This is a genomic window from uncultured Streptomyces sp., assembly GCF_947488945.1.
GTDB lineage: Bacteria > Actinomycetota > Actinomycetes > Streptomycetales > Streptomycetaceae > Streptomyces.
Genome location: NZ_CANLBS010000005.1, coordinates 345298 through 460640 on the forward strand (window position 1 = coordinate 345298; position 115343 = coordinate 460640).

Sequence of the window (115343 nt, forward strand, 5' to 3'; positions counted from 1 at the left end):
CGCCCACGCCTCCCCGGACGGGGGGCCGGGCACGTTCACCCCGACCGTCACCCCGTCGGTCGCCGCCCCCGGCGGTCAGGTCACCCTCGGCAGCGGCGGGTGCGGTGGCGCGACGACCATCACCTCGGGCATCTTCGACACCGCCGTCATCCCCGCCGGCACCACGACGGCCACCGCGAAGGTGGACTGGGACGCCAAGCGGGGCGCGATCTACGCCGTGACGTTCAAGTGCGGCTCCAGCGGCGAGGCGAAGAACGTCGGTCTCACCATCTCCGGCGGCACCTCGGCCGCTCCGGTGGTGACCCCCACCACGGCGGCGACCGGCACCGCCACCGCCAGTTCCACGGTGAACTCCACCGCCGCCGCCGGTACCGGAACGGGCGCCACCCCGGGTCCCGGAACCACAAGCACCGGCACGACGGCCACGGCGACGGCCACCGCCTCGTCCGGCGCGACCCCCGGCGGGGTGCAGGGCGGACTCGGCGGCAGCGCGGGCTCGACGGACCCCGGCGAGATCGCGACCGGCGCCGCCCTCGTGGCGGCCGCGGCGGCAGGCACCGCTCTGTACGTACGACGACGGCGCGGCCGTCACCAGCACTGACCGGCACAGGTGCCGGCGAACGGCAGTCGCCCCGGGTCCTGATCCAGGACTCGGGGCGACGGGCGTATCGGACCGGACGGGACTGCGGACCGCTCAGACGGTCGCATCGCTCGCCCGCCGGCGCCGGACGACGAACGCGGCGCCGCCGATGGCAGCCGCCGCGACGAGGCCGCCGCCGATCTGCATCTCCAGCGAGCTGGGGCCCATCGAGCCGCCGAGGCCGCCCTCGGCGCCCTGGCCGGCCAGCACGGTGAAGCGGTGGGTGGCGACGGGCCCGTTGCCCCCGCCGTTCCCGTTGTTGTTCCCGTTCCCGTTGCCATTCCCGTTCCCGTTGCCGTTCCCGTTGTTGTTGCCGTTGTTGTTGCCGTTCCCGTTGGCGTTGCCGTTGTTGTTGCCGTTGCCGTTGTTGCCGCCGTTGGTGTTGCAGCTCACCGAGAGGTTGTAGTGCCCCGGCGTGGTGTTGTGGCGGATGCGCACGGTGGCGTAACCCGTGCTGCCCGCGGAGAGCTCGGCCGTCGGGAACGCGTTCGACCACACCGTCCCGCCGCGGCCGCAGCCCTCGGCGCTGACCTGCATCGTGGCGCCCTGGTGGACCGCGTAGGGGTTGACGGTGACGTTCACCGGACCGTTGTTGTTGCTGCCGCCTGCGGCAGCCAGCGGGGCGGCGAGCCCGACGGCCGCGAATGCGGTCGCGGTGACCGCGAGAGCGCGTGAAGCACGCATGTCGTGTGAACCTCCAGCGGGACGCGCCCCGGAAGCCGGTCCTCCGGGAACGGACGAACGCGTCCCACCAGGAACACTCACCAGAAGGCCGGAAGGCCGCACGTCGGCACTGCTCCACCCGGCGGCGCGACACGCCCGGCGGGAATCCGCCGTGTCTGACGGATCCGCAGGTCACGGGCCGTCAGATGTTTTTATCCGCTCATTACTCCTCCGGGATCCGTCTCCGCCCGGCCCTTTCCCGCGCCACCCGTTCGCCCGTCCCTGATCGCCCGCCGCCCGCCCCGCCCTTAGCGTTCCCCTCGTCGCGACGAAGGGAGCACCATGGGCCGGGACAGCTGGACCGTCCGGCGGACGAGGCACAAGCCGTGGGGAGCCATCGCGCTGGTGCTGCTCACCGGGGCGGCGCTGATGCGCAACGGCGCCGACATCTCGCCCGGTCCGCCGCAGCCTGCGGCGGCTGCGGCACTCGACACCGGCCGGGACGTGACGGTCGGTCCGGTCGAGGGCGAGCCGGTGCAGACGCTTGCCTACGCGCCCGCCGCGCGCATCGGCATCCCCGCCATCGAGGTCGACGCCCCGATCGTCGACGTCAACCTCGACGAGCAGGGCTGGATCGCCGCTCCCTCCGCCGAGGACCCGAACCTGGCCGGCTGGTACCAGAACGGCATCTCGCCCGGCCAGCGCGGCACCGCCGTCGTGGTCGGACACGTCGACAACCTGTCCGGACCCGCCGTCTTCTACGGCCTGGGCTCGTTGGACAAGGGACAGCACGTGGAGGTGACCCGCTACGACGGTCGGGTCGCCGTGTTCCAGGTCTACGGCGTCGAGGTGTTCGCCAAGAACGACTTCCCCGGCCCCCGCGTCTACGGCGACACCGGCTACGCCGAACTGCGTGTCATCACCTGCGGCGGCTCGTACACCAAGGCCGGCGGTTACGAGGCGAACGTCGTGGTCTTCGCCCGGCTGGTCGAGACCCGCTGAGGGTGCCGCGAGCCGGGACCGCGCCGGGCCGTCAACCCGACGCGGTCCCGGCGGGTTCACGGCAGGCCATCCCCCGCCGGGCGCCGGGCGCCGGCGTGGGACGGCCTGCCCGGATGCCTCTCAGACGCGGTACGGCACGGTGATCCGGTACCCCTCCCCGAGCAGCCACGGCAGATAGCGGCGCAGCGCCGCCACCGTCTGGGTCCGGACCCCGCCCGCGTCGTGCGAGAGGACGACGACTCCGGGGGCCGCGCCCGCCTTGACCCGGCGGACGATGGTGGAGGTGCCGGGGGTCTCCCAGTCCAGGGAGTCGACGGTCCAGGCCATCGGCTCCATGCCCATCTCGGCGCCGAGTTCGAATGCGTTGCGGTTCCAGGCGCCGTACGGGGCCCGGTACCAGCGGGGCGCGTCGCCGACGATCTCCTCGATGACGTCGCTGGTGCGGCCCATCTCGTCGCGGACGCCCGCCCGGCTGAGGCCGGTCATCAGCGGGTGGGTCCAGGAGTGGTTGCCGATGACGTGACCGTCGTCGGCGATGGCGTGCACCAGGTCGCGGTGGGCGTCCGCCATCTCGCCGCAGAGGAAGAACATGGCGTGCACGCCGTAGGTGCGCAGCGTGGCGAGGATGTCCGGGGTGTAGGCCGGGTCGGGGCCGTCGTCGAAGGTGAGGACCATCGACCGGCCGAGTTGCGGCAGCGCCTCGAACGGGCGGGTGCGGACGGGCGGCCGGGCGGGCCGGACGCGGGCCGGGGTGTGCGCGGTCATCGGCTCCAGCCGGTAGGCGGAGGACCGGTTGGCCCGTCCGGACGGGGGCCGGCCGCCGCGGCCGGCACGGGCGCCGCGCGACCGGGCCCGGGGGCGGGGGCGGGAGTCGCGGCGGGGTCCGCGGCGATCAGATGCACGGTGGCCACCGCTCCGAGCCCGGCTGCGAGCCGCAGCAGGGCGCGGCGGCCGGGCGGGGTCTGGTCCCACTGGTCACGTCTCATGGCCAACTGCTCGCACACCGGTGCGGATACGCGCGTCCGCGACACTTCACGCGGGGGGAGGTGCACCCGTTGGAAGCACCGCGTACGCCCTGATCGGAGGAGCCCCGGGCCCCTCGGACGCCCCGGCGGACCGCCGGCGCGCGGACCGGTACCCTTCGAGCCGTGACAGAGCAGCAGCGCCATCAGTTCGAACGGGGCACGGACGGTCCCAAGGTGATCGTCGCGGGCATGGACGGGTCGGACACGTCCATGCGCGCCGCGGCGTACGCGGCCGGGCTCGCCCGTCGGCAGAACGCCCTGCTGGCGCTGGTGTACGTGCAGCCGGTGATGGCGGCCGGGGCGGCGCTCGGAGCACCCGTGGGCGACGCCACCGCGGGGGTCGCGGAGAGCCTGATCGAGGAGATCAGGACCTCGACCGAGCGGATGAAGGACACCTGGGACGTGCGCTGGGAGTTCCACACCTTCCGCGGCGACCCGTACAACGGGCTGGTCGCCGCCGCCGAGGAACTGAAGGCCGACGCGGTGGTGGTGGGTTCGTCCGAGTCGGCCGGGCACCGGTTCGTGGGATCGGTCGCGGTGCGGCTGGTGAAGGCGGGGCGCTGGCCGGTGACGGTGGTGCCGTAACCGCTCCCGGTCCCGGCCTCACTCCCCCATGACCAGTCCGTTGGCCGCGGCGCCCCGGCCGAGGACGAGGCGGGCCACGCGGTCGCGCACCGCGCTCAGGGGCGGTGGGGGGCCCGTACGACTGCAGCCATCGGCCCGGCACGGAGTCCAGGAAGGCAGCCGTCCGGGTCCCCGGTCCGGCCCCGCGGTCCGCGTTCCCGCGGCGGGCCCGACCGTTCGCCGCACCGCTCGTCGCCCGGTGCGACCGCTCGTCGCACGCCGAGGTCCGCGGCCTGTCGCCGCCCCCGCCGATGCGCTCGGATACGCAGGCGGCAACGGGGCCGCCGAGTCCTGCGGGAGGGGACGTTCACGATGACCACGAGGACCACCGACGAACGGGCCGTCGCGGAGCTGCTGCGGGAGCACGGACCCGCGCTCTTCACCTTCCTGCTCTGCCTCACCTTCGGCGACCGCCAGCGCGCCGAGGACCTGGTGCAGGAGACGCTGGTACGGGCGTGGCAGCACCCGGAGGCGTTCGAGGCGCCGTACGCCTCGATGCGCCCGTGGCTGTTCACCGTGGCGCGCAGGCTGGCCATCGACGCGCACCGTGCGCGCCTGGCCCGGCCCGCAGAGGTGAGCGAGCTCGTGCTGGACGGCGCCCCCGCCCCGCACGACACGGCGGACTCGGCCGTCCGCAGCCTCGACGTGCGCGCCGCGCTGCGGACCCTGAGCCCGGAGCACCGGGCGGTCCTGGGGCACATCTACTTCCGGGGGCTGAGCGTGGGCGAGACGGCCGAGGTGCTCGGCATACCGGCGGGCACCGTGAAGTCCCGTTCGTACTACGCGCTGCGGCAGCTCGGCCTGATGCTGCCCGCCTACGGCAGCGGCTCCTCCTCGCGCACCGGTTCCGGCAGCGCGGCGGCCTGAGCGACCTTCCGCGCGGGTGGCGGCGCGTCCCACGCGGCCGGCCGGGTGCCCGGTGACCTCGCGGGGATCGTCGGGCGGCAGCGCGCCGAGCACGTGGGCGGCGAGCAGCCGGTGCGCGTGGGGCTGACGGGACGGTCCTGCCGGCATCGCTCCCCCGTCTCCCGGTGGATCCCGCCCTTCTGCCCACGCGGGCCGCCGCGCCCCGGTTCAATGCAACCTGAAGCCGCGGGACGGTCCCCGGCGGGATGCGGGACGGGAGACGGATGGGCCCGGAACACGACGAGGGCGCGGGCGAGGGCCGGCTGCGGGTGCCGATGGCCTGGCTGTGCGCCGAGTACGCCGCCGACCGGCTGCTGCGGACCGGTGACCTGATGGAGCCGACCACGCTCGAATTCCGGGCCGGGCGGGACGCGTTGGCGCTGACCCTGTTCCTCTGCGGGGGGACGGGCGCGCCGGCCGCGCTGCCGCCGGCCCGGGTGGACGAGTTGCGCCTGCTCACCGCCAGCGGGACGCCGTGGCGCCGGTGGGTGGCCGGCCGTCTGGCCGAGCGGGAGCTGCGCGAGCCCGGCGATCCGGGGCTGGTGCTGGCGCGGACGGCGTGGCGCTGGCTGGAGGAGACCGAACTGCTGGCGACGGACCTGGAGGCGCTCGGCTCCGGCCTGCGGGAGAACGCGCCGGGCGGGGACGGCGGGCCGCAGGTGTGGACCCCGGCGTGGCAGCTCGGGCTGCCGCTCGGGCACCTCGCCATGCAGCTGTACTGACACCGGCCGCGCCCCCGGATCCGGCGCGTTTCAGGAACCGTGCACGCCCGCCCGGTACTTGGGGAGCCGGAGGGTGATCCGCATCCCCGCTCCGACGGCGGTCTCGATGACGAGCCCGTATTCGTCGCCGTAGACCTGGCGCAACCGTTCGTCGACGTTGAGCAGTCCGACGCCGGTCGAGGCGTCACCCTCGCCGCGCAGGATGCGGCGCAGGCGTTCGGGGTCCATGCCGGTGCCGTCGTCCTCGATCACCACCTCGGCCTCGGAGCCGGCGTCCAGGGCGCTGATGGTGATGCGGCTGCGTTCCACCGCGCCTTCCAGGCCGTGCTTGACGGCGTTCTCCACCAGCGGCTGGAGGCAGAGGAACGGCAGTGCCACGGGGAGCACTTCGGGCGCGACCTGGAGGGTGACCGCGAGGCGGTCGCCGAACCGGGCCCGGACCAGGGCGAGATACTGGTCGATGGAGTGCAGTTCGTCGGCGAGGGTGGTGAAGTCGCCGTGTTTCCGGAACGAGTAGCGGGCGAAGTCAGCGAATTCCAGGAGGAGTTCGCGTGCCTGCTCCGGGTCGGTGCGGACGAAGGAGGCGATGGCGGCGAGCGAGTTGAACAGGAAGTGCGGGGAGATCTGCGCGCGCAGTGCCCTGATCTCGGCCTCGATGAGCTGGGTCCGGGAGCGGTCGAGTTCGGCGAGTTCGAGCTGGACGCAGACCCAGCGCGCCACCTCGCCGGCGGCCCTGGCGAGCACCGCGGACTCGCGGGGCGCGTAGGCGATCAGCGCGCCCAGCACCCGGTGGTCGACGGTCAGCGGGACGGCGACCGCCCAGCGCAGCGGGCAGTCCAGGTCGTCGCAGCCGGTGGGGAACGCGGTGTCCCGGCCGCTGTCGAGCAGTCCGCGGACCCGGTCCATCACCTCGGTGCCGTGGTGCTGTCCGGCCCCGTCCCAGACCAGGACGGACTCCCGGTCGGTGAGGCAGAGCGCGTCGGTGCCCAGGAGGTGGCGCAGCCGACGGGCCGCGCGCCGGGCGCTCTCCTCGGTGAGTCCGGATCGCAACGGCGGTGCGGCGAGCGAGGCGGTGTGCAGCGTCTCGAACGTGGCGTGCTCGACGGGCGTGCCGACGTCGCTCGGGCGGACCGCTCCTGCGGTGCGGCGCCCGGCCCAGAACGCGGCGGCGCAGGCGAGCGCGACGAGGACGGCGCCGATGCCGGCGGCGGCCCCGGTCACCGTTCCCGCCCCGGTGTGAGTGCCTCCGGCAGGTGGAAGCGGGTCATGGTGGCGCTGGTGCCCTGCGGGACGCGGCCCGGCGTGGCGAGCGAGACCAGCACCATGGCGAGGAAGCCGACGGGCACGGACCAGACGGCCGGCCAGGCGAGCAGCGCGTGCGGCCAGCCCGGCGGGCGGACGGCGCCGCTGACCGTGATCGCGACGGCGAGGAACGCGGATCCGCCGCCGAGGAGGAGGCCCGCGACGACGCCGGGCGGGGTGAGCCGCCGCCACCAGATGCCGAGCACCAGCAGCGGACAGAAGGAGGACGCGGAGACCGCGAACGCCATCCCGACGGCGTCGGCCACCGGCACCCGGCTGACCAGCAGCGATCCGGCGAGCGGCACGGCGATGGCGAGCACGGTGGCCGGACGGAAGTAGCGGACGCCCCGCTGCGGCAGGACGTCCTGGGTGATGACCCCGGCGACGGCGACGGTCAGCCCCGAGGCGGTGGAGAGGAAAGCGGCGAAGGCTCCGCCGGCGATCAGCGCCCCGAGCAGGTCGCCGCCGAGCCCGCCGATCATCCGGGCGGGCAGCAGCAGGACGGCGGCGTCCGCGTCCCCGCCGTGCCGCAGCTCGGGGGCGTAGATCCGGGCCAGCGCCCCGTACACGGGCGGCAGCAGGTAGAAGACGCCGACGAGGGCGAGCACGGCGACGGTGGTGCGGCGGGCGTCGCGGCCGTTGGGGCTGGTGTAGAAGCGGACGACGACGTGGGGCAGCCCCATGGTGCCGAGGAAGGTGGCCACGATCAGCCCGTACGTGGCGTAGAGCGGGTGATCGGCGCGGAAGACGGCCGGCGGGCTGTCGAAGGTGACGCGGGGGCTGCCGTCGCCCTGCCAGGCCAGCACCAGGAAAATGGCCGGGACGAGCAGCGCGGTCAGCTTCAGCCAGTACTGGAAGACCTGGACGAAGGTGATGGAGCGCATCCCGCCGGCCGCCACCGCGAGCACCACGACGACGGCCACCAGCACGTCCCCGAGCCAGCCCGGCGCCCCGGTGAGGATCGTCAGCGTGAGGCCCGCGCCCTGGAGCTGGGGCACCAGGTAGAGCCAGCCCGCCCCGACGACGAACGCACTGACGAGTCTGCGGACCTGCCGCGACTCCAGCCGCCCCTCGGCGAAGTCCGGCAGCGTGTACGCGCCCGACCGTCGCAGCGGCGCGGCGACGAAGACCAGCAGCACCAGGTATCCGGCGGTGTAGCCGACCGGGTACCAGAGCATGTCCGGGCCGTGCACCAGGACCAGGCCGGCGATGCCGAGGAAGGAGGCCGCGGAGAGGTATTCGCCGCTGATCGCGGCGGCGTTGAGCCGGGGCCGGACGCTGCGGGAGGCGACGTAGAAGTCGGAGGTCGTACGGGACATCCGCAGGCCGAAGCCTCCGACGAGGACGGTGGCGGCGACGACCAGGGCCACCGCGACGACGGAGGCCGGGTGGTCCGGTGCGGTCACGGCGCCGGCCGCCCCTCGACGAGGCGGGCGAAGTCGCGCTCGTTGCGCTCGGCGCGGCGCACGTACCACCAGGCGACCAGGGTGAGCGGAGGGTAAGCGGCGAACCCGAGCACCGCCCAGACCAGGGCCGCGCTGCGCAGCGCGGCGAACACCAGCGGCAGGGTGCCGGCGACGAGCGCGAGAACGGCGAACGCCGTGATCCCCGCACGGAGCTGGCTGCGCATGAGGGAGCGTACGTACACGTCGCCGAGCGGGGTCTGCTCGTCGATCTCCGACTGGGTGCGGTAGCGGGGCAGCGGACGCACCCGGCGGGGCACACCGGTGACGACCTCGCGCCGGGGCGTGGGATCTGCGGACATGGGCCGCGAGTCTACGGCCTCCCGGACGGCGCTCACGGGGCGCGGCCGGGCCGTGGGTCAGCGGCCCGCCCCGCGCATCAGCAGATCGCGCAGGGCGCGGGAGTGCCGGCGGCTGACGGCCAGCTCGGCGGAGCCGACACGGACGCTCATCGCCCCTGCGTCGAGGCGGAGTTCGTCGATGCGTCCGAGCTGGACGAGGTGACGGCGGTGGATGCGGACGAACCCACGGGGGCGCCACCGCTCCTCCAGCGAGGTGAGCGGGACGCGGACCAGGTGGCTGCCTCCGGCGGCGGTGTGCAGCCGGGCGTAGTCACCCTGCGCCTCGGCGTACGCGATGTCGTCCACGGCCACGAACCGGACCACGCCGCCGAGTTCGACGGCGATCTGGTCGCCGGAGGTGTCGTGCACGGGGGCGGCCCGGTCGCCCACCTGCTCGGCGGCCCGGCGGACCGCCTCGGCCAGCCGTTCGCGGCGCACCGGTTTCAGGACGTAGTCCACGGCCTTGAGGTCGAAGGCGTGGACGGCGAAGCCCTCGTGCGCGGTGACGAAGACGATGAGCGGCGGGGCGGCGAACCCGGCGAGCAGTTGGGCGACGTCGAGCCCGGTGAGCCCCGCCATGTGGATGTCGAGGAAGACGACGTCGACGGCGGACGGGTCGTCGGGGCCGGCGTCGACCGCCGCGCCGATGCGGCGCAGCGCCTCGGTGGCCCCGGTGGCCCCCTCCGCGCTGCGGACGCGCGGGTCGGCGCGCAGGAGGTAGAGGAGTTCCTCCAGGGCGGGTTCTTCGTCGTCGACGGCGAGTACGCGCAGCATGAGGCCGGAGTCTAGGGTCTTGCCTCCCGATCGGACCCGCCGCGGGCCGGACGGGTAGCCGCAGGGCGCTCCGGCGTACGGCGACCGGCCCGGGGGACTCATTTCAGCAGCCGGGAGAGCCTTCGGTCGGCCAGCGGCTTGCCGCCGGTCTGGCAGGTGGGGCAGTACTGGAGCGAGGAGTCGCTGAAGGAGACTTCGAGGATGGTGTCGCCGCAGACCGGGCACGGCTCGCCGGCGCGGCCGTGCACCCGCATGCCGAGTTTCTTCTCCGCCTTGAGATCGCCCGCCGCCATGCCGGCGGACCGGCGGACCGCGTCCTCCAGTGTGGTGCGCAGGGCGGTGTGGAGGTGGGTGATGTCGTCGTCGGTGAGGCTGCTGGTCCGTTTGAACGGGGACATCCTGGCCACGTGCAGGATCTCGTCGCTGTAGGCGTTGCCGATGCCGGCGATCAGCGACTGGTCGCGCAGGGCGCCCTTGATCTGGCGGCGCTCCCCGGCGAGCAGGGCGGCGAACGCGTCACGGTCGAAGGAGTCGGCGAGCGGGTCGGGGCCGAGCCGGGCGATGCCGGGGACCGAGGCCGGGTCTCGGACGACGTACACGGCGAGGCGCTTGGTGGAGCCCATCTCGGTGAGGTCGAAGCCGTCGCCGCCGGTCAGCACGGTGCGCAGGGCGAGCGGGCCCTTGCCGGGGCGTGGGGGCGTGGCGGGGAAGGAGTCCTTCCAGCGGAGCCAGCCGGCCCTGGCGAGGTGGGTGATCAGGTGCAGGCCGTCCGCGTCGACGTCGAGGAACTTGCCGTGCCGGGCCACGGCGGTGACGGTGGCGCCCTCCAGCGCGGCCGGCTGCGGATCGTAGGTCTTCATGACGTTGATCGTCAGCGGCAGGACGCGGGCGATCTCCTTGCCGACCAGGTGGTCGTCGAGGAAGACCCGCAGGGCTTCGACTTCCGGCAGCTCGGGCATGCGTCCAGCGTGCCGCAGGCTCCGGGCGGTCGGCCACCCGGAGCCCGGTACGGTTCAGCGCAGTCCGTAGACCCGCGTGGCGGTCCCGGCGAACACCGCCCGCCGCCCGTCCTCGCCGAGGGTTCCGGTGAGGGTCCGCGCGGCGTCGATCACCTGCGGGTACGTGGCGGCGAGCCGGCAGACCGGCCAGTCCGAGCCGAACATCAGCCGGTCGGGGCCGAAGGCGTCCAGCAGGGTGTCGGTGTACGGCCGCAGGTCCCGCACGGTCCACGTGCCGTGGTCGGCCTCGGTCACGAGACCGGAGAGCTTGCACACCGTGTTGGGCAGCGCCGCCAGCGCCCGCAGGTGGTCGGCCCACGGCAGCAGGGCTCCGGAGGCGATCGGGGGCTTGCCCGCGTGGTCGAGGACGAAGGTGAGGCCCGGCAGCGCGGCGGCCGCGTCGGTCGCGGCGGGCAGCTGGTGGGGCAGGACGACCAGGTCGTGCACGAGCCCGGCGTCGGCGACCGCGGCGAGGCCCCGCAGCACGTCGGGGCGGAGCAGCCAGCGGGGGTCGGGTTCGCCCTGGACCTGGTGGCGGATGCCGACGAGGCGGTCGCCGCCGGGCAGGGCGCGGAGCGCGGCCAGGGTGTCGGCGACGCCGGGCGCGGTGAGGTCGGTCCAGCCGACGACCCCGGCGACGAGGTTGTCGCCCGCCGCGAGCGCCAGGAACTCCGGGGTCTCCTCGGCCACGGTGACGGTCTGCACGAGGACGGTGGCGGTGACGCCCGCGGCGCGGGCCTCCGGCTCCAGGTCCGCCAGGGTGAACGACCGGCGCAGCGGCGCGAGCGTGTCGCCGGTGATCCACTCCTGGTCGCGCACGGCGAGGTCCCAGACATGGTGGTGGGCGTCCACCAAGGGCGTGGGTGCGGTCATCTCACAGCTCCCACGCGACCGGCAGCCCGGCCTCGGCGCCTTCGGCGGAGTAGTCGTGGGCGACGTCGAGGAGCTGGTCCATCCTGGCCTGCCAGGCGATGTTGACCGGCAGCTTCTCCAGCTCCGCGAGCATGCGGGCGTAGTCGTCGCACTCGATGACGTGGAAGAGGTCGGTGCCGCTGCGCCAGATGGTCCAGGAGGTGGCTCCGGCGGTCCGGATGGCGGCCGTCAGCTCGGCGGGCACCTCGCGGTGGGCGGCCTCGTACTCCTCGATCCGGTCGGCCCGGACCTTGGTGTGCAGGGCGATCTTCACGGTCGCTCTCCGTTCGTGGTGGCGGGTTCGCGCAGCACGCCCTCGGCGCGCAGTTCGTCCCAGAGGGCGTCGGGGACGGGGGCGCGCATCATCGCCGCGGCGTCGCGCACCTCGTGGGCCGACCGGGTGCCGACCAGCACGCCGGCCACCGCCGGGTGGGCGAGCGGGTACTGCAGGGCGGCGGCGCGCAGCGGGACGCCGTGGCGCTCGGCGACCGTCTGCATGTGCAGGGCGCGGTCGAGCAGGGACATCGGCGCGGCGGCGTAGTCGTAGGTGGCGCCGGGGCGGGGGTCGGCGAGCAGACCGGAGTTGAAGACCCCGCCGACCACGACGCTGCGGCCGCGGGCCTGCGCCTCGGGCAGCAGCTCGTCCAGCGCGCCGCCGTCCAGCAGGGTGTAGCGGCCGGCGCACAGGACGGCGTCGACGTCGGTGTCGCGCAGGAAGCGGGTGAGCATCGCGGTCTGGTTCATGCCGGCGCCGATGGCTCCGACGACGCCTTCGGCGCGCAGCTTCTCCAGCGCGGGGTAGCCCTCGCGGAAGACCTGCTCGGCGTGGTCGTCGGGGTCGTGCAGATAGGCGACGTCGATGCGGTCCAGGCCCAGGCGTCCGAGGCTGTCCTCGACGGAGCGGCGGATGCCGTCGGCGCTGAAGTCCCAACGCCTGCGGTGGGTGACGGGGACGGCGAAGCCCTCGTCGAGTCCTTCGACGGTGGCGTTCCCGGCTCCGGGCAGCGGCTCCAGCACCCGTCCGACCTTCGTGGAGACGGTGTACGCGTCACGGGGCCGTCCGCGCAGCGCCTCGCCGAGCCGGCGCTCGGAGAGGCCGAGTCCGTAGTGCGGGGCGGTGTCGAAGTACCGGACCCCCTCGTCCCAGGCGGCCTCCACGGCCTCGGCGGCCCGCTCGGGGGCGACTTCGGAGAACAGGTTGCCGATGGCCGCCGCTCCGAAGGAGAGTTCGGTGATCCCGACCGCACTGCGTCCGAGCGTGTTGCGCCGCATGTCTGCCGCCCTTGCTGATTCGCTTCCCGTACCGAGTGAATATTCATCGGATCACTGGAGCGCGTCAACAGAACATGGGCGACCAATCCGCCAAAATACCGTCATACTTCGGGAGATCTGTCCGATCTCTTGACCGCGTGTCGGTGCGCGGCCCGTCGTGGGGCGAGACGCCGGGTGATCCCGTTCCCGCAGCCCGCGCCCCGGCGACGCCCGTCCCGCTACCGTCCGCCTCCGACACCCGCCCGCAGGTCCGCCAGTTCCTCCGCCAGGGCCGCTGCCAGCACGTCGAGGTCGGCGAGCGCCTCGCCGTCCGCGACGAGGCCGACCCGCACCCGCCCCCCGTACGGGGACAGGGCGACGGCGAGGGAGTGGCCGCGGGCCAGCGGAGCCATCGGGTAGAGCGCGCGCAGCGGGCAGCCGCCCAGGGAGAGCGCCGAACGGGGCAGCGGGACGGAGGTGACCAGTACGTCAAAGAGCATCCGGGCCGCGCCGCCGGCCAGCTGCGCGCCGAACCGGTGGGCCAGCGGCGGCAGCCGGTCGGCCAGTACGGCGACCGCCCCCGCCCCCTTCGCCGGGCCCGCCGCCTTGTTGCGGTCCATGGCGCCGCGGACGGACGCGAGCCGCCGTGCGCCGTCCGGTTCCCGTACCGGCAGGTCGAGCAGGTAGCCGGAGAGCAGGTTGCCGCCGCCGACCGGTCCGCCGGGCCTGCGGCGGGAGACCGGCACCAGCGCGCGCGGGTCGGCGACGGGCAGCGCGTCGCCGCGGCCGGACATCCAGCGGCGCAGGGCCCCGGCCACCACGGCGAGCAGGACGTCGTTGGCGGTGCCGCCGGCCGCCCGGCGCACGACGTCGACCGCAGCCGCGTCGAGGTCGGCGACCGCGAGCCGCCGGGTGCCGCTCGATCCGGCGGTCAGCGCGGTGGTGGCCCGGAGGTCCAGCCGGCCGGCCCGCATCACCGACGCGCCCACCCCCAGCGCCTGGCCGGCCTCTTCGATCCGGCCGAGGGCGAGTTCGGCGACCGCGCGCGGCCCGGCGGTCCAGGAGAGCGGCGGCACCGGCTTGCGGAGCCCCGCAACCCGGCGCCTTCCCGACGCCGCGACGATCTCGTCGAAGACGCCCGCCCCGATGGCGACGGCCCGCATCCCGTCGGCCAGCGCGTGGTGCAGCTTGACGAGCACCGCGAACGCGCCGTCACCCCCGGTGAGCAGGTACATCTCCCAGGGCGGCAGCCCGCGGTCCAGCGGACGCTCCATCAGCTCGCCCGCCAACCGGACCGCACCGGCGCGGAAGTCGTCACCTTCCACCTCCACCCGGCGCACATGACGGTGGACGTCGAAGTGCCGGTCGGTGGACCACGCCTTGCCGCCCACCGGCAGCATCACGTCCCGCACCCGCATCCGCAGGCGGGGGACGGCGGCGGCGCGCTCACCGAGCAGCCCGAGGAGGCCCTGCGGCGTCACACCGGCCACCGGTGAGAACTCGGCGAGCGCGCCGAGGTGCATGGGGTGGGCGTCGGACTCCAGGTGCCAGAACGCCAGGTCGAGGGGGGCCAGCAGCTCGGTGGACAAGGCGACCTCATGTCGTCGGGTGCGACGGGTGCGGCAGGCAGGACGGGACGGCGACGGCGGGGGCCGGCGCGCGGCGGACGTCCGCCCCAGTCAATCCCCCGCACCCGGCCGCGGCAAGGAGGCACGGGTGAGGGTGCGTCACCGGCCCCGGCCGGGCGACCGCACGCCGCGACGGGGCGCGACGGGCCGCGCCGCGGCGCCTGCGGTCACGGCCCGTCCGGGATCTGGAACGCGCACCAGACGCTCTTGCCGCTGCCGCGGGATTCCACGCCCCACGCGTCCGCGAGCCGGTCGACGAGCATCAGGCCGCGGCCCGACACCCCGTCCTCGCCCGCCTCGCGCGGCCGGGGCAGGGCGCTCGACCGGTCCTCGACGTCGACCCGCAGCCGCCGCTCGGGGCCGGCCAGCACCCGGACCGTCACGATCGCTCCGCCGTCGGTGTGCATGAGGGCGTTGGTCATCAACTCGTCTGCGGCCAGCTCGATCTCGTCGGCCCGCTCGCCGGCTCCCCAGGCCCGTACCGCGGCACGGATCATGTGCCGGGCGGCGCTGAGCGCCTCCGGGTCGTTCTGCGCCACGTGCTGCTGGAGCCGCCCGCCAGGCTGGGGCGCGTGCGTCGCCTCCCGGCGCAGCAGCAGGACGGCGACGTCGTCCTCACCGTTCCGCTCGTCGACGGAGTCGCAGAGCAGGTCGGCCATGAGCCGGACGTCCCGCGGGCCGTTGCGGACCATCGCCGTCAGCATCCGCATGCCCTCGTCGAAGTCGACGCCGGGGAGTTCCACCAGCCCGTCGGTGTACAGCACCAGCGTCTGCCCGGGGTCGAGTTCCACGGTGCTCACCGGGTAGGCCAGCCGCCCGAACTCGGCGGACAGCCCCAGGGGCAGGCCGCCGTCCACCGGCAGCTTGCGGCAGGATCCGTCGGCTTCCCGGACCAGCGGGTCGACGTGCCCGGCGCGGACCATCTGGGCGACGCCGGTCACCAAGTCCACCTCGGCGTACGTGCAGGTGGCGAAGCGGTCGGTGTCCAGCTCGGCGAGGAACACCGAGGCCCGTGCCATGACCGTCGCGGGCGGATGGCCCTCGGCCGCGTAGGCGCGCAGCACGATGCGCAACTGCCCCATGACGGCGGCCGCGTGGGTGTCGTGGCCCTGGACGTCGCCGATGACCGCCCCGACCCGGCCGCTGGGGAGCTGGATGAGGTCGTACCAGTCGCCTCCGATGTCGCGTCCCTGTTTGGCGGAGCGGTAGCGGACGGCGACCTGGGCGTTCGGCACGTCCGGGATGCGGCGCGGCAGCATCGCCTGCTGGAGCCCTTCGGCCAGGTCGTGTTCCTGCTCGTAGAGCATGGCGCGCTGGAGGCTCTGGGCGATCGAGGTGCCGAGTGCCACCAGCAGGTTCCGTTCGTCGGCGGAGAACCCCTCCCGGTCGTCGTAGAGCAGGCCGATGGCGCCGATCGGGCGGGCCTGCGCGATCAGCGGCAGGTAGGCGGCCGAGGTGATGCCGAGGTGACCGATGCCGTCCCAGAGGACGGGGTACGAGCCGGCGAAGTCGTCCGCCGACTCGATGAACCGGGGCACGAGGGTGCGGATCACCTCGCTCATCGGATACGGCTCGTCCGTCCGGGTGAACCGGGTGCCCGGTACGAACGACCCCTCGGGCCCGTCCGCGACCAGGTGGATGCGTCCGGCCTCCAGCAGCCCCACGACCAGGCTGGCCGCGCCGAGGTGGGCGAGGCCCTGGGAGTCGCGGAGCACGTCGATGACGTCGTTGACCGTACGGGCGTGCGCCAGGGCGGCGGTGGTGGCGTCCACCAGACCGGTGCGCCGGCGCCGCTGGGCGTCGAGTTCGTAACGGGCCGTGGACTCGGCGAGTTCCTCGCTGGCGTCCCGCACGATGCCGATGATCCGACGGGGCCTGCCGGTCCCGTCGCGCCGGATCACGCCCTGGGTGTGCGTCCAGCGCAGCGAGCCGTCGGGCAGCCGCATGCGGAAGTAGGCGCCGTAGTTGTCCAGACCGTCCTTCAGCGCCCTGGTCACCAGGGCGTCCAGGCGCCGGCCCTCCTCGGCCGGTACCCGCGGGGACAGGGAGGCGGGGTCACCGTCGTACTCGTCCGGGCCGAGGCCGAAGACCTCCAGCGCGGCCCGGTCCATGTGCATGCGACCGCTGTCCAGGTCCCAGTCGAAGCTGCCCATGCGGTTCAGGGCGAGGCTGAGGTCCGGGTGGGCGGGCCAGTTCTCCGGGAGGGACAGGGCACCCGCTGCCCGATCGTCCATGGGGGCAACTCTGCCACCATTTGTCCGATTGTTCGAGTGATCTTCCGCTCCAGCCGCGGCCGCCCCCGCCGCGCCCGTGTTCGCCGCTCCCCCGCGCGCGGGCTCAGCCCGCACAGGGGTGAGGGCCGCAGGGAGCGACCGCGGTGCCGTCGCCCGGCGGCGGTCCGTCCGCCTCGGACGGGCCGGGGCCCGCCTCCATGCCGTACCAGGCGTCCGCGTCCGGCAGGGGCGCCTGCTCGACGAGCCCCACCGGCTCGTCCGGCACGAGGTCGTCCGCCGGCCCGTCCGGCATCCCCGGCGGCAGCGGCGCCGGGGGCTCGTCGGAGGGCTCGGGGGCGGGCGTCGACGGCTCGGGGGCCGGGGTGGCGGGCGGCTCGGGGGTGGCGGGCGCCCCGGGCACGAACGCGTCCCCCGGCGCGTACGGGGGCGGGTCGGCGGGCGTCCGGTCGGCGGCGCCCCCGTCGCCCGTCCGCCGTTCGATCCAGCCGTCGGAGCCGAGGTCCGCGAGGAGGAGGCTTCGGGCCGGGCGGGACGCGGCCTCGATGACGACGATCTTCGCCGGGTCGTAGCCCTTCCAGCGCTCGCCGCGGTGCAGGACCCGCCCCTTCATCGCGACCGGCGGATCGAGGGGGTTGCCGCAGGCGCAACGCACCCGGGGCACGCCGCGGGCGTCGACCAGGACGGCGGTGCCCGCCTGGAGCACCGCCTGGAAGTCGGTGGCGGCCCCGTCCCGGTACCCGTGGCCGGTGACGCGGGCGTCGGCGCGCAGCACCACGGGGGTCAGCCCGCGCAGGTGCCGTGCGATCTCGTCGGCGTCGGCGCCCGCCGCGCGGGCGAAGGCCCTGCCGCGGGCCGGGTCGTCGGAGAGCAGCCGCGCCTGGCGGGCCACGTCGCAGGCGGCGACGGACCGGGTGGCGGCGTAGAGACCGGGGGCGGTGCCGGAGACGGGGAGAAGGGTGGGGGCGGTGGTGGGCGTGGCGGAGCGGGACGGCTCCGGCGGCCTCGGGACGGTCTCCTTCCCGGCGGTCGACGCGGTGAAGGGCGCGGGCCCCGGCGACCGTGCGGGCTGGAGCAGCACGGAGGCTGCCACCGGGGTCCCCGTGGTGCCGTTGGCGCTGCCGGTCGCCCCGGCGCCGCAGCCCGCGACGAGGAGCACGCCGCCGCAGACCGGGGCGCACACGGCGAGCGGGAGTCGTCGGAGTGGGCGCACGGAACTCTCCTGCCGGTCGGGGTGGGCGGTCGGGTATCCCCATCTCTGCCGCACGGACCGTGGGCGCGCAATCCGGCGGCATCCGCACCACGGGCACCCCCCGCCCTGTTGAACACGTTCAATTCCTGCTCTAGGCTCGGAGCCGGACGATCGCACCGATCGCATGGGGGAAATGGACGATGACCGCACTGGTGAATCTCGTCGTGATGCTCGGCATGTTCGTGATCGTGCCGACCGGACTGCGCCTGACGGGCTCACGGGAGTTCGACCGCGTCCGCCGCGCCTGGCCGCTCTTCGCGGCGGCCGGAGCGCTGTCGCTGTGGCTGCCGCGCGGGGCGCCCGCCACCGTGCTCGCCGCCTGGTACGCCGCCGGCACCCTCCTGCTGGCCCTGCACGCGCCGCGCCGGCTGGCCAGGACCAGGGACGTGCGTCCGGCCGAACTCGCGGTGCTCACGGCACTGGTCTCCCCCGCCGTCGCCGGGACGGCCCTGGTCGCGGAGCGGGCGGACCGGAGCCTGTTCTCCTTCGATCCCGGCCTGCTGGCACTGACCGTGCCGCACTTCCACTTCGCCGGGTTCGCCGCCGCCCTGGTCGCCGGACTGCTCTGCGCGGACACCGGGGACGGCCCCGCCGCCCGGTTCGCCGCGCTGAGCGTCCCGGCCGGCACTCTGCTCGTCCTCGTCGGCTACTTCCTGGGCGACACCGCCGAACTGGCCGGGGCGGTCGTCCTGACGGCCGGCATGTGGACCGTGGCGGCGCTGAGCCTGCGCCTGGCCCGCGCCCGGGGCACCGACCGGACGGCCAGGACGCTGCTCGGGGTTGCCGCCGGCACGCTGGCGGCCTCCATGGTGCTCGCGCTGAGCTGGGCGCTGGGCGAGGCCACCGGACTGCCGCACCCCTCCCTGACCTGGATGGCCGCCACCCACGGCGCCGGGAACGCGCTGGGCTTCGCCCTCTGCGCGCTGCTCGCCCTGCGCCGCGTCCGGCGCCCCGCCCCCACCGATCCCGCCGTCCGCACCGAGTCTCCCGTCCGCACCGCACCGGAAGGCACCCACCCATGAGCGCGCTCACCTACCCCGAGGTCGGGGCCACCCGGCTCGGCCCGCTTCCCGCCGGCTACTCCCACCTGCACCACCGCACCCGCGTCGGGCGCGGCCCCGAGGACTTCGCGGCGGCCGGCGCCGCCGTCACCGAATGGCGGATGCACCGTGCGTCGGGCGTCCGGCTGGAAGCCTCCACACGCCGCGCCGAGCCGGGCTCCACGGTCCGACTCGCCCTGGGCGTCGGCCCGTTCGCGATCGGCGCGGTCTGCTCCATCGTCTGGACGGAGTACGGCGCCGACCGCATCGGCTTCGGCTACGGCACCCTCGACGAGCACCCGGAGCAGGGAGAGGAGTGCTTCGTGGTCGACCTCGCCGACGACGGGACCGTGTGGTTCACCGTGATGGCGTTCTCCCGGCCGGTCCGCTGGTACACCCGGCTCGCCGGCCCCCTCGTGCCCGTCATCCAGCGCTGGTACGCCCGGCGGCTCGGCCGCACGGTGCGGCGCATCGTCACCGCGCGCCGCCCGTGACCGATACTGCCTCGGGTGAACTGGTTCACCGCTGACGGCTACTGGCTCGGCAGGCTCGTCTTCCAGCGCGCCCTGGCGGCGGTCTACCTCGTCGCCTTCCTCTGCACCGCACTGCAGTTCCGGGCGCTGATCGGCGAACGCGGCATGCTCCCCGTCCCCGCACTGCTGCGCCGCACCCCGTGGCGCGCCGCGCCGGGACTGTTCCGGCTGCACTACTCCGACCGGTTCTTCGCCGCGGTCGCGTGGACCGGCTGCGCGGTGTCGGCGGCCCTGCTCGCCGGAGTGGACGGCCTGGTGCCGCTGTGGGGCGCGATGCTGCTGTGGGCCGTGCCCTGGGCGCTGTACCTGTCGATCGTGCAGGTCGGCCAGGTCTGGTACGCCTTCGGGTGGGAGTCACTGCTGCTGGAGACGGGGTTCCTCGCCGTCTTCCTCGGGAACGCGGACACCGGGCCGCCGGTGCTGGTGCTGTGGCTGCTGCGCTGGCTGCTGTTCCGGGTGGAGTTCGGCGCGGGGCTCATCAAGCTGCGCGGCGACGCGTGCTGGCGGCGACTGACGTGCCTGGACTTCCACCACGAGACGCAGCCGATGCCCGGACCGCTGAGCCGGCTCTTCCACCTGCTGCCGAAGCCGGTGCACCGGGCCGAGGTGGCCGCCAACCACGTCACCCAACTCCTGCTCCCGTTCCTGCTGTTCACCCCGCAGCCGGTCGCGGGCGCCGCCGCGGCGGCCATGGTGGTGACCCAGCTCTGGCTGGTCCTGTCGGGCAACTTCGCCTGGCTGAACTGGCTGACGATCGCGCTCGCCCTGCCGGCGGTCGACTGGCGGGCGTTCACCGGCCCGCCGCCCGCGCACCCGGCGGCCCCGCTCTGGTACGAGATCACGGTCTGCGCCGCCACCGCGCTGATCCTGGTCCTCAGCCACCGCCCCGCCCGCAACCTGCTCTCCCGGCGGCAGGCGATGAACCGGTCCTACGATCCGCTCCATCTCGTCAACTCCTACGGCGCCTTCGGCTCCATCAGCCGGGTCCGGCTGGAAATCGTCGTCGAGGGGACCGAGGATCCGGTGGACGGCCCGGCGACCGTGTGGCGGGAGTACGGCTTCCGGGGCAAGCCGGGGGATCCGCGACGACTGCCCCGCCAGGTCGCCCCGTACCATCTGCGGCTCGACTGGATGATGTGGTTCGCGGCGCTCTCCCCCGCCTACGCCCGTGCCTGGTTCGGGCCGTTCATCGAGCGGCTGCTGCGGGCCGACCGGGACACGCTGCGGCTGCTGGCGGTCGATCCGTTCCCGGACGGGCCGCCCGCCCGGGTCCGGGCGAGCGTCCACCGCTACCGCTTCACCGACCGCGCGGAGCGCCGCGCGACCGGGAACCGCTGGCACCGGGAGTACGTACGGCCCTTCCCGCGCGGGTGACGCGCGAAAGCCCCGCCCCTCCGGGGTGGGAGGGGCGGGGCCGGGAAACGCGCGGTCAGTCGATGCCGGGGAGGATGTGCGGCTCGGCCAGGTCGTCCTCGTAGCCGGCCAGCCGGATCGGGGCGGAGCGCGCCCAGACGTCGATGTTCAGGAGCTTCTCGCCCTTGAGGGCCCGCTCCCCCGTGCGTTCGACGGGCTTCTCGCGTGTCGTCAGTTCAGTGGTCACCGCGTACTCCTCTGGGTCGCGTCGTCCCGGGGCGGTCGTCGGACCGCGGGCTCTTCTCGTCCGTGGGCCGCCCGCCTCGGGAACAGGGCAGGAACAGTTCGGTCGCGGTGGCGCCGGTACGGGGCGGGACGGCGGCCCGGTTGCGGGCCTTGTCCCAGGACGATCGAGGGGAGATTCGTGGGTCCCTCGGTGCCGTCCGTTCGCCTCAGCGTAACCAAATGAGCGCCGCCGCGCTCGGTAGAACGTGTGTCGTGGGTCACTTTCAGCCAGAACGAGGCCACCGAGCGTGGCCGGGAAAGGGGCGTGAGGATGCAAAACACCCGGAAGGGGACGGCGAAACGGCGGACCGGATTTCCGGTCCGCCGTTTTTCCCACGGGCTGTCCGTGGTCCGCGCATCCGTCACACTGCTCCCGTGATGCCCGGTCCGCCTCCGCCGGGGCGCACCGGCGGCCTCACCGGCACGCGCGGGCTCACCAGTTCGCGGGGGCGTAGTCCTTCAGGAAGCAGCCGTACAGGTCCTCGCCCGCTTCGCCGCGCACGATCGGGTCGTAGACGCGGGCGGCGCCGTCCACGAGGTCGAGGGGGGCGTGGAAGCCCTCCTCGGCGAGGCGGGTCTTGTCCGGGTGCGGGCGCTCGTCCGTGATCCAGCCGGTGTCGACCGCGGTCATCAGGATGCCGTCCTTCTCGAACATCTCCTGGGCGCTGGTGCGGGTGAGCATGTTGAGCGCGGCCTTGGCCATGTTGGTGTGCGGGTGACCGGCACCCTTGTAACCGCGGCTGAAGACGCCCTCCATGGCCGACACGTTGACCACGTACGCGCGGCCCCGGGCCGCGGCCATCGCCGGACGGAGCGAGCTGATCAGGATGAACGGGGCGGTGGAGTTGCAGAGCTGGACCTCCAGCAGTTCGATCGGCCCGACTTCCTCGACCGTCTGCACCCAGCTGTTGGTGTCGTGCAGGTCCGGCACCAGGCCGCCCGCGTCGATGGCGGTGCCGGCGGCGATGCGCTCCAGGGAGGCCGATCCCGTGACCAGGGCCAGCTCGGTGACCGCCTGGGCGGTCAGCCCCTCCTTGCGCGCGGCGGGCAGGGCCGCCACCCGGTCGACGCTGCCACTGCCGAAGGTCCCGATCACCTCGGCCGGGGGCAGCACGCCCGCGGGCAGCGGGGCCGACTCCGCGGCGACCAGTTCGCTGTACGCCTGCGGGGAGCGGCGGACCGTCTGCGCGGCGTTGTTGATCAGTATGTCGAGCGGGCCCTCGGCGGCGACCGACTCGGCCAGCGCCACGACCTGGCCGGGATCGCGCAGGTCGATGCCGATGATCTTCAGCCGGTGGATCCACTCGTCGCTGTCCGGCATCGACTTGAAGCGCCGGATCGCGTCGTTGGGGAAGCGGGTGGTGATGGTGGTGTGCGCACCGTCCCGCAGCAGCCGCAGCGCGATGTACATGCCGATCTTCGCCCGGCCGCCGGTGAGCAGGGCGCGCTTGCCGGTGAGGTCGGTCCGCGCGTCGCGCCTGGCCCGGTTCTCGGCGGCGCACTCCTGGCAGAGCTGGTGGTAGAACGCGTCCACCTCGACGTACCGGGTCTTGCAGATGTAGCAGGACCGGGGGCGGCGGAGGATGCCGGCGATCTCGGCGGACGCGGTGGACGACGGCAGGACGCCCTGGGTCTCGTCGTCGATGCGGTCGGCCGAGCCGGTCGCGGTGGCCTCGGTGACCGCCTTGTCGTGCGCGGTCTTCGCGGCCCGGCGCTCCTGGCGGCGGCGCTGCTTCACCGTGCGGTACACCCCGGCGGTGGCGCGGCGGACGGCGATGGCGTCGGGGTGGTCGACCTCGATCGTGTCGAGTTCGTCCAGCACGCCGAGGCAGACGGCGAGGCGCTCGGGGTCGATGCCGGGCCCGAAGTCCTCGGCCCCCTCGGCGGCCGGCTCCTCGGCGCCGGGGATGGGCTCCATGGTTTCCTCTGTGACCGTCATCGCCGTTCCTCTGCTTCTTGTCCTCGCGGGGCCTGTCACCGCGGGGGCAACACCGCGTCAAGTTTGCCACGCGCGGCGCCTTGCTCCGTTCGGAGCGGAGAGGGCGGGCGGAGGGGACCCGGGGGGCCGCGCGGGGCCCGGTCGCGAGGACGTGGAAAATCGATGGAAGAAAAGTGCGCATGCTTTCCCGGATGCGGGGCAAGCGACGGTCCGACACCACTGCACGAGAGGGAGGGCGACACCATGACGGCTATGTCAGTGCGAACCACCGGAGCCCATGACACGACGACCGGGTCGGACGTCATGACCGGAGCGCGGACGGACGCCGGAACGGATGCCGGGGTGCGGGACCTGCCGTGGATCGAGGACGCCGGCAAGGTCGCGCCGCAGGACGCGCGGGCCATGTCGAAGCTGTTCTTCGACCGCCTCCAGACCCTGGAGGAAGGCACCCACGAGTACCAGTACGCGCGCAACACGCTCATCGAGATGAATCTCTCGCTGGTCCGCTTCGCCGCCCAGCGGTTCCGCAACCGGGGCGGGGACGACACCGAGGACATCATCCAGGTCGGCACGATCGGCCTGATCAAGGCGATCGACCGCTTCGACCTCTCCCGCGAAGTGGAGTTCGCCACGTTCGCGGTCCCCTACATCGTGGGCGAGATCAAGCGGTTCTTCCGGGACACCACCTGGTCCGTGCACGTCCCGCGCCGGCTCCAGGAGCTGCGCGTGGAGCTGGCCAAGGCCAAGGAACTCCTCTCCTCCAAGCTCGACCGCGACCCGACGGTCAGGGAGCTCGCCGCCCACCTCGACCTGAGCGAGGAAGAGGTCATCGAGGGTCTGGTCGCCGCCAACGGCTACTCCGCCGGCTCGCTGGACACCCCCTCCTCCGACGGCGACGACGGCCAGGACCAGCGGGCGTACGCCGACCTGCTCGGCGAGCGGGACCCGGCGATGGAGACCGTCGAGAACCTGCACACCCTCGCCCCGCTGCTGGAGCAGCTCGACGACCGCGAGCGCCTGATCGTCCAGATGCGCTTCGGGGCCGAGATGACCCAGGCGCAGATCGGCGCCGAGCTGGGCATCTCCCAGATGCACGTCTCCCGGCTGCTGAGCCGCATCGTGCGGAAGCTGCGCGCCGGCATGAGCGTCGAGGCCTGACCCTCCGCTCCCTGTACCACCGGCCCCCGGGCGGCGCACATCCGCCGTCCGGGGGTCATTTATGCTTGCTGAATCGGCGCGGGGTGACCCGCGCCGTTCCGTGCGAAGGGGTGGAGAGCGTGTCCGAGCTGTCCATGGGCGCTTCGGTGTTCCGGACCGGCGGTCCCGGGGTTCCCGCGCAGTCCGGGCGTGGCTCCGTCACCGATTCCGTGTGGAAGGTGGACGGAGCGATCCTCCTCGTGGAGGACGACGCCGGCGACGCCCTGCTGGTCGAGGAGATGCTGGCCGACAGCGCGCTGGACTCCGGGCTGACCTGGTGCAAGACGCTCGCGGAGGCCCGGCGGTTCCTCGCCTCCTGCCGCACACCGGTCTGCGTCCTGCTGGACCTGCACCTGCCGGACGCCCAGGGGCTCGACCTGGTCACCCAGATCGTGGAGACGGACGCGGACACCGCGATCGTGGTGCTGACCGGTCTCGCGGAAGCCGACACCGGTCTCGCGGCGGTGGCCAACGGTGCGCAGGACTATCTCGTCAAGGGCCGCCTCGACCCCGAGACGCTCGGCCGCGCGGTCCGGTACGCCCTCCAGCGCAAGCAGGTGGAGCGGGCCGCCGCCGCGCTGCACGCGAACGAGCTGACCGCCCGGGAGAACGCCCGGCTGGAGCGCGGGCTGCTCCCCGTGCCGCTGCTGCGTGACGACCGCTTCGAGACCGCCGCCCGCTATCAGCCGGGCCGTGTGCACGGGCTGCTCAGCGGCGACTTCTACGACGTGGTCCAGACCGCCGACGGCACGGTGCACGCCGTGATCGGCGACGTGTCCGGCCACGGCGCGGCGGAGGCCGCGCTCGGCGTGTGCCTGCGGGTCGCCTGGCGGACCGCGGTGCTGTGCGGCGCCGACCAGCTCGACCACATGGCGTTGCTGGAGGAGATCCTGGACGCCGAGCGTGCCGGGCCGCACATCTTCGCCACCGTGATGTCACTGGCCTTCCAGCCGGACGGGGGCCGGGTGCGGGTCGTCCGGGCGGGCCACCCGGGCCTGCTGCTGCGCCACGACGGCGAGGTCGACTGGATCGAGCCGGAGGGCGGGATGGCGCTCGGGCTGATGCCCGGGGTCGGCCGGTGGAGCCCGACCGACCTGGACCTGGCGCCGGGCAGTAGCCTCGTGGTGTTCACGGACGGTCTCTTCGAAGGCCGCACCGGCCCCGACGCCCGCCTCGGCGAGGAAGGGCTGCTGGCCATGGCCCGGCAGCACGGGGAGCTCCGGGCGGCGCCGTTCATCGACGCGCTGGTGGCGGGAGCCGCCGCGGGAGCGCTCCCGTACGGGGGTCTCGCCGACGACGTCGCCGTACTGCATCTCGGCTGGAAACAGGAGTCCCATGTCTGACCGCGCGCAGCAGCCCTCGAAGCGCCCGGGGTTCGCCGCCCGTCTGTCCGTGCAGAACTGGGTCCATCTGATCCTGGCCGGGCTCGTGGTGGTCCTCTGCGGCTGCCTGGTGACGGGCGGGCTGGTCCTGTCCCGGATCTCGGACCGCAGCACGGAGCTGGTGGACCGCATCCAGCCGGCCCGTTCGGCCTCCTTCCAGTTGCAGAACGCGCTGCTGGACCAGGAGACCGGCGTCCGCGGCTTCGTACTGACCGGCGACGAGTCGTTCCTCGAACCGTACGAGGCCGGGCAGGACGCCGAGCGGGACCGGCTGACGCGGGTGCGCGAGCTCGTCGGGGGCGAGCCGTACGAGGCGGATCTCGACCGGATCGCCGCCGCCGCCGACCGCTGGCGGACCACGCAGGCCGAGCCGCTGATCGCCGACGTCCGGGAGAACGGGCCGGCCCGCTCGTCCTCGGCGCGGCTGGACCGCAGCAAGGCCGAGTTCGACACCCTGCGGACCCTGTACGGGACGCAGCAGGCGCGGCTGGACGAGGCGCGGGACACCGCACGGGCCGAGCTGGATGACGAGCGGTCGGTGCGGGACAAGGTCCTCGTGGCCCTGGTCGTCGTCTTCCTGCTGGCGATGGTCGCGCTCAGCCTGCTGCTGCACCGCATGGTGGGGCGCCCGCTGAGCCGGCTGCGGGCCGCCTCCGACCAGGTGCGCAGCGGCACCTTCGACCGGCGTATCGAGGTGACCGGCCCCGCGGACGTCCGGGCGGTGGCCGCGGCGGTCGAGGACATGCGCCGCCGGCTGGTCGACGAGCTGTCCGAGTCGCGCGACCAGGAGACGGTGCTGGCCGAGCAGACCGACGAGCTGCGCCGGTCCAACGCGGAGCTGGAGCAGTTCGCGTACGTCGCCTCCCACGACCTGCAGGAGCCGCTGCGCAAGGTGGCGTCCTTCTGCCAGCTCCTGGAGAAGCGCTACGGCGACGAGCTGGACGCCCGCGGCAAGCAGTACATCGACTTCGCGGTCGACGGAGCCAAGCGCATGCAGGTCCTGATCAACGACCTGCTCACGTTCTCCCGCGTCGGGCGGGTGCAGGAGGGCTGGAAGCCGGTCGAGCTGGACGCGCTGCTGGACCGGGCCGTCAGCAACCTCGCCGCGTCGATCGAGGACTCGGGCGCCGAGATCGTCCGTGAGGAGCCGCTGCCCGAGGTGGTCGGCGACTCCACCACGCTCGCCATGGTCTGGCAGAACCTGATCGGCAACGCGGTGAAGTTCCGCAGGCCCGACGTCCCGTGCCGGATCACGGTGGGATGCGTGCGGGAGGACGACGTCTGGCACGTGACCGTCGCGGACAACGGCATCGGGATCGCGCCGGAGTTCGCCGACAAGGTCTTCGTCATCTTCCAGCGGCTGCACGCCCGCGACGCGTACGAGGGCACCGGCATCGGGCTGGCGCTCTGCCGGAAGATCATCGAGTTCCACGGGGGGAAGATCTGGCTGGACCCCGCGCCGGACGAGGGAACTCTGATTCACTTCACCTTGCCCGTCACCCCCGAGGCGCCCGAGCACACCGTGGCCGAGCTGCTCGCTCCGGTGGCCCACACCAACCCGGCAGGAGACCCTTCGTGACCGATTACGCACAGCCCATCGAGGTCCTCCTGGTCGAGGACGACCCCGGCGACGAGCTGATGACCCGCGAGGCGTTCGAGGACAACAAGATCCGCAACACGCTGCACGTGGTGCGCGACGGGCAGGAGGCGCTGGACTTCCTGTACCGGCGCGGGGCCTACCCGGACGCCCCTCGCCCGGACCTGGTGCTGCTCGACCTGAACCTGCCGAAGTACGACGGCCGGCAGGTGCTGGAGCAGATCAAGACGGACCCCGAGCTGGCCCTGATCCCGGTGGTGGTGCTCACCACGTCCTCCGCCGAGGAGGACATCCTGCGCAGCTACAAGCTGCACGCCAACGCCTACGTCACCAAGCCGGTCGACCTGGACCAGTTCATCGCGGCGGTCCGGCAGATCGACGAGTTCTTCGTCACCGTGGTGCGGCTGCCGGGGCGCGCGTAGACTTGACGCCGTCTTCCCGGCGTGGGATCGCCCGGCGCGGGTAGACGCTCGTCGTCCGACGTAACCGCACCGCCCCGCGCCCTGGCTGGAGCACATGAACGAACAGGTCACCTCCCGACCCGACGGTGCGCCGGATCCGTCCTACCCCTCGACCGAGATGCTGCACACCTCCGAGGTGTTCGACGGGCAGCCCGGTTGCATCGCGCAGGCGCGTGCGCTGGCGGAACGGTTCCTCAACCGGCTGGTGTCGGAGTGGCTGGCCGAGCTGGGCCCGCACACCCGCAGCGACCTGCTGCTGGCCGTCAGCGAGCTGGTCACCAACGCGGAGCGCTACAGCCACGGCCCGTACCTCCTGGAGCTGGAGGGCACCGTGGACCGCATCCACGTCTCGGTGTACGACAGCAGCACGGCGCTCCCGGTGCTGTACGCCCCCGACCCCTCGCGGCTCGGCGGGCACGGCATGGAGATCGTGGTGGCCCTGTGCGACCGGCTCACCGCCGAGCGGGTCCCCGTCGGCAAGCGCATCCGCGCCGAGTTCCTGCTCGGCTCCTGAGCCGTTCCGCTCACCGCACCACCTGTCCCTTCCCGAGGACGATGACCCCGTTGCCGGACACGGTGTAGAGCTCACCGTCCCGCTCCGGGCTGACGCCGATCGCCGCACCGGGCGGAACGTCCACGTTCTTGTCCAGGATCGCGCCCCTGACGATGGCCCCGCGCCCCACTCTGACCCCGTCGTGCAGCACGGAACCCTGGACGACCGCGCCCTCCGCGACCACCACTCCGGGCGACAGGACGGACCGGGTGACCTGGCCGCGTATCACGCAGCCGGGACTGATCACCGACTCGCTGGCGATGCCGCCGGCCACGATCCGGGCGGGCGGCAGCGGCCCGGCGTGGGTGTAGATGGGCCAGCGCCGGTTGTCGAGGCTGAAGGCGGGCCGGTCGGACAGCAGGTCCATGTGCGCGTCGTAGTAGGAGTCGATGGTGCCGACGTCCCGCCAGTAGCCGTGCTCCCGCGGGGTCTCCCCCGGCACCCGGTTCTCGTCGAAGTCGTAGACCTGCGCCTGCCCCCGGGCGGTGAGCATCGGCAGGATCGAGCCGCCCATGTCGTGCACGGACTGCGGATCCTCGGCGTCCCGGTGCAGGGCGTCGACGAGGACCTTGGTGGTGAAGAGGTAGTTCCCCATCGAGGCGAACACCCGGTCGGGGTCGCCGGCCAGGCCGGGCGGGTCGGTGGGCTTCTCCAGGAAGCGGTCGACCCGGGTGCCGTCGCCGCCCGGCGTGATGACGCCGAACGAGGAGGCTTCGGAGCGCGGCACCCTGATGCCCGCGACCGTGACGCCCGCGCCGCCCTCGATGTGCCGCGCCAGCATCTGGCGCGGGTCCATCCGGTACACGTGGTCGGCGCCGAACACCGCGACGTAGTCGGGCTGTTCGTCGTGCACCAGGTTGAGCGACTGGAGGATCGCGTCGGCGCTGCCCAAGTACCAGCGCGGGCCGAGGCGTTGCTGGGCGGGGACGGGGGTGACGTAGTTGCCGAGCAGGCTGGACATCCGCCAGGTGGTGGAGATGTGCCGGTCCAGCGAGTGCGACTTGTACTGCGTCAGCACGCAGATCCTCAGCACGTCCGCGTTGACGAGGCTGGACAGCACGAAGTCGACCAGTCGGTAGGTCCCGCCGAACGTGACCGCCGGTTTGGCCCGGTCGGCCGTCAGCGGCATCAACCGCTTGCCCTCTCCCCCCGCCAGTACGATCCCGAGCACCGTGGGTCCACCGCGCATCGCCGCCCCCTCGCCCGGCCCCGCGTGCGCCGGATCATGCTGTCGGAGTACTGCCGAAACACCCTGCTGCTGGTCACTGTTGCCCCGTTCGCGGCCTCCGCACACGGAACGCGCACGGCCCGGGAGCGGACGTTCAGGGCAGCAGCTCGCGGTACACCTCGGCCGTGCGCCGGGCGACCCGGTCCCAGCCGAACTCCGCCAGTGCCCTCTCCCGGCCGGCCGCCCCCATCCGCGCGGCCGCCTCCCGGTCACCGACGACCCGGTCCAGGGCCGCCGCCAGCCCTTCCTCGAACGCGCCGGGGTCCTTCTCGTCGTACGGCACCAGCAGGCCCGTCCGGCCGTCGTCGACCACCTCGGGGATGCCCCCGACGGCCGAGGCGACCACCGCGGTGCCGCAGGCCATCGCCTCCAGATTGACGATGCCCAGCGGCTCGTAGACCGAGGGGCAGACGAACACGGCCGCGTGGGTGAGGAGTTGGATCACTTCCGGGCGGTCCAGCATCTCGGGGATCCAGTGCACACCGGGGCGCCCCGCGGCGAGCTCCTCGTACGCGGCGCGGAACTCCTCGGCCAGTTCGGGGGTGTCCGGGGCGCCGGCGCACAGCACGACCTGGACAGCGGGGTCCAGCCTCCGTGCGGCGCGCAGCAGATGGGGCACGCCCTTCTGGCGGGTGATCCGGCCGACGAAGAGCACGTAGGGGCGGTCCGGGTCGATGCCGAGGCGGCGCAGGGCTCCGGTGCCGGGGTCGGGGGCGTAGAGCCGTGTGTCGATGCCGTTGTGGACGACGCGGACCCGGGCGGGGTCGAGCGCCGGGTAGCAGTCGAGGATGTCGGCGCGCATCCCGTGCGAGACGGCGACCACCCGGTCCGCGGCCTCGACGGCGGTGCGTTCGGCCCAGCTCGACACGGCGTACCCACCGCCCAGTTGCTCGGCCTTCCAGGGCCGCAGCGGTTCCAGGGAGTGGCAGGTCATCACGTGCGGGATGCCGTACCGCAGCTTGGCGAGGTGGCCGGCGAGGGCGGTGTACCAGGTGTGCGAGTGCACCAGGTCCCGGTCGCCGACCGCCGCCGTCATCGACAGGTCCACCGACAGGGCGCGCAGCGCGTCGTTGGTCTCGTCGGGCAGCGTGGGACCGTGCCACCGCGCGCCCCCGTCGTCCTGCGCGGGGTCGTCGCCCCAGGCGTGCACGTCGAGATCGACGAGGGAGCGCAGTTCCCGGGCGAGGAACTCCACATGGACGCCGGCGCCGCCGTAGACGGCGGGCGGGTACTCGCGGGTGAGCAGTCCGACCTTCATCCCCCGATGGTCACCCACCGGCGGCGCGGGCGGAAGACCCGGGAGCGGCCGGGCCCGGTGGCGGGGGCGTCCGGCCGGCCCGGCGGAGGCCACGCTCCGCCGCCGTCCCGGCGCTCCGGGTACGCGTCCGGGCCGTCGTTCTGACGCCCCGGCGCGCAGGGACTACCGTCGGGAGGAGGACGTGCGCCGCGCGTCCGTACTACGGGAGCAGTACGCCGGATCGCCGTCTGTGGGACGACGACTCGGCGCCTTCTCCGGGACATCGTGGTGTACATGAGCTCCCTCGCGCTTTCGGTGCTGCTGTCCCTGGTCTCCGCGGTCGCCTACGCGGCCGGGGCGATCATCCAGGAGCGGGTGGCCGCGGGCGGGGACGGACGGTCGTACGCGCCGCTGCGCAACGCCGCCTGGTGGGCCGCCGTGGCGCTGAACGGCGTGGGGGCGCTGCTGCACGTGGTGGCGCTGGCGTACGGACCGCTGAGCCTGGTGCAGCCGCTGGGGGCGCTCACCATCGTCTTCGCGCTGCCGATGGCGGCGCTGTTCGTGGGGCGCCGGGCGGGCCGGACGGCCTGGCGGGGCGCGGTGACGGCGACGGTGGGGCTGGCGGGCCTGCTGGCCCTGACCGACGGTGCCGGGTCGCACGCGCTGGGCGCCGGCGAGCGGACGCTGCTGGCCGCGGTGACGGGCGGCGCGGTGGTCGCGCTGTTCCTGGTCGCCCAGGGGTTCGGGACGCGGCGGCCGATGACGCGCTCGCTGGTGCTGGCGACGGCCGCGGGCATGGCCTTCGGCATGGCGTCGGTCTTCACCAAGACGGTGGCCGTGCAGTGGTCGTCGGGCGCGTTGACGGCGGGCCTTCCCACGCTGCTGCTGATCGGCGCGTTCGCGGCGGCGGGGCTGCTGCTGTCGCAGGCGTCCTACCGCGGGGCGGGGCTGACGGCTCCGCTGGCGACGGTCACCGTGGTCAATCCGGTCGTCGCCGCCGTCGTCGGTCTGACGCTGTTCGGCGAGAGCTTCCGTTTCGGGGTGCCGGGCGCGCTGTCGGCGCTCGCCGCCGGGCTGCTGGCGGCCGGGGGGCTGGTGCTGCTCACCCGCGAACGCCTGGTCGCGGAACGGGCGGCGGACCTGGCCGCGGCGGACCGGCCGCGTGCGCCGGCGGACGGTGACGCGGCCCCGGACGCTCCGGACGCGGGCCCTCGGGTGCCCGCGCCGGCGGCGGGCGGCGCCACGCCGGTGCCGTCGGGGCGCGGACGGCGGCCCGGTGGCGGCGCGCGGTCGTTACCGGACCGCGCGCCGCGGGACGCGCCGGCCGGCCGGCGGCTCAGATGCTGACGCCGCCGGCCCGGAGGTAGGCGAGCGGGTCGACGTCGGAGCCGTAACCGGGCCCGGTGCGGATCTCGAAGTGCAGGTGCGGCCCGGTGCTGTTGCCGGTGGAGCCGGAGCGGGCGATGCTGCGGCCCGCCGCCACCTGCTGCCCGGCGCGGACGTGGAGCGCCGAGAGGTGGGCGTACTGGCTGTACCTGCCGTCCCCGTGCCGGATGACGACCTCGTAGCCGTACGCGCCCGCCCAGCCGGCGGAGACGACCGTGCCGCTCGCCACGGCCTTGACCGTGGTGCCGGTGGGGACCGGGAAGTCGACCCCGGTGTGGTACCCGCTGGCCCACGATCCCGACTGGTGGTACGGGGTTCCGGTGCGGGCGGCCACCGGGGCGGTGAGGCCGGAGGACTTGCTCGCCCTGGCCGCCTTCGCCGCCTTCTCGGCCCTGGCGGCCTTTTCCGCCTGCGCCGCCTTCTGCGCGCGCTCCGCCTTCGCCGCGACCTCGGCCTTGGCGGTGGCCTGCGCCTTCCGCTGCTTCTCGGCCTGCGCGGCCTTCTCGGCCTTGGCCCGCTCGGCGGCCCGCTCGGCGCCGGCCCGGTCCTCGGTGGCGGGCTTTCCGGCGCGCGGGGCGGTCCGCGACGCGGCGGGCGGGGCGGTGGACGTGCGGGGCCGGGTGGTCTTCGCCGTACCGTCCGACGTCTTCGCGCCGCCTGCACCGGCCGGGGCGAGAGTCAGCCGCTGGCCGGGGAAGATCAGGTCCGGGTCGTCGCCGACCACGGTCCGGTTGGCCGCGTACAAGCCCTGCCAGCCGCCCTGGAGGCGCTCGGCGGCCGCGATCCGGGAGAGCGAGTCGCCGCCCGCGACGGTGTACGCGTCACGCTTGCCGGGCACGGTCGTCGGTGAGGCGGCGGCCTGCTTCTGCTGCCCCGCCTGCTTCTGCGCCGCCTGCTGCTGCGGGGCGCGCTGCGGCTGCCGCGACTGCTGTCCCTGCTGCTGGGCCTTCTGCGCCTGCGGCTGGGCCGCAGGACGGGTGCCCGCGGCCTGGGTGTCGATCTCGGGGGCCGGGCCGCCCCGGGTCAGTCCGGCCCGGTCGGAACAGACCGGCCACGCGCCGGGGCCCTGTCCGTCCAGGACCTTCTCGGCGACGGCTATCTGCTGGTCCTTGGTCGCCAGGTCCGCGCGCGGCGCGAACGCGGTGCCGCCGTACGCGGCCCAGGTCGAGCCGCTGAACTGGAGGCCGCCGTAGTAGCCGTTGCCGCTGTTGATGTGCCAGTTGTGCGAGGACTCGCACGCGGCGACCTTCTCCCACACGTCGGCCGAGGCGGCGCCGGCCGATGTCGCCGTGATCAGCGGCAGCGCGATGCCCGCGCCACCCGCCGTCATGGTGAGCGAGGCGCGGTTCATTCTGCTGGGCTGATATCTGCGGTGCCGACCGTTCGCGGCCATGCTGTCCCCCCACTGGCAGTCGGGCATGTGACAAGCGGTCAACTTAGGTCGCGGCAAAGGCTCGTGACAAGGGCGCACAACGGCGCACTCGGGCGCGGGGCGGCTCGTCCCGACGCGCCCCGCGTCGGCTCTCCCTCACCTCCGGGCGGTCTCCTCCGCCGGGGCGCGACCCCGGTCCCGCACGATGTCCGCGGGCGTCCGGGCCCCGGCGACGGCCGGCGCCGGGCGGGTCGCACCCCGGGCCAGGAAGTCGGAGAGCGGCAGGGTCGCCGCGCCGACCGTGACGGCGTCGGGTCCGAGGCTGCCCAGCTCGACGGTGGTGCGGGCGGACGCGTGGCGCAGCGCGTACCCCTGGACGTACTCCCTGATGGCGGGCAGCAGCGGGGGGCCGATGAGCAGCCCGGCCCAACCGCCGAGCAGGATGCGCGCGGGCTGGAAGAGGTTGACCAGATCGGCCAGGGCGGCGCCCAGGCAGGCGGCGGTCTCGTCCAGGATCTCGACGGCCACCGGGTCCGGGAGGGGGCCGTCCGGCGGCGGGTAGGCGGCGGCCAGGAGCGCGGCGAGGGCGGCCTCGTCGTCGGTGTCCTCAGGCAGCGGGCCGCCCGCCTCGTGCCAGCGCTCGCGCATCGCCTCCGCGCCCGCGTAGGCCTCCAGGCAGCCGATGGAGCCGCAGCGGCAGCGCCGGCCCCTCAACTGGACCGTGGTGTGGCCCCACTCGAGCGCGACGCCGGTGCGTTCCTCGTGCAGGACGTCGTCCCGCGTGACGCACGCGCCGACACCGGAGCCGATCAGCGCGACGGCGGCGGCTCCGGCGCCGCGTCCGTTGCCGAACCACATCTCGGCCTGCCCGAGCGTCTTGGCGCCGTTGTCGATGAAGAAGGGCACCTCGTCGGGGACGTCGACGGACTCGCGGAGCAGCCGTTCGAAGGGCACCCCGCTCCAGCCGATCGTCTGCCCGTGGACGACCGCGCCGGGGCCGTCCGAGGATGCGGCGTCCGCCCCGTCGCGTTCGATGATGCCGGGCACCCCGATGCCGATGCCGAGCAGCCGGTGCGGGTCGACCTCGGAGGCGCGCAGCACGTCGGCGACCCCGGACCGCACATGGCCGACGATGCGCTCGACGTCGTACCCGTGCTGCGCCAACGGCCGCTCCGCGCGGGCGAGTTCGGTGAGAGCCAGATCGAACAACTCGACCCGGACGCGGGTTTCGCCGATGTCGATGCCGATGAGCAACCCGCTGCCCGGCGCGACGCGCAGCAGCGTACGCGGGCGTCCGCCGCCGGAGTCGACGACACCGGCCTCCTCCAGGACGCCCTCCGCCACGAGTTCGGCGACGACGTTGCTGATGGAGCCCGAACTCAGCCCGGTGACCGGAGCGAGCTCCTGCCGGCTCAACGGGCCTTCGAAATACAACCGTTGCATAACCCGTGCTCGGTTGCCCCGCCGCAGGTCACGCACGGTCCGTCTGTCTCGCTGGGCCATGTTGCTCCTTCCCTGCCCGCAACATACCCCGGTCGAATCCCTTGACGCGACTTTCTCTCACCTCTTAAATCACGGCATAAATTAAGCCTTGCAGGCCGTTCGGTTCCCGAACGCAGCCCTCCCCGGAAAGGGGCCGTCCCACATGCGCCACCTCAGAGCCGCAAGCACCGCCGCCCTCGTCCTCTCGCTCGCCGCCACCGCTACCGCCTGCGGCGGCGGATCCGGCTCCGGCGGGAGCAACGAGTCCCCGAAGACCCTCACCTACTGGGCATCCAACCAGGGCCCCAGCATCGAGGCCGACAAGAAGATCCTCACCCCCGAGCTGAAGAAGTTCGAGGAGCAGACCGGCATCAAGGTCAAGCTGGAGGTCGTCCCTTGGGCGGACCTGCTGAACCGGATCCTCGCCGCCACCTCCTCCGGCCAGGGCCCGGACGTGCTCAACATCGGCAACACCTGGTCCGCCTCGCTCCAGGCGACCGGCGCGCTGCTGCCGTGGAACGCGGAGAACTTCGACGCCATCGGCGGCCGGGACCGGTTCGTCGACTCCGCCGTCGCCTCCGCGGGCGCCGAGGACCAGGACCCGGCCGCCGTGCCGCTGTACTCGCTCGCGTACGCCCTCTACTACAACAAGCAGATGTTCGCCGACGCGGGCATCACCGACCCGCCCGCCACCTGGGACGAACTGGTCGCCGACGGCAAGAAGCTGTCCAAGGGCGGCAAGTGGGGCCTCGGCGCCGAGGGCGGCAACCTGTCGAACAACATCCACCAGGTCTTCGTGCTCGGCAAGCAGCACGGCGCCGACTTCTTCGACAAGGAGGGGAAGGCCACCTTCACCTCCGACGGCGCCGTCGCCGCCGTGAAGCAGTACGTCGACTTCATGGCCAAGGACAAGATCATCGCGCCCGGCAACGCCGAGTACGCCCAGAACCAGTCCCTGACCGACTTCGCCAAGGGCCGCACCGCGATGGTGCTGTGGCAGGCGGCGGCCTCCACCTTCGCCGCCCAGGGCATGAAGCCGGAGGACTGGGGCGTCGCCCCGGTACCGGTGCCCTCCGGCCTCCCCGGCAAGGACGCCCAGACGAACTCGATGGTCGCCGGCATCAACATCGCGGTCTTCAAGAACACCAAGAACATCGACGGCGCCAAGAAGTTCGTGAAGTTCATGACGAGCGACGAGGAGCAGAAGCTGCTCAACAAGACCTACGGTTCCATCCCGCCCGTCAAGGGCGCCCAGGCCGACGCCGCGTTCGGCGCACCCGACCTGTCGGTCCTGCGCGAGACGCTCGCCACCAGCGCCGCCCCGCTCCCCCAGGTCCCGAACGAGTCGCAGTTCGAGACGGCCGTCGGCACGGCCGTCAAGGAGCTGTGGGCCGACGCCGCGGCCGGAAAGCCCGTGACCGACGAAACCGTCAAGGCGAGCCTCGAAAAGGCCCAGCAGACCATGCAGCAGTGAGGCTCATCCCATGACCGCCACCGTCACCACCACCGGCCCCCGGGCCGACGAGGCCGGCAGCGGCGGGAGAAAGGGCGACGGGGGTGCGCGCAGGAGACTGCCGCGCATCCCCGACCGGATCCGCTCCGGCGGACTGCCCTATCTCCTGCTCCTGCCCGCCGTCCTGCTGGAACTCCTCGTCCACCTGATCCCGATGGCCGTCGGGATCGCCATGAGCTTCCGCAAGCTCACCCAGTTCTTCATCAGCAACTGGGGCGACTCCCCCTGGTCGGGCCTCGACAACTACCGCGTCGCCGTCGACTTCGACGCCCCGATCGGCGAGGCGCTGCTCAACTCCTTCGTCGTCACGTGCCTGTTCACCCTCCTGTCCGTCGGCCTGTGCTGGGTGTTCGGCGTCACCGCGGCGATCCTGCTGCAGGAGAACTTCCGCGGCCGGGGACTGCTGCGCACCCTCTTCCTCGTCCCGTACGCCCTCCCGGTGTACGCGGCCGTCATCACCTGGGCGTTCATGTTCCAGCGGGACAACGGCCTGATCAACCACGTGCTGCACGACCAGCTCGGCCTCACCGACCAGCCGTCGTTCTGGCTGATCGGCGACAACAGCTTCGTCGCGCTGCTCGTCGTCTCGCTCTGGAAGGGGTGGCCGTTCGCCCTCCTCATCCTGATGGCGGGACTGCAGAACATTCCGCGCGAGCAGTACGAGGCCGCGGCCATCGACGGGGCCGGCATGTGGCAGCAGATCCGCCGGATCACCCTGCCGTCGCTGCGCCCGGTCAACCAGGTGCTGGTGCTGGTGCTGTTCCTGTGGACGTTCAACGACTTCAACACGCCGTACGTGCTGTTCGGCCGCGCGGCTCCGGAGAACGCGGACCTGATCTCGGTGCACATCTACCAGTCGTCGTTCGTCACCTGGAACTTCGGCACCGGATCGGCCATGTCGGTGCTGCTCCTGATCTTCCTGCTCGCCGTGACGTCCGTGTACCTCGTCCTCACCTCGCGCGGAAGGAAGAACGCCGGTGACTAGCGCCACGCGGTCCAAGGCCCGCTCCCCGATGGCCCCTCCGGCGTCGTTCCTCTGGACCCGCAGGGTCGTGCTGACCCTGCTCGCCGGGTTCGTGGCCCTGCCCGTCTTCGTCATGGTCAGCAGCTCCCTCAAGCCGCTGGAGGACGTGACCGGGAAGTTCCGGTGGATCCCGTCCGGGCTGACGGTCCGCCCCTATTTCGACATCTGGGACACGGTGCCGCTGGCCCGCTACTTCGTGAACTCGCTGATCGTGGCGGGCGCGGCGACCGTACTCTCGGTGGTCATCGCCGTCTTCGCGGCGTACGCGGTGAGCCGCTACTCCTTCCGCGGGAAACGCGTCTTCACCGTCACGGTGCTTTCGACGCAGATGCTGCCGGGCATCCTGTTCCTCCTACCGCTGTTCCTGATCTTCGTGAACATCGGCAACAGCACCGGCGTCGCGCTCTACGGCTCGCGCGGCGGCCTGATCCTCACCTATCTGACGTTCTCGCTGCCGTTCTCCATCTGGATGCTGATCGGCTACTTCGACTCCATCCCGAAGGACCTCGACGAGGCCGCCAAGGTGGACGGCTGCGGGCCGGTCGGCGCGCTGTTCCGGGTCGTGGTGCCGGCCGCGATCCCGGGGATCGTGGCGGTGGCGGTGTACGCGTTCATGACGGCCTGGGGCGAGAACCTCTTCGCTTCCGTCCTGACCAACGACACCACCCGCACCCTCGCGGTCGGCCTGCGCGGGTACGCCACCCAGAACGACGTGTACTGGAACCAGGTGATGGCGGCCTCACTCGTCGTCTCCCTCCCCGTGGTCGCCGGATTCCTGCTGCTACAGCGGTACTTGGTGGCAGGGCTGACGGCGGGCGCGGTCAAGTGACGCGCCCCGGAAGCCGGAGCCGGACCGCGCGCTGACGCGGGGTCCGGTCCGGGCCCGGTCAGGCGGGCCGGCCCGTACGGAGTGCGTGCGACCGCGCTCCGTACGGGCCTTTCGCGCGGTGCCGCCGGCCCGGCCCCACGGGGCGGCGGCGGGCGGTCAGGCCGTGTGGAGGGTCAGGCCGTAGCGGTTGAGGATCTCGTTGACCGGCTGGTGCCAGGTCTCGCCGCCGGTGGAGCAGTTGCCCCAGCCGCCGGAGGTGACGCCCTGCGCCTGGTCACCGCTGATGAACGACCCGCCGGAGTCGCCGGGTTCGGCGCAGACGCTGGTCTTCGTCATCCCGTACACGGCGCCCTGGCTGTAGTTGACGGTCTCGTTGGTGGCGAGGACCGTGCCGCAGTGCCAGTGCGTGGTGGAGCCGGAACGGCAGACCGACGCGCCGACGGGCGCGACGTGGGAACCGCGTACCAACTGGTCGGAGACGGTTCCCCAGCCGAGGACGACCGGCACGGTCCACCAGCCGTTGCCGACGCTGACCCAGGCGTAGTCGTCGCCCGGGAAGGACGAGCCCCGGAACGAGCCGACGGCCGAGCCGTCCCATCCGCGCACGGCCGCCCCGGCCCCGCCGCAGTGGCCGGCGGTGACGAAGCCGCCGTGCACCGAGAAGCCGATGGAGCAGCGGACGTTGCCGGTGTAGTACGGGTCGCCGCCGACGGTGCCGGCCGCGAAGGTCTCGGGCGCCTGTGCCACGTACCGCACGGCGACGGGGGCGGCGGCGCGGGCCTTCGCCAGGAACGAGCGGACATCGTTGTCCGACCGTGCCGAGGAGACCACGTCGACCACGACGCGGCCGGCCCGGGGGTCGACACGCCAGGCGTTGACGCCGGTGGGGGCGGCGAGCGCGTCGATACGGGACTTGGCCCGGTCCAGGGCGTCGGCGGTGCGGGCGACGATCCGGGTGTCGGCCCCGGCGGCGCGGACGGCAGGGACGGAGGCCTCGTCGGTGACGCCGACGGTGAGCCTGCCGGTCTCCGCGTCGAACCAGGAACCGCCGTACGCGGCGCCCGCCGCGCGGCGCGCGACGGGCGCCAGCGCGGTGGCCGACTTCTCGGCGGCGAGCCGCTCCTTCGCCTCGGCGGGCGACAGGCCGAGGTCCCTGCTCATGGCGGTGAGCAGCCCGGCCGAGGCGGGCCTCGCGGCGGCGGAGGGCGCCGGGGCGTCGGCTTCCGCGGCGGACGCGGAGAACGGGCCGGCGGCCGCGAGGGCCCCGACGAGCAGGAGGGCGCAGAGCCCGGTACGCAGTGATCTCGGGTGGCGCGGGGTCAGGTGTCGCAAGGGAATGCCCTTTCCGTTGTTCCGGACGTGGGGGTGGAACGGGAGGCGGGCGGTGCACGAGCGCGCCTCCGGGAAACCCTTCTGAGAGCGCTCTCAGAGTGCTGCGCACCGGACTGTAGTGGAGTGAGAGCGTCAGGTCCATGCCAAGCGCACAGCGGGCGGGGACCCGCCGCGCGGTGGATCTTCGCGCCCGGAGCCCGTCCCCCGGTGGCCACGCCGACGGGTGGGTACCGCTGTCGACGCGTCGGCCACACGTCCGACGGCCGGCGGGACCCGGCGGATGAACCGCCGCACTCCCACGGCCTCTTCGCTCCGGCCACCCACCCCACGCGGGACGCGGGAGGCACCCCCTCCGACTACGGTTGCAGCAGCGGCAGTTCGGCTCCACGCCACAGGGCCCGCCGTGCCCCGGGGGATGCTCCGGTCGCCGGCTCGCCCTCCGCGTCGCCCGCCCGCCAGACGTGGACCGCGGCCTCGGTGGCGCAGCCGGCCGGGGCACCGGCGGGCAGCGGTGCCCAGCCGGGGTCACCGGTGGCGGCGAAGTCGGCCCACGCGCCGGCCATCCGGGCCGAGAGCTCGTGGTCGGCGGGGCCGGGGGCGCCGCCGACGAGGAAGTGGAGGCGCTCGTCGTCGAGGTTGCCGAAGGCGAAAGGGATGTCGGCGCAGTGCCAGGCGCGGACCGGGCGGGGCGGCTCGCCGCCGGTGCGCCGGTCGAAGCGGGCGAGGTGCACCGTGCCGCCCGCCGCCGCGTACGCCTCGGCCAGCCGGTCGGCGTACTCGGCGAAGAGCAGGTCGCCGTACGCCACCTCGTAGACCCGCTGCGCCGGGGCGTCCGGCAGCAGGGCGCGGTAGCCCTCGATGACCGGTCCGGGGACGTCGAAGTCCCGTGCGAAAGCGGTGAGGCGGGCGTCGTCGGGGATGCGGGCGCTGCTGCCGACCGCCTCCATCAGGGCGTACTCCTCGGTGGTGCGGCAGACCAGGACGTCCACGCCGGCCCCGGCTCCGGACCGGGCCGCCGTCAACGGGTCGGCGCGCAGGGTGACACCGTCGACGACCGGGCCGTGCACCGCGGGGTCGTGGTGCCGCTGCCCGGCCGCCGGGTCCTTCCGCGCGGCCGCCACCACCGCGTCCGTGGCCGCGACGAGCCGCCCCGGACCGGCGGCGGCCAGTGCCTCCCGCGTGGCGGGGAGACCGGCCGCCCCGGCGATCTCGCGCGTGGTGCGGGCCGCCGAGGCGGCGGTGGCGCAGGAGTTGGCGGGGCTGTGCAGGACGGCCCGCCGGAAGAGGCCCCGCGCCCGGTCCATCGCCATCAGGCAGGCGACCGACGACGCCCCGGCCGACTGGCCCGCCACGGTGACCCGGGAGGCGTCGCCGCCGAAGACTCCGATGGTGTCCCGGACCCACTCCAGCGCGGCGATCTGGTCCAGCAGACCCCGGTTGTGGCCGTCCGGGCGGTCCGGCTCACCCGGCGCACCCGGCACATGGCCGAACCCATCGAATCCGACCCGGTAGTTGAAGGTGACGACGACCAGTCCGAGCGCCGCCAGGGCGGTGCCCTCGAAGTCGGGCTGGGCCGAGGAGCCGAAGGCGTAGGCGCCGCCGTGGATCCAGACCAGCACGGGCAGCCGATCGCCCGTGGCACCGGGCGTCCAGACGTTGAGGGTGAGGACGTCCTCGTCACCCGGACTCCACGAGGGCGCGCCGGGGAGTTCGGCGGACTGCGGGGCGACGGGCCCGAACCGGTCGCCGCGACGGACGCCGGACCACGGGCGCGGCGGCAGCGGTTCCCGGAACCGGGCTGCCCCGAACGGCGGAGCCGCGTAAGGAATGCCGAGGACCCGCACGATTCCCGGATCGCGTACGGTGCGCTCCCCGCGCACGGCCCCGGCGGCGGTGGTGAAGACGGTCATCGGTGTGCGCTCCCCGGTCCTCGGGCCCGCCGCCCGGTCCCCCGCCTGCGACGCTCCCGTACGGCATGGGCCCCGGCGGGGCCCGGGACAGGGTCCCAGGTACGCCGGGGGAAGCGCCACGGGTTTGTGGATCATGGGAACCGCAACGGGCGGCCGACGCGGGGACGGGGACACGGCGGTCCGTGTGGCGGCGGCGACAGGGCCACCGGATGCTGAGGGAGGGCGACCGGACCGCCCGGCAGCGCCCCGCCCGGAAGGACCGGTGCCAGCGATGACGACCGAACCGTCCCTCGTGGCCGGCGTGCGGGTGCCGGGCACCCGGATCGCCCGCGAAGCGACCGAACTGGTGCGGGACACCGCGGACGAGCTGATCTACCACCACTCCCGGCGGGTCTTCTGGTTCGGCGCGCTCCAGGGCCGCAACCGCGATCTGAGCTTCGATCCCGAACTGCTCTACGTGGCCGCGATGTTCCACGATCTCGGTCTCGGCGAACGGTTCCGCACGAGCGGCAGGCGGTTCGAGGTGGACAGCGCGGACGAGGCACGCCGCTTCCTGCGGACGCACCGGGTGCCGGAGGACAGTGTGCGACGGGTGTGGACGGCGGTGGCCCTGCACACCACCCCCGGCATCCCCGAGCACATGGAGCCCGAGGTGGCGCTGGTGACGGCGGGCGTCGAGTACGACGTGCTGGGCGTCGGGTACGACGACGTCTCCGACTCCGACCGGGCGGAGATCGTCGCCCTGCACCCCCGGCCGGACTTCAAGCAGCGGATTCTGGGCGCGTTCACCGAAGGGATCCGGCGGAAGCCGGAGACGACCTTCGGCAATGTGAAGGCGGACGTACTGGAACACTGCGTGCCGGGCTTCCGTCGGGGCGACTTCGTCGATGCGATCCTCGGCTCCGCGTGGCCGGAGTGAGCGCAGCCGTAGCGCGGGTGGGAAGGCGCGGCTTCGCGCCGGATCCTCACGCGACAGCCGCCCGGCTGGGATTCCCGACCGAGGACGCCCGGCTCCCACTCCCGGCCGACGCGCGGGGCGGGCTCCCGATCGGTGCCCCGCCGGGACCTTCGGCCGGTGCACGGCCGGGACTCTCCGCCGGCGCACAGCGGGGCCGGACGCCAAGGCCGGGCAGTCCGCTCGCACCGACGGTTCCGTCCTCGCCGCCGATTCCGGACCACGGGTCGTGGGCCAGCAGCAGGTGCCCGTCGAGGTCGATCCAGTGGGCCCGGTCGGCGAGGTGGACGGCGGGGGCGATGCCGAGGGTGCTGGCGGTGAGGCAGCCGAGCATCAGCCGGGTACCGCTGCCCTCGACGAGGGCGGCGATCCGCAGGGCCGCGTGCACCCCGCCGCACTTGGCGAGTTTGACGTTGATGCCGTGGACGCGGCCGGCCAGCCGCCGGACGTCTTCGGGGCCGACGGCGTCCTCGTCGGCGATCACGGGCAGCGGGGAGCGTTCCGCGAAGCGCGCGAGCCCTTCGATGTCGCCCGGGATCAGCGGCTGTTCCACCGCCTCGACGCCCAGTTCCGCGAACCGCGGCAGCAACGCGGCGGCGCGGGCCGCCGTCCAGGCGCCGTTGGCGTCGAGCAGCAGCCGGGCCGAGGGAGCGGCGGCCCGGACGGCCCGGACCCGGTCGAGGTCCGCCTCCGGGTCGCGGTCCCCCGCCTTGATCTTGAGTACGGAGAAACCGACGGCCGCGAGCGCCCTGGCCTGCCCGGCCGCGTGCCGCGGGGCACAGATCGACAGGGTGCGGGCGGTGGGCGCGCGGGGCGGGACGCGGGTGCCGAGGAAGCGGTGGACGGCGGTGGCGGCGCGCTTTCCGACCAGGTCGAGCAGCGCGGCCTCGACGGCGGCGGTGACCGCGGGAGGGGTGTCGGCGGCGAGTTCGCCGGACCGCAGGGCGTGCAGGGCGGTCTCGGGCCCGGAGTGGCGGCGCAGCCCCTCGGCGGCGGTCCGGAAGTGGCGGAGCAGGGTGCCGGTGTCGAGCCTTTGGTGGATGCTGCTGACGGCTTCGCCGTGACCGCGCAGCCCACCGTGTTCCAGGGTGAGCTGTACGGCGTCGCGGGCCGCCGTCGTGGAGCGGGAGATGCGCAGCGGCTCGGCGAGCACGAGCCGCACGGTGCGGTGGGTGAGGTGCACGGGTGGGTGTCCTTCTCGTGGGCGGGGCTAGGGAGCCGGGGGTGCCGCGCGCTTCCTGGGGCGTCCGGCCGCCGCGGGGCGGGGCGCACGGAGGCGCGGGGGCGGACGGTGGGCGGTGTACGGGGCACCCGGCGAGCCCGGCCGGCCGGAGTGCCCCGCGGACGCATCGGGGAGCGGCGCGGCGGGCGGGCCGGGGACGGTGGACGGGGCGGTGGCGGCGAGCGGGTCTGCGGCGGTGAGCCGGCTGGAACGGATGGACGGGGCAGGGGTGGCGAGCGGGTCCGTGACACCGGGCGGCGTGGTGGCACCGGGCGGCGTGGTGGCACCGGACGGGGCGGTGGCACCGAGCGGATCGGCGACGTTGACGCATCGGGTCCAGCCGCCGGGGGACGCCTCGTCGGGGTGCGCGATCTCGACGGGCCGGGTGGCGGCGTGCTCCGGCTGAAGTCCGTGGACGGTGCGGAACCCGTCGTCGTAGACCGAGCCGAGGTAGCGGTGCGGCCCGTCCGGGAAGACGGTGGCGACGACCGCGCCGGGGTCGGTGCGGGCCGCCCAGGCGGCGACGAGCGCCGCGGCTCCGGTGCTCCATCCGCCGCTCACGAAGTCGTGCCGGGCGAGCCGCCGGCAGGCTTCCACGGCCTCGGCCGGGCCCACCCAGTGGACCTCGTCGAACACGTCGTAGGCGACGTTGCGCGGAAGGATGCTGCTGCCGAGGCCCCGCATCAGCCGAGGGGCCGGGGGCCGGCCGAAGAGGGCCGATCCGGTGGCGTCGACCGCGATCACCCGCAGGGCCGGCCAGCGTCGGCGCAGCGCGGTGGCGACCCCGGCACTGTGACCGCCGGTGCCGACACTGCAGACGAGGATGTCGAGGCGGTCGAGACGTTCGGTGATCTCGGCGGCGAGTGAAGCGTAACCGGCTTGGTTGTCGGGGTTGTTGTACTGGTCGGGCCAGTAGGCGTCCCGGAGCAGTTCCCGCACCTCGTGGAGACGTTCGAGCCGGGCCCCCTGCCAGCCGCCGACCGCGGCGGGGTGCTCCACCAGGTGCAGTACGGCCCCGTAGCCGCGCAGCAACTGACGTACCGGCAGTTCCAGTTCGCGGTCGCAGACCAGGTGGACCGGGTGGCCGAGGGCCTGCCCGGCGAAGGCGAGGCCGATGCCGAAGGTGCCCGAGGTGGACTCCACCACCGGTGAGCCGGGGGCGAGTTCGCCCCGACGGAGGGCTCCGAGAAGCATGGAGATCGCTGCCCGCGCCTTCATCCCGCCGACCCCGTACCCCTCCAGCTTGGCCCAGAACCCGGGATGCGGGCCGGCGAGTTCGGTGGTGATCCGGGCGAGCGGGGTGCCGCCGACCAGGTCCAGCAGGTGCGGGGCGGCCCGGACGGGGCGCGTCGGTGCGGTGGTCATGCGAGGGCTCCGATCGGGGCGCGGTAGGTGTGCAGCACTCCGGCGCCGCCGTCGAGCCAGAAGAAGGGGTACGGCTCCGCGCACACGGCGGTGACTCCGTCGCCGAGGAAGCGGGGCAGCACCGCGCTGCCCGTCTGGGCGAACATCACCAGCGGGCGCCCCAGGGCCAGGGCGCGGACGCGCAGCGGTTCGAAGGTGCCGTTGCCCAGCGTCATCCCGGTGGCCAGGACGGTGTCGCAGTGCGGCAGCGCGGCGAGGGCGTCGGTGACGACGGGCTCCCCCTCCTCGGTGCGGCCGCCGGCCAGGTCGCACGGGATCACCCGGGCACCGCGCGAACGGATCTCCGCCAGCAGGGAGTTGACGACGCCGACGACGAGCACGGTGGAACCGGGGACGGGGTCGAGCAGGTCGACGACGACGCGCGCGCGGGCCGTGGACCGCTCCAGCGAGGACCCGGCCGGGACCGTCACGGGCACGGCTCCGGCGGCGGAACCGTGCGGCGACACCTCCATCAGGTAGGCGTCCAGGGCTGCCACCCGGACGTGCCGGGCGTGGTCGTCGAGCAGCCGGGCGACACTCGCGCCGGTGCACGCGTCGAGCAGGTCGTCGGTCAGGGTGCCGGGGGCCACGGCGCAGGAACCCACGGACGCACCGAGGCGGAGGCTGAGGACCTCGTTGCGGTAGCCGGTTTGCCGCCCGTGGTGGCGTACGGTCTGCCGGGTGCCGAAGGCGGCGCAGACGCGGGCGTCCTTGGGATCGGGGCCGAACTCGCCGGCCAGCGCGGCGGCCACCGTCTCCTCGAACGTACGGCCGCTCATGCGGCCACCACCCGGGGGCGCAGTGCGCCGAGGAGCGCGGCGACCCGGGCCCCGGCGCCCGGTCCGTCGGGGTCGCCGGCCATGACGTGCCCGAGGTAGCCGTTGTTGTCCGCGGCGGGCGCCACCGCCCGTCCCGGACCGTGCAGCTGGAGTTCGAGCAGACCGGGGTCGGCCCGCACGGCGGCCTCTCCGTCGACGCCCGCCAGGGTGCCGGCGGTCTCCGGAAGGAGGAAGCCGATCGCGGCGCTGCGCAGTCCGGTGTCGCGGCGCTCCAGGTCGGGCCGCCGGCCGAGGGCGACGTCCACGCAGGCGGCGACGAGGTCGATCCCGGTGACCCGCCGGACCAGTTCGGTGATCCGGTTGCCGGCCGGCCGGGGGTTGACCTCCACGACGCGCGGGCCCTGCGGGGTGAGCCTGATCTCGGTGTGCGCCACCACGTCGTCGAGGCCGAGGGCCCGGCCGGCGGCGACCGCCGTCTCCGTGACGGCGCGCAGGTCGTCGGGACCGAGGGCGGCGGGGAACATGTGACCGGTCTCGATGAAGGCGGGCGCGCCGCCGAGGGTCTTGTCGGTGACGCCGACGACGTGGACGGCGCCCCGATGGGTCACGGTCTCCACGCTGACCTCGGGGCCGGTCAGCAGCTCTTCGAGAAGGAGCTGCGGGGCGCGGCGGGCACCGCGCGCGTTGACGGGGAAGGCGGCGATCGCCTCGCACGCGCCGGCCAGTTCCCGCTCGTCGTCCACACGCCGGACGAACATCCCCGCGCAGAGGTCCACCGGCTTCACCACGAGTGGGTAGCCGATCTCCCGGGCGGCGGCGAGGGCGTCCGCGGGGCGCTCGCGGACAACGAACCGCGGGCCGGGCACGCCCGCGGCGGCGAGAACCCGCCGGGTGGCGTCCTTGCGGCAGGCGTGCTCCACGGCCTCGGGCGCGGGGCCCGGGAGGCCGAGGCAGCGGGCGATCCGGGCGGTGGCGGGCAGGTAGTAGTCGCACGAGGTGAGCACCCCGTCGAAGGGGAGCGCGGTGTGCAGGCGCCCGGCGAGCGGGACGAGCCGCTCGGTGTCGTTGGTCTCGGCGGTGACGATCGCCGACGCCCGCAGCAGCGGATGCGCGACGCCCTCCGGCGCGTCCCGCAGGTAGTGCCGCAGGTCGCGGGTGAGAAAGGTGAAGCGGTGCCCCCGTTCCTCCAGCGCCGCGGGCAGCAGCCGGCCCATGGCACCGACCCAGCTTTCGACCACCAGCAGATGAGCCACGAAATCCCCTTTTCCAGCAGTGCGGTTGAACGTGCGTGCGGACACGGCGCGACCGTCGGACAGCCCGGACGGCAGCCGTGTCCACCGACGCCCGCCACGTTATCGACAATAGTTTTCATTGTCATCTCACGGCCCGTCACCTCTGCCTGCAATTCCGGCCGTCCATGTCCGAGAAGCGGTGTGAACAGGGGTGAAGCCCGGATCTTTTGCGAGCGGGCCGGGAGGGGAGTGGAATTGCAGGCAGGGGACGTCCTCGATCCGTCGCCGGGCGGCCCCGGAGAGGACAACGCCATGAGCGACACGGAACGGGGGGACGACGTCTATCAGCCGCAGGAGCCGGAAGCCTCGGACCCGGCCGACCTTCTCGACATCGAGGACACCCTCGACGCCTCGGGCCTCGACGACGTGCTCGACGAGGGATACTCCCCTCCCGAGCGGCCCTGGGGCGTCGACGACCTCGGCACGACCGCGGCCGAGCAGCACGCGGGCGAGTCTCTGGAGACCCGGTTGACCCGGGAGCTCGCCGATCCGGCGGCCCCCCGGGGCGACGGCAGGGGCGACCTCCCGGGCGGCGACGGAGAGCTGTGGGACGACGAGGTGGGCACCGACCGGGCGGGGCGGCTGACGCAGCAGGCCGACGGCTCCGTCCCGTACACGCTCACGGCTCAGGACGTCGGGATCGACGGGGCCGCCGCGTCCGGCGAGGAGGCGGCGATGCACGTGATCGCGGACGGTGGGGACGCGGACGGCAGGGACGCGGTGTAGGTGTGTCACGCCGCGCGTGCGGAGCGGGAGCGTCGGGCGGTTTGAGGACGGTGCGGGGCACCGGGTGCCGGGCGGTCCGAGGACGGACGGTCCGGGACGGCCCCCACCCTGGGACGCAGGCTCCGGTCCACGCCACCCGACGCCGGAGAGGACGTGAGGAAGCGCCGTCACGGGGCAGGCGGGGGTGGGGCCGGGCAGCTCGGACCCACGCACCGTGCACGCCCGGCCGCACTTCCGGACGGGCCGGGTCCGCTTCCCGTGCCCATACTGGAGATTCCGCCAACCCCCGGATCGCAGGAGCGCACAGATGACCGGCACCGCTCAGATCGGCGTGACAGGACTCGCGGTGATGGGCCGCAACCTCGCCCGCAACTTCGCCCGCAACGGCTTCACCGTCGCCGTGCACAACCGCACGGCCGCGAAGACCGACGCGCTGGTGAAGGACTTCGGCGAGGAGGGCTCGTTCGTCCCCGCACACTCCCCGCAGGAGTTCGTGGACGCCCTGGAGCGCCCACGCAGGCTCGTCATCATGGTCAAGGCCGGAGAACCGACGGACGCGGTCATCCAGGAGTTCGCACCGCTGCTGGAGGACGGCGACGTCATCATCGACGGCGGGAACGCGCACTTCGAGGACACCCGGCGACGCGAGCGCGAGCTGCGTGAACGGGGCGTCCACTTCGTGGGTGCGGGCATCTCGGGCGGAGAGGAGGGCGCGCTCAACGGTCCCAGCATCATGCCCGGCGGCTCGGAGGAGTCGTACCGCTCGCTGGGCCCGCTGCTGGAGAAGATCGCGGCCCGCGCGAAGGACGGCACCCCGTGCACCACGCACATCGGCCCCGACGGCGCCGGCCACTTCGTGAAAATGGTCCACAACGGCATCGAGTACGCCGACATGCAGCTCATCGCCGAGGCGTACCAGTTGCTGCGCGACGTGGCCGGGTACTCCCCCGCACGGATCGCGGACACCTTCCGCGCCTGGAACACCGGACGCCTGGACTCGTACCTCATCGAGATCACCGCGGAAGTGCTCTCGCACGTCGACGCGGAGACCGGAAAGCCCTTCGTGGACGTGGTGCTCGACCAGGCGGAGCAGAAGGGCACCGGCCGCTGGACCGTGCAGATCGCCCTCGATCTGGGCGTTCCCGTCTCCGGCATCGCCGAGGCCGTCTTCGCCCGCGCGGTCTCCGGCCACGCCGACCTCCGGGACGCCTCGCGCCACCTCGCCGGTCCGGCCGCCCGCGCGCTGAGCGAGGACGAGGCGGCCGCGTTCGCCGACCGGGTCGAGCAGGCCCTGTACGCCTCGAAGATCGTCGCCTACACCCAGGGCTTCCACGAGATCGCGGCGGGCAGCGAGCAGTACGACTGGAACATCGACCTCGGCAAGGTGGCCTCGATCTGGCGCGGCGGTTGCATCATCCGCGCCGCGTTCCTCGACCGCATCACCAGCGCCTACGAAGCCCAGCCCCGGATGGCGAGCCTCCTGTCCGACACGAGCTTCGCCGAGGAGATCGCCGCCGCGCAGGACGACTGGCGCACCGTGATCTCCACCGCCGTCACCCAGGGCGTCCCCACCCCCGCCTTCGCCGCCACCCTCGCCTACTACGACTCCCTCCGCGCCGAACGCCTCCCCGCCGCCCTCACCCAGGGCCAGCGCGACTACTTCGGCGCCCACACCTACCACCGCACCGACCGCGAGGGGACGTTCCACACGTTGTGGGGCGGCGACAAGAGCGAGGTCGGGAGCTGACCCGGCCGCCGGGGGCGCGGAGGCCGGGACGGGGAGCGTCCCGGGCGCTGCTGCCGCCGGCCGGCTGATCCCGCCGCCGCCCGGCCCGGCGCCGCCACCCCCGGGAGGGCGGGGCGCCGCCGGGTCGGGCGTCACAGGCACTCAGCGACCGGGCCGAAGCGCTGGCGGAAAGCTTCCAAGGGCTCCCGCCGCGCGGGACCGGCCGTATCCGTCTCGGTCATCCCTCCGAGGACGTCGAGCAGGTCCGCGTCGGCTCATCTCCGGTTACTCCATCGGCAGCGCGTTCCGTACGCCATAGTGGGAGCAACAGTGCCGTACGGGGGGATTTTCCATGACCGAGCAGAAGTTGTTCCAACCGGCGGACGTGGCCGACCCGACGGTCGCGTCCTTGCGGGCCCGGATCGAGGCCGCGGTCGACAACCATCCCGCGCCGAACACGGGAACCGCCTTGGAACGCGTCACCTTCTGGTTGCAGGCACCGACCGACTCGATGTTCAGCGGGGTGCTGGACAGGCGCTGCGACGCCCGCGGCGAGCGTGCGGCGGCCGCTCTCACCGCACACGCGGACGGTCCGTACAACCCCGCGGACCTGTCGGCGACCGGGGACGTGACCGCCAAGTGGACTGCGATCAGTAACATCCTCCACGCCAACCGCGCCGTGACCGTCAAGGGCCCGACCGACCACGTCGGTGGACCCAAGAGCCTGTTCTTCCAGGCCAACGGGGCCGGATTCCACGTGATCGTGCTCCTCGCCACCGGCAATGACGGCGGCCCCGGCGGACGCCCCTTCTTCCTCGCCTTCGACCCCGACGTCAGCGCCACGGCGGAGACCCGGCTCGGGTGGACGACCAGGAAGACCGTCGGCGACACGAAGACGAAACTGTCCGCGCTCACCCGGGCGGACGCCATCGAGCACATCAAGCTCATGCTCCTCGGCACCAACGCGAACGGCTTCGGACCGCTGATCCGCAAGTACTACATCGACACGACCGCGGTCTTCCCCGCGATCTCCCGCGCCGGGTCCGGTCAATAGCCCTCCGTGGCGAGCGCGACCGTAGTCCTGGCTCGCCCGGACCTTCGCGCCGCCGCCGGCTCGGGGCCACGCCGAGTACCGCCCCGTGAAGGCCGGGCAGCCCGTGGACGGGTGCAGGTCGTGGGCCACGGCCTACGCCCGGGCGCGGGGGGTGGCCGACCATGATCGCGGGGGTTGGCCGCCCTCCGTGGCTCCGGTGCCACGAGCGATCCAGAACCCGCCCGGGACTGGATCAGCCTGCGTGCTCGGCGCCCCTCGTCATCGGGAACTCCGCCTCCCTCAGGCGCTTTCCGCGAACGGCGGCGTGGCGCGTCCGGCCGACGCCGCCGTCCCTCCTGACGGACGGGCGCGCGACACCTGCCCGCCGACCATTACTCTGGGGCCCGCAACCCCCGCCGGGCCCGGGTCGGAGGCGACGCCGGCACGCGTCCCCCCACCGGTCGGGCCGGGGCGCGGCACCAGGCGAAGAGGGGGGCACCCGATGACGGACAACGGTACGGCGGGACGCGCGGCGGAGCAGCGGCCGGAAAGCGGCCCGGCCGGCGTCGGGGACGGTTCGCCGCACAGCACCACCGAGCCGGCACCGGCCGTCGCCGCGGCCCGGCGGTCGCTCGCGACCGGGGAGACCCAGGAGGCGGCTGCGTCGTTCGCCGCCCTCCTCGTCGAGGCCGAGCGGCTCGGCCTCGACGAGCAGCGCGCGGCGGCCACCCTCGGCCTCGGCGAGTGCGCCCTCGACGCGGGCGATCTACCCGTCGCACGGGCTCACTTCGAGGAGGCGGAGCGGCTCCTCGCGGACGCGCCGCCCGCCCGGCGGGCGCCTGCCGTCAGAGGTCAGGCGATCGTTCACCTGCTGACGGGCGAACTGCGTTACTCCTGCTACCTGGTGGAGAACGCGATCGAGCAGATCAACGCGTCCGGGCAACGCGACCCCGGCGCGCTGTTGTTGCTGCACACCGCGTCGATCGGCCCCTACATGGACATGGGCGCGCACGCACGGGCCGCGCAGGCGGGCGAACTGGCCCTGGCCCTCGCGCCGAAGGTGTCCGACCCGGAGCTGATCGCGGGCATGCACCGGCAGGTCGCCCGTACGCTGATCGCGGCGGGCCGCACGGCCGAGGCGGACGCGTCGCTGGCCAAGGCGTCCGAGATCTACCAACGGCTCGGAATCCGCACGGAGATGGCCCACTGCCACTGGATGCGCGGGTACGTGCGCGCCCAGGACGGTGATCTGCCGGGCGCGGAGAGCGAGTTGAGGACTGCGCGGTCCATGCTGGCCTCGAAGCGGGCGGCACTGTACACCGCGCAGGTCGAGGTGGAACTGGCCGACGTGCTGCGCAGGCAGGGCAAGGGCGCGGAGGCGGAGGAACTGCTGCTGCGGCTGCTCGGCGAGCTCCATCCGGAGCGCGGCTCGGTGCACGCGGGCGGGGCTCACCGGCTGCTCGGACTGATCCGGGCGGAGAGCGGTGACGTGGACGCGGCCGAGGAGCACTACGTGACGGCGCTCGCGCTGCTGGAGCGGGCGGGGGCGGCGGGCGACCTCGCGGACATCTGCCGACTCCTCGGCGACCTGCTGCGCAGGGCGGGACGCACGGAGGCGGCCCTCGACGCGTACCGGACGGGGCTCGGCCACCGTGCGGCCCCCGGCAGCACCACGTTGGGACCGGCGCCGGTGCACCCGCGCAGCATGCTCGGCGCGGTCGGCGGTCCGGCCGACTGACGGCGCGGGTTCCTCCGGCTTCGGGGGCGGCCGTGGCACGAGTACGAGTCGCCGGGTGTGGGCCGTGCTCGGTGGCATGCCTCCTACGCCCTCCGCCCAGGGCGCGGACAGTCCCGCCGAGCTGCGCCGTATCGGGGCGCTCCGGCCGGCCGGGTCCGCGTCCGTGCTGGGGCTGCGGGTCAACCCGCAGGTGGGCGGCGGCTCCATCGGCGCCATGAGCACGGCGACCGCCACCCGGAGTTCGGCGTGGCGCTGTGCGATCCCGGCGCACGCGAGGCCGTCCTGAACGCCTTCGCGGAAGGGCCCCGGCTGACCCGGCTGCACGCCCATATCGGTTCCGGGATCTGCCCGTTGGAGCTGATCGCGGCGGGGGTCGCGGAGATCCACGCGCTCGCGGAGGAGACCGACGCGGCCCTCGGCGAGCGGCGGGGCACGAGCCTCGACGTCGGCGGCGGGCTGCCGGTGAACTTCGCCGACGACACGGTCCGCCCGGCGTACGAGGAGCACGCGGCCGCGCTGCTCACGGCGGTGCCGGACCTGTTCGACGGCCGGTACGGTCGCCCCGGTGCGGGACGCCCAGGATCTGGGGTCGCCGGCCGAGGAGAGCGGCTCGGCCCAGGCGGACGCCCTGCTGGGACTCTGGCGCGGACGCGCGGGCTCCCTCGGGGCCGGGAAGGGCCGGGAGGGGCCGGGAGGGAGCCCGCGCGGGGCGGCCGCGCCGTCGCTTCGTCCGGTCAGCCGGCGGGCTGCGGCGAGGGCTCCGGCTCCGGAACCGGCTCGGGGTTCGGCCGGGGCGGCTGCGGAATCGGGTCCGGCGCGGGACCGGGCGGCATCGGACCGGGGCCCGGCGGCGTGGGCGTGGGCACCGGTGCCGGGCCGGGGACGGGCGTCGGCGTCGGCATCGGGGGCTGGACGGGGTCGGGATACGGTTGCGTCATCGCGGCCTCCAAAGGTGCGAAAGGTACGAGTGGAGCTCATCCCCACCGTCTCCCGCTGCGGCTGCCCCCGCCTGCCGAGTCCACACCTCCGAGCGCCCCTCCCCCGGCCCCTGCCCCCGCAGTGCCGTCCGGCGCCGACCCTTCCTGTCCCGTGGGGGCGGCTGGGGCGCAAGGCCGGAGGGCGGTCAGCCCGCGACCGGCACCGAGTGCGGGCTGCGCTCCTGCCGCGTACCCGGCACGGGCGCGGAGGCGTCGTCGCCGAGGGAGACGATCCGGTTGCCCGCGTCCACGTGCACCACGCTCGGCACCAGCGTCCGCGCCTCCGCGTCGTCGACCTGGGCGTAGCTGATGAGGATCACCAGATCCCCGGGGTGCACCAAGTGGGCCGCCGCACCGTTGACCCCGATCACCCCGGAGCCGCGCTCGCCCTCGATGACGTACGTCTCCAGCCGGGCGCCGTTGGTGATGTCGACGATGTGCACCAGCTCACCGGGCAGCAGGTCAGCGGCGTCCATCAGGTCACGGTCGACCGTCACGGACCCGACGTAGTGCAGGTCGGCATGGGTCACGGTGGCACGATGGATCTTGGACCTGAACATTGTACGCAACATTGAGGCACTCCCACAAGTAGGCTCCCTGCCTGCGTTTTTGCAGGTCAAGGGCTATTTCGACACCCTACAACGAGTCGCATGTTCGAGCAGCTGTCCCCACGTTTCTCAGGACTCATGCTGACCACTTGCTGACTTCTCTGACGCCCCGTCAGGTTCCTGAAGAGGGCTTCGTCCCAGCCTTAGGGACGGTGGCGACGGCCCCAGCGTGGGTAGCACCCCCCGAAGGACGTCCATGATCACCGTCACTCGAACGGCCTGGAGGGCACTCAGGAGCGAGGGTGCTCGACAAGCCGGCAGTCGGACCACGCGCCGCCATAGGCCGACTGGCTCAAGACCCTCGGATCGCACCTCAGAGAAGGAGGCGCCCACCGTCCCAAACAAGTCCGGAAGGGCTGAAGCAGCGCGGCAACATAGCGGCGGATCGCCGGTTAGCCAAACCGGCGATTCTCACGACCATGGCTGTAGCTCGTCCGGCGACTCTTAGCGGTGGCACAGACGGGCGTCAGCAACGTTTGCAATCCGACCGGAGCAGAGCGCGAACCGCTGCCGCGATCAGGCTCAGGCCAGCCTCAAGGAGTCATCTTGCCCGTGGGACGTCAGTCGCACCCCGATGAGACCCGCACCGATATCAGCTTGTCGCACCGACGCCCCAGCATCGAGCCCATCCTCATGGACACTTCCGAGGTCGCTGCGATGCTCAGTATGTCCACGAGCTGGGTCTATAGAGAGGCATCAAAACTAGGCTTGAAGGGCTACAAGCTCGGCCGGGGCAGGAACGCCAAGGTCCTGTACAAGAGGGCCGAGGTCTTCAAGTGGCTGGAGCAACAGAAGATCCATGAGAAGCGGGCAGTTTTTTGCCGGCCCCGGACTGACAGACACGGCAGTCGTCCATACAGCGGCTGCCGGACGTCCTGGTGATCCCGACGTCGTCGCGGGTCTGTTTCGACTAGCACCGCGGAAAGCACCTCGAAAGCACCTCATACCCCCGCGTCGGCGGTGAGGACTTGCTGACCTGCAGCTGAAGGAGTGCTTTGCAATTCAATTACCTTTGAAGCAGCAGTCATACAGATTAGGCCCGGGGAGACGGCCCTCTCACGGCCGACACCGTCTGCGCCTCGTACCACGGTGCCAAAACTTTCGATTGACTCCAGGCTGTGCCGCTGTACGGCGGCGACGCCCGCGCGGCCGTCGCCAAGGCCCGCGATGCTGAGCCTGCAGAGGACCCATTTCGTGAGCGTGAGCAGAAGCGGCAGGATGTCGGGTCATGAGGATCCTGGCGCTCGGCGGAACGTGGTTCTTGGGCAAGCAGATCGTTGCGGAAGCTCTGAGCCGCGGGTGGGAGGTGACCACCTTCAACCGTGGCCGATCAGGTTGTGACGTCGCAGGTGTGCGGGCTGTCCACGGGGACCGTACGGAGGCCGGGGATCTGGAGCGGCTCGCGGCCTTCGGACCGTGGGACGCGGTGGTGGACACGTCCAGTGCCGACATGCCTCCCCGCGACGTTCTGCGCGCGGTCCGCGTGCTGGAGGGGCAGGTGGCTCGCTGGGTGCACGTGTCTACGGTGTCCGTGTACAAGGGGTGGCCACACCAGCCGTTGGCCGAGTCGTCCCCCGTGCTGGACTGCCCGGTCGACGCGGATGAGACGTTCGGATACACCGGCCCAGGCGGATCGCCCACTGTCTACGGCTTTCAGAAGGCGGGGGCCGAACGGGCGGTGGCGCAGGCTTTCGGTGACCGGTCTGTGTTCCTGCGGCCGGGGGTCATACTCGGGCCCGAAGAGTACGTGGGCCGTCTGCCGTGGTGGCTGCACCGGGCGGCACGCGGTGGCCGGATCCTGGCGCCCGGCCCGGCCGGTCGCCGGATCCAGCCCGTCGACGTGCGAGACGTGGCCGCCTTCGCCGTCGACCAGGCCGCCGCCACCACCAGCGGCCCCTACAACGTCACCCACCCGCAGGGCATCACCTTTCAGGGCTTTCTCGAAGCGTGCCTTGCAGTCACGCAAGCGGCCGGGAAGCCGGTATGGGCGGACCCGGACGTGCTTATCGAGCATGGGGTGACGCCGTGGACCGAACTTCCTTTGTGGCGAGCCCAGGCGGGCGTTTGGGCGGTTGATCCGAATCGTGCGGTGGACGCGGGTCTCCGGTGCCAGCCACTGGTCGAGACGGTGGCGAACACGTGGAAGTGGCTGCAGGCTGACGGCCGCCCCGTGGACCACCCACGCTGGGCGGAACACGGGATTGCTCCGGACAAGGAGGCCAAGATCCTCGCAGCCCTGTCCTGATCAGGCTTCGAGTGCCGCCAGGACACCGCTTCCGCGCTGAAGCTGGGCCGTGCGCGCGAAGTGCTCCAGCCGCTCGCCGATCTCGCCGGCGAGCGGAGCGTCACGGTACTGCGAGGCCGTCAGCGCGCGGCGGAGCTGCCGGGTACGGGCCAGGAGGCCCGTGGCGCGCTGATCGTCTGGTACCTCCCATACGTCGCCAAGGGCGTCTGCGGCACCGTCGAGATCGCCGCGCATGAGCCGGGCCGCGGCCAGGTCCGCTGCGGCACCTCATACCACGGGAAGCGATCGGGTGCTCCCCGGCCTGGCGGAGACGAGCGCGAGGGCTTTCTCGGCCGCGGCCTCCGCTGCGTGACCGTCGCCGAGCAGCAGGCATGTCGACCCGTTCGACATGGCCAGGCGCTCGTCGCTGAAGCCGAACTCACCCCCGACCCCGTCGTGCAGGTCGTCCTGCGCGGCGGAGATGTCGCCGAGGTGCCCGTAGGCACGCGCCTTGATGGCAGCGAGACGGCGGCGGCCGACGTCGCCGAGGCCCGGCAGCATGGCGGCGCGGCGCGCGTGCTGTGCTGCTTCGGCGGGCCGGGCCGAGAAGTAGGCGATGTAGGCGAGCGTGCCGCCCACGTAGGCGCGCAGGGGTTCGAAGCGTGCGGTTTCCCCGTACAGGGACGCTGAGCGGGCCAGCCGCGTCGCGTTGTCGAACATCCCGAGGTCGAATGCGGCCGTGGCCAGGATGGCGCATGTCTGGCCGGCCAGCACGAGCAGCTCTTGCTGCTGAACGGGCACCTGCGTCCGGTCTCGCTGTTGTTCGATCTGGGCGCACAGAATTCTGCCTGCCCGGAACGCGTCGGCCGGCGGCGTCACCTCGTAGCGGCGGGCGAGGTTCAATACGTCGTCGCGGAGCTGTTCCACGGCAGTGTCGGAGATGGAGGATGCGGCGGCCGCGCCGGCCGCTTCCTGTGCGTTCCGTGCGGTCATCTCGATCTCGGCTTCCAGGTCGTTCGGTACGGGTGACTTGGGCGAGGGAGCCGCGAACAGGGATGTGGGATCGATGCCGAACAGGTCGCGCAGGACGCGGCATGCGTCAGCGGCGGGCAGGCCCTGGACCTTGCCCGCCGTCCACCGCCGGAACTGGGCTTCGGAGACCGTCAGGCCGGTCATGCCGAGCCTTCGTGCTGCCTTCTCGAAGTGCTTCACGAAGTCGGTGTAGGTCCAGTGCTTCTGCTCCACCCGAGCTTTGAGCACCGTCTTGGGCAGCTCACCCACGCTGATCTCCTCGGCTTTGGCGAGTGTCGACAGCACCAGCATGTGTCCGTCGCTCCCTCTCATCAAGGGATTACCGCCCATCCACACCGACTGCAACTCACCTGCTCGCGATGACACTTGGGTGATCTCCGGGTGCTACCTCCGTCACCCGAAAGAGCATCAGGTGCGATGCGACAGGACATGGCGGCGACACCTGAGGGCGTGCGGGTCCTCGTCGTGGACACCGGGGCCGCCACTCCATCGGAGGTAGCCGCACGGATAGCCGACGCGATCCCCGCTCCACCGGTAGCGTCGGCGCTTCCACCACAGTCGACAACCACTCAGGGACCATGACACCGGAACTCGCAACCCCCGTCATCGACACCCACGTCATCCTGCGCGACGGCGACAAAATGCTCCTCTCCCAGCGCGGAGCCCCCTATGGGCACGGCCGGTGGCACATGCCGTCGGGCAAGCTCGACCGGGGCGAGCCCCTGAGCGTCGGAGCGGCCCGCGAACTGCGGGAGGAGACCGGGGTCACCGTCGACCCCCGGCACCTCCGTCTGGTCCACACCGTGCACCACCACCAGGGCGGCGGCATCGAGCGGATCGGGTTCTTCTTCGAAGCCACCGAGTGGACCGGAGAGCCGGAGAACCGGGAGCCCGAGAAGTGCCTCCGCCTCCAGTGGTTCACCGTGCACGACCTGCCCGAGGACATCATCGAGTACCCGGAAGCCGGCCTCCTCGGCTACCTGGAAGGCGACCAGTCGCTCACCGAGCACGGCTGGTCCTAGCCCCTCACCGCACCGTGCTGCTGTGCCCCGGACCGAGCGGTCCGGGGCACAGTGCCGGACCGCCGTCGACGCGGCCCGCACGAAGAGGAAGCCGTCAGTCGCCTGAGTTCGGCGCAGTCGCGACCGCCTGCCCGAGCTGATCGCGAGACCCGCCCGAGAGCCGCCGGTGCAGCGCCGCGGCACGCGAGCGGACCAGCCCGATGCGGTAGCCGGCCGGCAGGTGCGCGAATGCCTCGGCGGCCGTGCCCGCCGCCTCGCCGGGGTCGCCACTGGGGATGAGCTCCAGGTCGGGCTGGCCCAGGGTGGCGACGAGGGTGCCGTCGGCGTGCGGGATGCGGGCCTTCTCGGCCTGGGTGCCGATCGTCTGCGAGACGAACTCGGCGTGTACGCACTCGGACTGAAAGCCGGCCTGGCAGATCTCGCAGGTGTTGTCGGAGATGACGAACGACCCGACGACGAAGTCGCCGATTTCGACGTTCTCGACCTCGGAGCCGACTTCCTCCACGACGCCCACTTACTCGTGGCCCATGACCTGGTGGTCGGCGGGCTCGATGCCGCGGTACGGCCACAGGTCCGAGCCGCAGATACAGGTCGCCGTCAGCTTCACGATCGCGTCGGTCGGCTCGATGATCTTCGGGTCTTCGCGCTCCTCCACCCGGACGTCTCCGGCGGTGTACATCACTACTCCACGCATCGTGGGGTCTCCTTTGCTCTGTCGTGCCAGCGCGTGAGGAGCCGGATTGTTCGTGTTCAGGACGGCACGGCGGGGCCGCGTCTTCCTCGATGTGAAAGGGTTCGCGCCGTCGAGTCCGCTGGAAGGGACTAGTTCGCCGCGGGTGTGCGCGGGTGGCGCTGGGTAAGCGCGATGGCGATCGTGGGGATCAGCGTGAGAGCGGCGATCACGGTGCCGACGGCGGCCGGGCCGGTGGCTCCCAAGGCAGAGTCGAGGGCGAGGCCGGCGGTCCAGGAGCCGATGGCCGTGCCGAGATTGAACGCCGAGACGGTAAGGGCGGAGCCCAGGGTGGGGGCCCGTCCTGCGAAGCGGACGCCCAGGGAGATCAGCACGGGGTTGGCGCCGAGCCCGAACAGTCCCAGCAAGGTGATCAGCACCATCGTGGGCGCGGCGTATCCGGACAGCAGGCAGAGCGCCAGCAGCAAACCCGTGGTCACCGCGGGCGCCACGATCGTCGTCAGGTACGGACGGCGGTCCCCGAGACGGCCTCCCACCAGGAAGCCTGTCAGCGCGCCGACCCCGAAGCCGACCAGTACCAGCGGCACCAGACCGGCGGCCAGACCAGCCCGGCCGGTCAGCAATGGCGAGATGTAGGTGTACGTCGACAGCACACCGCCTGTCGTGGTCGCGCAGGCCGCAAGCGTCAGCCACAGGCGTCCCGAGCGCAGAGCGGACAGTTCGGAACGGACCGAGACCGCCTGGTCGCCGCCGGTGTGGCGCGGAACCTGGCGGGCGATGAGCACCATGGCGGCGGCACCCAGCACGGCGAGCGCCCAGAACGGCCCGCGCCAGCCCATCACCTGTCCGGCCAACGCGCCCAGCGGTACGCCGACGACGTTCGCGAGCATCGCACCGGCGCCCACGACCCCCAAAGCGCGAGAGCTCGCGGCGGGACCGGCGGCGCGTGCGGCCACCACGTTGGCCACTGCCCAGAACGCGCCGGTCGCCAGAGCGGTCAGGAACCGGGCGCCAAGGATCAGCGCGAAGCTGGAGCCGAGTGCGACGACGACGTGTCCGGCCGCGAAGATCCCCAGTGCCAGGATCAGCGTCAGCCGCGCCGGCAGCCGCAGCGTCAGCATCGCCATCAGCGGCGCGCCGACGATCATCCCGACCGCGAAGACGGTGATCAGCAGGCCGGCCTGGGCCATGCCGACCTGCACGTCGGCGGCGATCTCCGGCAGCAGGCCCGCCACCACGAACTCGGTCGTGCCCATCAGAAACGTGCCCAGGGCCAGCACGTAGACGAGGAGCGGGAGCCGGGCGGGCGGCAGTTCGTGGCTACTGCTCCGCAGGTCGGCGGGGGCGTGGAGGGTGTCTCCTAGCGTGGTCATGCTTCATCTCCGCAGCGGGGTCCAGATCGGGGTGGAGGCCAGCGCTGTGGCAGCTGGTCACGCCACCTCTGTCGGCAGGCGGGCGGGCCGTCGCCTGCCTGCAGAGGTACTCACGTTCAGGCGAGGTTCTTGGTGAAGAACTCGTCGAGCTTGTCGAAGGGGATGAGCTTCTTGCGGTCGTACAGGTCGACGTGGTCCGCGCCCGGGACGATCACGAGGTCGACCGTGTCGGGGGCCATTTTCTGGGCGTCCTCGGCGTAGTACCGGGAGTGCGCGTCGGCGCCGGCCACCAGGAGGGCCTTGCGGGGCGCCAGCAGGTCGAGGTTCGTCATCAGCGGGAAGGCGAAGAACGACATCGGTGTGGTCGCGGTCCATGCGGTTGTGGAGTTGATCGAGCGCGGGTGGTAGCCGCGCTCGGTGCGGTAGTAGTCGAAGAAGCTCTTCGTGACCGGGTCGGCGTCCGCCGGGAGGGTCTCGGGCAGGACGCGGTTCGAGGGGGCGACGTTGCCGTTCTCGTCGAAGGGGACCTCGTGGGAAAGTCGCGCGTACGTGCGGTTCTCGGCATCGATCCAGCGCTGCCGGCTGAGGTGGTCCACGACCTCCTGGCGCTGCTCACGCGTGTAGTAGTCCTCGTGGCCGCGGGACATGCTGCGCGACATGTCGTACATCGAGGCTGTGGCGACGGCCTTGATACGGCTGTCGGCAGCCGCTGCGGTGAGCGCCATACCGCTCAACCCACAGATGGCCTGCACGCCGATCCGCTCGCGGTCGACGATCTTCTGCAGGCCGAGGAAGTCGACGGCGGCGCTGTAGTCCTCGGTGTAGATGTCGGGCGAGGCCACGTCGCGCACCACACCCCCGCTCTCCCCGGTGAAGGAGGGATCGAAGGCCAGGGCGGCGTAGCCGCGGCGGGCGAACTCGTTGGCGTAGAGCCCAGAGGACTGTTCCTTGACGGCGCCGAACGGTCCGCTGACCGCCAGGGCGGGCAGCTCGCCCTTGGCGTTCTTCGGCATGTAGAGGTCCGCGGCGACCTCGATGCCGTAGCGGTTCTTGAACCGCACGGAGGTCCGCTTGACGTTCTTGTCCAGCGGGAAGGTGTAACCGCCCTTGGCCTTGCCCTGTCCTGTGGCGCTCGCGGCGCGGCCGCCCTCCGCAGCGAAGGAGGGCCGAGCGGTGAAGGTGGCGGCGGCTCCGGTGGTGGCGATCAGTCCGAGCGCTTTGCGGCGTTCCATGGAGGGACCTCATTTCGATCGGCGGAGGTGAAGGCGCGACGGCTGGTGGTGTCGTGACCGAGGCGCGATTCCAGGAGACCGCAGCTGCGTCAGGCGCGGCAGGCTGCGTTTATGGGGGGGACAAGTTCGACCCCCCTTCCCTGGGAGCGGGGTCGTAGCGTGGAGGGCATGGAACGCCTCCCCGACCACCGCGCCGAGATCCGTGACTTCCTCGCCACCCGGCGCGCCAAGATCACCCCGGAGCAGGTCGGGCTGCCCACCAGCGGCCGACGCCGGGTTCCGGGGCTGCGGCGCGAGGAGGTCGCCGTCCTCGCCGGCGTGAGCACCGAGTGGTACACGCGGCTGGAGAAGGGCCACATCGCCGGCGTGTCCGCTGACGTCCTCGACGCGGTCGCCCGCGCGCTGCAGCTGGACGAGGACGAACGCACCTACCTCTTCGACCTGGCCAGGGCCGCCCAGCCACCCAGCCGAACCCCGCGCCGCCGCAAGGCCGTCGACATCCCGCCCCGCGTCCAGTGGCTGCTCGACTCCATGACGCTGTCCGCGGCGTTCGTCACCAACGGTCGCCTGGACATCGTTGCCACCAATGCGCTGGCCCGCGCTCTGTTCGCGCCGCTGTTCAACAGCGAGACCACGGACAAACGCGGCCGTCCGAACTTCGCCCGGTACTGGTTCCTCGACCGCGGCGCACCCGACTTCGTCACCGACTGGGAGGGCGCACTCGACGCCACAGTCGCTCTGCTGCGCGCCGAAGCCGGCCGCTACCCGCACGACAAGGCTCTGCGCGAGCTGATCGGTGAACTGTCCACAACAAGCCCCGAGTTCCGCACCCGTTGGGCCGCCCACGACGTGCGCATCCACCACGGCGGGGTGAAGCAGTTCCAGCACCCTGACGCCGGACCGCTGAAACTCGTCTACCAGCCGCTGGACCTGCCCATCTCACAAAGCGAGGTCCACTCGCTGACCATCTACACGGCCGAGCCGGGAAGCCCCGACGAGGACCGGCTGAAACTCCTCGCCAGCTGGGCAGCGACCCGACTCAAGGAAGCGGAACCCGCCCGCGACCGGGAACTGCCCTGAAACCCATCACAGAAGCCACCCCGTCCTGTCGTACAGGGCGCCACCCGAACTCCCGCAGCCCGGCCAAGATCTCGTCCCGCACGGGTGTCTCCACAGTCACATGATCGTCCGTGAGTAGTGCGTTGATCACTTGCGGGTGCCACCGTTTGACGACAGGCATCAGGGGCGTCCAATGACCCGGCCTCCAGCGCGAGCTGACCTACGCGGGTCTGCGCGCCGCCGAGGCAAAGGGCAGCAAGGGCGGCCGCCCCACCGTGGCGGCCGCCCCCCAGACCGACGACTTGCGCTCCGCGTGCCTGGAAGGCGGCTCCCTCGCCGCCCCCGCCCGCGACCACGGCGTCAGCCGCGGCGCCATCCGCACGGCTGTCTCCGACCTCCTACCCGACCACACCGCCAGCGAGGAGGACGCACCCGCCCCGTAGCTGCCGGTCAGCCTCGACGTGCCCGGCAAGATCGCCGACTACCTCCGCACCAGCGAGCTGGAGCCCGCCGAGCGTGCCGCGCTCGACCAAGGGACGACTGTACGGCGCGGGCCAGGGCTACACCCTGCGCGTCAGCACCGTCCCCGCTGTACACCGGCAGCTCCTCGCCCGCTGCCAGCCGCGCGACGGTGGCCAAGGGCTCCTTCTACATACCGGCCCGGCGCAACGCCCGCCGAGAATAGGAGAACCGTGTCAGCGCACTCACGCCCTGACCGGTCGTTCTCAACGCCAACGGCTGTACCGAGGCCGTTGCCCAATCCTCGTGGCGGGCGTAGCTGAAGCCCCGGCCGGAGAAAACTTCGACCGGCTTGAGGCAGGTGCGCTTGAGCCGGTCCAGGAGGGCATGGCTGCACTGGGCAGTCATGCCCTCAACCACTTCGGCTCACGGCCCGCCCCGCCCGGTGGCGGTGGATGGGCTCGCGCCCATCCACCGCCACCGGCGCACCGAGTCTTTTCCGAGCATCATGCCGCAGTGTCCGGCCCGCGGCTCCCTCGGATGATCTCTCGCGGGGTCTACCCGACCGCTAGCGAACGGTGATCACGCCGGCGTACTCGGTGTCGGTGGCCGAACGGCCCACATATACGGGGACCTTGCCGATGGGAGTCACCCACGTGCCTTGGGACTCGTCCCAGTAGGACAGGGCCCGCCGGGTGACAGTGACCGCCACGTCGCGGCGCTCACCGGGCTCAAGGGTCACCTTGGCGAAGCCGGCAAGCATCCTGGCCGGGGTGTCAACCTTGGTGGGGAGGTGCCCAATGTAGACCTGGATTACTTCCGAACCTGTGCGGCGGCCGGTGTTGCGGACCTGGACGCTGACTTCGGCCGCCTCATCGCCGCGGCCACGACTGGTGACTCGCAACTTGTCGTGACTGAAGGTCGTGTACGAGAGCCCGTGTCCGAAGGGGAAAAGCGGTTCGGCATCGTGCTTCTGGTACCACTTGTAGCCGACGTAGATGCCCTCGTCGTAGGTGAGGGTGCCGTTGGCGGCATCGTTCTTGCCGCCTGTGTACTGAGCGGGACCCTGCTCCTCGGTCGCGGGGAAGGTCATGGGCAGGCGGCCGCCGGGCTCGGCGTCGCCGTAGAGAATGTTGGCGATGCTGGTGCCAGTGGCGGCACCCTGGTACCAGGCTTGCAGCACGGACTTCACCCGGCCGAGCCACGGCATGAGCATGGGGCCGGAGGTGTTGAGGACCACGACGGTGTTGGAGTTGGCCGCAGCGACGGCTTCGATGAGCTGACTCTGGTCGCCGGGCAGGTTGAGGTCCTCGCGATCGAGACCTTCACCGCTGTAGTTGTTGACGAAAACGACGGCGACATCAGCCTTCTTGGCGGCGGCCGCAGCGGCGGGGATCAGCGATTCGGGCTGCCAGCCGAGTACCAGCCCGGGTCCGTTGTAGCCGACGTCCTTAGTGCTGTACTCCACGGTGATGTTGACGGTCTTGCCTTCGACCAGTTCGGTCACGCCGCCGATCGGCCACTCCCTGGGGCCGATGAAGGAGTCCCAAGCGTAGCGGGATTCCTCGATCACGGTCACGCCGTCGATGACGAGCCGGGCCGCTCCCGACAGCAGCACGGCGAACCGCACGAGCCCGGTGGCGGGCGGGGTGATCCGACCCGTCCAGCGGGCGGACCAGGCCGAGGGGAGGCCACTGATCGGGGTGCCGGATCGGAAGTCGATGGTCGCTGCGGTGGTCGCGGTCAGCGGGATACCCGAGAACTCCTCGCCGGCGAAGAACTCCGCGTGGAGACCCGGCTTCCCCTCCGGTGTGGTGAACACGTCGCCGGGCACCGTGGGCAGTGTGTTGTCGCCGAGGGTGCCCTGGGAGAAGAGAACTCGGGATGCACCGGACTTGGCGGTGATTGCCTCCAGGGTGGTGGTGAAGTCCCCGGGATCGACCCAGGAGGAGCCCTCCACACCCGTGATGGCGTCCTTCCCGACAGGGCCGATGACTGCCACGGTCTTGCGACGCGACAGCGGCAGCAGACTGCCCTCGTTCTTCAGCAGGACTGTCGCCTGCTCGCCCGTGGTCCGAGCGAGAGCCTGGTGGGCATCGGTGGTCACCACGTCGGTGGGTGCAGCGGGCAGCGGGGTGTCGTAGGCGCCGGATGCGAAGAGGGAGTACAAGATGCGGTAGGCGGCGTCCCGGGTTCGTTCCTTCGGGATGCGCCCGTCCCTGAAGGCGTCCTTGGGCATGTCGGGCATGAGGGCGGTGGAGTCGACGCCCGCGTTGACGCATGCGACGCGGTCCGCGTGGGGGTAGAAGTCGGTGCCGAGATAGCCCTTGAAACCGAGGTCGGTCTTGAGTGTGTCGATGATGTGGCTGTTCTGGCAGGCGAACACACCATTGATCCTGGGATAGGAGCCCATGACCGACAGGGCGCCGCCTTCGCGAATCGTGTGCTCGAACGGGGGGTAGTACACCTCCCTCAGTGCACGCTCGGAAACGACCACGTTGAGGGACAGGCGTCCCTCCTCCTGGTTGTAGGCGGCGAAGTGCTTGACCTGTGCGATGGTGTCGTTCTTCTGGAAACCCTTGGTGACCGCGGCACCGATGAGTCCGCTGACAAGGGGGTCCTCGCTGTAGGACTCGGACTGCCGACCGAAGCGGGCGTCGCGCAGGATGTCGATCGTGGGGCCGAGCAGGATGTTCCAGCCCTTGGCGCGGGCTTCCGTGCTGATCGCGGTGCCGTACTTTTCCGCGAGGTCGGTGTTGAAAGTGGCGGCCAAGGCGTTGGGGGCCGGAAAAGCGGTCGCGCCAGTGTCCCCGCGCAGACCATCTGAAGCATCCACACGGGTCATCGCCGGGATGCCGAGGTGCTCCAAGGGCTTGAAATCCGGGATCTCGACAGCGGTGACCAGAGCGATCTGCTCCTCGAAGGTCATGGCGCTGAGCAGTGCTTCGGTGCGGCGTCCTGGTGACTGTCGCTTGGCACGCCAGGGCTGGTCGACCGAGGGGACTGCCTGGGGTGCCGCTGATGCGGCGGTGGGCAGGCCGGCGGCGACAACCGCGGCTCCCCCCGCGACTGCAACGGATACGGCAACGGCTTCGCGCCGTGTCAATCCTGTGGGGCGATTCACGCCACTTCTCCTCTTGCGGATGAGCTGCACGACGGGTGAGTCAACGGGGCGGCGAAACGTCAGAGGTGTGTGGAGGCGCAGGCCGGCAATTGCAAACGATTGGGAGCTACTGCGCTGCTCAGGGAGCACGGACCGGGTGATCGGCGACACGCGCTCTCAGCCATCAACGACGTGGGGGTGTCAAGGCACGCCATGCCTCTGGGGCGTTCTTGTATAACGTTCTTCGTTCGGAGGTGCGCACCACAGTGCACGCAAGAGAAGTCACCGTCAAGACATCGGCCTGAAACAAGCAGCGTATGGCGACATGGCCCGGAAGTAGCGACCCACCCTTCATCGACAGCTGTAGACCGTTATGCAGTCCAAACGCTTCCCCCCTCACCAGGCCGCTCACGCTGCACCTCCGGTTCCGCGAGACACGGCCAGCACCCTCCGGCCATAGCCGTCGGCAAAACGACTCTCTGCACGGGTGTTGACAGGCTGCAGACGCCACTCCCACGATGGCCGCATCGCAGCCCGCCACCGCTCACACCGAGCCGCGTTCGCCTACTGGAAATCTCACACACCAAGTGGGCAGCACCGTTTTCGCACCCCCACTGACGCAGCAACCGAAGCCGACCATGAAGTGAATCGTTTCATTTGCTCGGCGGACCCCTCCGGAGAGGCTCTCGCATGACCATGTCCCTCGCTCGTTCGCGCCCCTGGAGGCGGGTTGCGCACCGCCAAGCCGGCACCGGCACGTTGCGCGGCCTGCTCACCGTCTGCGCGCTGGTCGGCTCCCTGCTCTCCGTGCTGCCTGTTGCGCCCGCTCAGGCCGCCGAGCCCGACTTCGGGCAGAACGTGGTCGTGTTCGATCCCTCGATGTCCGACGCGGCGATCCAGGCGAAGCTGGACGCTGCCTACGCGGTCCAGAAGGACAACGAGTTCGGCACGCAGCGCTACGCCTTTCTGTTCAAACCAGGCCAGTACTCCGTGGACGCGAATCTCGGCTACTACACGTCGGTCGCCGGTCTCGGGGCCTCACCCGATGACGTCACGATCGACGGAGCGGTACGTGTGGAGGGCCGCAGCGACGCGCTGACCAACTTCTGGCGCTCGGCCGAGAACCTGTCCATCACGCCGACCGGAGGGACGAACCGCTGGGCCGTCTCCCAGGCCGCACCTCTGCGCCGGGTGCACGTCCGGGGCGCACTGGACCTGCACACGGCCGACTACGCCTACGCCAGTGGCGGTTACATCGCGGACAGCAAGGTGGACGGAGCCGTCGACGCCACGACACAGCAGCAGTACTACACGCGGGACAGCGAGATCGGGTCCTGGACCGGATCGGTGTGGAACGAGGTGTTCTCGGGGGTCTCCGGTGCACCCCCGCAGTCGTTCCCGAATCCGCAGATGACCACGCTGGCCGCCACGCCCGTCAGCAGAGAAAAGCCGTACCTGACGGTCGACGGGTCGGGGAAGTACTCCGTCTTCGTCCCGTCGGCACGATCGTCCTCATCGGGGACGACATGGTCCTCGGGCACGACGCCCGGCACCTCCATCGCCCTGAGCAACTTCTACATCGCCAAGCCCGCAGACAGCGCCGCGACCATCAACGCGCAACTAGCCGCCGGTAGACACCTGTTGCTGACGCCTGGCACCTACCAGCTGGCGCAGCCGCTGAACGTGTCGCGGGCCGGCACCGTCGTCCTGGGGCTGGGCTTCCCCACACTGGTACCGACGACAGGGAACTCCACCCTCCAGGTCAGTGACGTCGACGGCGTCCGGGTGGCCGGCCTCCTGATCGACGCGGGTGCCACCAACTCCGCGAACCTGGTCCGCATCGGCGCCAGCTCCAAAACCTCCGTCCGGCACACATCGAACCCAACCTCGGTGCAGGACGTGTTCTTCCGCATCGGCGGCGCAAGAGCCGGCCGGGCCGCCAACAGCCTCCTGGTCAACAGCAACGACGTGATCATCGACCACATCTGGGCCTGGCGCGCCGACCACGGGGCGGGAGCCGGCTGGACGTCCAACCCCGCGGCAACCGGCGTCACCGTCAACGGCGACCGTGTCACCGCACTCGGCCTCTTCGCCGAGCACTACCAGAAGCACCAGGTGATCTGGAACGGCCAGAACGGCCGGACCGTCTTCTACCAGAGCGAGCTTCCCTACGATCCGCCGTCCCAGGCCGCCTGGATGAGTTCGGCGACGGGCAAGGGATACGCCTCCTACAAGGTCGGCCCCTCCGTCACCAGCCACGAAGCATGGGGCCTGGGCGTCTACTCGTACTTCAACCAGGGACAGCCCCTCCACGCCGATCGAGCCGTGGAGGTCCCCGACCGGAGCAGTGTGGCGCTGCACGACATCGTCAGCGTCTTCCTCGCCGGCAGCGGGGGCATCGACCACGTGGTCAACAACACCGGAGCCGCCGTCGCCGCCGCGGGAGAGACGGCATACGTCGTCGACTACGCCGCGGGGACCCCGACGAGAAGCTCCGGTAAGAAGGGTGTCGCCGCCATCACCTCCTCCGGCGACGCCGCGAAGCTGAGCGCCCTCGGCAGCGGCTGGTACTACAACTGGTCGACGAACGGGGCGAAGGCAGGAAACGCCGAATACGTGCCGATGGCCTGGAACGCACTGCCGAGCGAGACCGTGAACACTCTGGCCGACGGCGCCAAGAATGGGAACTACTCGGCCCTGCTGGGCTTCAACGAGCCCGACCTCCCGGACCAGGCGAACATGACGGTCGAACAGGCTCTCAATGCCTGGCCGGCACTGCAGTCCACGGGCCTGAGACTGGGCAGCCCGGCCCCCGCCAATTACTGGAGCGGCTGGCTGGACGACTTCATGGCGGGCGCCCGGGCCCGCGGCTACCGAGTCGACTTCATCGCTCTCCACATGTATCCCGACTGGACGAACCCCGGAGCCCTGGAAGAAGTGCGCGGCGTCCTGGCCGACGCCTGGAACAAGTGGCACAAGCCGATCTGGCTGACCGAGATCGGGACCGTCGACACGTCCACCTGGAAGCCGATGTACGGCACACCCACTCATGCCAAGGCGGACGGCCTCATCCAGAAGCTGATCCCGCTCCTGGAGAACCTGCCCTACCTCGAGCGTTACGCCTGGTTCGCGGACGACTGCGCCACGAACGCCAGTTGCCAGTACTCCACTCTCTACGGAGCTGATGGCAAACTCACCAGCCACGGTTCTGCTTACGCCGCCGCAGGCCCGCCTGGCCCCAGTGGGCGGTTCCGGATGGTCAACAAGGCGCAGCCCACTCTTACCGTCCATGCCACGGGAGAGTCCTACGAGGGCGGCAGCGCCCTCAACGCCGCCGTCACCCCGACGTCCTGGGGGTGGGACCAGCAACGCTGGAACGTGACCCCTGCCGACGGCGCCTACTACACCGTGACCAACGTCGGCAGTCCGGGGCTGCGGCTGACGACATCGACCGACCCCTACCCGTCAGGAGGCGGCAACTACCGGATCAAGGTGGCGGCAGCCACCGGCTCGGACGACCAACTGTGGCGGCTGGAGAAGACGGAAGACGGTTACTACCGGTTGATCAGCAAAGCGCGAGGGACGGCCCTGCAGTCGACCTTCGACGTCTACAACGGCTCAGCGGAGGCGCGTCAGCTGGCAGGCACCTCAGCGTCCTTCGTCAACGACCAGCAGTCCTGGGCATTCGTCCCAGGGTAGTGAGCGCGTGCACCATTGACACCGTTCGTCGTCACGCTCGGCTGCTGACGCCAGAGGTCGATGAGCCAGGAACTGCGCGTGACACAGGTTGTCTATCCCCGGCTGCACTGCCTGCCCTTCACGCTTGACAACGCCTCAGAGCAATGGCTGTGTACCGCGTTCGCTTTGCAGGCCGGTCGGGCACAGTGGCATCCCCGGGGGCGAGGTGGGCCCGATCGGGTAAGACGGTTCAGCAGGCGATTCTCGTGCTGTCGAAGTGGAGTGGGGCGCCGGTGTGGCACACCAATTCCTCGACGGTCACTCCTGGAGCGGTCTCGATGAGGGTGAGGCCGTCGTCGGTGATGTCGATCACGCCGAGGTCGGTGATGATCCGGTGGACGCACTTCTCGCCGGTGAGGGGGAGGGTGCATGCGTCGAGGATCTTGGGGGTGCCGTCCTTGGCGGTGTGCTCCATAAGGACGATGACGCGGCGGGTGCCGTGGACGAGATCCATGGCGCCGCCCATGCCCTTGACCATCTTGCCGGGGATCATCCAGTTGGCGAGGTCACCGTGTTCGGACACCTGCATGGCACCGAGGACGGCGGTGTCGATGTGGCCGCCGCGGATCATGCCGAAGGAGAGTGCGGAGTCGAAGAAGGAGGCGCCTGGTAGGACGGTGACGGTCTCTTTGCCCGCGTTGATCAGGTCGGGGTCGACCTCGTCCTCGTAGGGGTAGGGACCGGTGCCGAGGATGCCGTTCTCGGAGTGGAGGACGACGTTGATGCCGGGCGGGAGGTGTCCGGGGATCAGGGTGGGCAGGCCGATGCCCAGGTTGACGTAGGAGCCGTCGGTGAGTTCGGCGGCGGCCCGGGCGGCCATCTGGTCGCGGGTCCAAGGCATCAGGGATGTACCGTCCTCTTCTCGATGTGCTTCGCGGCGGCTTGTTCAGGAGTGAGCCGGATGATTCTTTGCACGAAGATCCCGGGGAGGTGGATTGTGTCCGGGTCCAGTTCGCCGGGTTCGACGAGTTCTTCGATCTCGGCGATCGTGATCCGGCCGGCCGTCGCGGCGAGTGGGTTGAAGTTGGCGGCGGCACGGCGGAAGAGCAGGTTGCCGTGGCGGTCACCGCGCCAGGCCCGGACCAGAGCGAAGTCCGTGGTGATGGCCTCCAGAACGTGCGGCTGTCCGGCGAACTCGCGTAGCTCCTTGGGGGGAGATGCTACGGCGATCGAGCCGTCGGGCGCGTACCGCCAGGGCAGTCCACCACCGGCCACCTGAGTCCCGACACCCGCCGGAGTATAGAAGGCGGGGATACCTGCGCCGCCGGCCCGCAAGCGTTCGGCGAGCGTGCCTTGCGGCGTGAGCTCCACCTCCAGCTCCCCGGCCAGGTACTGACGGGCGAACTCCTTGTTCTCCCCGACGTAGGAGCCAGTGACGCGGGCGATGCGGCCGGAGGAGAGCAGCACTCCCAGGCCACGGCCGTCGATGCCGCAGTTGTTGGAGACGACCTTGAGGCGCCTCGCGCCCTGTGCGTGCAAGGCGTCGATGAGGACCTCGGGGATGCCGGAGAGCCCGAAGCCACCGACGGCGAGGGAAGCGCCGTCGGCTATGTCGGCAACCGCGTCGTGGGGGCTGTCGATGACCTTGTCCATGGAGAGGAAACCTTCCTGATGCGGGCTGGGAGTGACGCCGCTCACGAGCGATCCGGAGGGAGCGGCACCGCACGCACGGCAGTCGGCGTTCCCAGGAGTCCTGCGGCGTTGGTCCCGCGAATGGCGTGGAAGTCCGCTTCGTCCAGTTCGGCCTTCCAAAGGGCGGCCACGGGGTCATCGGTGCCCATGTCGAAGGGGAAGTCCGAGCCGAGAAGGACGCGGTCGGCGCCTGCGGCACGGACGAGGTGTCGCAGGGAGTCCGCATCGTGAACGAGGGAGTCGAAGTACAGGCGTCGCAGGTAACTGCTGGGCTCGTGCGCGCATCCGGCACGCGCGTCGGGCCGGGACCTCCAGGCGTGGTCGGCCCGGCCCATATGCGTGGGGAGGTAACCGCCCCCGTGGGCCGCAACCAATTTCAGGCCCGGGTGCCGGTCGAGTACGCCGGAGAAGATGAGGTGAGAGATAGCGACGGCGTTCTCGGTGGGCTGGCCGACGCTGTTGGACAGGTACCACTCATCGAGCCGCTCGTCCAAGGTGCAGCCGAACGGGTGCAGGAAGAGCACGGCTCCCGTCTCCTCCGCACGTGACCAGAAGGGCTCCAGTCGCGGGTCGGACAGCTCCACGGTTCGCATGCCGTCTGCACGCGGAGCATGAGAGGAGATCTCGACGCCCGCCAGGCCGAGACCGAGAGCGTGGTCGAGGAGGCCCGGTGCCAGACCGGGATGCTGAAGGGGGACCAGCCCCAGTCCGCGCAGTCGTTCGGGGGCCTGCGCGCAGTGGTCGGCGGTGCCCACGTTGGCCAGACGACATACGTGGACGGCCAAGTCCTCGTGAGCCCAGTAGTGGTAGTGGGACGGAGACGGGCTGACCAGTTGGATGTCCACACCGGCCTTGTCCATGGCAGCCAGTCGTGCCCCGGCGTCGGTCAGCAGCGGTATCCGCTCAGCCACCATCGGGCCGCTGACAGCAAGGGCGGTCGGCCCGTTGCGGCGTGCGTCGAGATTTCGGGCTTTTGCCAGACCGGGGTGGCCCGCCACTGCTTCTTCGACTGCGGGGAGCAGCACGTGGGCGTGCACGTCGATCGTCGGCTCCGCCTCCACGGTTCTGGATATGGGCGGCGAGCTGCTGGACGGCTTGGACATGATGCTCCTGGCTGCGGAGTGGGAGCCGGGTGCGCTTCTGAGTCAGGGCAGGACACAGCGCACCCGGCGGCTTGTGGGGACTACTTGACGGCGACCGGGTTGACGGGTGAGCCGACCGCGCCGGTGATGGGCAGGGGCGCGGCGGTGAGGCAGACGTCGTACGCACCGTCGTCGGTGCAGTCTTTGGCGGGCGCTTCCAGGTCCCGCATGTCGCCGATCAGTAGCCCGATGTGGGGAATGACGACCTGGTGAAGGGGCTGGACGGCGTGCTGGAACTCGCTCGGGCGGACCTCGAAGCCCTGCGCGTCGGTGCCGATCGCGGCGGTCTCCGTGCCGCGGAGCCGGTCCGCCGCGGTGGAAGACAGACCGGGCGCGGAGCCGCCGACTTGTCGGGCACATCCGAGACGGACCAAAGGGTGGGGGGTGTCACGGTTGCTTGGCGAAGGCGAGTGCCTGCGCTCCGGCGTATTCCGCGCGGGCACCCAGTTCGGCCTCTATGCGCAGCAGGCGGTTCCACTTGGCGGTGCGCTCCGAGCGGGTGGTGGAGCCGACCTTGATCTGGCCGGTGCGCCAGCCGACAGCCAGGTCCGCGAGCCAGTTGTCCTCGGTCTCGCCGGACCGGGCGGACAGGACGGTCCCGTAACCGGCGGCGTGCGCGTGACGGACCACGGTGCGGGCGGCGTCCAGCGTGCCGGTCTGGTTGGGCTTGACCAGGACGGCGTTCGCGACCCCCTGGGTGATGCCGCGGCCGAGCCTGTCCAGGTCGGTGACGAAGAGATCGTCCCCCAGCAGCTGCCGGCCCGCGAGCCGCTTGCTCACCAGCGACCACCCGTCCCAGTCGTCCTCGGCCAGGGCGTCCTCAAGAGAGACGATCGGATAATGGGCGCACCAGTCGGCCAGTTCCTCGACCAGTGCCGCTGAGGTCAGCTCCCGGTCCTCGGCAGCGAGCCGGTAGGAGCCGTCCTCCCGCTGGAACTGGGTGGCCGCGATGTCGATGGCGATACCGACGTCGTCGCCGGGTCGCAGTCCGGCCCGCTCGATGCCCTGGACGAGTACGTCCAGCGCCGTACGGTTGCTGGGCAGGACGGGGCCCAGACCGCCTTCGTCGGCGACGAGGGCGACGGGCAGGCCTTGCTCGGCGAGGACGTCGGCGGTGCCGGCGCGGATGCGGGAGGCCCAGGCGATGGCCTGCTCGAACGTGGTGGCGCCCAGGGGCACGGCGAGGAAGTCCTGCACGTCGATCGAGCGGCCCGCGTGGGCGCCGCCCGAGATGATGTTGATCATCGGCAGGGGGAGCAAGGGAGTGGTGCCGGGTTCGGCGACGGCTTCGTACAGCGGGAGGCGTCGGGCGTCGGCGGCGGCGCGTGCCGTTGCGACCGACACGGCCAGGATCGCGTTGGCGCCCAGCCGTCCGAGGTCGGCGGTTCCGTCCAATGTCCGCAGGTTGCTGTCGAGCTGCTGCTGGTCGGCGGCGTCCAGGCCGCGCACGGCGTCGGCTATCTCGCCGGTCACGTTCGCTACGGCCAGGCGGACGCCGTTGCCGTCGTAGCGGGTCTCGCCGTCGCGCAGTTCCCGTGCCTCGTGCCGGCCGGTGGAGGCGCCCGAGGGCACCGTCGCCGTGCCTCGTCCGCCGCCCGCCAGCCCGACTTCGCACCCGACGGTGGGCTTGCCCCGGGAGTCGAGGGCTTCCCAGGCGAAGAGGCGGGTGATGAGGGTGTCGTTCACTTCAGGTACTCCCAGGCGTCGGTGATGAGTGCGGGCGAGTGGTGCAGGAGGTCGCGGCCGAGCGTTCGGGCCCTGTCGCGTGCCTCGGCGTCGAGGTAGGGGGCGGGGCTTTTGCCGTCGACGCGTGCGAGGACGAGGCAGGCGGTCTGCCGGACGAGTTGTGCTGGGTCGAGGGCGACCACCCCTTCGGTTTCTGTGCGGAGGGTGCGCAGGAAGGTCCGGGCGGCCTCGGCGTACGAGGCTGTGTAGCGGGGCTCGTTGATGGTCTTGAGCAGCAGATGGCCGGTGATCCAGGCGGGGTCGAAGGTCGGGTCACCGACGTGGGCGACCTCCCAGTCGATCACCCAGACGCCTTCTCCGGCGGGGTCGGCGAGCACGTTCTTGGGCGAGTAGTCCCCGTGCACCAGGCAGGTGTGTGCTTCCGCCATGACGGCGACGGTCTCCTCGATCGGCTCGGCGAGGTCCGGGTGCCGTTCGCGGATGGCGGTGTGGAAGGGATTGACACGCAGTTGCCTGAACACCGTCAGGTCCGTGAACTCGGCCGTCAGACGTGGCTCCTGTGCGGTCGTCCGCTGCCACGTGCCCAGGACGCGGCCGAGTCGTTCGGCGACCGACAGGCTCACGGCGCCGGCCATGAGGTCGTCGCGCCAGGTGTGCCAGCTGTGGGGTGCGCGTTCGATGACCAGGTACCCGTCGCTGAGATCGTGCACCTGCGGCACCGCTGCGGGGGTGAGGCAGCCGGCCAGGCGCAGTGCGCGGCCCTCGGTGTCCAGACGCGCCGTGTCGGCGGTCCAGGACTGGGCCACGCGCAGTTGACTCAGGGCCCGTTTGACCACGACATCGAGGTCGGGGCCGGTGACGGCGAAGACGTCGTTGGAGACGCCGCCGGTCATCGGCCGGATGTCCGGGGCGGAGTCCGGGGAGGCGAGGCCGCGGCGGACGAGGTGCTCGGTCAGCGCCCGAGCCTGTTCGGTGCCGACGGGGTGGGCGGTCATGAACGGTCCTCCAGGGCCGGGCGCAGTGCGGGGCTGTCCAGGACCGCGGGGTTCACGACGGTCGCGGGGGTGCGCCCGAGCAGCACGTCGGCGGCGTTGGTTGCCGCCTTCCTCGCGAGCTCGGCCAGGGAGCCGTCGGAGGAGAAGGCGACGTGCGGGGTGATCACCACGTCGGCGCGGTGACGGAGCGGGTGATCTGCGGGCAGCGGTTCGGGATCGGTGACGTCGAGGCCGGCGCCGGCGATGTCTCCGCGTTCCAGGGCGGCGACCAGTGCCTCGGTATCGACCAGCGGTCCTCGCGCGGTGTTCAGCAGGACGGCCGTCGGCTTCATTGTGGCGAGTTCGGCGGCGCCGATCAGGCCACGGGTGTCGGAGGTGAGAGGACAGTGCAGGGAGACCACGTCCGCTTCGGCCAGCAGCTCCTCCCGGGATGACACGGCGCGGACGCCGTCCGGCAGCTCACCTGTTCGCCGCTGCAGGGCGATCACGTCCATGCCGAGTGCCTGTGCTCGGGGGACCAGGGCCCGGCCTATGGTGCCCAGGCCGACCAGGCCAAGGACCTTGCCCCGCAGCCGGACGGGAGTCGGCACGGCGGTCCCGTCCCAGCCGCCACCGCTGATCTGACGGGCCAGGGGCAGGAGTCGCCGGGACAGGGCCAGGAGCATCAGCAAGGCGTGGTCCGCGACTTCTTCGGAGCAGTAGTCCGGGACGTTGCTGACGATCATGCCGAGCCGCGTCGCGTGGTCGACGTCGATGTTGTCCACGCCCACGCCGTACCGGGCCACCGTGAGGCAGCGCGGTGCGGCGTCCAGTACCTCTTGGGACACGTTGGCGAAGCAGGTGAGGATCGCATCGGCGTTCTCGGCCAAGCGGACGAGTTCTGCGGTCTCACCGGTCTTGGCGACGACGAGTTCGGCGTCCACCCGGGCGAGCACCGAGGTCTCGACGTCCAGGGTCGGCCAGGCATGGTCGGTGACGAGTACTTTGAACGTGCTCATGGCCGGCTCCAAGGCTGGATGTCATGGGGTTCAGCGCCGGCGATGACGTGATTCTGCGTGCCGCCGAGCAGCTCGACGCTGGTGGTGACGGTGTCACCGGGCTGGAGCGGCCGGTGGAAGTCGTAGCCGTGCCGGCCCCACATCTCCGCCAGACACCCGCCCTGGCAGGTGCCGGATCCCAGTAGGTCGCCCGGGCGGATCCACGTTCCCCGCGAGGCGTAGGCGGCGAGGGCTTCGAAGCTCCAGGCCATGTTGTCCAGCCGGTCGCTGCCGAGGAGTTCGCCGTTGAGGCGTACTTCCATGGTCAGGTCGAACGACGCTCCCGATCGGCGTTCTGCCAGTTCATCGGCTGTGACGAAGAATCCGCCCAGCGCCGTGGCGGTGTCCTTGCCCTTGGCCGGACCGAGCCGCATCCGCATCTCGTGGAACTGCACATCCCGCGCGGAGAAGTCGTTCATCACCACGAAACCCGCGATGTGCGACGCGGCCTCTTCGACACTCAAGTCCCGGCCGAGCGCCCCGACGACGGCCGCAACCTCCAGCTCGTAGTCGAAACGCTTCGTCCCGGGCGGTACGGGTACGTCGTCGTTCGGACCGATCGTCGCGTAGGGGTTGGAGAAGTAGAACGTCGGTATCTCCCAGAATTCCGGTGGGATGCCCCCTGCCGGATCCAGGGTCTTCACGATGCCCGCGGTGTGCTCGGGGAAGGTGGAGAAATCCCGTACGGTGGGTGGGTCCAGCGGGGCCATCAGTTCGGCCGTGGCCAGCGGGGTGACCGACTGCCGGGTCCGCAGGGCGGTGGCGGCCGCGTCCGCAAGCCACCCTTCCTCGGCAAGCAGGGCAGGCAACTCCCCGGGCCCAGGTAGATCGACCAGATGGTCTTCTGTGTCCAGGACGGCGAGCCGTGGGCCCTGCTGCGTCCGGTGGCGGGCAAACCTCATCACGTCTCCTTGTGCGGCTCTGTGCGCCGATGCTAGGGAGGCGGTGACCAGGGCGGAAATACACAGTGTGATTGGCTGCCATAAGCGCTGCGCATACATACGTGCCAGGGACGGCACGGCCTTGCGCGGCAGTAGACGTGAGCCGTGGCGGCGCGTGCCGCCGTATCGAAGAGCAGGTGATGAGCGATGAAGCTCGGCCAAGTGGACCTCAACCTCCTCGTCGTCCTCGACGCGCTGCTGCGTGAGCAGAACGTGACACGGGCGTCGGAGAGTCTGCACATGACCCAGCCGGCCACCAGCACCGCTCTCGCCAGACTCCGAAAAGTTCTGGGCGACCCGCTCCTGGTCAAGCACGGTCGCCACATGCAGCTGACCCCACGGGCCGAAGCGCTCGTCGAGCCCGTGCGCGGGGTGCTGGCGACGATCGAGCAGACGATCGTACGGCCGCCCGGATTCGACCCCGCCCGCGACAGCCGGGTGTTCGCCCTGACAGCCAGTGACTACATCGGCGTCGTACTGATCCGCCCCCTGCTGGTCGGCATGGCCAGCCTCGCGCCTCACCTCAGGCTCGACCTGGGACCGATCAGCGGGCGGTTCCTCACGGCACTGCAGCGGGACGAGATGGACCTGGTGGTGCTGCCCGACCGGATCGTCGCGGAGACCGACCTGCGGGACTGCTCCCGGATGCCCGTGATCGAGGACCGGTTCGTCGGCGCCGTCTGGAAGAACCATCCCGCGGCCGGGAAACCGCTCACCGCAGACGTCATCGCGGCCCACCCCTACCTGGCCTACCAACCGGTCGGCGGACGAAGCCTGGTGGAGGACGACCTCGACGCGGCCGCTGTGCCGCGGCGGACCGAGGCCACCGCCAGCACGTTCACCACCATGCCGTTCATGCTCGCCGAAACCGATCTCATCACCATCATCCCGGAACGCCTCGGGCGCAGAGTCGCGCACGCGGCGGACATCGTCCTGCTGGACACCGACATCGAACTCCAGCCGCTGCGCCAGTCCGCCTACTGGCACTCCCGGCGCGACGCCGACCCGGGACACCGCTGGTTGCGCGAAAAACTGCTCGCCGTCGCCCAGCGCGCCGGCGACGGCCGCACCCCGTGACCCGCCCATGCCGGCCCCACCGCCCACGGGCAGGTGAGATGCGCATAGCTCGTATTCACAGCGTTTATTTCCGCCCGCCCGTGCACTGTCACTAGCGTCACCGGCGGAACCGAAGGAGGACGCAGTGAAGCGCTGGGTGGAAGGTCATGCCCTTGGCACCTTCTCGGACGGACAGGACCCGTATGCCGGTCTGGTCGTCGGAGACCGGGTGCTACGTCTTGACCAATTCGGGCTGATCGACTCGCCGGTGACGGTCAGAGCGCTTCTGGAGCACTGGGACGCCGTGCAGCCCAGGCTCACAGAGATCGCCGCGACCGCGGACGACGTGAACACGCGGCCCCTGACACAGGTACGCGTCCACGCCCCGGTCGACCCGCGTCAGATCATCCAGGCGGGCGCCAACTACCGCTCCCACGTCGCCGAGATCATCGTCTCCGGCCGCGCCGACGACGACCCGCGCTCCGAGGACGAACTGCGTCGCGCGGCCGAGGAGATGATGGACGAACGGGCCCGCACCGGCAGTCCCTTCTTCTTCACCGGTCTGGCATCCGCCCTGTGCGGCCCGGACGACGACGTGATCCTTCCGGCCGAGGCGCACCAGGTCGACTGGGAGGTCGAACTGACCGTCGTCATCGGCAGGACCGCCCGGCGGGTGCCGCCGGAGCAGGCCATGGATTACGTCGCCGGGTACACCGTCTGCAACGACATCAGCGCCCGTGACCTGCAGTTCCCGGCCGAGCACCGTGCCCTGGGCGGCGACTGGCTCCGGTCCAAGAACCGTCCGACCTTCCTGCCGTGCGGACCGTTCATCGTCCCGGCCGGCCTTGTCCCCGACCATCGTGAGCTGGAGTTGACACTCGACCTCAACGGCGAGCGCAAGCAGCGGGACCTCGCCGCCAACCTCCTGTTCGACGTGCCCACGCTGATCGCCGAGGCTTCGGCGGCCACCACGCTCCACCCCGGAGACCTGATCCTCACGGGCAGCCCCGCGGGCAACGGGGGTCGCTGGAAGCGCTGGCTGCGCCCCGGAGACGTGCTGGAAGCCGCGATCACCGGCCTCGGCGGCCAGCGGAACACCTGTGTGGCGGAAAAGGTGTGACCACACCATGGGCGAGACGCGACGTGTCCGTGACCTCGTCGTAAGGGACAAGCGTCCGTTCGGTGTCCGTACGGTGGAACTTCTGCTGTGCGACCCGGACGGGGGCAAGCTGCCCAGGTGGCCGGCAGGAGCACACATCGACCTGTTGCTCCCCCATCAGCTGATCCGCCCGTACTCCCTGGCCGGAGACCCTTCCGACACCGCCGGCTGGCGCCTGCTGATCAGGCGCCCGTCGGCCGCAGACAGCCGGGAAGCGGCCGTCTCGGCTTCCGCGTACGTGCGGGACGTCCTGGCCGTCGGGGACCGGGTGCGGGCACGGGGACCGTACGACCGCTTCCGGCTGGCAGGGGCCCCCGCGTACCTGTTCCTGGCTTCGGGCGCGGGCATCGCACCGCTCCTGCCGATGGCCCGCCTGATCCAGGCGGCCCGCGTCTACCCGTGGTCCCTGATCCACGTCGACCGTACAGCGGGGTCCGATGCGCTGCGCGCGGAAGTGTTGTCCCTGGGTCCGGACGTATCTGTCCAAGAGGAGCTGGACTTCGACGCGATACTCACCGCGGCCGCACCTGGAACCGCCGTGTACGTCTGCGGTCCGAGCCGCTTCGTAACCGCCACGGAGGTGGCCGCGCAGCGCACACCTCACGTGCAAATGCACAGGCAGCGCTTCGACGCGGCGGCCCCCCGGGACGGCAACGGCCGCCCCTGCAACATCGTGCTGGCCAGACGGGGCGAGCACGTCCACGTCGATGCGGGCACTCCGGTCCTCACCGCTCTGCTCAACGCGGGCGTCGACGTGCCGTACGCCTGCGGCGCCGGAATCTGCGGCGCCTGCGCCGTCCGGGTCATCGACGGACCCGTTGACCACCGCGACTCCATTCTCACGAAGCACGAACGCGACGGGGGCGCGGTGATCATCACCTGTGTCTCACGCGCGTCGGGCGACGGGATCACCCTCGACCTCTGACGCCTTCGCGTGTCCGGAAACGTTACCGGGCGGCGGCGACCTATTCGGATTTCCGCATGCCAGCAATAGAAAACAAGTATTTCCGCTGTGTTACCGCGAGCTCCTAACGTCACGTCAACACGAATGCACCGCAGCACCGCCCTCCGGCGGAGAGTGGAGAACCACCATGGGAGAGATCGCCAAACTCGGCTACGTAGGAGTCGAGTCCCCCGACCACGAGGAATGGCGTACCTGGGCGCCGAAGGTACTCGGATGCATGATCGGTCCCGATGGCGCGGACGGTGCCGTACGCGTCAAGATCGACGATGCCGACTACCGGATCTCCGTTCACCCCGGCGAGGAGCACCGGTTCGCGTACGCGGGCTGGGAGGTCCTCAACCACCGTGACCTGGAAGCCGCCGTGAAGCGTCTGGAGAACGCCGGCGTCAAGACCCACGTCGCCGACCAGGAGACCACCAAAGCGCGCGGTGTGGACCGGCTGGTGCACTTCGAGGACCCCTTCGGCCAGCGCCTGGAGCTGTTCTGCTACCAGGAGTCCGGCTACCGTGACTGGAACCCGCCCCGGCCCCACGCCGGGTTCGTCACCGGTGACCAGGGCCTCGGCCACGTCGTCTTCGCCGTACCCGACGTCCGCAAGGCGGTCGACTTCTACGTCGACGCCATGGGCTTCCTCACCAGCGACATCATCACGCTCAACGAGCCGCTCGGTGAGATGTGGTTCCTCCGGGCCAACCCACGACACCACAGCGTCGCCCTGCTCGAAGTCCCCAACTCCCTCGGCCTCCACCACGTCTACCTGGAATCCCGCACTCTGGACGATGTCGGCTACTCCTACTACGACGTCCTGGGCGGCGACGAGAACCCCGACCTGCTGATGAACCTCGGCAGGCACATCGGCGACCAGACAGTCTCCTACTACATCCACTCGCCCGCCGGCTTCTTCATCGAATACGGCTGGGACGGCCTCGCCATCGACGACCTGGAGCGCAGGTCGCCCCACTTCATCAACGTGCGCAAGGGCAAGCGGCCGGAAATGTGGGGCCACAAGTTCCGCTTCCAGCCCAACGAGACGGTCAAGCCCTACGAATCCTGAACCCGGCCCCGGAGGATCACGCGCCTCCGGGCCACCAGCACCACGGCCGCGCACCGAAACACCGCGCACGACAACGAACCGGCCCGGAGGGAGCACGACGATGCCCGCAGTCAGCACCGTACTTGTAGTGGGAGGTGGTACAGCCGGTACCGCAGCCGCAATCCTGCTCGCCGAGGCGGGTATCGCCGTCGATCTCGTCGAGCTCAAACCCGACATCACCGCTCTGGGATCGGGGATCACCCTGCAGGGCAACGCGCTGAGGGTGCTGCGGCGGCTCGGAGTGTGGGAGGACGTCCAGCGCGAGGGGCACTCACACAACCGGCTCACTCTGCGCGCACCCGACGCCGACGCCACGGTGCTGGTCGAGCTGGACGTGGAGCGGACCGGCGGGCCGGAACTGCCCGCCACGGTCGGCATGTACCGGCCGAAGCTGGCGCGCATCCTCATGGACCGTGCGGTAGCCACGGGAGTGAAGGTCCGCACCAGCACGACGTTCGCCGAGCTCGCACAGGACGGCACCGGTGTGACCGCGCGGTTCACCGACGGTTCGACCGGACGTTACGACCTGGTGATCGGCGCCGACGGCATCCGCTCCGCGACGCGGCAGGCGGTGGGAATCGACGCGGACATCAAGGGCGCGGGCCTCGGCGCGTGGAGGGCCATCGTGCCCCGCCCTGCGTCGGTCACCCACACCGAGCTCTATTACGGCGGCCCCTCCTACATCTCGGGCTACTGTCCGATCAACGACCATGCCATGTACGCCTACTTCACAGAGATAGCCCAGGACCGCATGCGGACGGTCCCGGAGGAGAAGCTCGCCGTCATGCGCGGGTTCGCCGAGCACTATCACGGCCCCTGGGACGAAATCAGGGAGTCGCTGACCGACCCCTCGGCGATCCACTACACCTGGTTCGAATCCCACCTGCTCGACGGGCCCTGGCACCGGGGCCGCGTGCTCCTCATCGGCGACGCGGCCCACGCCTGCCCGCCCACCCTCGCCCAGGGAGCCGCCATGGCACTGGAGGACGCCCAGGTTCTGACGGAGATGCTGGTGGCCGCCGACCGCGTGGACGACGAGTTGCTGGAATCGTTCGCGAGGCGTCGGCTGCCGAGGGCCGGAGCCGTAGTGGAAGCCTCCCGGCAGATCGTGCAGTGGACGCTGGCCCGGGACGCCGGCGACGTGCCCGCTCTGCAGGCCAGGATCTCCGCGTTGGTGACGGACCCCGCTTGAGAAGCCGCCCCTCGTTCCGTGCAGGAGGAAGTGCGTGGCACGTCCACAATCTTTTCCTGCGCCGGACGAGGGGCGACGACGCTTCGATCCCTCTTACCACTGTCTGGCGCACGGCGGTGGGCAGGTCCTGGCGATCATGGTGAACCAATCTCGTAAACGGAATGCCGTCCGGGCAAGCCGACAACGTCCTTCACCACGTGGTGACCGGCTTGGCAGCCGACCCGCTGGATGGCCTCGTCAGCCTGACCGTCCACCAGGCGAGCACCGCCCGAAAGGCATCGGACACCGTGCAGGCCGGCCTGCGGCCTGCCACAGGGAAGGCCGCATTCGCCGGTAGCGTCGCAGGAGCCGCTATGAGTGCAGTGATCGACTACCTGCTCATCGGCATGCCCACTGCACCGGCTCAGGACACGGCACGTCACGCCATCACCGCCCTGATCAGCAGCTTCCTCGCAGCCTTCGCATGGCTCCTCCAGCACCAGCCCGCCCAAGTCCGGCGCCGCCGGCAGCGCCGACCGCGAACCCGAACCTCTTCCCCGAGCCGATGGCGCAGGAGATACCGCGTCCTGGTACTCCAGCAGCGTCTGGCTGACGCGGCTGGTCAGAGGGCTAGGCAAATGCATGGCGTATGGGGAAGTTGGTCTGCCCAGGTCATCGTCTTGATCCGGGGACGTTTGGCGCAGATGCTGTCACCGCGAGCACCTGGCCAACCCAGCCGCGCGACAACCTCTTGGACATGAGCGAGTCGGCCTGATTCGGAGGACGGAGGACACGATGAAGCCGCACGAGGAGTCGGTCCTCTCCCGTGCGGCGCGCATCCTGGAGGCGTTCAGCCAGGAGGAGCCAACGCTAACCGTTTCGGAGATCGCGCGCCGTTCGGGGCTGCATGTGGCCACGGCGTCCCGGCTCGTGGGGGAGCTGACCGCGCACGGCTTCCTGAGCCGGGACGACGACCGCCGGGTGCGCATCGGTGTCCGGCTCTGGGAACTGGTCGTGCGTGCCTCGCCCGCGCATTCCCTGCGGGACGCGGCGATGCCGTTCATGGAGGGCGTGCACGACGTGGTGGGCCATCATGTCCAGCTCGGGGTTCTCGATGGTGATGAGGTGCTGTTTCTCGAGCGGCTCTCGGCGCCGAACGCGGTGATCAACTACACCAGGATCGCCGGTCGCTTGCCCCTGCACGCCTCCTCCAGCGGCTTGGTGCTACTGGCCCACGGCTCGCCCTGCCTGAAGGAACGGACCTTGGCCGGTCCGCTCGCCACCTACACCCCGGCGACCCCGGCCACGTCCTCCCGGCTACGTACGGCGCTGGCCGAAGTACGCCGGCAGGGGTATGCCTACTGCCCCGGCTACGTCCATGAGGAAGCCCTGGGCGTGGCTGCCCCGGTGCGGGATGCAGCCGGCGCCGTGGTGGCAGCGCTGTCAGTCATCGTCCCCAACGACGTGGGAGCGCAAGCGGTCGTTCCCGTTGTGCGCACAGCCGCCCGAGGAGTATCCAGTGCGCTCGGCGCGCCCACCGGGACGAACGGGGCCGGAGTGTAACGGCCACGTGACATCCGCACGAACTTCGTCTCTCACTGAATGAGAATCCCATCGCGCCGTGACGGCGGTCACGCACATCCTTCCTGTATCACCCCAACGGGAGGCGACAACGTGGTCGTACACAACCTGCTGCCCGAAAGCCCTCAGCCCACCCCGGCACAGACCTTGCGGGTCCGTACCAAGGACGTCGTCGCGAACGGCATCGTGGCTCTCACCCTCGAACATCCCGACGGCGAGCGGCTGCCGGACTGGACGCCGGGAACGCACATCGACGTCGTGCTGCCGGACGGAGCGCCCCGGCAGTACTCCCTGTGCGGGGACCGATGGGACGCGTACACCTACCGCATCGCCGTGCTGCGCGAGCCCGCCGGGCGCGGAGGGTCTGCCTATGTACACGACCGGCTGATGCCCGGTGATCAGGTAGGCATCGGTGGTGCGCGCAACCACTTCCCCCTGGTGCCGGCCGACCGCTACCTGTTCATCGCGGGCGGCATCGGGATCACCCCCCTGTTGCCGATGATCCAACAGGCCGAAAAGAGCGGTGCCGACTGGCGATTGCTGTATGGCGGCCGTACCCGCGCGTCGATGGCCTTCAGCACGGAACTCACGCACGCGTACGGCGAGCGCGTGCACATCAGGCCCCAGGACGAATGCGGCTTGCTGGATCTGGCCGGGTGGCTGAGCGAGCCGCCGCCCGGGACGAAGGCGTATTGCTGCGGACCGGCCCCTCTCCTGTCCGCCGTCCAGGACGCGTGCGTGCACTGGCCGGACCACAGCCTGCGTACCGAACGCTTCATCGCCGCGGACCTGTCCGACCCCGTGCGCAGGTCACCGTTCGAAGTGGAACTGAGGCGCACCGGTCGGACGGTGACCGTCACCCCCGAGGTCTCCGTGCTGCACGCCGTGCGCCGGGCCGGCACGGAGGTGCTCTCCTCCTGCGAGCAGGGGACCTGCGGCACCTGCCTCGTCCCGGTGCTGGAGGGAACGCCTGACCACCGGGACGCGGTCCTGGCCGACCATGAACGCGCGGCAGGAGACTGCATGCTCCCCTGTGTCTCCCGCTCCCGCTCCGACCGCCTGGTCCTGGATCTCTGAGCACCCGCCCGCCGCCTTCCGCATCCCCTTCTGGCATTCCCTCGCCCCTGAGCCTCTCTTCCCTTCCTGCCTTTCGTGGAGCCGCCATGACCGAGACAGCAGCCGTTCCCGTGACCCCGCCGACCAGTGACGCCGATCCATTCGCTGAGCAGCACCTCTCCCACCCGGAGCCTTTGCACCGGCGGTTGCGCGAAGCCGGACCGGTGGTCCACCTGTCCCGCTACGGCGTGTACGCCCTGGCCCGTCACCAAGAGGTGCACGCCGCCCTGGCCGACTGGCAGACCTTCCAGTCCGGCGCCGGCGTCGGACTGGCCAACTTCCGCCATGAGAAGCCGTGGCGCCCGCCGAGCCTGCTGCTGGAGGCCGACCCGCCCCACCACGATGCGCCGCGCCGCGTGCTGCGCGAGATCCTCGCCCCGCTCGCCCTGCGCCGGCTGCGTGAGACGTGGCAGACGGTCGCAGAGGAACTCGTCGAGACGGTTTTGGCCGAGCGCGGGCTGGAGTTCGACGCCTTCGATGCTCTGGCGAAGGCGTTCCCGCTCCAGGTCTTTCCCGATGCCGTCGGCCTCGGCCCGCACGGCAGGGAGAACCTGCTGCCCTACGGCAACATGGCCTTCAACGCCTTCGGACCGCGGAACGCCCTCGTCGAAGCCGACGCACACCGGGTCGGCGAGCTGTCGGCCTGGGTGAACGCTCAGTGCGCCCGCGAGGCGCTGAGCGAGGACGGTTTCGGTGCCCGGATCTGGGCCGCCGCCGACCGCGGCGACCTCACCCACGCCCAGGCACCGCTGGTGGTGCGCTCGCTGCTCACCGCCGGCGTTGACACCACCGTGCACGGTCTGGCGGCCGCACTGTACGCCTTCGCCACTCACCCGCAGGAGTGGCAGCGGCTCCGAGCCCGTCCGGAACTGGCGCGGACGGCCTTTGACGAGGCGGTGCGCTGGCAGTCGCCGGTACAGACGTTCTTCCGCACCGCCACCACCGACGTCGATATCGTCGGTGCACGCATCACCGAGGGCGGCAAAATCCTCATGTTCCTCGGCGCTGCCAACCGCGACCCGGTCCGCTGGAGCGACCCCGACCGCTTCGACCTCACCCGTGACCCCTCGGGCCACGTCGGCTTCGGCATGGGTATCCACCAGTGTGTCGGCCAGCACGTCGCCCGCCTGGAGGCAGAGTCCCTGCTGACCGCCCTCGCCCGCCGCGTCGGACACCTCGAACTCGTCGGCGAACCGAGGCGCCACCTCAACAACACCCTGCGCTCCTGGGCCTCTCTCCCGATCCGCGTCCGGCCGGCGAGCTGACCGCCAGTCACTGAATCCACCCCACGCACACCCCACTGTCGAAAGGACCTCTTCCCATGTCGCAGCACGTACGAGGTGTCGTCGCCCGAGCCAAGGGCGAACCGGTACGCGTCGAGACCGTCGTCGTTCCCGACCCCGGCCACGGGGAGGCCGTGGTGAAGGTCCAGGCGTGCGGCGTCTGCCACACCGACCTGCACTACCGCGAGGGCGGCATCAATGACGACTTCCCCTTCCTCCTCGGCCACGAGGCGGCCGGCGTCGTCGAACAGGTCGGCCCGGACGTGACCGACGTCGCCCCCGGTGACTTCGTTGTCCTCAACTGGCGTGCGGTCTGCGGCCGGTGCCGGGCTTGCCGGCGCGGGCGCCCGCAGTACTGCTTCGACACGCACAACGCGCGGCAGAAGATGACCCTCGCCGACGGCACCGAACTGTCACCGGCCCTGGGCATCGGCGCCTTCGCCGAGAAGACCCTCGTCGCCGCCGGCCAGTGCACCAGAGTCGATCCGGCCGCGTCACCCGCCGTCGCAGGGCTGCTCGGCTGTGGCGTGATGGCGGGCATCGGTGCCGCGATCAACACCGGCGCTGTCGGCAGGGGCGACACGGTAGCGGTCATCGGCTGCGGCGGTGTCGGCGACGCGGCTGTGGCCGGTGCCCGGCTGGCCGGTGCGGCGAAGGTGATCGCCGTCGACATCGACGACCGCAAACTGAGCACCGCCAGGTCCCTGGGCGCCACGCACACGGTCAACTCCCGTACCACCGACCCGGTCGAAGCGATCCGCGGCCTGACCGGTGGCTTCGGCGCCGACGTCGTGATCGAGGCCGTCGGTCGCCCTGAGACATACCGGCAGGCGTTCTACGCCCGCGACCTGGCCGGAACCGTCGTCCTGGTCGGCGTGCCCACCCCTGAGATGCAGCTCGAACTGCCGCTGCTGGACGTCTTCGGCCGCGGCGGGGCGCTCAAGTCCTCCTGGTACGGCGACTGCCTGCCCTCGCGTGACTTCCCCACGCTCATCGACCTTTACCTCCAGGGCCGACTGGACCTCGACGCCTTCGTCAGCGAAACCATCAGCCTCGACGAGGTGGAGGACGCCTTCGCCCGCATGCACAAGGGCGACGTCCTGCGCTCGGTGGTGATCCTCTGATGGCCGGTGTTCGCATCGAGCGGCTTGTGACCTCCGGCGTCTTCACTCTGGACGACGGCACTTGGAACGTCGACAACAACGTCTGGATCGTCGGTGATGACCACGACGCCGTAGTCATCGACGCCGCCCACGACGCCGACGCCATCGCCGAGGCCGTCGGCGACCGGCGGCTGATCGCCATCGTGTGCACCCACGCCCACAACGACCACGTCAACGCCGCCCCGGCCCTCGCCGCCGCCACCGGCGCACCCATCCTGCTCCACCTGGACGACCGGGTGCTGTGGAAGCACACCCACCCCGAGCGCGACCCCGACGGCTATCTCTCCGACAACCAGCGCATCAAGGTCGCCGGGACACAGCTGCGAGTGCTCCACACTCCCGGACACACCACCGGAGCCATCAGCCTGCACCTCCCGGAATTCGGCACCGTCTTCACCGGCGACACCCTGTTCGCGGGCGGCCCGGGAGCGACCGGACGGTCGTACTCGCACTTCCCCACCATCATCCGGTCGATCCGCGACCGCCTTCTCGTGCTGCCTCCCACCACCCTGGTCCGCACGGGGCACGGTTCGGATACCACGATCGGCGACGAAGCACGCCATCTCACAGAACGGATCACACGTGGTTGCTAGCTAAAGGTACGTACTCACCCGAGGGCAATGAGTTCTTAATGATGCGGCAAGTGAGGGCGGGCCCCCTGCCGCAGATACTCACTCCGCTGCCGCCCGTGCGTGCTGCACAAAGACCTCGGAAGTGGCCAGCAGCGGGCGGGAACAGCCAGAAGCACCTGATCAGAGACAGCAGTAGCCCGAAGAAGCGAATCCACCTCAGATCCAGAAAAGCCCAGGTCAGCGTCTTGTTTGGACTTCATCGCGCCAGGGGTGGCGACCCCCATAGCAAGGGAGCAACTGCACTCCAGGTACGCGACACGCGGCATCGCGACCGCGCCTGGCCGTCAGGGACTCTGAAACGCTCGGTGGAGCCTCAGTACCCGGTCTGCGCTCTGCGGTCTCCTGCTGAGACAGGGGTCGGCGACGGCTTGAGGGTGTCGTCCATGTGTTTGCGGCGGCCGAGGTGACGGCCAGCGCCTACCGCTTCTTCAAGTAGGTCATGCCGTGTCCACCCAGGATGCGGCGTGGGAGTGTGCCTTACACCGGTGGGCGCAGTCCCTCTTACCGGTCCAGGGGGTTCTTCTTGCGGGCCGAGATCAGTGGGCGATGGCCGAGAACCCGCTGGGGAGAACCAGGGGCGCATGGCATGCTGATTGATCTTGCTGATCGCTTGCGTTTGCGGCATGGGGGCTTTGCGTCGTGGGGTACACAATTCCTGAGGGCGTCGACACGATGCTCGATGTCATCGGTGTGGGCTGGCCGAACGTCGACGAGGACGCGTACCGCGACATGGGGGACGCGCTGCGGGAGTTCGCGGACGATGCGGACGACGACGCCTACGCCGCCTACCAGCACGTGCAGAAACTGTTGGCGAGCGGGCAGAGCGAGTCGCTCACCGCGTTGGACCAGCACTGGTCGAAGGTGCAGGGCAAGCACAAGGACCTGGCGAAGGCGGCCCGGATCGTGGCCGGCGCCCTGGACCGGGTCGCGGACATCATCGTCGCCCGGAAGATCGCCGCGGTCGGCGAACTGGCGGATCTGTGCGCCACGGTGGGGATCACGCTCGCGTTCGCGCCGGTGACGGCGGGGCTGTCCGCGCTGCTGGCCGGCGGGAAGATCGCGGCGACGCGAATCGCGTTCAAGCGGATCCTCAAGGAGATGGCCGAGATGGCCGTCGAGGAGATCGTCACGACGCTGACGGAGCCGGCCGTCGCCGCGATCGAGAACATCGTGGCCGATCTCGCGATCCAGACCGCGCTGAACGTCACCGGTGTGCAGGACGGATACGACACCGGGCAGACCGCGAAGGCGGGCAAGGACGGACTCCGGCTCAACTCGGCTGGCGGCGGCGGTCCCAGGCCGGGCGACGGCACCGAGATCGACCACGACGCTCACGGGACGGCCCGGACGCACCTGGCGGGGGTGCAGGTCACCATGCGGGACAAGACCCGCGGCAAGCTCGGCAAGGCCAGAAGCCACCACGGGCGGGCGAAGGGCAAGGACTCTCTCACCGCTGTCCTGGACACCACCATCGAGGGCGTGACGGAGAAGCTCGGCAAAGCGCTCGACGACCTCGGGGACCACGTCGGCAAGAAGGTCCCCGACGCCCTCACCAAGAGCTCCAAGACGCACAAGGAAACCGACCACGACGTTCACGACCAGGTGAAGCGCATCGTGTCCGCCGACGGGAAGGAGGACGGCGACCGCCACGGTCCCCGGGACGGCGGGCGGCCCGGGGCGCACGGCAAGGACTCCGGCACCCGAGTCAAGCCCGCGTCCCTCGACGGCGCCAAGAACGACGCCCAGCGTCACTCCATCCCGCTGTCCAAGAAGACGTGCAAGAACGACCCGGTCGACGTCGCCACCGGGGAGATGACACTCACCCAGTCCGATCTCGCGCTGCCGGGCGTCCTGCCCCTCTCACTGCGCCGTACACACCTGTCCGAGTACCGCTACGGCCGCTGGTTCGGGCGCAGCTGGGCCTCCACCCTCGATGAGCGCATCGAGCTCGACGCCCGGGGGCAGGGGGCGGTCTGGGCGCGCGAGGACGGGTCCGTCCTCGTCTATCCCCGGCTGCCGGGCGCCGGTGACACCGACGGTGTTCTGCCCCTGTCCGGGCCGCGGCTGCCGCTGGTGCACGGCGGGTTCGACAACGGCGAGACGTCCTACCTGATCGCGGACACGCCGGCCGGGATCGTCAGGACGTTCACGGGCAGCCCGTACCACGAGTCGTCCGCCTTCTGGCTGAAGGAAGTCGAGGACCGCAACGGCAACACCCTCTCCTACCAGCGCACCGGCGACGGCGCCCCCGTGCGGGTGGTCCATCATGCGGGCTACCAGGCGGACCTCAAGGTCGTGGACGGTCGCGTCACGGAACTCGCTGTGCGCACCATGGGCGGCACGGTCACGGTGGTGCGCTACAACTACGACCCGGACGGCAATCTCGCGGCGGTCGTCAACTCCTCCGGTCTGCCGCTGCGTTTCGTCCACGACTCCGAGGGGCGCATCACCTCCTGGACCGACCGCAACGAATCGAGCTTCCACTACGGGTACGACGGTCAGGGGCGCGTCACCACGACGACCGGCCCCGACGGCATGCTCTCCTCCACCTTCTCCTACGAGAGCCACGGCCCGGCAGCGGGGTCGACGACGTACTACACCGATTCCACCGGTGCCACGACCGTCTTCCGGATCGACGATCGATTCCGCGTCGTGTCAGAGACCGATCCCCTCGGTGCCACCCACAGGATGGAGTACGACGAGTCCGACCGGCTCACAACTATGACGGATCCCCACGGCGCCACGTCGCGTCTGAGTTACGACGACCGGGGCCGGGCGACCGACCTGGTGCGGGCCGACGGCCACCGCACGACGGTCGCCTACGACCAGGACGGGCTGCCGGTCTCCCTGACCGAGCCCGACGGGGCGCGGTGGCTGCATGCCTACGACGGCAGGGGGAACCGCATTGCTCTCACGGATCCGGCCGGTGCGGTGACGCGGTACACCGTCGACCCGCGGGGGGCCGTCACCGCCGTCACCAACGCCGTCGGTGAACGGGTGGAGATCGTCCGCAACGCCGCCGGCCTCCCGCTACGGATCTCGGACGCGTCAGGGACCGTCCGGCGCTACGAGTACGACCCCTTCGGCAGGCCGGTGCTCGTCACCGGCCCGGACGGAAGCGGGGTGACCCGCCTGGAATGGTCTCCCGAGGGGCGGCTCACGAGCCGGACCGGGCCCGACGGCACCACCGAGCACTGGGAGTTCGACGGGGAGGGCAACTGCACGCGGCACACCGACCCGCTCGGTGCGACGACCCTCATGGAGTACACACACTTCGATCTGCTGGCCGCACGCACCACCCCGGACGGGGCACGGCACAGCTTCACCTACGACACGGAGCGACGGCTGATCAAGGTCACCGACCCACGTGCACTGTCGTGGAGCTACGCCTACGACGCCGCAGGCCAGTTGATCGGCGAGTCCGACTTCGACGGCCGGACCATGACGTACGCGTACGACCCTGCCGGCCGGCTGATCCGCCGGATCAACGCCGCGGGCCAGACCGTCACCTACGCCTACGACCCCGTCGGACAGCTCACCGACAAGACCGTCGACGGCCGCACCCTTACCTTCGACAACGACCCCTGCGGACGGCTGCTGCGCGCCGCCGGGCCCGACACCACGCTCGCCTACCGCTACGACCCCGTGGGCCGCATCACCGATGAGACCGTCGACGGCCGGACCCTGACCACCGCCTGCGACGCGGTGGGACGCCGCACCCACCGCACGACACCGCTGGGCGTCGCCACCTCCTACACCTACGGGGCCACCGGCGACTACGCGTCCCTCACCGCGTCCGGCCACACCTTCTCCTTCGCCCACGACCCGGCCGGCCGCGAAATCCGGCGCAGCCTCGACGACCGGTTCACGCTGGCCTTCGGCTGGGACGACGCCGGTCAGCTCACCGGCCAGACCCTCACCGTCACCGGAAGCCCGCAGCCCTCACTCCACCGCGCCTACACCTACCGCCAGGACGGGCACCTCACCGCCGTCACCGACCAGCACAGCGGCCACCGCGACTTCGTCCTCGACCGGGCCGGCCGGGTCACCACGGTCCGGGCGGAGAACTGGACGGAGCAGTACGCCTACGACGCGGCCGGCAACCAGACCCACGCCTCGTGGCCCGACCGCCACCCCGGCAGCCAGGCCCGCGGTCCCCGTACCTTCGCCGGCAGCCGCCTCACCGCCGCCGGCGCCGTCCGCTACGAGCACGACGCGCAGGGCCGCGTCGTCCTGCGGCAGAAGACCCGCCTGTCCCGCAAACCCGACACCTGGCGCTACACCTGGGACGCGGAAGACCACCTCACCGCCGTCACCACCCCCAACGGCACCCAATGGCGCTACCTCTACGACCCGCTCGGACGGCGCACCGCCAAACAACGGCTCGCCGCAGACGGCACGGTGGCCGAGGAGACCCGCTTCACCTGGGACGGCACCACCCTCACCGAGCAGACCACACGCGTCGCCGGCTCCGCCGAAACAGTGACCCTCACCTGGGACCACGACGGCCAGGCCCCGCTCTCCCAGACCGAGACCAAATCACTGGCCGCCGCCCCGCAGCAGACCATCGACCAACGGTTCTTCGCGATCGTCACCGACCAGGTCGGCACCCCGAGCGAACTCGTCGACGAAGACGGAACCGTCGCCTGGCGCTCCCGCGCGACACTATGGGGCGCCAACACCTGGAACCGGGACGCGACCGCCTACACACCCCTGCGATTCCCCGGCCAGTACTACGACCCCGAGACCGAACTCCACCACAACTACTTCCGCCACTACGACCCGCAGACCGCCCGCTACCTGACCCTGGACCCGCTCGGCCTCGACGCCGCACCCAACCCGTCCACTTACGTCGACAACCCGCACACCCTCACCGACCCGCTCGGTCTCGCCCCCTGCGACGAAAGCGACGTCAGCTGGGGCGGACGCGTACGCTACGGGCGCCCCGGCCCCGGCGGACGCGCGACCACCATGCGCGCCACCATCGAAGGCGACATGACCGGCGGACAGACCAACCCGAGCGCGAAAGTACCGGGATACGAGAAGTACAAGAAGCTCAACAAGACCCACCTGCTCGGCGCACAGATCGGCGGCTCGAACAAGGACCCCCGCAACTTCGTCACGATGCACCGGTTCGCGAACTCCCCCGTCATGCGGAAGATAGAGGACCAGATCCGCGAAGCCGTCGACAAACGAGGCGAGACCATCGAATACACCGTCACGCCCGTCTACCGGACCAACGACCCGACCGACGTGGTGCCCGTCGGCCTCACCATCGAAGCCACCGGCAACAAGGGCTTCAGCTTCACCCCCTACGAGGGCGGCGCCAGCACGAACACCATCACTATCCTGAACGTCGCAAAACGCGTCTGACCGACCCGCACAGGAGACACCCATGCACCCCGACGTGGAACGCCTCACCGCACTCGTCCCGCCCCCCGCCAACGCCAGCCCGCGGGACTGGACGACGGTCGAAGCGGCACTGGGCACCCTGCTGCCGGCCGACTACCGGCAGCTCGTCGACACTTACGGGGGCGGCGTCTTCGACGAGACGGTCTGGCTGCTGGACCCCTCCTGCCCCGACGACGATTACAACCTCGTGGCCCAAGCGGCCGAACGGGCCGACACGCTCGAGAAACTGTGGCAGACCGAACCCAAGCCGCAGCAACTTCAGGCCCCCGGTGCCAGGGTTCTTCCCTGGGCCTACATCGAAGACACCGGCGCCATGCTGTACTGGCTCATCCGGCCCGACGACCAGCCCGACGGCTGGACCGTCATGTTCAACGAAGGCCGCGGCCCCCTCTGGGAGCACCACGACACCACCTGTGCAGGTTTCCTCCTCGCCGTCCTCACCGGCGAGGCCGACACCGACTACTTCCCCGACCTCCCAGCCGACGACCACACCTTCGACTCCAACGACGACATCCTCGAATAGGCGCACCGACGCCCACAGATGCACCACAACCACCTCAAGGCGCCGACCACTCACGGGGCGGACACTGGTGAGGTACGGCACACGGCCGGAGCAGGTCCGCTTACACCGCCGAAAATGACGTCCGAAGAGGGACACGGACCGACGCCGGCGGAAAATGCTTGCTCCGGCGGGAAGGACAGTCACCGCCTTCCCGCCGAGACCGTTGGCCTCGGAACACCCCCGCGTCCGCGGGGGTGTTCCGAGTTACGTGTCCGACCTGGAGCTAGGGAAGCGGTCCTGCCCGCCGACGCTGGGGTATTCCGTGTACGACGGTGCCGTTCGAGCGCCGCGCGACGTCGTTCAGTCATCGCCGCGCTCAGGACACCGGTCGCTACCTGGGTAACAGCCCAGCACGGCACCCGGCAAACCACCCTCATCCCGCCACTCGCGGAGGCCACCATCCAAGGCCGGGCAGATCGCTGCCGAAGAGTTGGTAGCGGACCAGCTCCATCGAGCGCTTCTCTGCCCCTCAAGCCGCGTCCCAAAGGCCGGCGTCGAGGATACGTGCCGCCTTGGTAATACTCCCCGGCATCAGGTGTCGGTAGGTGCGGTATGTCTCCTCGATGGACTTGTGGCCCATCCACTCGGCCACATCGGTGATCGGAATGCCGCTGCCCAGCGCGTTGGAGGCGAGATAGTGCCGGAAGCCATACATACCCATCTGGTCCACCACGGGCAGCTTCTCGAAGAGTGCGCGAGCGCGTCGGCGTTCCATCGGCTCCGTGTAGTAGCCGCTGGGCCCCCGCAGCAGATAACCCTCCTTCGTCGTACCGTGTTTCGCCTCGTGACGTTCGATCGCGTCCCGCACCGATCCTGGCAGCGGAACTTCCCGGAATGCCCCCACTTTGCGGTGCTTCAATTTCGCCGGCCGGTGTGTATTTGAGTGGATCTGCTCGTGCACCCGGTACACATCGGCCGCCACGACATTGTTGATGTTCACCGCTCGGGCTTCGCCGTTTCGCAGTCCGCACCCCGCCATCATCACGATCTCCAGAGCAAGGTCGTCCCCCGCAACAGCCAAAGCGCGCTTCACGTAGGCCAGGTCCGGAATAACGACCCTCTCGCGCACATACTCCGGCTCCTGCACTCCCTTGACGGGATCATCCGCCATCGCTCCCTTGTCGTAGGCGTCCCGCAGGATCGCCTTGAGGGTGCGCATTATGTTGACCTGATTTCCCCGGCCGACACCATCGGCCTCCAACTCTTCCAGGAAATGCTCCACCACAATGGGAGTTACGGAAATCAGCTTTCGCGAGCCCAGACGCGGAACAATGTGGACATTGATGGAGCTGGCGACGTGCTCCCCCGTGGAGTATTGAGTCATCCGACGCTGCCTGGGCAACCATTGTTTCGCGTATTCCGCGACCGTCTTCTGCCCCAACTCCCGGCGTGCTTCCGCGACGGACGGCGCCGTACGCTTCTTCTCCGCGTAGATCTCCGTGAGACGCTCTATCGCGTCGTCCTGCGTGGTGAAGCCACTCTCCTCGACCTGCCTTCCCAGACCGTTGCGGAAACGGATGGTGTACGGGTGAGGGCACCGTGTCTGCCTGGCACAGCCGCAGTCCTTGAAGAATGAGCCCATACCGCGGGCAAGCTGTCGAGCCACGTAGCGAACCTTCCGATGGAGAGCCGGGCGTCTGCGCCCGGGCCCCGCTTCGGCGGTCATCAGGTCAGCAAGCCAGGACGCCACCGCGCCCGATGCTGACCACCTGCTGACTTCTCCGACGCCCCTCGGGTGAGCGGAGGAGGGTTCGCCCACTCTCACGACGTCACCGTGGTAACGGACCAAGCTTACGCAGCAGCCCTTGAAAAGCGTCCGTGATCACGGTCACGCGGACGGCCCGGGAAGCAGTCCGGCTGCGGCTCGCCCGGTGACTCTGGGCAGGGTCACCGGGCGGGCTCCCTCGGGCAGGACCTGGATTCGGCGTGCGCCCTCCCCGGCTTCCGTCAGCAGGTGCTGTTGCAACTCGCCGACGCAGGCAGATCCCTGCAACTTACGTGCGGTTTCGTCTACGTGCGGGTGGCGGCCAGGGCTGCGACGGAGGCTACCGCCGCCAGCAGTACGAAAAGGTGGGGGTAGCCGCCGAGTGAACCGGCGAGGGCCGCGCTCGCGAAAGGCGCGAGGGCGCCGGCGGCGGTGGGAAGCGCTCCGAGGAGGCCGGACAGCCTCCCGTAGTGAGCCGCTCCCCACCTGTCCGTGACAGCCGTGGCCTGGGCGAGGGTCAGATTTCCACGGATCATGCCGGTCGCCATGGAGAGAGCGACCACCAGGGGGTAGGGACCGGGGATCGCGGCCAGGGCCGCTGTCGCGAGGCCGCCAAGAACGATGAGTACCGCGAGGCGAAGGCGGGGGCCGGTGCGGCGGGCGAGCAGCGCGTAGAAGAGGCGGCCCAGGGTCTGGCCCGCCCCGCCGAGGCCGAGGGCCAGGGCGGCCGCCTTCAGGGAGAACCCCCGCTCGACCATCAGGGGCACGAGGGCGATGACGACCGCGTACGTCGCGAAGGCCGAGAGCGTCATGGCGGCGACGAGCATGCCGAACGGTCGGCTGCGAGCGATGCCGGAGGCGTCGGCGTGTTCCTCGGTCGCCGGCGTCACGGCCGGCCACGGGGCGTTGAGGGCCGTCGCGTGCGCGGGGATCGTGACGGCCGCGAGCACCAGGGCGAGGACGAGGTACGTGTCCCGCCAGCCCAGCCGGTCGGCGAGGGCCGCGGCGAGCGGGGCGAAGACGGTGGAGGCGAGGCCGCCGGCGAGCGTGACGACGGTGAGTGCGCGGACGTGGTCGGGAGCCCACCACCGAGTCAGGGCGGCGAAGGCCGGCTGGTAGAACGTCGCGGCCATGGCCGGCCCCGCCAAGGCCCAGCCGAGGAAGAAGACACTCAGGGTGGGTGCGGCGGCGATGACCACGAGGCTCGCAGCGCCCAGGACGGATCCCGTCGTCATGACCGCCCGGGGGCCTCGGCAGTCGATGACGCGGCCCACGAAGATGCCGGAGAGCGCCGAGGCGACGAGAGCCAGCGAGAACGCGCCGGTGGTCGCGCGCGCTGACCAGCCGGTCGAGGCCGTGATCTCCGCGTTCAGGACGGGGAAGGCGTAGTAGAGGATGCCCCAGCTCGTGACCTGGGTGAGGCACAGAGCCCACAGCGCCCGGCGCGGTCGCCCCTGAGCCGGGGCGAGCGGCCGGGTGGCTGCGAACGGTGACATCGGGGTCAGTCGACGGCGGGGCGGCTGGACAGCCCTGTGGTTTCGATCTGCAGAACCTCGGGGGCACCGCAGCAACTGCCCCCCTCCTCCTCGGCAGCGGCGTCATAGAGGCCGGAGCCGCCGCACACGCCGGTCTCCGGCAGCGTCAGCTCGACGCGCTCGGCAGCCTCGTGGTCGCCCGCGAGGGCCGCCGCGATCGAGCGGACCTGCTCGTAGCCGGTCATGGCGAGGAACGTCGGCGCGCGACCGTAGGACTTCATGCCGACGAGATAGGCGTCCTTCTCGCCGTGCGAGAGCTCCTTGGCGCCGTGGGGGTAGACGGTGCCGCACGAGTGGACGTTGGGGTCGATCAGCGGCGCGAGGTCGACGGGGGCTTGGAGTCGTGCGTCCAGGTCGAGGCGGAGTTCGTCGAGGAAGGAGAGGTCGGGGCGGAAGCCGGTGAGCGTGATGACCTGGTCGACGGGCTCGGTGCGGGTACCGTCCTCCGCGACGAGTGTGAGCGTGCCGTCGGCGTTCGCCCCGATCTCGGCGATGCGGAAGCCGGTGACGGCGTCGGCGTGGCCCGCGTCCACCGCGGCCCTGGCGGCGAGGCCGAGGGCGCCTCGGGCCGGGAGCTGGTCGGACGAGCCGCCTCCGTACGTGGAGGAGGTGACGCCACGGCGCAGGACCCACAGGGCGCGGGTGCCAGGTGCGGACGCGGCGAGGTCGGCGAGGGCGACGAGCGCGGTGAACGCGGAGGCACCGCTGCCCACCACCGCGGTGCGCTTCCCTGCGTAGCGTGCGCGGATCTCGGGATCGCGGAGGTCGGGCACCCGGTAGGCGATGCGTTCCGCGTGGGCGCGCTCGCCGACGGCGTGCAGGCCGTTGCCGCCTGCGGGGCCGGGCTTGGCCCAGGTGCCGGAGGCGTCGATGACGGCGCGGGCGAGGAGCCGGACCTCGGATCCGTCGGCGGCGACGGCGTGGACGTGGAACGGCTGGTCCTCGCGGTCGACGTCCACGACACGGTCACGGCCGGCGCGGGAGATGCCGGTCACGGTGGTTCCCGGGCGGACGCGGTCGCCGAGTGCGTCGGCGAGGGGCTGGAGGTACGACTCGGCCCAGTCGCCGCCGGTGGGGTAGGCGGCGCCGTCGGGTCGCTGCCACCCGTTCGCCGCGAGGAGCTTCTCGGCGGCCGGGTCGATGACCTCGTCCCAAGTGGAGAACAGCCGCACGTGGGACCAGTCGCGCACCGCGGCCCCGGCGGCGTCCCCGGCTTCGAGCACCAGGGGGTTCAGGCCCCGGTCCACGAGGTGGGCCGCGGCTGCGAGGCCGATGGGGCCCGCTCCGATGACGACGACGGGGAGTTCAGCGGCATCGATGGTGGTCATCGGGCTCTGTCCTTCGCTGTCGGCGGGAGGTACCCCCGCTCCGTTGATTAGACGAGTATCTAATCTGAGGCCAGCCTGCCGCATACATCGACAAGTGTCAACATAGAAGAACGTCGAATAAGCGCCCCGTAGGCACCTCCGAGGCGACATCGACGGCCCACCGCCTCGAACGGCGTCGCCGCGCACTCGGCGTCACTCCCGCAGCAGGCAGGTCCGGAGTCGAGCAGCTCGCACCGGGCAGCCGCCGTCCACCCGGCACGCACAACGAAGCCGACAATCCATTGCGGCTGTAATTCGATACATGCAAAAATAGAAGCATGTCGAACCTGAGTACGGGTCCCGAGGTCGTCCTTCCGTCGCGAGGCACAGTCCCGTGCTGCTCTCCACTCATCTCGGCGGAGCTCTCGACGTTGGATGCCGAACGACTGGCCAACCTCTTCAAGGCACTGGCCGACCCGATCCGGCTGAGGCTGCTGTCGCGCGTGGCCTCCCACCCCGCCGGCGAGGCGTGCGTCTGCGACATCGCAGACGTGGGCGTCTCCCAGCCGACGGTCTCCCACCACCTGAAGAAGCTCCGCGAGGCCGGGCTGCTCACCTCGCAGCGTCGGCGCAGCTGGGTCTACTACCGGGTGGACCCGGGCGTCTTCGTCGCCCTGGCGTCCGTTCTCGCCATGCCGGCTCGCGCCTGACACAGACGTGAAGCGGGCGGGCACCGTGTACGGCGGGTGATCACGATGCCCGCCCGCGGCATCAGGCGGGACGTACGTGGTGCACGGTGGTGTCGGCGAGACCGACACCGCGATAGGGACGTGCGTCGAGGTCCTCCGACGGGGTGAACAGGTTCAGGTGCAGCGGAGCGGTCACGGCCGCCGCCTCCCCGGCCGCCGGCGCGTATGACAACAGCAGCGTCGGGTCGGTGAGTTCGGTCAACCGAATCACCCGGTCGGCCTGGTGCGATCCGCTGCCCGGCTCCAGCAACTGCCCCGGTACGGCGGTGAAGCCGAGTCTCGACTTGAAGCTGAACAGCCCGGGCTTGACCACATGGCCGTAGAGGTTGATGTCCCGGCCGAGTATGGCCCAGCGCCGTTTCCTCACTCGTGCCTCACGCAGCATTTCCCAGTACAGGAGACGGGCCAGGCTGTCGTGGCGCCGGTCCGAGCTCACGGCCGAGAAGCGCGCCCGGATCTCGTCCTTGGCCGGGACGTCCTGGTTCAGGCAGGCAGCGACGAGCGTCCCGTGCGAACGAACCGTGACCGCGGAGTAGGCCTCGGCCTCGGCGAGGATGCTCCCCCGCTGCTCGACTGCGACAGCCCAGCCATGACGCATGGTCGCGACCTGGCTCTCGTACAACTCCAGGAACTCGTCGAGCAGGCCGACCGTCAGCGGCTCCGCCCCCACGTCCAGGTCGCCCTCGCCGGCCCGGCGATAGGCCGTCCGGATGTCGTAGCGGTCCTTCCCGGAAAGCGTTCCGAGGTACTGCTCCTCGGTCTCCAGGACCCCGGCCCGCCAGGCGACCACCTGCGGCTTGGGCAGGAATCCGGCCTCCCTCAGCCGGGGCCAGGACTCCGCGGGCGGGTCCTGGACCCGGATGAGGTCCACCTCGTTCTCGTACGTCCGCCAGCCGCCGCTCAACGCCTGGTCGACGTCGACGAGGGCCATCGGCAGACTCATGGAACTGACGATCACGAGACCGCCGCCGGGCTGGGACGTGCGGGGGGCAGGACCTCGGCCCCGGCCTTCTCGTCGTCACCCCGCAAGGACGGCTTGAACCCGCGCAGCCTGAGGCTGTTGCTCACGACGAAAATGCTGGACAGCGCCATGGCCGCACCCGCGATCATCGGGTTGAGGACGCCGGACGCCGCGAGGGGGATGCCGGCGAGGTTGTAGACGAACGCCCAGAACAGGTTGCCCTTGATCGTCCCGAGGGTGCGCCGCGAGAGGCGGACCGCGTCGGCGGCGTCGCGCAGGTCGCCCCGTACGAGGGTGATGTCGCTCGCCTCGATGGCAGCGTCGGTTCCTCCGCCGATGGCGATGCCGAGGTCGGCCTGGGCCAGCGCGGCGGCGTCGTTGATGCCGTCGCCGACCATGGCCACGTTCCGGCCCGCGTCCTGCAGGCGGCGCACCACGGCGGCCTTGTCCTGGGGCAGGACTTCCGCCTCGACTTCGGTGATGCCCATCTGGTCGGCGATACGGCGAGCCGCGCCCTTGCTGTCGCCGGTCAGCAGGATGGGGTTGAGGCCCAGGCCGCGCATCTCGTCGACGGCACGACGGCTGGTGGGCTTGGCCTCGTCGGCGACGAGGAGGAGTCCGCGCAGGCGCCCGTCCCAGCCGACGGCCACGGGTGTGTGGCCGCTGCGCTCGATCTCGTCGAGGCGGCTTCGGAGACTGTCCGGCGTGCTCATCCGTTCGCCGACCCAGCCCGGTCGGCCGACGATGATCTCGCGGCCGTCGACCGTGCCCACCACGCCGAAGCCTGCGTTGGCCCGGAAGTCGGCGACCGGGGGCAGGTCCAAGGTCGCTTCCCTGGCTGCGGTCGTGACCGCGGTGGCAATGGGGTGTTCGGAGGAGTGCTCCAACGCCCCCGCGAGGGTGAGCAGTTCCTCGCGGGTGGTGCCCTCGCCGCAGACGGTCTCGACGAGGCGCATCTTGCCGGTGGTGACCGTGCCGGTCTTGTCGAGGAGGACGGTGTCGATGCGACGGGTGGATTCCAGGACCTGAGGTCCGCGGATCACGATGCCGAGCTGGGCGCCGCGCCCGGTGCCGACGAGCAGGGCGGTCGGGGTGGCGAGTCCGAGGGAGCACGGGCAGGCGACGACGAGGACGGCCACGGCCGCGGTGAGCGCGACGGCCGCGTCCCCTCCGTTGCCGATCCAGAAGCCACCGACGCAGAAGGCGATGGCGACGACCACGGGGACGAAGACGGCGGCGATTCGGTCGGCGAGCCGCTGCACGGGTGCTTTGCCCGCCTGGGCTTCGGAGACGAGCCGGCTGATGTGGGCGAGCTGGGTGTCCGCACCGACTCGCTCGGCGCGGACCGTTAGACGGCCGCTGGTGTTGACGGTGGCGCCGACGACGCCGTCGCCGACGGTCACCTCTTGCGGGACGCTCTCCCCCGTCAGCATCGACGCGTCGACCGCGGAGGTGCCTTCCACGACCACGCCGTCCGTGGCGATCTTCTCTCCGGGACGGACCACGAAATGGTCGCCCACGCGGAGCTCACCGATCGGGAGGGTGACCTCCTGACCCGCGCGCACAGCGGTGACGTCCCTGGCTCCGAGTTCGAGCAGAGCGCGGACCGCACTGCCCGCCCGGCGCTTGGCACGGTGTTCCGCGTAGCGGCCGACCAGAACGAAGAGCGTCAGGGAGGTGGCGACCTCCAGGTAGATGTGGTGGAGGCCCTGGCCGGGGGTGGGAATCATCAGCAACGGCATCTGCATGCCGGTGATGCCGGCGTAGCCGAAGAACAGGGCGTACAGGGACCAGCCGAAGGAGGCCAGGACGCCGACCGACACCAGCGTGTCCATCGTCCCGGCGGCCTGCTTGAGGTTCTTCCAGGCCACGGTGTGGAACGGCCAGGCGCCCCAGACGGCGACCGGTGCGGCGAGGGTGAGCGACAACCACTGCCAGTTGTCGAACTGGAGCGGCGTGACCATGGCCATCGCGATGACCGGCACGGTGAGCGCGAGGCATATGAGGATGCGCTGCCGCATGGCCGCCAGCTCGCGGTCCGCGGCTTCTTCGGCCGTCTCCACCGTGTCCGACGCCGAGGCCGCCGCCCGGGGAGGCGGCGGGAGCTCGGCGGTGTAGCCCATCTTCACCACCGTGTCGATGAGGTCGTCGACCGAGTGCCGCTCGTCGAAGCTGACATGGGCCCGTTCAAGGGCGAAGTTGACCTCGGCGGTCACACCCTCGAGCCGGTTGAGTTTCTTCTCGATCCGAGCCGAGCAGGCACCGCAGGTCATGCCGCCGATGTCGAGCGTGACCAGGGCTGGTGCCGTCGTGGCAGTGCCTGCCATGACTGCGTACTCCTTCAAGACGATGGACTGGGGTTACAGGGGCGGCAGCGCGCTGCCGAGCAGGAACGAGACGCCGAAGCAGGCGACGAGGCCGACGGCGAACAGGGCGAGCTTCGCGGGCGGGTTCACGCGGCCGTTCCGGCGAACTCGTATCCCGTGCGCTCGACGGCGGCCTGGACCGACTCGGCGTCGACACCCCCGGGCGCGGTGACGGTGACCCGGCCCGCCTTGTGGTCGACGACCACCTCGGTGCCGTCGCCGAGGTCCGTCTCGATGGCGGTGCGGATGCGCTTGGCGCAGCCGCCGCAGGTCATGCCGCGGACGTCGAAGACGGTGGTGGCGATGTCGCTCATGAAGGGCTCCGTTCGTTGATGGTCTTCAGGTAGGTGCCGATGCGGTGCAGTGCCTGGGAGATGTCCTCGGTGCCGACCGCGTACGAGAGGCGCACGTGGTCGGGGGCGGCGAAATCCCGCCCGGGCATGACCGCGACGCCCGCGTGTTCCAGGAGGTCGCGGGCGACCGTGCCCGCATCGTCGTCGGGCCGGGTGTAGAGACCCCGGACGTCGACGAAGGCGAAGAATCCGCCCTGCGGCCGGCCGGTCAGCCGCAGGGGCGGCAGGTCGGCGAGGCCGTCCGTCATCAGCGTCCGCCGGACGTTGAGCTCCGCCGCGCGACGGGCGAGTTCCGTGTCGGTGTCACCGGTCAGGGCGGCGAGCGCGGCGTACTGGGAGATGGAGGAGGGGGCAGAGCTGGTGTGTCCCTGCACGGCCGAGAGGGCCGCGGCGACGGCCGCGGGAGCGGCGGCGAAGCCGATGCGCCAGCCGGTCATCGCGTACGTCTTGGAGAAGCCACCGATGGTCACCGTCCGCTCGGCGACGTCCGGGCCGAGGGAGGCCGCGCTCGTGAAGGTGGCTCCCTCGTGGACGAGGTCTCCGTAGATCTCGTCGCTGACGATGACGAGGTCCTGCTCGACGGCGACGGCCGTCAGCGCCCGGAGTTCCGAGCGGTCGTAGACGACACCGGTCGGGTTCGAGGGGCTGTTGAGGAGGAGGACCCTCGTCTTCGGGGTGATCCGCTCCCTGAGCGCCTCGGGAGTGAGCTTGAAGCCGGTGTCGGCCGTGTCGATGACGACGGGAACGGCCCCGGCGAGGGCGATCATGTGCGGGAAGCTCACCCAGTACGGGGCCGGCAGGATCACCTCGTCGCCGGGCTCGCACAGCACGGTGAAGATCTGGGCGAGGGCCTGCTTGGCGCCGTTCGTGGTGACGATCTGGTTCGCTTCGTAGGAGCAGCCCCATCGGGTGGCGAGCCGCTGGGCGATCGCCTCACGGAGGGGTCCGATGCCGGCGACGGGGGTGTACCGCGTACGGCCCTCGGCGATCGCTCGTCGCGCCCCGTCCGCCGCCTGCTCGGGAGTGGGGAAGTCGAGCTCTCCGCCGGTGAGGTTGATGATGTCGGCGCCGTCCGCGAGCAGGGCCTTGACGTGCGCGTCCAGGGCGGCGGTGCTCGATGCGGGGAGGGTCCGCGCGCGGGTACTGAGCACGGCGTCTACTCCGCCTTCACGTTGAACGCCGTGGTCGAGGCCTTGCCGGAGGCGGGCGTGACGACCACCGTCAGGTGCCAGTCGCCGGGCATGCCCAGGACGAGCTTGGCCTCGTAGCCGTCGCCCTTGGCTCGGGCGGACTGGTTGCCGCCCTTCATCTTCATGTTGGGCATCTCGGGGTTGATCTCTACCTTCGCGCCCTCCACGGCCTTGCCCGCCGCGTCCTTGACGGTGATGGTCGCCGTGCCGGCCGCGCCGCCGCCTTTGGCCGGGCAAGGGCTGACCGCGAAGGTGATCTCAAGACCGTTGTCGGACTTGGTGGCCCGGCAACTCGCGTCGAGGTCCGTACCACCGGAGGTGCCGGCGGACGCAGGAGTCGTCGTGCTGCATCCGGTGACGAGTGCCGCGGCCAGGGCCGCGCTCGTCACGGCGGCCAGGCGCACCGCCCCCTCGGGGGTACGGGGCCCAGCCCGCCGGGCCGCGTTCGTGCCGCGTACGGCGGGCTGGGTGGTGGCCGTGCGCCAGGTCATCTGCACTCCTTCGAAGTGGGGTGGAAAGGGGTCAGCCGCAGCAGGAGGATTTCTTCGGGGCCGCGGCCCCGGCCTCGGCGGGCTCGGCGGCGTCGGCGGCGGGCTTCGGGCCGCAGCACGACGACTTCTTGGGGGCCTCGGCGGCGTCGGCGGCGGGCTTCGGGCCGCAGCAGGACGACTTCTTCGGCGCTGCGGTCTGCTCCGCCTTCTCCGTCGCGGCGGGGGCGGCGGCTTCGGCGGCGGGCTTGGGGCCGCAGCACGACGACGCCTTCGGCGCCTCGACCGTCGGGGCCGCGTTCCCCTGGGCGGCGTCCCAGAACATGTTGCCGAGGTTGGTGTCAGACATGGGCGTTGTCCTTTCCTGTGGTGTTCTTGCCGGTGCGGCCCTCGTGGGCCTGGCAGAGCTCGGTGAGTCGCCCACCCGCGGTGAGCAGTTCGACGGGGAGGCCGGACTCGACGATGCGGCCGTCCTCCAGGACGAAGACCTCGTCGAGGTCCTCGATGAGGGTCATCCAGTGGGCGACGACGATCGCCGTGCGGCCTTCGAGGAGGCGCCGGATCGCGCGGAAGACCAGGCGCTGGCGGTCGGGGTCGACGCTGGAGATGGCCTCGTCGAGGACGATGATGCGCGGGTCGACGAGCATGGCCCGCGCGAGGGCGATGATCTGGCGCTCGCCGACGGACAGGCGCGAACCTCTTTCGCCGACCCGGGTCTTGTAGCCGTCGCGCAGAGCGGAGATCACCTCGTGGGCACCGACGGCTTCGGCCGCCTGGACAACCTGCTCTTCGGTGGCGTCGGGTCGGCCGAACAGGATGTTCTCGGTGACGGTGCCGTCGAAGAGCTGGGCCTCCTGGGTGACCAGAAGCACCTGGGAGCGGACCGAGGCGCTGCTGATGTCGGCGAGGTCGTGGCCGTCGATGCGGATGGCACCGCTCGTCGGTGTGTACAGGCGGACGAGCAGCTGCATCAGGGTGCTCTTGCCGGCGCCGCTCGTGCCGACGATGCCGATGTGCCGGCCCGGCTCGGCGTGCAGGCTGATGCCGTGGAGGACGTCGGGCCCGTCGCCGTACGCGAAGGTGACGTCGTCGACGTCGACCGTTCCTTCGACGGGCGGCAGGGTGCCGGAACCGCTCTGCTCCTCCTCCAGGTCGAGCACGTCGAGCATCCGCTGCGCGGAGGCGGCGATGTCGGATGTCTGACCCAGCTGGTTGGCGAGGTCGCGCACGGGGTTCAGCATGCGCTTGACGAAGAGGGCGAACGCGGCGAGGGTGCCGGCCGCCAGGGCGGTGCCGGAGGCCATGCCCATGGACGCCATCATCGTGTTGGTGCCCATGAGCATCCAGGTCATCGGCATCATGCCGGAGGCCATGTCGAAGAAGAACCCGGATCCCAGCTGGTGCCCGTTGATGATCTGGAGGCCGCCGAAGAAGATCAGCAGGGCCAGGGCGAGGAAGACGCTGAAGCCGAGGTGCGAGGTGAGCCACAGCCGCTTGCGGGAGAGCCGGTTGTGGACCTCGCTGTACTCCTCCGAGCGCCGGCGGAGATCGGCGAGGACCGCCTCCTCCTGGCCGAAGGCGCGGATGTCCGCGAGGCCGTCGATCCTCTGGTTGAGGTAGCCGACCATCTGGTCCCAGCCCTCGCGCTGGGCACGGGTGTCGGGTCGCAGGCGCGCCGTCCACTTCACCGCGATCCACACCATCAGCGGGATCGTGAAGAGCGTGGGCAGGGCGACCAGAGGGCTGAGGGCGAGCAGGAAGACGGCGAAGGCGATGAACCAGATGACGCTGTTGGTGATCTCCATCAGCGTCTTGGTCAGGAAGCCGCGGAAACGGTTGGCCTCGAACAGGACCCGTGTGACCCACGCGCCACTCTCCTGGGCGACGTGCCGGGAGAGCTGGACGTTGTGCAGGCGGGCCACGAGGTCGTTGCGGATGGTGACCGTCAGCCGCTCGTTCACCCGGATCATCGCCGAGTTGTAGGTGATGCGGATGATGTTGTCGAGGACGGTCAGCAGGAAGAAGTTGAGTGCCGTCGACCGGACGGCCTCCATGTCGCCGATGACGATGTGACCGATGCCGGCCATCACCGTGTACATCACGGCGATCGTGACGATGGTGTTGACGACGGCCATGGACGTGGCGACCGTCAGCCAACCCCAGTGGGGGCGCAGGTAGGGGAGGAAGCGGCGTACGGCGCGGAGGAGAGCCCGTCGTGCCTCACGCTCGTCCGGGAGTGGCTCGGTAGCCTGAATCGACGTGGTGGTCATGCTTCCCTTCCTCCGTCCGCGGTGGTCGCGCCCGCGAGGGTGGCCGTGGCGTCCGCGGAAGACTCCGGGGAGGCGAGGCTGATGGTGCGGTCGACGTAGCCGGCGACGGCCGGCTGCTGGGAGGCGATGACCAGGGTGCGGCCCCGGCGGACCCGGAGGACCGTTTCCAGGAGCGCGGCCTCGGTTTCGGCGTCCAGGTTCGCCGTGGGGTTGTCGAGCAGCAGGATGTCGGGGTCCACGAGGAGCACGCGGGCCAGGCCGATCCGCTGGCGCTCGCCCGCGGAGAGGTCCAGGGTGGTGGCGCCGAAGCGCCGGTCCAGCGGAATGTGGGAAAGTCCGGCGGCCTCGACGGCGTCGGTCATCTCCTGGCGGGTGGCCTCGGGGCGGGCGAAGCGGACGTTGTCCTCAAGAGTGCCCTCGAAGATCCACTGGCGCTGGGGCAGACAGACGATCCGGCGGCGCAGTGCCTCGGACTCGTACGTGCGGGCGTCCACTCCGTCGTACGTGACGCTGCCGGCCTCGGGGTCGCGCAGTCGGGCCAGCACGTGGAGCAGGGTGGACTTGCCGCTGCCGGTGGGACCGGTCAGCAGGACGGCCTCGCCGGGCTCGACGCGGAACTCGGCCCTGTCCAGGATCCGGCGGCCGGCGACGTCGACGTCGATGCCCGAGGCGTGAATCCCCCCCACGGCGGGAACGTCGGTGCTGCCCTCTCCGGTGGCGATCACGGAACGGGCGTCCATGACGCGGAGCAGGCGCTGTGCGGTGACGACGCTGCGGAACGCACCGTTCACGTGCATGGCGAGCATGTGGACGCTCATCTGGAACATCATCACGAGAGCGACGACGGCGACCAGGTCACCGACCGTGCTCCTGCCGTCCAGGACCGCGTTGCCGCCGACCCACAGGGCGATCGGCGTGGGCAGGCCCCCGATGACGTTCAGGATGGCTTCCCAGCGGCTGTACGTGCGCTTCATCTGGCCGTCGCGGGCCGTGTGGGCCTCGTTGACCTTGTTCAGACGTTCGGAGGCGTCCGCCTCGCGGCCGTACGACTTGACCACGTTGATGTTGGCGAGTGATTCGCCGACACCGGCGAGGAGTTTGGTGAACTGGCTCTTCAACTCGATGAACGCGCGCTGCAGGCGAAGTTGCACAGTGAAGTTCCCGATGACGACGAAGATCAGCGGGATGGAGGCCAGCACTGTCGTGCGCAGGTCGATGATGAGCGCCGTGATCAGCATGGCGAGCATGACGAGTAGCTGGTTGAGCAGTTCGAGCAGGCCGCCGTTGGTGAGGCCGCGGACCGAGACGGCGTCGGAGATGAGCCGGGTGAGCGCGCGGCCACCGGATGCCTCGGCGACGTCGGCGGGACCCAGGCGCATCATCTTGCGCACCAGGTCCTCGCGGAGATCATTGACGGCCTTGCTGGCGACGGTGAACCGCATGCGCTTGCCGTAGTGCAGCAGGGCCGTGGTGGCGGCGCCGGCGGCGAGCACCCCGACCGAGGTGATCAGCAGGCTGCTCGACTTCCCGCCCAGGACGCCGACGTCGATGGCGTAGCGGGTCAGGAGGGGCACGGCGATGTTGCCCAGGAGGCCGATGAACATGATCACCGTGGCGGTGATGATCTCGCGGCGGTAGCGCAGCGGGTAGCCATAGATGAAGCGCAGCGCGCGAAGCGAGTCGTTCAACGTCGTGCCCCCTCTGGAGTCTTGTGAGTTGGTGGTTGTCAGCGGGCCGCACCCGTCGGGTGCGGCCCGCCGTAGCGTCCCGGGACGGGATCAGTCGCAGCAGGCGCAGGCGCACCCGCACTCCTGGCCGTCCTCGGCGACGTCCTCGGCGCCGCTGGTCTCGCAGCAGCCCGAGCCGACCATGTCGTCAGCCATGTCTTCCTCCTCCCTGGTTTTTGATTCGATAATTTCAAAAGTATCGAATCACGTGTCCGGTTGACCGTCAACAGATCTCCACCGAGCAGAAGTCGTCAGCAGCAGCTGGTGTGCGCACGGTCCACGGCGGCATCGGCCGCCGCGTCGTCGACCAGCCGGACGGCGAGCTGTTCGCGGACCTTCGCGTAGTCGCGCTCCAACTGCTCCAGGCTCTCGCCGGCGAGCACGATGCGGCCGAACGCACCGCCCTTGGGGTGCTCGACGGGGAGCACGGCGTCGCCGGGCTTGACGTCGAACTCCACGAACGGCGGCACCGGGGACTCGAGCCCGCTCAGCGATCCGGCAGCCTGCGCGTCGTAGTCGATGCGCCCACTGCCGTCGAAGACGATGCTGCGGTAGAGCCCGCAGGGCGCCTTGAGTGCCCCGGGTTCCGCGTGCCGGCCCAGGGCGGCCTCGGTGGCGATCAGGCTCGGTTCGTAGCCGGTGGTCGACCGGATCATCTCGACCGCCTGCCCGCCGGGCACGCGCGGGTTGACTTCGCCGGCGCGCCAGCCGTCCGACGTGAGGGTGAACTGGAGGGCCGCGGCCCAGTCGTCGAGGCCGACGGCCGCGAGGACGCGGTCCGCGAGGTCTTCGAGTTCGGAGAGCTGTTCCTCGTCGAGGCGGCTCGGGAAGAACCCCCCGACCTTGACGAAGGTCGGAGGCGGGCCGACCTCCCCCTCGACGACCCACACGACCCGGGTCCGCCCTCCGACCCGGGAGGCGAAGACGCCTATCTCGGGCCCGGTAACGTATTCCTCGATGAGCGCCGTGTCACGGCCCGCCTTCAGGATGTCGCCGACCGCTTGCTCCACGTCCTCGCGGCTCTCGCAGTACTTGAGGCCCGCGGCACTGGAGGCGTCACGCGGTTTGACGACCACGGGCAGGCCGAGCTCTTCGGCGGCCTCGGCGCCTTCTCCAGCGCCCGCGACCACGCGGCTACGGGGCACGGGGACGCCCGCCTCCGCCAGGAGCCGATGGGTGGCCGCCTTGTCGATGCAGTCGCGGGCGGCCTGCTCGGTGATCCCGTGGTCGAGCCCCAGCTCGGCGCGCAGCCGTCCGGCAAGAGGGACCAGGCGCTCGACTCCCGTGACGACGGCGTCGATGGGCCGGTCGGCGTGGGCCGCGGCGACCAGGGCGACGGCGTCGTCCCAGTCGTCGAAGTCGACCTCCAGCGGGTAGTCGGCGAGCATGAGCTGCTCGATCGTCATGTTCTCCTCGGCGAACACGACGTCGTAGTCGGTGTGTTCCTTCAGCTGCCGCACCGTGCGCCGGCCGCCGAGGACGAGGATGCGAGGGGTCATGGGAGCGTCACCTGCTGGTTGTCGGGCTCGACGTGGAGTCGGAGCGATTCGAAGATGGCGCGGTACCGGCTCTCCAGCTCCGCGGGGTCGTCGCCGTAGACCACGATGCGGCCGTAGCTGCCGCCGTCCGGGTCGTCGACACTGCGCACGCTGTCGCCGGGCTCGACGTCGAGCGTGACGGCGGGTACGTCGATGCCGCCGAGGTCGTACCAGGCCGTGCCGGGGCTGTCGGAGGTGACGCACCGGTACAGGACTCCGGTCGCGGTGGGCGTCACGCGCGTGACGGGGACCCCGAGGGCGATCTCGGCGGCGGCGCGTGTGAGGTCGATGCCGCTGGTGCGCTCGGTCGCGGCGCACAGCTGCCCGCCGGGCGGCCGGGCGGCGACATTGATGAGGACGGGGCCGTCCTCCGTGAGCCGTACCTGCGTGTGGGAGACGGCGTGGTCGAAGCCGAGAACGGCCAGGGCGCGGGTGACGAAGGACGCCACCTCGGCCTCCCGCTCGGAACTGAGTCCACTCGGGAAGTCGTATCCCGTCTCGACCTGCCGGGGACCGGTTCCCACGTACTGGGCGAGGATGCCGACGACCTCGGTCCTGCCGTCGCTGGTGATGCTCTGCACGGCGTACTCGGGTCCCTCGACCGCGCGCTCCACGAGGAGCGCGGTGGGGCCGAGAACCTCGACAGCGCGGGCCACGTCCTCGGAGCTGCGGCAGAGCATGCTGCCCCGCCCTCGGGAACCGGTCGCTTTCTTGACCACGACGGGCAGGCCGAGGCGCCGGGCGGCGGCTGCGGCATCGGCCGGGTCGGTCGCCGTCAGATGGTCCGGGACGCGCACTCCCCCGCCGGCGAGCACCATCCGCATGCGGATCTTGTCGTGGCAGGCGAGCGCGGCCCGGAGGTCGAGCCCGCGGGTGCCGAGCCGCGCGGCCAGATAGCCGGCCAGCGGCACGTGCGCGTCGTAGACGCTGAAGACCGCGTCGAGCGGGCGGCCGGCGTGGAGCCGGCGCAGTGCCGCCTCGGCGGCGTCCCAGTCGTCCAGGTCGATGTCCAGGGCGACGTCGACCTTGCAGGCGAGGTCGAGCGGTGTGGGGTTGTCGAGCAGGACGGACCGCACGTCAAGACGGGTGAGGACGTCGACGACGCGGCGTCCCGAGAGGCACGCCACGCTCGGTCGCGTGTCGGCGACGGAGTCGGTCTTCATCAGCAGCACCGCTTGACCATGTCGAGTTGCTCATCCGCGCCCTGACACCGTTCTTCGAGGCGTCGGCAGGCCGCGTGCAGGGCGGCTCGCTCGGCGCGGTCGTGGGTGTTGAGGGCGAGGTAGAGCGGGACGGGACGGGCGCCGAGCTTGCGCTTCTCCACGCCGTTGGACCGGCCGAGGTCGATGGAGCCGACGTCGGTCGCTATGGCGCCCTCGATGAGGCGGGCGGCCATCGCCCGGTAGGGAACGAAGTGCGGGAGCCGCTCGGTGTCGAGCCCGGCCAGCCACATCGACCACTTCTGGGCGAACTGCCAGCCGGCGAAGACCGCAACGGTCTGCTGGTCGGCGTCGGCGGCGGTCACCATCCGCTCGTACGGAGCGAGGCGGGCCTTGACTGCGTGGAGGAACGCCTCGGGCAATACGTCCGTGGGTGTTCCACGGTTCTCGAGGATGGAGTGCAGGAGGCGCACGAGGGTGTCCGCGTCCGCAGGCGCCTCCGCCACGGTGTACGCGCGGCCGGAGACGCGGCGTTCCTTCTCCAGCTTGCGGCGCAGGCGCCCCGGGGCGAAGCCCCAGTAGTCCGCGACGGAGGGCACATCGGTGGAGCAGCGGTACGAAGTCGTGATGTGGGCGGTGGCGTAGCCGTGCCGCAGCAGCAGCCCGCTGAGGTCGCCCGCAGGAGCGTTCGCCACGCCCCATGTCCGTATGCCGTCCTCGCCTGCGGTCACTTCCAGGGCGCCGAGCAGAGAGACGAGCGCGTCCTCGTGGCCGGGCACGGCGAGCGGTCCGCCGTCGAGCGCCGCGAGGCTGTGGGCGAGGAGTACGGGACCGCCCGGGTCGAACGGGGCGAGGTCCGTCAGATACGAGAGCCGGGGGCAGTCGTGCACCACGTACGCCGGGCACACGCCCACGAGGTCGTCTCCGTGGTAGGCCATGAGATGGCGGGGCTCGAAGCGGCCCGGTGGGGCGTCCTCGAAGGCCGCGAGCCACTCCCACGTGTGGAAGACGGTGCCGCCGGCCCGGGCGACGACGCGGTTCCACTGCTCGGCGTCGACCGTCCGTATCGAGGTCCGCACCTCGGTCCGGTGCGTCCTCAAGATCTCCGGGGCGGGTTCGGTGCGTGTCATCTGCGCCACCTCAGCAGCACGACTTGAACTCGCGGCTGTCGGTCTGCGCCGGACCGAGGCCGTCTCCGAACACCACTTGCAGACTCAGGGCTCTGCGGACCTCCTGCTCCGCCCGGTCGAGCTCCTCGGGCGTCTGGCCGTAGACCACGATGCGGCCGTAGACACCGCCGTTCGGATGCTCCTTGGGCCGGACGGTCTCACCGGGTTCGACCTCGACCTCGACGAGGGGACTGAACGGCTCCGTCGCCGGGTCGACTTCGTCGTACAGGAGCGTGCCCGCGGTGTCGAAGACGATGCTCGCGTAGCGCGCGTACGGCACGGTGTCCTGCGCATCGGACTGCGGCAGCCCCAGGGCCTGACGTGTGACCGCCTCCGTCATGTCGACGCCGCTGACGGCGGTGGTCATCTCGACGAGACGGCCTCCGGGCCGTCGCGCGTTGACCTCGATGACGCGGAAGCCGTCCGGGCCGCGCCGGATCTGGGTGTGGCTGATCCAGTCCTGCACCCCCAGGGCGGCGAGAACGTCCCGCGTGAGGCCCTCCAACTCGGCGCGCTCGTCCGCCGACAGGCCGCTCGGGTGCTCGTATCCCAGCTCGACGAAGACGGGCGGCGGCGTCATGCGCTGCCGGAAAACGCTGAGGACACTGGTCTCGGAGTCCTGGGTGAGGGTCTGCACGGCGTACTCGGGCCCGTCGACGTACTCCTCGATCAGAGCCCCGGTCAGGAAGCCTGCCGGAGTCTCGGACAGGATGCCGACGGCTGCGCGCAGCTCGCGCTCGTCGCGGCAGCACCGCACCCCGAACGCGCCTGCCCCGTCCCGGGGCTTGACGACCGCGGGGTATCCGATGCCCTCGGCCGCCTCGATCGCCTCCTCCACGGTGGTGGCGAGCATGAACCGGGGTACGGGCAGACCCGCCTCGCTCAGCACCGTCCGGGTGCGCCACTTGTCACGGCAGTTCGTCGCCGCGGTCTCGTCGAGGCCCCGGGGGCTGTCGACGAGGAGCGAGCCCAGGTGGGCCATCAGCGGCAGTCGCGGTTCCGTGTGGGTGAGCACGGCCACGGGCGCCTCGACGCCGAGCTCGGCGCGTATCGCTGCGGCCACCGCGTCCCAGTCGTCGAGCGCGACGTCCACGTGGGCGTCGACCCAGGGCATGCAGTGCCACGGCACCTGCTCGTCCACGAGCACCACGCGGTACCCGAGATCGCGCACGAGGGCGAATTCCCGTTCGCTGCGGCCACCGAGCACGACGACCGAGCCGGCGCCACTGTTGGATGGATCAATCACGTGCTGCGGCCCTTCGAGGTGAGGTCGGATGGAAGAAAGCCGGTGTCAGCAGCAGGTGTTGGCCTTCTTCGCCGCGGCGGCGACGGCCTGGACGGCGGGGCGCTGCAGCGCGTCGAGCTTCATCGCCTCGACGATGCCGGCGATCTGGCCTATCTCCTCGTTCTTCAGCCCGAGCTTCTTCGCGGCGGCGAGGAAGGACCGCACGGTCTCCTCGCGGTCCTGCATGAGCGCGGCGCAGAGGGCGACGGCGGCGCGGGTCTTGGGCTCCAGCGCCTCGTGGTCGAAGACGGAGCCGAAGAAGTCCTGGTAGCTCTTGGAGAAGGCGGCGTGGTGCTCGCCGACCGTGGGGGCGAGCTGGATGAGCTGGGTGGAGACGGACTGCTGAGACGCGGCCATGGCGATGCTCCTGATCGAGAACGAGGGTGAAAGGGTCAGTACTGGGGGGCGAGGCGGCGGATCGTCTCCAGGACGAGGCTTCCCGCCTTGCTGAGCGCGTCGGGCTCGATCCGCTCGGGGCCGTCGAGCGGCGAGTGGTAGTGGGCCGCCCCGACTCCGATGCCTGCGGCGGCGAATCCGGCGGACGCGTAGCGCCGGTTGTCGGACGACACCGTTCCCGCGTACAGCTGGATGCCGAGGTGTCGCCCGGCGCTGTCGAGTGCGGCGATGATGTGCCGGGGGGCCGGGTCAGCCGGTCCGAGCTCGATCGCGATCCTGCCGTTGAACTTGCCGGCCATGTCGAGGTTGAGCGCGTCGGGTTCGACACCCGCTGCGCGCAGTGCGCGTGCGTGGTGCCCGGAGCCGAGCGTGCCGATCTCCTCGGCGTCGACCAGGGCGAAGACGACCGGCCGGGGCAGCGGCGCGGACGAGGTCAGCACGCGGGCGACCTCGCACAGCACCGCGGTCCCACTGGCGTTGTCGCCCGCGCACGGGAAGTGCCGCTGGGGATCCGAACCGACACCGTCGTAGTGCGCGGTGAGGAGGATGGGCTTCGCCTCCGGGTCGCTGCCCGGCAGGGTGGCGACGATGTTCGTGCCTGTGGCGGGCACGCGGACCAGCGGGACATGGGCGGTGACCACGCCGCCGACCACGTCGGCCAGCAGGTCCGGCCGTACGGCCACGACGGGGAGGCCGACCGGGGGCGGCCCCTGGACCCGTTTGGTGAGGAACCCGGAGG

General features: G+C 71.3%; 94 protein-coding genes and 5 pseudogenes (2 of these 99 only partly in view). 42 read left to right on the plus strand and 57 right to left on the minus strand.

Features of this window, described 5'->3' with window-relative positions; genetic code table 11:
• Positions 1-601: the 3' portion of a hypothetical protein gene (locus Q0994_RS10255; protein ID WP_299531885.1), read on the plus strand. 68 nt of this gene lie to the left of the window's left edge; only the last 601 of its 669 coding nucleotides appear in the window; the start codon falls outside the window, past its left edge; its stop codon occupies positions 599-601.
• A gap of 93 nt (positions 602-694) precedes the next feature.
• On the opposite strand, the gene Q0994_RS10260 is transcribed toward Q0994_RS10255, so the two are convergent.
• The gene (locus Q0994_RS10260) at positions 695-1324 is read right to left on the minus strand and encodes a hypothetical protein (RefSeq protein ID WP_299531886.1); all 630 of its coding nucleotides are present in this window, start codon (positions 1322-1324) and stop codon (positions 695-697) included.
• Positions 1325-1645: 321 nt separating this feature from the next.
• On the opposite strand from Q0994_RS10260, the gene Q0994_RS10265 reads away from it, so the two are divergent.
• Positions 1646-2305: a class F sortase gene (locus Q0994_RS10265; RefSeq protein ID WP_299531888.1), complete on the plus strand. Its 660-nt coding sequence runs from the start codon at positions 1646-1648 to the stop codon at positions 2303-2305.
• Positions 2306-2425: 120 nt separating this feature from the next.
• On the opposite strand, the pseudogene Q0994_RS10270 reads toward Q0994_RS10265, so the two are convergent.
• Positions 2426-3291 (minus strand): annotated as a pseudogene (locus Q0994_RS10270) (polysaccharide deacetylase family protein).
• Positions 3292-3453: 162 nt separating this feature from the next.
• On the opposite strand from Q0994_RS10270, the gene Q0994_RS10275 reads away from it, so the two are divergent.
• The 3 genes from Q0994_RS10275 to Q0994_RS10285 all read left to right on the plus strand — a co-directional run bounded on the left by Q0994_RS10275 (position 3454) and on the right by Q0994_RS10285 (position 5582).
• Complete coding sequence (locus tag Q0994_RS10275; protein WP_299531891.1) at positions 3454-3915, plus strand: universal stress protein; 462 nt, start codon at positions 3454-3456, stop codon at positions 3913-3915.
• 351 nt (positions 3916-4266) lie between these two features.
• Positions 4267-4821 (plus strand): sigma-70 family RNA polymerase sigma factor, encoded by a 555-nt coding sequence (locus Q0994_RS10280; RefSeq protein ID WP_299531894.1) that lies wholly within the window; start codon positions 4267-4269, stop codon positions 4819-4821.
• A gap of 263 nt (positions 4822-5084) precedes the next feature.
• Positions 5085-5582, plus strand: coding sequence for a hypothetical protein (locus Q0994_RS10285; protein ID WP_299531896.1), 498 nt, complete (start codon positions 5085-5087; stop codon positions 5580-5582).
• A 30-nt stretch (positions 5583-5612) separates the two neighbouring features.
• Here Q0994_RS10285 and Q0994_RS10290 read toward each other — a convergent pair whose 3' ends face one another.
• From Q0994_RS10290 to Q0994_RS10340, 11 genes are all read right to left on the minus strand, one after another.
• On the minus strand, positions 5613-6782 hold the full coding sequence (locus Q0994_RS10290; RefSeq protein ID WP_299532146.1) for a sensor histidine kinase: 1170 nt from the start codon (positions 6780-6782) through the stop codon (positions 5613-5615).
• A gap of 17 nt (positions 6783-6799) precedes the next feature.
• Entirely contained in the window at positions 6800-8290 is a 1491-nt protein-coding gene (locus Q0994_RS10295) for a cation acetate symporter (RefSeq protein WP_299531899.1), read from the minus strand.
• On the minus strand, positions 8287-8649 hold the full coding sequence (locus Q0994_RS10300; protein ID WP_299531902.1) for a hypothetical protein: 363 nt from the start codon (positions 8647-8649) through the stop codon (positions 8287-8289). Before Q0994_RS10300 ends, Q0994_RS10295 begins: the two co-directional genes overlap by 4 nt.
• A gap of 57 nt (positions 8650-8706) precedes the next feature.
• Positions 8707-9462: a LytTR family DNA-binding domain-containing protein gene (locus tag Q0994_RS10305; protein ID WP_299531904.1), complete on the minus strand. Its 756-nt coding sequence runs from the start codon at positions 9460-9462 to the stop codon at positions 8707-8709.
• A gap of 98 nt (positions 9463-9560) precedes the next feature.
• Positions 9561-10421 carry an Fpg/Nei family DNA glycosylase gene (locus tag Q0994_RS10310; protein WP_299531907.1) on the minus strand — a complete coding sequence of 287 codons (861 nt, stop codon included), beginning with the start codon at positions 10419-10421 and terminating at the stop codon, positions 9561-9563.
• Positions 10422-10475: 54 nt separating this feature from the next.
• A complete protein-coding gene (locus tag Q0994_RS10315) occupies positions 10476-11333 on the minus strand; it encodes an amidohydrolase (protein ID WP_299531910.1) in 858 nt (285 codons plus the stop codon).
• 1 nt (position 11334) lies between these two features.
• A complete protein-coding gene (locus Q0994_RS10320) occupies positions 11335-11646 on the minus strand; it encodes an L-rhamnose mutarotase (RefSeq protein WP_299531912.1) in 312 nt (103 codons plus the stop codon).
• The gene (locus Q0994_RS10325) at positions 11643-12644 is read right to left on the minus strand and encodes an aldo/keto reductase (RefSeq protein ID WP_299531915.1); all 1002 of its coding nucleotides are present in this window, start codon (positions 12642-12644) and stop codon (positions 11643-11645) included. The genes Q0994_RS10320 and Q0994_RS10325 overlap by 4 nt, the downstream gene beginning before the upstream one ends.
• A gap of 218 nt (positions 12645-12862) precedes the next feature.
• Positions 12863-14212 carry a wax ester/triacylglycerol synthase family O-acyltransferase gene (locus tag Q0994_RS10330; protein ID WP_299531918.1) on the minus strand — a complete coding sequence of 450 codons (1350 nt, stop codon included), beginning with the start codon at positions 14210-14212 and terminating at the stop codon, positions 12863-12865.
• Positions 14213-14418: 206 nt separating this feature from the next.
• Entirely contained in the window at positions 14419-16485 is a 2067-nt protein-coding gene (locus Q0994_RS10335; protein WP_299531920.1) for a SpoIIE family protein phosphatase, read from the minus strand.
• Positions 16486-16588: 103 nt separating this feature from the next.
• Complete coding sequence (locus Q0994_RS10340) at positions 16589-17695, minus strand: DUF6777 domain-containing protein (RefSeq protein ID WP_299531922.1); 1107 nt, start codon at positions 17693-17695, stop codon at positions 16589-16591.
• Between the two features lie 179 nt (positions 17696-17874).
• Between Q0994_RS10340 and Q0994_RS10345 the strand changes: the two genes are divergently transcribed.
• The 3 genes from Q0994_RS10345 to Q0994_RS10355 are packed head-to-tail and all read left to right on the plus strand — an operon-like array spanning position 17875 to position 20681.
• A complete protein-coding gene (locus Q0994_RS10345) occupies positions 17875-18756 on the plus strand; it encodes a YndJ family protein (RefSeq protein ID WP_299531924.1) in 882 nt (293 codons plus the stop codon).
• Complete coding sequence (locus Q0994_RS10350) at positions 18753-19268, plus strand: DUF1990 family protein (RefSeq protein WP_299531926.1); 516 nt, start codon at positions 18753-18755, stop codon at positions 19266-19268. Before Q0994_RS10345 ends, Q0994_RS10350 begins: the two co-directional genes overlap by 4 nt.
• A gap of 15 nt (positions 19269-19283) precedes the next feature.
• Positions 19284-20681 (plus strand): lipase maturation factor family protein, encoded by a 1398-nt coding sequence (locus Q0994_RS10355; protein WP_299531929.1) that lies wholly within the window; start codon positions 19284-19286, stop codon positions 20679-20681.
• A 55-nt stretch (positions 20682-20736) separates the two neighbouring features.
• Here the strand turns inward: Q0994_RS10355 and Q0994_RS10360 are convergent, their stop codons facing one another.
• A complete protein-coding gene (locus Q0994_RS10360) occupies positions 20737-20907 on the minus strand; it encodes a hypothetical protein (protein WP_299531931.1) in 171 nt (56 codons plus the stop codon).
• A gap of 471 nt (positions 20908-21378) precedes the next feature.
• Positions 21379-22884 (minus strand): SDR family NAD(P)-dependent oxidoreductase, encoded by a 1506-nt coding sequence (locus Q0994_RS10365; RefSeq protein WP_299531933.1) that lies wholly within the window; start codon positions 22882-22884, stop codon positions 21379-21381.
• Positions 22885-23127: 243 nt separating this feature from the next.
• Between Q0994_RS10365 and Q0994_RS10370 the strand changes: the two genes are divergently transcribed.
• The 5 genes from Q0994_RS10370 (at position 23128) to Q0994_RS10390 (ending at position 28035) form a co-directional block, all read left to right on the plus strand.
• Entirely contained in the window at positions 23128-24042 is a 915-nt protein-coding gene (locus Q0994_RS10370; protein ID WP_299531936.1) for an RNA polymerase sigma factor SigF, read from the plus strand.
• A gap of 119 nt (positions 24043-24161) precedes the next feature.
• Positions 24162-25424: a PP2C family protein-serine/threonine phosphatase gene (locus Q0994_RS10375; protein ID WP_299531938.1), complete on the plus strand. Its 1263-nt coding sequence runs from the start codon at positions 24162-24164 to the stop codon at positions 25422-25424.
• Positions 25417-27042 (plus strand): CHASE3 domain-containing protein, encoded by a 1626-nt coding sequence (locus tag Q0994_RS10380; protein WP_299531940.1) that lies wholly within the window; start codon positions 25417-25419, stop codon positions 27040-27042. Before Q0994_RS10375 ends, Q0994_RS10380 begins: the two co-directional genes overlap by 8 nt.
• The gene (locus tag Q0994_RS10385; protein WP_299531942.1) at positions 27039-27482 is read left to right on the plus strand and encodes a response regulator; all 444 of its coding nucleotides are present in this window, start codon (positions 27039-27041) and stop codon (positions 27480-27482) included. Before Q0994_RS10380 ends, Q0994_RS10385 begins: the two co-directional genes overlap by 4 nt.
• 94 nt (positions 27483-27576) lie before the next feature.
• Positions 27577-28035, plus strand: coding sequence for an ATP-binding protein (locus Q0994_RS10390; protein ID WP_299531946.1), 459 nt, complete (start codon positions 27577-27579; stop codon positions 28033-28035).
• Positions 28036-28045: 10 nt separating this feature from the next.
• Here the strand turns inward: Q0994_RS10390 and glgC are convergent, their stop codons facing one another.
• Positions 28046-29263, minus strand: a complete 1218-nt coding sequence (gene glgC / locus Q0994_RS10395) for a glucose-1-phosphate adenylyltransferase (RefSeq protein ID WP_299531950.1) — start codon at positions 29261-29263, stop codon at positions 28046-28048.
• A 133-nt stretch (positions 29264-29396) separates the two neighbouring features.
• On the minus strand, positions 29397-30560 hold the full coding sequence (gene glgA / locus Q0994_RS10400; protein WP_299531952.1) for a glycogen synthase: 1164 nt from the start codon (positions 30558-30560) through the stop codon (positions 29397-29399).
• A 273-nt stretch (positions 30561-30833) separates the two neighbouring features.
• Between glgA and Q0994_RS10405 the strand changes: the two genes are divergently transcribed.
• Positions 30834-31886 carry a DMT family transporter gene (locus Q0994_RS10405; protein ID WP_299531954.1) on the plus strand — a complete coding sequence of 351 codons (1053 nt, stop codon included), beginning with the start codon at positions 30834-30836 and terminating at the stop codon, positions 31884-31886.
• On the opposite strand, the gene Q0994_RS10410 is transcribed toward Q0994_RS10405, so the two are convergent.
• Positions 31876-33318, minus strand: coding sequence for a peptidoglycan DD-metalloendopeptidase family protein (locus tag Q0994_RS10410; protein ID WP_299531956.1), 1443 nt, complete (start codon positions 33316-33318; stop codon positions 31876-31878). The two genes, Q0994_RS10405 and Q0994_RS10410, sit on opposite strands and share 11 nt — an antisense overlap.
• Before the next feature lie 135 nt (positions 33319-33453).
• Complete coding sequence (locus tag Q0994_RS10415; protein ID WP_299531958.1) at positions 33454-34800, minus strand: ROK family transcriptional regulator; 1347 nt, start codon at positions 34798-34800, stop codon at positions 33454-33456.
• 142 nt (positions 34801-34942) lie between these two features.
• Between Q0994_RS10415 and Q0994_RS10420 the strand changes: the two genes are divergently transcribed.
• From Q0994_RS10420 to Q0994_RS10430, 3 genes are read left to right on the plus strand one after another with little or no spacing between them, the layout of a single operon-like run.
• A complete protein-coding gene (locus Q0994_RS10420; RefSeq protein ID WP_299531960.1) occupies positions 34943-36253 on the plus strand; it encodes an ABC transporter substrate-binding protein in 1311 nt (436 codons plus the stop codon).
• Between the two features lie 10 nt (positions 36254-36263).
• Positions 36264-37277, plus strand: a complete 1014-nt coding sequence (locus Q0994_RS10425; RefSeq protein WP_299531962.1) for a carbohydrate ABC transporter permease — start codon at positions 36264-36266, stop codon at positions 37275-37277.
• A gap of 28 nt (positions 37278-37305) precedes the next feature.
• Entirely contained in the window at positions 37306-38145 is an 840-nt protein-coding gene (locus Q0994_RS10430; RefSeq protein WP_299532149.1) for a carbohydrate ABC transporter permease, read from the plus strand.
• A 156-nt stretch (positions 38146-38301) separates the two neighbouring features.
• On the opposite strand, the gene Q0994_RS10435 is transcribed toward Q0994_RS10430, so the two are convergent.
• Both Q0994_RS10435 and Q0994_RS10440 read right to left on the minus strand, forming a co-directional pair.
• Positions 38302-39444 (minus strand): S1 family peptidase, encoded by a 1143-nt coding sequence (locus Q0994_RS10435; RefSeq protein WP_299532151.1) that lies wholly within the window; start codon positions 39442-39444, stop codon positions 38302-38304.
• Between the two features lie 389 nt (positions 39445-39833).
• Entirely contained in the window at positions 39834-41387 is a 1554-nt protein-coding gene (locus Q0994_RS10440; protein WP_299531964.1) for a carboxylesterase/lipase family protein, read from the minus strand.
• 271 nt (positions 41388-41658) lie between these two features.
• On the opposite strand from Q0994_RS10440, the gene Q0994_RS10445 reads away from it, so the two are divergent.
• Positions 41659-42306, plus strand: a complete 648-nt coding sequence (locus Q0994_RS10445) for an HD domain-containing protein (RefSeq protein WP_299531966.1) — start codon at positions 41659-41661, stop codon at positions 42304-42306.
• A gap of 46 nt (positions 42307-42352) precedes the next feature.
• Here Q0994_RS10445 and Q0994_RS10450 read toward each other — a convergent pair whose 3' ends face one another.
• The 4 genes and pseudogenes from Q0994_RS10450 to Q0994_RS10465 all read right to left on the minus strand — a co-directional run bounded on the left by Q0994_RS10450 (position 42353) and on the right by Q0994_RS10465 (position 47000).
• Positions 42353-43525, minus strand: a complete 1173-nt coding sequence (locus tag Q0994_RS10450) for an enolase C-terminal domain-like protein (protein WP_299531968.1) — start codon at positions 43523-43525, stop codon at positions 42353-42355.
• A 345-nt stretch (positions 43526-43870) separates the two neighbouring features.
• A pseudogene (locus Q0994_RS10455) lies at positions 43871-44929 on the minus strand (PLP-dependent cysteine synthase family protein); the annotation flags it as partial.
• Complete coding sequence (locus Q0994_RS10460) at positions 44926-45747, minus strand: Rossmann-like domain-containing protein (RefSeq protein ID WP_299531970.1); 822 nt, start codon at positions 45745-45747, stop codon at positions 44926-44928. The pseudogene Q0994_RS10455 and the gene Q0994_RS10460, both read right to left, overlap by 4 nt.
• Entirely contained in the window at positions 45744-47000 is a 1257-nt protein-coding gene (locus Q0994_RS10465) for an ATP-grasp domain-containing protein (protein ID WP_299531972.1), read from the minus strand. The genes Q0994_RS10460 and Q0994_RS10465 overlap by 4 nt, the downstream gene beginning before the upstream one ends.
• Before the next feature lie 291 nt (positions 47001-47291).
• Here Q0994_RS10465 and Q0994_RS10470 point away from each other — a divergent pair, with 291 nt between their 5' ends.
• The 5 genes and pseudogenes from Q0994_RS10470 to Q0994_RS10490 all read left to right on the plus strand — a co-directional run.
• Positions 47292-47765 carry a DUF5709 domain-containing protein gene (locus tag Q0994_RS10470; protein WP_299531974.1) on the plus strand — a complete coding sequence of 158 codons (474 nt, stop codon included), beginning with the start codon at positions 47292-47294 and terminating at the stop codon, positions 47763-47765.
• Between the two features lie 307 nt (positions 47766-48072).
• Positions 48073-49512: an NADP-dependent phosphogluconate dehydrogenase gene (gene gndA / locus Q0994_RS10475; protein ID WP_299531977.1), complete on the plus strand. Its 1440-nt coding sequence runs from the start codon at positions 48073-48075 to the stop codon at positions 49510-49512.
• Between the two features lie 331 nt (positions 49513-49843).
• Complete coding sequence (locus Q0994_RS10480; protein ID WP_299531979.1) at positions 49844-50545, plus strand: hypothetical protein; 702 nt, start codon at positions 49844-49846, stop codon at positions 50543-50545.
• A gap of 481 nt (positions 50546-51026) precedes the next feature.
• The gene (locus tag Q0994_RS10485) at positions 51027-52262 is read left to right on the plus strand and encodes a lipopolysaccharide assembly protein LapB (protein WP_299531981.1); all 1236 of its coding nucleotides are present in this window, start codon (positions 51027-51029) and stop codon (positions 52260-52262) included.
• 103 nt (positions 52263-52365) lie between these two features.
• Positions 52366-52817, plus strand: a pseudogene (locus tag Q0994_RS10490) (diaminopimelate decarboxylase); the annotation flags it as partial.
• A 568-nt stretch (positions 52818-53385) separates the two neighbouring features.
• Here Q0994_RS10490 and panD read toward each other — a convergent pair.
• Complete coding sequence (gene panD, locus Q0994_RS10495) at positions 53386-53811, minus strand: aspartate 1-decarboxylase (protein WP_299531983.1); 426 nt, start codon at positions 53809-53811, stop codon at positions 53386-53388.
• 669 nt (positions 53812-54480) lie between these two features.
• Between panD and Q0994_RS10500 the strand changes: the two genes are divergently transcribed.
• On the plus strand, positions 54481-54729 hold the full coding sequence (locus Q0994_RS10500) for a helix-turn-helix domain-containing protein (RefSeq protein WP_299531985.1): 249 nt from the start codon (positions 54481-54483) through the stop codon (positions 54727-54729).
• 346 nt (positions 54730-55075) lie between these two features.
• The gene (locus Q0994_RS10505) at positions 55076-56092 is read left to right on the plus strand and encodes an NAD-dependent epimerase/dehydratase family protein (RefSeq protein WP_299531987.1); all 1017 of its coding nucleotides are present in this window, start codon (positions 55076-55078) and stop codon (positions 56090-56092) included.
• Here Q0994_RS10505 and Q0994_RS10510 read toward each other — a convergent pair whose 3' ends face one another.
• Positions 56093-56326, minus strand: a complete 234-nt coding sequence (locus Q0994_RS10510) for a hypothetical protein (protein WP_299531989.1) — start codon at positions 56324-56326, stop codon at positions 56093-56095.
• A 33-nt stretch (positions 56327-56359) separates the two neighbouring features.
• Complete coding sequence (locus Q0994_RS10515) at positions 56360-57394, minus strand: DNA-binding protein (RefSeq protein WP_299531991.1); 1035 nt, start codon at positions 57392-57394, stop codon at positions 56360-56362.
• Positions 57395-57681: 287 nt separating this feature from the next.
• On the opposite strand from Q0994_RS10515, the gene Q0994_RS10520 reads away from it, so the two are divergent.
• Positions 57682-58125, plus strand: a complete 444-nt coding sequence (locus Q0994_RS10520) for an NUDIX domain-containing protein (protein ID WP_299531993.1) — start codon at positions 57682-57684, stop codon at positions 58123-58125.
• A gap of 268 nt (positions 58126-58393) precedes the next feature.
• Here Q0994_RS10520 and Q0994_RS10525 read toward each other — a convergent pair.
• From Q0994_RS10525 to Q0994_RS10535, 3 genes and pseudogenes are all read right to left on the minus strand, one after another.
• Positions 58394-58819, minus strand: a pseudogene (locus Q0994_RS10525) (alcohol dehydrogenase catalytic domain-containing protein); the annotation flags it as partial.
• A 128-nt stretch (positions 58820-58947) separates the two neighbouring features.
• Positions 58948-60189 carry an MFS transporter gene (locus tag Q0994_RS10530; RefSeq protein ID WP_299531996.1) on the minus strand — a complete coding sequence of 414 codons (1242 nt, stop codon included), beginning with the start codon at positions 60187-60189 and terminating at the stop codon, positions 58948-58950.
• Between the two features lie 116 nt (positions 60190-60305).
• Complete coding sequence (locus tag Q0994_RS10535) at positions 60306-61421, minus strand: alpha/beta hydrolase (RefSeq protein ID WP_299531999.1); 1116 nt, start codon at positions 61419-61421, stop codon at positions 60306-60308.
• An 84-nt stretch (positions 61422-61505) separates the two neighbouring features.
• Between Q0994_RS10535 and Q0994_RS10540 the strand changes: the two genes are divergently transcribed.
• Together Q0994_RS10540 and Q0994_RS10545 are read left to right on the plus strand one after the other, a co-directional pair.
• Positions 61506-62501, plus strand: a complete 996-nt coding sequence (locus tag Q0994_RS10540) for a helix-turn-helix domain-containing protein (RefSeq protein WP_299532153.1) — start codon at positions 61506-61508, stop codon at positions 62499-62501.
• A 254-nt stretch (positions 62502-62755) separates the two neighbouring features.
• Positions 62756-62923: a hypothetical protein gene (locus Q0994_RS10545; protein ID WP_299532001.1), complete on the plus strand. Its 168-nt coding sequence runs from the start codon at positions 62756-62758 to the stop codon at positions 62921-62923.
• Between the two features lie 584 nt (positions 62924-63507).
• Here Q0994_RS10545 and Q0994_RS10550 read toward each other — a convergent pair.
• Complete coding sequence (locus tag Q0994_RS10550; protein WP_299532003.1) at positions 63508-66063, minus strand: glycoside hydrolase family 3 protein; 2556 nt, start codon at positions 66061-66063, stop codon at positions 63508-63510.
• A gap of 669 nt (positions 66064-66732) precedes the next feature.
• Here Q0994_RS10550 and Q0994_RS10555 point away from each other — a divergent pair.
• Positions 66733-69741 carry a glycosyl hydrolase gene (locus Q0994_RS10555; RefSeq protein WP_299532005.1) on the plus strand — a complete coding sequence of 1003 codons (3009 nt, stop codon included), beginning with the start codon at positions 66733-66735 and terminating at the stop codon, positions 69739-69741.
• 229 nt (positions 69742-69970) lie between these two features.
• Here the strand turns inward: Q0994_RS10555 and Q0994_RS10560 are convergent, their stop codons facing one another.
• The 8 genes and pseudogenes from Q0994_RS10560 to Q0994_RS10595 form a co-directional block, all read right to left on the minus strand.
• A complete protein-coding gene (locus Q0994_RS10560) occupies positions 69971-70621 on the minus strand; it encodes a CoA transferase subunit B (RefSeq protein WP_299532008.1) in 651 nt (216 codons plus the stop codon).
• The gene (locus tag Q0994_RS10565; RefSeq protein WP_299532012.1) at positions 70621-71373 is read right to left on the minus strand and encodes a CoA transferase subunit A; all 753 of its coding nucleotides are present in this window, start codon (positions 71371-71373) and stop codon (positions 70621-70623) included. The genes Q0994_RS10560 and Q0994_RS10565 overlap by 1 nt, the downstream gene beginning before the upstream one ends.
• A gap of 41 nt (positions 71374-71414) precedes the next feature.
• Complete coding sequence (locus tag Q0994_RS10570; protein WP_299532015.1) at positions 71415-72515, minus strand: amidohydrolase family protein; 1101 nt, start codon at positions 72513-72515, stop codon at positions 71415-71417.
• An 80-nt stretch (positions 72516-72595) separates the two neighbouring features.
• A pseudogene (locus Q0994_RS10575) lies at positions 72596-72898 on the minus strand (cyclase family protein); the annotation flags it as partial.
• 43 nt (positions 72899-72941) lie between these two features.
• A complete protein-coding gene (eno, locus tag Q0994_RS10580) occupies positions 72942-74240 on the minus strand; it encodes a phosphopyruvate hydratase (protein WP_299532017.1) in 1299 nt (432 codons plus the stop codon).
• A complete protein-coding gene (locus tag Q0994_RS10585) occupies positions 74237-75235 on the minus strand; it encodes a phosphotransferase family protein (protein ID WP_299532020.1) in 999 nt (332 codons plus the stop codon). The genes eno and Q0994_RS10585 overlap by 4 nt, the downstream gene beginning before the upstream one ends.
• Positions 75232-76233, minus strand: a complete 1002-nt coding sequence (locus tag Q0994_RS10590) for a C-terminal binding protein (protein ID WP_299532022.1) — start codon at positions 76231-76233, stop codon at positions 75232-75234. The genes Q0994_RS10585 and Q0994_RS10590 overlap by 4 nt, the downstream gene beginning before the upstream one ends.
• The gene (locus Q0994_RS10595; RefSeq protein ID WP_299532024.1) at positions 76230-77174 is read right to left on the minus strand and encodes a fumarylacetoacetate hydrolase family protein; all 945 of its coding nucleotides are present in this window, start codon (positions 77172-77174) and stop codon (positions 76230-76232) included. Before Q0994_RS10595 ends, Q0994_RS10590 begins: the two co-directional genes overlap by 4 nt.
• Positions 77175-77360: 186 nt before the next feature.
• On the opposite strand from Q0994_RS10595, the gene Q0994_RS10600 reads away from it, so the two are divergent.
• The 12 genes from Q0994_RS10600 to Q0994_RS10655 all read left to right on the plus strand — a co-directional run bounded on the left by Q0994_RS10600 (position 77361) and on the right by Q0994_RS10655 (position 94366).
• A complete protein-coding gene (locus Q0994_RS10600; RefSeq protein ID WP_299532027.1) occupies positions 77361-78290 on the plus strand; it encodes a LysR family transcriptional regulator in 930 nt (309 codons plus the stop codon).
• A gap of 124 nt (positions 78291-78414) precedes the next feature.
• Positions 78415-79389, plus strand: coding sequence for a fumarylacetoacetate hydrolase family protein (locus Q0994_RS10605; RefSeq protein ID WP_299532030.1), 975 nt, complete (start codon positions 78415-78417; stop codon positions 79387-79389).
• 7 nt (positions 79390-79396) lie between these two features.
• On the plus strand, positions 79397-80353 hold the full coding sequence (locus tag Q0994_RS10610) for a PDR/VanB family oxidoreductase (protein WP_299532032.1): 957 nt from the start codon (positions 79397-79399) through the stop codon (positions 80351-80353).
• 166 nt (positions 80354-80519) lie between these two features.
• The gene (locus Q0994_RS10615; RefSeq protein ID WP_299532034.1) at positions 80520-81446 is read left to right on the plus strand and encodes a VOC family protein; all 927 of its coding nucleotides are present in this window, start codon (positions 80520-80522) and stop codon (positions 81444-81446) included.
• 100 nt (positions 81447-81546) lie between these two features.
• Positions 81547-82677 carry an FAD-dependent monooxygenase gene (locus Q0994_RS10620; RefSeq protein WP_299532036.1) on the plus strand — a complete coding sequence of 377 codons (1131 nt, stop codon included), beginning with the start codon at positions 81547-81549 and terminating at the stop codon, positions 82675-82677.
• A 774-nt stretch (positions 82678-83451) separates the two neighbouring features.
• Complete coding sequence (locus tag Q0994_RS10625; RefSeq protein ID WP_299532038.1) at positions 83452-84219, plus strand: IclR family transcriptional regulator; 768 nt, start codon at positions 83452-83454, stop codon at positions 84217-84219.
• A gap of 129 nt (positions 84220-84348) precedes the next feature.
• Positions 84349-85314 (plus strand): PDR/VanB family oxidoreductase, encoded by a 966-nt coding sequence (locus Q0994_RS10630; RefSeq protein WP_299532156.1) that lies wholly within the window; start codon positions 84349-84351, stop codon positions 85312-85314.
• 86 nt (positions 85315-85400) lie between these two features.
• Positions 85401-86618, plus strand: a complete 1218-nt coding sequence (locus tag Q0994_RS10635) for a cytochrome P450 (protein ID WP_299532040.1) — start codon at positions 85401-85403, stop codon at positions 86616-86618.
• Between the two features lie 56 nt (positions 86619-86674).
• Positions 86675-87760, plus strand: a complete 1086-nt coding sequence (locus tag Q0994_RS10640) for an S-(hydroxymethyl)mycothiol dehydrogenase (protein WP_299532043.1) — start codon at positions 86675-86677, stop codon at positions 87758-87760.
• Positions 87760-88392 carry an MBL fold metallo-hydrolase gene (locus tag Q0994_RS10645; RefSeq protein ID WP_299532045.1) on the plus strand — a complete coding sequence of 211 codons (633 nt, stop codon included), beginning with the start codon at positions 87760-87762 and terminating at the stop codon, positions 88390-88392. The genes Q0994_RS10640 and Q0994_RS10645 overlap by 1 nt, the downstream gene beginning before the upstream one ends.
• A 678-nt stretch (positions 88393-89070) precedes the next feature.
• Complete coding sequence (locus tag Q0994_RS10650; protein WP_299532047.1) at positions 89071-93804, plus strand: DUF6531 domain-containing protein; 4734 nt, start codon at positions 89071-89073, stop codon at positions 93802-93804.
• A gap of 22 nt (positions 93805-93826) precedes the next feature.
• Positions 93827-94366 carry an SMI1/KNR4 family protein gene (locus tag Q0994_RS10655; RefSeq protein WP_299532049.1) on the plus strand — a complete coding sequence of 180 codons (540 nt, stop codon included), beginning with the start codon at positions 93827-93829 and terminating at the stop codon, positions 94364-94366.
• A 508-nt stretch (positions 94367-94874) separates the two neighbouring features.
• Here Q0994_RS10655 and Q0994_RS10660 read toward each other — a convergent pair.
• From Q0994_RS10660 to Q0994_RS10670, 3 genes are all read right to left on the minus strand, one after another.
• On the minus strand, positions 94875-96011 hold the full coding sequence (locus Q0994_RS10660; RefSeq protein ID WP_299532051.1) for a tyrosine-type recombinase/integrase: 1137 nt from the start codon (positions 96009-96011) through the stop codon (positions 94875-94877).
• Between the two features lie 404 nt (positions 96012-96415).
• Positions 96416-97606 carry an MFS transporter gene (locus Q0994_RS10665; protein ID WP_299532053.1) on the minus strand — a complete coding sequence of 397 codons (1191 nt, stop codon included), beginning with the start codon at positions 97604-97606 and terminating at the stop codon, positions 96416-96418.
• Between the two features lie 5 nt (positions 97607-97611).
• On the minus strand, positions 97612-98973 hold the full coding sequence (locus tag Q0994_RS10670) for an FAD-dependent oxidoreductase (protein ID WP_299532055.1): 1362 nt from the start codon (positions 98971-98973) through the stop codon (positions 97612-97614).
• A gap of 317 nt (positions 98974-99290) precedes the next feature.
• Here Q0994_RS10670 and Q0994_RS10675 point away from each other — a divergent pair, with 317 nt between their 5' ends.
• The gene (locus Q0994_RS10675; RefSeq protein WP_299532057.1) at positions 99291-99662 is read left to right on the plus strand and encodes a helix-turn-helix transcriptional regulator; all 372 of its coding nucleotides are present in this window, start codon (positions 99291-99293) and stop codon (positions 99660-99662) included.
• 61 nt (positions 99663-99723) lie between these two features.
• Here the strand turns inward: Q0994_RS10675 and Q0994_RS10680 are convergent, their stop codons facing one another.
• The 14 genes from Q0994_RS10680 to Q0994_RS10745 form a co-directional block, all read right to left on the minus strand.
• Positions 99724-100644, minus strand: coding sequence for a GNAT family N-acetyltransferase (locus tag Q0994_RS10680; RefSeq protein WP_299532059.1), 921 nt, complete (start codon positions 100642-100644; stop codon positions 99724-99726).
• An 11-nt stretch (positions 100645-100655) separates the two neighbouring features.
• Positions 100656-102989, minus strand: coding sequence for a cation-translocating P-type ATPase (locus Q0994_RS10685; RefSeq protein WP_299532060.1), 2334 nt, complete (start codon positions 102987-102989; stop codon positions 100656-100658).
• A 125-nt stretch (positions 102990-103114) separates the two neighbouring features.
• Complete coding sequence (locus Q0994_RS10690) at positions 103115-103342, minus strand: heavy-metal-associated domain-containing protein (protein WP_299532061.1); 228 nt, start codon at positions 103340-103342, stop codon at positions 103115-103117.
• Positions 103339-104532 (minus strand): pyridoxal phosphate-dependent aminotransferase, encoded by a 1194-nt coding sequence (locus Q0994_RS10695; RefSeq protein WP_299532063.1) that lies wholly within the window; start codon positions 104530-104532, stop codon positions 103339-103341. Before Q0994_RS10695 ends, Q0994_RS10690 begins: the two co-directional genes overlap by 4 nt.
• Before the next feature lie 5 nt (positions 104533-104537).
• Positions 104538-105062 carry a FixH family protein gene (locus Q0994_RS10700; RefSeq protein ID WP_299532065.1) on the minus strand — a complete coding sequence of 175 codons (525 nt, stop codon included), beginning with the start codon at positions 105060-105062 and terminating at the stop codon, positions 104538-104540.
• A 31-nt stretch (positions 105063-105093) separates the two neighbouring features.
• The gene (locus Q0994_RS10705; RefSeq protein WP_299532067.1) at positions 105094-105408 is read right to left on the minus strand and encodes a hypothetical protein; all 315 of its coding nucleotides are present in this window, start codon (positions 105406-105408) and stop codon (positions 105094-105096) included.
• The gene (locus Q0994_RS10710; RefSeq protein WP_299532068.1) at positions 105401-107329 is read right to left on the minus strand and encodes an ABC transporter ATP-binding protein; all 1929 of its coding nucleotides are present in this window, start codon (positions 107327-107329) and stop codon (positions 105401-105403) included. Before Q0994_RS10710 ends, Q0994_RS10705 begins: the two co-directional genes overlap by 8 nt.
• Entirely contained in the window at positions 107326-109017 is a 1692-nt protein-coding gene (locus tag Q0994_RS10715; RefSeq protein ID WP_299532069.1) for an ABC transporter ATP-binding protein, read from the minus strand. Before Q0994_RS10715 ends, Q0994_RS10710 begins: the two co-directional genes overlap by 4 nt.
• A 290-nt stretch (positions 109018-109307) precedes the next feature.
• Complete coding sequence (locus Q0994_RS10720) at positions 109308-110555, minus strand: acetyl-CoA carboxylase biotin carboxylase subunit family protein (protein WP_299532071.1); 1248 nt, start codon at positions 110553-110555, stop codon at positions 109308-109310.
• Positions 110552-111757 carry an ATP-grasp domain-containing protein gene (locus Q0994_RS10725; protein WP_299532158.1) on the minus strand — a complete coding sequence of 402 codons (1206 nt, stop codon included), beginning with the start codon at positions 111755-111757 and terminating at the stop codon, positions 110552-110554. The genes Q0994_RS10720 and Q0994_RS10725 overlap by 4 nt, the downstream gene beginning before the upstream one ends.
• Positions 111757-112884 carry a GNAT family N-acetyltransferase gene (locus Q0994_RS10730; protein WP_299532073.1) on the minus strand — a complete coding sequence of 376 codons (1128 nt, stop codon included), beginning with the start codon at positions 112882-112884 and terminating at the stop codon, positions 111757-111759. Before Q0994_RS10730 ends, Q0994_RS10725 begins: the two co-directional genes overlap by 1 nt.
• Before the next feature lie 10 nt (positions 112885-112894).
• Positions 112895-114169: an acetyl-CoA carboxylase biotin carboxylase subunit family protein gene (locus Q0994_RS10735; protein WP_299532074.1), complete on the minus strand. Its 1275-nt coding sequence runs from the start codon at positions 114167-114169 to the stop codon at positions 112895-112897.
• A gap of 45 nt (positions 114170-114214) precedes the next feature.
• Positions 114215-114565 carry a carboxymuconolactone decarboxylase family protein gene (locus Q0994_RS10740; RefSeq protein ID WP_299532075.1) on the minus strand — a complete coding sequence of 117 codons (351 nt, stop codon included), beginning with the start codon at positions 114563-114565 and terminating at the stop codon, positions 114215-114217.
• Between the two features lie 35 nt (positions 114566-114600).
• Positions 114601-115343, minus strand: partial view of a M28 family metallopeptidase gene (locus tag Q0994_RS10745; protein ID WP_299532077.1) — the 3' portion only. 481 nt of this gene lie beyond the right edge of the window; 743 of the gene's 1224 nt are visible here — the last part of the coding sequence; its start codon lies off the right edge, out of view; it ends in the stop codon at positions 114601-114603.

Excerpts from the sequence above, each read along its gene's own strand:
- Q0994_RS10740 (WP_299532075.1), bottom strand. The coding sequence starts at position 114,565 with ATGGCCGCGTCTCAGCAGTCCGTCTCCACCCAGCTCATCCAGCTCGCC.
- Q0994_RS10370 (WP_299531936.1), top strand. The coding sequence starts at position 23,128 with ATGACGGCTATGTCAGTGCGAACCACCGGAGCCCATGACACGACGACC.
- Q0994_RS10680 (WP_299532059.1), bottom strand. The coding sequence starts at position 100,644 with ATGAGTCTGCCGATGGCCCTCGTCGACGTCGACCAGGCGTTGAGCGGC.
- Q0994_RS10595 (WP_299532024.1), bottom strand. The coding sequence starts at position 77,174 with ATGAGGTTTGCCCGCCACCGGACGCAGCAGGGCCCACGGCTCGCCGTC.
- Q0994_RS10705 (WP_299532067.1), bottom strand. The coding sequence starts at position 105,408 with ATGTCTGACACCAACCTCGGCAACATGTTCTGGGACGCCGCCCAGGGG.
- Q0994_RS10615 (WP_299532034.1), top strand. The coding sequence starts at position 80,520 with ATGGGAGAGATCGCCAAACTCGGCTACGTAGGAGTCGAGTCCCCCGAC.
- Q0994_RS10700 (WP_299532065.1), bottom strand. The coding sequence starts at position 105,062 with ATGACCTGGCGCACGGCCACCACCCAGCCCGCCGTACGCGGCACGAAC.
- Q0994_RS10570 (WP_299532015.1), bottom strand. The coding sequence starts at position 72,515 with ATGTCCAAGCCGTCCAGCAGCTCGCCGCCCATATCCAGAACCGTGGAG.
- Q0994_RS10565 (WP_299532012.1), bottom strand. The coding sequence starts at position 71,373 with ATGGACAAGGTCATCGACAGCCCCCACGACGCGGTTGCCGACATAGCC.
- glgA (WP_299531952.1), bottom strand. The coding sequence starts at position 30,560 with ATGAAGGTCGGACTGCTCACCCGCGAGTACCCGCCCGCCGTCTACGGC.
- Q0994_RS10610 (WP_299532032.1), top strand. The coding sequence starts at position 79,397 with ATGGGCGAGACGCGACGTGTCCGTGACCTCGTCGTAAGGGACAAGCGT.
- Q0994_RS10410 (WP_299531956.1), bottom strand. The coding sequence starts at position 33,318 with ATGGCCGCGAACGGTCGGCACCGCAGATATCAGCCCAGCAGAATGAAC.
- Q0994_RS10380 (WP_299531940.1), top strand. The coding sequence starts at position 25,417 with ATGTCTGACCGCGCGCAGCAGCCCTCGAAGCGCCCGGGGTTCGCCGCC.
- Q0994_RS10655 (WP_299532049.1), top strand. The coding sequence starts at position 93,827 with ATGCACCCCGACGTGGAACGCCTCACCGCACTCGTCCCGCCCCCCGCC.
- Q0994_RS10430 (WP_299532149.1), top strand. The coding sequence starts at position 37,306 with ATGGCCCCTCCGGCGTCGTTCCTCTGGACCCGCAGGGTCGTGCTGACC.
- Q0994_RS10345 (WP_299531924.1), top strand. The coding sequence starts at position 17,875 with ATGACCGCACTGGTGAATCTCGTCGTGATGCTCGGCATGTTCGTGATC.
- Q0994_RS10325 (WP_299531915.1), bottom strand. The coding sequence starts at position 12,644 with ATGCGGCGCAACACGCTCGGACGCAGTGCGGTCGGGATCACCGAACTC.
- Q0994_RS10315 (WP_299531910.1), bottom strand. The coding sequence starts at position 11,333 with ATGACCGCACCCACGCCCTTGGTGGACGCCCACCACCATGTCTGGGAC.
- Q0994_RS10420 (WP_299531960.1), top strand. The coding sequence starts at position 34,943 with ATGCGCCACCTCAGAGCCGCAAGCACCGCCGCCCTCGTCCTCTCGCTC.
- Q0994_RS10625 (WP_299532038.1), top strand. The coding sequence starts at position 83,452 with ATGAAGCCGCACGAGGAGTCGGTCCTCTCCCGTGCGGCGCGCATCCTG.
- Q0994_RS10485 (WP_299531981.1), top strand. The coding sequence starts at position 51,027 with ATGACGGACAACGGTACGGCGGGACGCGCGGCGGAGCAGCGGCCGGAA.
- Q0994_RS10335 (WP_299531920.1), bottom strand. The coding sequence starts at position 16,485 with ATGGACGATCGGGCAGCGGGTGCCCTGTCCCTCCCGGAGAACTGGCCC.
- Q0994_RS10555 (WP_299532005.1), top strand. The coding sequence starts at position 66,733 with ATGACCATGTCCCTCGCTCGTTCGCGCCCCTGGAGGCGGGTTGCGCAC.
- Q0994_RS10720 (WP_299532071.1), bottom strand. The coding sequence starts at position 110,555 with ATGACCCCTCGCATCCTCGTCCTCGGCGGCCGGCGCACGGTGCGGCAG.
- Q0994_RS10725 (WP_299532158.1), bottom strand. The coding sequence starts at position 111,757 with ATGAAGACCGACTCCGTCGCCGACACGCGACCGAGCGTGGCGTGCCTC.
- Q0994_RS10665 (WP_299532053.1), bottom strand. The coding sequence starts at position 97,606 with ATGTCACCGTTCGCAGCCACCCGGCCGCTCGCCCCGGCTCAGGGGCGA.
- Q0994_RS10460 (WP_299531970.1), bottom strand. The coding sequence starts at position 45,747 with ATGAGCGGCCGTACGTTCGAGGAGACGGTGGCCGCCGCGCTGGCCGGC.
- Q0994_RS10415 (WP_299531958.1), bottom strand. The coding sequence starts at position 34,800 with ATGGCCCAGCGAGACAGACGGACCGTGCGTGACCTGCGGCGGGGCAAC.
- Q0994_RS10285 (WP_299531896.1), top strand. The coding sequence starts at position 5,085 with ATGGGCCCGGAACACGACGAGGGCGCGGGCGAGGGCCGGCTGCGGGTG.
- glgC (WP_299531950.1), bottom strand. The coding sequence starts at position 29,263 with ATGCGCGGTGGACCCACGGTGCTCGGGATCGTACTGGCGGGGGGAGAG.
- Q0994_RS10440 (WP_299531964.1), bottom strand. The coding sequence starts at position 41,387 with ATGACCGTCTTCACCACCGCCGCCGGGGCCGTGCGCGGGGAGCGCACC.
- Q0994_RS10730 (WP_299532073.1), bottom strand. The coding sequence starts at position 112,884 with ATGACACGCACCGAACCCGCCCCGGAGATCTTGAGGACGCACCGGACC.
- Q0994_RS10585 (WP_299532020.1), bottom strand. The coding sequence starts at position 75,235 with ATGACCGCCCACCCCGTCGGCACCGAACAGGCTCGGGCGCTGACCGAG.
- Q0994_RS10620 (WP_299532036.1), top strand. The coding sequence starts at position 81,547 with ATGCCCGCAGTCAGCACCGTACTTGTAGTGGGAGGTGGTACAGCCGGT.
- Q0994_RS10365 (WP_299531933.1), bottom strand. The coding sequence starts at position 22,884 with ATGACGGTCACAGAGGAAACCATGGAGCCCATCCCCGGCGCCGAGGAG.
- Q0994_RS10560 (WP_299532008.1), bottom strand. The coding sequence starts at position 70,621 with ATGCCTTGGACCCGCGACCAGATGGCCGCCCGGGCCGCCGCCGAACTC.
- panD (WP_299531983.1), bottom strand. The coding sequence starts at position 53,811 with ATGTTGCGTACAATGTTCAGGTCCAAGATCCATCGTGCCACCGTGACC.
- Q0994_RS10510 (WP_299531989.1), bottom strand. The coding sequence starts at position 56,326 with ATGCGCGGCGATCTCGACGGTGCCGCAGACGCCCTTGGCGACGTATGG.
- Q0994_RS10310 (WP_299531907.1), bottom strand. The coding sequence starts at position 10,421 with ATGCCCGAGCTGCCGGAAGTCGAAGCCCTGCGGGTCTTCCTCGACGAC.
- Q0994_RS10515 (WP_299531991.1), bottom strand. The coding sequence starts at position 57,394 with ATGCTGGTGCTGTCGACACTCGCCAAAGCCGAGGAGATCAGCGTGGGT.
- Q0994_RS10500 (WP_299531985.1), top strand. The coding sequence starts at position 54,481 with ATGGACACTTCCGAGGTCGCTGCGATGCTCAGTATGTCCACGAGCTGG.
- Q0994_RS10520 (WP_299531993.1), top strand. The coding sequence starts at position 57,682 with ATGACACCGGAACTCGCAACCCCCGTCATCGACACCCACGTCATCCTG.
- Q0994_RS10280 (WP_299531894.1), top strand. The coding sequence starts at position 4,267 with ATGACCACGAGGACCACCGACGAACGGGCCGTCGCGGAGCTGCTGCGG.
- Q0994_RS10470 (WP_299531974.1), top strand. The coding sequence starts at position 47,292 with ATGAGCGACACGGAACGGGGGGACGACGTCTATCAGCCGCAGGAGCCG.
- Q0994_RS10535 (WP_299531999.1), bottom strand. The coding sequence starts at position 61,421 with ATGGAACGCCGCAAAGCGCTCGGACTGATCGCCACCACCGGAGCCGCC.
- Q0994_RS10425 (WP_299531962.1), top strand. The coding sequence starts at position 36,264 with ATGACCGCCACCGTCACCACCACCGGCCCCCGGGCCGACGAGGCCGGC.
- gndA (WP_299531977.1), top strand. The coding sequence starts at position 48,073 with ATGACCGGCACCGCTCAGATCGGCGTGACAGGACTCGCGGTGATGGGC.
- Q0994_RS10350 (WP_299531926.1), top strand. The coding sequence starts at position 18,753 with ATGAGCGCGCTCACCTACCCCGAGGTCGGGGCCACCCGGCTCGGCCCG.
- Q0994_RS10670 (WP_299532055.1), bottom strand. The coding sequence starts at position 98,973 with ATGACCACCATCGATGCCGCTGAACTCCCCGTCGTCGTCATCGGAGCG.
- Q0994_RS10480 (WP_299531979.1), top strand. The coding sequence starts at position 49,844 with ATGACCGAGCAGAAGTTGTTCCAACCGGCGGACGTGGCCGACCCGACG.
- Q0994_RS10690 (WP_299532061.1), bottom strand. The coding sequence starts at position 103,342 with ATGAGCGACATCGCCACCACCGTCTTCGACGTCCGCGGCATGACCTGC.
- Q0994_RS10305 (WP_299531904.1), bottom strand. The coding sequence starts at position 9,462 with ATGCTGCGCGTACTCGCCGTCGACGACGAAGAACCCGCCCTGGAGGAA.
- Q0994_RS10260 (WP_299531886.1), bottom strand. The coding sequence starts at position 1,324 with ATGCGTGCTTCACGCGCTCTCGCGGTCACCGCGACCGCATTCGCGGCC.
- Q0994_RS10390 (WP_299531946.1), top strand. The coding sequence starts at position 27,577 with ATGAACGAACAGGTCACCTCCCGACCCGACGGTGCGCCGGATCCGTCC.
- Q0994_RS10445 (WP_299531966.1), top strand. The coding sequence starts at position 41,659 with ATGACGACCGAACCGTCCCTCGTGGCCGGCGTGCGGGTGCCGGGCACC.
- Q0994_RS10635 (WP_299532040.1), top strand. The coding sequence starts at position 85,401 with ATGACCGAGACAGCAGCCGTTCCCGTGACCCCGCCGACCAGTGACGCC.
- Q0994_RS10675 (WP_299532057.1), top strand. The coding sequence starts at position 99,291 with ATGTCGAACCTGAGTACGGGTCCCGAGGTCGTCCTTCCGTCGCGAGGC.
- Q0994_RS10600 (WP_299532027.1), top strand. The coding sequence starts at position 77,361 with ATGAAGCTCGGCCAAGTGGACCTCAACCTCCTCGTCGTCCTCGACGCG.
- Q0994_RS10265 (WP_299531888.1), top strand. The coding sequence starts at position 1,646 with ATGGGCCGGGACAGCTGGACCGTCCGGCGGACGAGGCACAAGCCGTGG.
- Q0994_RS10300 (WP_299531902.1), bottom strand. The coding sequence starts at position 8,649 with ATGTCCGCAGATCCCACGCCCCGGCGCGAGGTCGTCACCGGTGTGCCC.
- Q0994_RS10645 (WP_299532045.1), top strand. The coding sequence starts at position 87,760 with ATGGCCGGTGTTCGCATCGAGCGGCTTGTGACCTCCGGCGTCTTCACT.
- Q0994_RS10710 (WP_299532068.1), bottom strand. The coding sequence starts at position 107,329 with ATGACCACCACGTCGATTCAGGCTACCGAGCCACTCCCGGACGAGCGT.
- Q0994_RS10530 (WP_299531996.1), bottom strand. The coding sequence starts at position 60,189 with ATGACCACGCTAGGAGACACCCTCCACGCCCCCGCCGACCTGCGGAGC.
- Q0994_RS10590 (WP_299532022.1), bottom strand. The coding sequence starts at position 76,233 with ATGAGCACGTTCAAAGTACTCGTCACCGACCATGCCTGGCCGACCCTG.
- Q0994_RS10685 (WP_299532060.1), bottom strand. The coding sequence starts at position 102,989 with ATGGCAGGCACTGCCACGACGGCACCAGCCCTGGTCACGCTCGACATC.
- Q0994_RS10405 (WP_299531954.1), top strand. The coding sequence starts at position 30,834 with ATGAGCTCCCTCGCGCTTTCGGTGCTGCTGTCCCTGGTCTCCGCGGTC.
- Q0994_RS10505 (WP_299531987.1), top strand. The coding sequence starts at position 55,076 with ATGAGGATCCTGGCGCTCGGCGGAACGTGGTTCTTGGGCAAGCAGATC.
- Q0994_RS10640 (WP_299532043.1), top strand. The coding sequence starts at position 86,675 with ATGTCGCAGCACGTACGAGGTGTCGTCGCCCGAGCCAAGGGCGAACCG.